The organism is Chitinophaga sedimenti, assembly GCF_023156195.1.
Lineage (GTDB): Bacteria > Bacteroidota > Bacteroidia > Chitinophagales > Chitinophagaceae > Chitinophaga > Chitinophaga sedimenti.
The window spans coordinates 2,544,000-2,656,118 of the sequence record NZ_JAKUKA010000001.1; the positions used below are offsets into that span (position 1 = coordinate 2,544,000).

Here is a 112,119-nt window from a genome sequence, read left to right on the forward strand (position 1 = left end):
GTTTGCAGGAAAGCTCGTACGACCGTAACCTCGTGAGCGCCGGCGTTACCAAAAACCTGCTCAACAACCGCATCCGCCTGTACGTGGGTGGCAACTACGACTGGGGCCGCCAATCCGCTAACGCCTACAGCGAGCACCTGGCGGGCGACTTCCGGGTGGAATACCTGCTTACAGAAGACGGCCGCGTGCGCATGAATGCCTTTACCCGCAGTGACTACGACGTGTATACCCTGGGCAATCGCAACCGCGGTGGTGTGGGTATTTCCTATGTGCGCGATTTCAATAAGGTGCGGGAGTTATTCCATCCCGTGCAACGCCAGCGAAGGCCGGCGCCCGACAGCACTCGGAAACGCGAAGCCATGAGACGCGAGGTGGAAGATTCTTTGAAGCAGCAGCAATAATAAAGGCCCGCCAAACGGCGAGCCTTCTCCATCAAATAGATAAAATTCATTTACCCTTTTAATATATCATGCCCCAACTTATCGCGTTTGGTGCGGAGGTAATTTTCGTTATGCGGGTTCGGGTGAATCTCGATGGGAACGTTCTCTACTATTTCCAACCCGTAACCATTTAGACCGGCGCGTTTACGCGGATTGTTGGTGATGAGGCGGATTTTGCAGATGTTCAGGTGGCGGAGTATCTGTGCGCCAACGCCGTAATCACGTTCATCCATCTTAAAACCAAGCTCCAGGTTCGCTTCCACCGTATCACGGCCCTCCTCCTGCAAGCGGTATGCCTTCAATTTGTTGAGCAGCCCGATACCGCGGCCTTCCTGGTTCATATATAATATAAGACCTTTGCCCTCCTTTTCCACCATTTGCATGGCTGCCTGCAGCTGTTCGCCGCAATCGCAGCGCAGGGAGTGCAGGATGTCGCCGGTAAAGCAGGACGAGTGCACACGAACCAGTACGGGTTCATCTTTTTCCCAGTCGCCTTTTTTCAGCGCCATATGCGTTTCGCCGGAGCTAAGTTGCTTAAACGCGATCAGTTCAAAGTTGCCATATTTAGTAGGCATCTGCACTTTCACCTGCTCCTCAATGAGCGTTTCGGTGCGGAGGCGGTACTCGATCAGGTCTTTTATAGAGATCAGTTTCAGGTCGAACTTCAACGCAATCTCTTTCAATTGCGGCAATCGCGCCATGGAACCGTCTTCGTTCATGATTTCTACCAGTACCCCCGCTTCCTCGAAACCGGCGAGTCGTGCCAGGTCGATGGTAGCTTCGGTATGACCGGTGCGGCGCAGTACGCCGTTCTTTTTAGCGCGTAGGGGGAAAATATGGCCTGGTTTGCCGAGTTCTTCCGGTTTGGTGTCCGGATTAATGAGCGCCTGTACCGTTTTGGCCCTGTCGTGCGCAGAAATGCCCGTGGTACAGCCGTGACCTAGCAGGTCGATCGAAATGGTGAAAGGCGTTTGGTGAATCGCGGTATTATCACGCACCATCAGTTCCAGTCCCAGTTCGTCGCAACGTTCTTCCACAAGCGGCGCACAAATAAGACCACGGCCGTGGATAGACATAAAGTTTATGATTTCCGGCGTCACATTCCTGGCCGCCGTTACAAAGTCGCCCTCATTTTCACGGTCCTCATCATCCACTACGATTACCAGTTTACCTTTTTTATATCCTCAATCGCTGATTCAATGGTATCCAACATAAAATCGTCAAATTAATTCGCAAAGTTAGGGTAATAAATCGGTGTTTCAGCGGTTAGCGTACTGTCTACGGGGAAAATGACGCGCTGGTGTTGCAACACGCGTATTGCTGGCATGCTATACTTTAAGTAACCAGTCAACCGCTATCCAAATGCGACCGGAAAAACTATTCATCCCATTGTTTCATTTTTGGAGCGATTTCACGCTTTACAGGCGCAAATCCGGAGCCAACATCCGATTTTTAGCGGCACCATATCGGGAACGCAACAACTTATATTTATATTAAATATAAATAGCAATCACTACTATATTTTTACACCTGTGGCTGGTCTAAATGGCCACAGCAAAGCATTTTTCCTATACTTACCGACCCATATTACACATAAACACAATTCGACGTTTTGAAATTTCTTTGGCGAGATTCTGAACAATTATGAACAAAAGCTGTTATGAAAAGAGATTTTTTAATTAAACCTCGCATTTTTTGCAGCGATCTAACAGGTAACAATTTGTTAATTTCTAGTTAAAGTTTCATTGTAATTATTTGGCATCTTTGCACCATCAAAACTGTTGTTATGGGATTTAGAAAGCTACTCATTGCTATTTTATTAGTACTGGGTGGTCAGCAAGTATTTGCGCAAGTGACCACCTCGAGCCTGACGGGCTCCGTTAAAGACAAAAATGAAGCGCTGATCGGCGCTACGGTAAAAGCAACCCACTTACCGTCTGGTACGATTTACGGTACCACTACCCAAACCGGCGGTAACTTTACCATTCCCAACATGCGCGTGGGCGGTCCCTATAAGGTAGAAGTAACCTTTGTCGGTTATGCCTCCCAAACCGACGACATTGCCCTGAAACTGGGCCAGCCCTTTAAACTGGACGTTGTATTATCCGATAATTCACAGCAACTGGGCGAAGTAAATATCGTGTCAAAAAGAAATGCCATTATCAGCCCGGGTAACATGGGTACGAACACCACCATTTCCCGTGGTCAGCTGGAGAGCCTACCTACTGTAAGCAGGAGCGTGAACGACTTTATCCGTCTGAACACCCAGGCCAGCACCTTTAATAATGGTGGTGACGGTTCTTCTCTCGGCGCTTCTTTCGGCGGTCAGAACAACCGTTACAACCAGTTCGCGATTGACGGTGCTACCGCCAATGACGTTTTTGGTCTGGCAGCTTCCGGCACCAACGGTGGCCAGGCAGGCGCCAACCCGATCTCTATCGAGACCATCGAGCAGATTCAGGTAGTACTGAACCCTTACGACGTAAAACAGAGCGGTTTCACCGGCGGCGGTATCAACGCCATCACTAAAAGCGGTACCAACAACCTCCACGGTTCTGCTTATTATTATCTTCAGAACGACAACCTCGTAGGTAAATCGCCCAACGCGGCCCGTTTGCCTTATGGCGACTTCGACAACAAAATTTTCGGCGCTACCCTGGGTGGCCCGATCATCAAAAACAAGTTGTTCTTCTTCGCCAGTGCAGAAAGAACCACCAGGAAAAGCCCTGTTGCTTTTAACCCGCTGGAAGACGTTACCTTTACGGAGGCTGAACTGCAAGGCATTTCTGATTACGTGAAAAATACCTGGGGCTACGATGCAGGCGGCTTCGGCGCACAAACAAGAGAGCGTTCCTCTACCTCCCTGTTCGGCCGTATCGACTGGAACATTAACCAGATCCACCGCCTGACGCTGCGTCACAGCTTTGTGGATGCGGACGATATCAACCCCGGCAGCCGTACCAAAGAAGCGGCTTACTTCTTCAACAACTATTACTCCTTCCCTTCTAAATCAAATACTTCTGTACTGGAATTGAACTCTGCGTTCTCTAACCGCATGAGTAATGAACTGAGGATTGGTTTTAACAGCGTTCGTGACCGCAGGACTTACCTGGGCGATCCGTTCCCGGCTATCACTATCAACGATGCCGGCCGTCGTATCTTCCTGGGTAGCGAATCCAGCTCTATGTCCAACGCACTGAACCAGGACATCTGGACCATTACCGACAACCTGACGCTGTACCGTGGTAAACACACGATTACTGTAGGTACCAGCAACGAGTTTTACAAAATGGAGAACACCTTTATCCAGAACACCTTCGGCAGCTATACTTATAGCTCCATTGCCGCCTTCCTGGCTAACAACGCAAGACCTACCGGTTACAGCATCCAATACACTACCGCCGATACCACCAGACGTACCGGTGTTGGTTTCAACGCAATGCAGCTGAGCCTGTACGCACAGGACGAGTGGGAAGTGAAAAAGAATTTCCGAGTGATGTACGGCGTACGTGTAGACATGCCGTTCTTCACCACCCCTCCGCCTGTAAACGATGCCTTCTCTAAAGAAGCTGCGTTCTCCGGCTATTCTACTTCCGAACTGCCTAAAAAACGCCTGCTGGTTGCTCCCCGTATCGGCTTCAACTGGGATGTGTTTGATAATGCCAGCACCCAGATCAGAGGTGGTGTTGGTCTGTTTACCGGCCGTGTTCCGTTCGTATGGGTATCCAACCAGTACAACAACACCGGTAACCTGTACACCAACGTAAGCCTGACCAATGCAAACGTACCGTTGGCCCTGCGCTTCAACTATGATAAGGACGCTCCGTTCCTTGGCCAATATAGCGCTGCTAACCTGCAGGCACTCGGCGCCAACATCAGCAGCCGTCCCGCCAACGTGAACGTTACAGATCCGAACTTCAAATTCCCGCAGGTATTTAAAACCAACCTGGCGGTTGACCAACAGCTGCCCTGGGGTATCATTGGTACCGCTGAATTCAACTTCTCTAAGACCATTAACAACGCCACCTGGGAAAACATCAATATCGTACCTGCAGGCGACTCTACCCTGTTTGGCGGTACTGAATGGAGACCAACCTGGAAAAAGAACGTAGCTACCTGGGGTGACCAGATCATCCTGCTGAAAAACACCAGCAAAGGTTATTCTTACAATGCTACTGCCGATTTCCAGAAGTCAACCGCGTCCGGCCTGTATGCTAAAGTGGGTTACTCTTTCGGCCGTTCCTACGCACTGAACGATGGTAACAGCTCCACTGCAAACTCTAACTACCGCTTTACGCCAAACACCGAAGGGCTGAACAATCCTGCTTTCGGCCGTTCTAAATTCGACATGGGTCACAGGATCCTTGCGGTAGTAAGCCAGAGCTTTAAATATGGTCCTAAGAAAATGTTCGCTACCAATGTGAGCCTGTTCTACAATGGCCAGAGCGGCACACCTTACACGTGGGTATACTTTAACGGCTCTTCCGATCCTACCGGTGACGACCTTGGCACCAACGGTAACAACGACCTGCTGTACATTCCTACCGCAACAGAAGTTACCACCATGCGCTTCACCCCGATCTCTTCCAACGGTTACACCCGTTCTGAAGCTGAGCAGCGCGCAGACTTTGAAGCCCTCATCAAAGGCGACAAATACCTGAACAGCCACCGCGGCCAGAACGCTGAAAAATATGCTTCCCGCACGCCGTTCGAACATGTAATAGACTTCAAACTGACACAGGATTTCGTGCTTTACAAAACACATAAAATCCAGCTGTCAATGGATATTCTTAACCTCACCAACCTGTTGAACAACAAGTGGGGCAGAACACACTTCATTGGCAACAACGTGGCCACCCCGGTTAACTTCATGAGCCGCGATGCTGCTACTAAAGTAGCCACTTATCAGTACGATCAGCGCAGGCTGAACGATAATGATGGCGTGAAAGCTGCTTACTACACCAACGACTTCACTTCCCGTTGGAGGATGCAGTTGGGTGCGCGTTATAGCTTCTAATTTAAATTATCGTGATAGTAAAGAGCGCTTCCGGAATGGAGGCGCTCTTTTTTATGTTGAAGCATCTATCTTTGCCCCATGTCAAACATCACCTTCCGAAACGCCACGCATGACGATCTCCCACGCATCGTGGATATCTATAATTCTACTATCCCTGGCCGCATGGTCACCGCCGACACGGAACCCGTAACGGTAGCGAGCCGCGAAGACTGGTTCCATAAACACGACACTACCAAACGTCCGCTATGGATCGTAGAAGACGAAAACGGCGCCATTGCCGGCTGGGTAAGTTTTTCTTCTTTTTACGGTCGCCCGGCCTACAACGGCACTGTAGAAGTAAGCATTTACCTCGATGCCAGCCAACGCGGAAAAGGTCTCGGGAAGAAGGTACTGCAACACGTGATCGACGAAGCCCCGAAGTACGAAGTGAAAACAATTCTCGGATTTATATTCGCACACAACATCCCCAGTCTGAAACTGTTCGAACATTTCGGTTTTGCGGAATGGGCAAATCTTCCTGAGATTGCAGTACTGGATGGCGTAGCGCGCAGCCTGATCATCCTGGGAAAACGCATTCAATAGAAAAAGGCTTTAAGTCTGCCGACCTAAAGCCCTCTATATTTTACATTCACATCATTCTAAGCTTCCGCCGATACCCACTCGAGGAACCGCGGCATCACACCTGCCCAGGTGGCCAGGTCGTGTTTGCCCCCTTTACCAGCGAGTATTCGATCTGCTGTCCCATCACATACCCTTTTGTTTTCAGGGCTTCGATCAGCGACTCGGTATCGTCTACCGAATCGATAATACCGTTATTGTTGCGGTCCGATTGCTCGTCCGCCGTACCGCACTGCAAAAGAATTTCAACCCCGGATCAAAGCTGCCCTCGCGGATCTGCCGGTGCATGATGCGGTCACTTTCTTCGCGGTAACCGTTAGCGGTCACGGCTGCGCCACCAGAGCGAACCCGAAAAGATGCCTACACTCTGGAAATCGCGGGGATGGTTCCATACGATGTCCAGCGCGGAGAGGCCGCCAAGCGAAAAACCGGCTACCGCTTTCTTATCAAAATGAAGATGATATTGTTGTTGCAGGAATGGCACCAGTTCCTTGATCATAAAGCGGCTGTATAAATCCGCCTTGCAACCGCGCCCCTGGAAATCGATGTAACCAGCGGTTCCGTACTCCTGTTTCCGCTGCGGACCGGCATGAATGGCCACCACATATAATTTATGGGGATGCGACCGGAAAAGGGATTCGAGTTGCTGCTCCAGTCCCAACGCCTGCATGTCCTGCCCGTCGTTCAGCAACAGTAGTTGCGCTGGACCGCCCTCGGGGGATTCGTGGGAGCATAACAGTCAAAAACAACTTCCCTTTGTAAAAAGGAAGAAAATTGCAGGAAATGATCAATCCTGACCTTTTTACGATTGCTTTACTGCCCATACTTATAAATTTAAGAAAAAGTTGACGAAATACAGATTAGAATTGGGATAAATCAAACTAAAACGAGAAAAAACTAAATATATAATTTTCTATCATTTATCTTGATTCCATTCACAACGTGCGATAGTGTTTCCGTGGGTGTTATTCAAATATCATCAATCTTTATGCCCCTAACATCGCAGGAGAGAATATTTAAACAATCCTTAACGCTCCATGGTTGCATTCATCCTTAAATAACTTGACTTTCTTCCATTGAAAAGATAAATTTGATAACACTGTCCTCATTTTTCACCCAAACCGACCCTAAGTGACAGAAAATTACTATAAATGGCACTCACCACATCTTGGACGGGAAATTGAAATGCTGGTTTTCGGCGAACGTGGATTTCCGTTGATTTTATTTCCCACCTCCATGGGGCGGTATTATGAAAGTAAAGACCGCGGATTGATCGATGCCGCCGGCTGGTTCGTCGACAATGGGCTGGTGAAAATCTATTGCATAGACAGCGTTGACGCGCACAGCTGGTACAACAAACATGTACCGCCGTACGAAAGGGCGCGCCAGCATTTGGCATATGACCTGATGTTGCGGTCCGAACTATTGCCCCGCGTCATCGAAGAAACATGTATAGGGCGCATTGCCGTGGCAGGCTGCAGTTTTGGCGGATACCATGCGGCGAATTTTGCATTTCGTTACCCCGGGCATGTGTCGTACCTGTTTTCGCTCAGCGGGGTGTTTGATGTGCGGTTTCGGATGGAACACTACTACGACGACAACTTATACTTTAATAACCCGGTGGATTACTTACCGGACAATAACAACCCCGACCTCTGGCGCATGGGCATTATCCTTGGCACGGCCGACCGCGACATCAGCCGGGCGCAGAACGAACTGCTGTCGGGCATACTGACTGCCAAAAACATTTCGCACTGGCTGGACGTGCGGCCGAATGCCGTGCACGACTGGCCGTTGTGGAAAGACCTGTTCCCATACTATCTTTCGCTCATGAAATAAACCTTGTTCCCATGAAAAAAATAGGGATCCTGTTTGGCCGGGAAAACTCTTTTCCACAGGCATTTACAGACCGCGTTAACCAATTGGCGCCGAACGGTATCAGCGCTGAGGCCGTGCAGATCGATAAGGTTCTGCAGGGCGACGCGGCTGGCTACGCCGTCATTGTTGACCGCATTTCGCATGACGCCCCTTTTTACCGGGCTTTCCTGAAAAACGCTGCCATCAGCGGCACGGCTGTTATCAACAACCCGTTTTGGGAAAGCGCCGATGAGAAGTTTTTCAATAATGCGCTCGCCGTGAAACTCGGGGTACCCGTGCCTAAAACCGTGCTTCTCCCCTCGCACGAACTACCGCCAGACACGAGCAACGAATCATTCCGCAACCTGGCTTACCCGCTCGACTGGGACACGATTTTCAACTACGTAGGCTTCCCGGCATACATGAAACCCTTTGCGGGCGGAGGCTGGAAAAATGTCTACCGGTTGGAAAACAAAGAGGAATTCTTCGAAAAGCATAAAGAAACAGGTCAGCTGGTCATGTTGCTGCAGGAAGAAATTCAGTTTGAAGCCTATTACCGCTGTTACTGCATTGGAGGCAAACATGTCCGCGTGATGCCTTACGACCCGCGCAATCCGCACCATGAACGTTACCAGGCCAACTTCCCGAACAAACCCAAACTGATCAAAACCATCGAAGGATATGTGCTGAAACTGAACCGCTACCTCGGGTACGATTTTAACACGGTGGAAATGGCCGTACGCGACAGTGTTCCCTACGCGATCGACTTCTGTAATCCCGCGCCGGACGCGGATGTACATTCAGTTGGTGAAGAAAACTTTGAGTGGGTGGTGAATACCATGGCGAAGTACGCGATCGAACGGGCGAAAACTGCGAAGCCCACTCTGGACAATCTAACCTGGGGACAGTTTATACAGCATGCTGTAGCCCGCACGCCGCTGAACGAAACATCGCTGTAAACCCCTAACTTAGCATCTTATATGGATTTTAAAGACCTCACGCTCGGCATAGAAGAAGAATACATGGTGCTGGACCCGCAAACACGGGAACTGAAAAGCCATGAGCAGCGCATTGTGGAGCAGGCCCACAAGTTGATCAAAGACAAAGTGAAGGCCGAAATGCACCAGGCCGTAGTGGAGGTTGGCACCCAGATTTGCCGCAACATACAGGAAGCGCAGGAAGACGTGATCATGTTGCGCAAAACCATCGCCCAAATTGCCGGCGACATGGGCTTTTCTGTCGGCGCTGCCGGCACGCACCCCTTCTCTAAATGGGAGTTGCAACTCATCACCGATCATCCCCGTTACATCGAGCTGCTGAACGAAATGCAGGATGCCGCACGCTCCAACCTCATTTTCGGACTGCACGTGCACGTAGGCATGCAGAACCGGGAGATGGCGCTGCACATCGCCAACTCCGCGCGTTACTTTCTGCCGCACATCTTTGCACTGAGTACCAACTCGCCTTTCTGGGAAGGCCGCAATACCGGCTTTAAATCTTTTCGCACCAAGGTGTTCGATAAATTTCCCCGGACAGGCATCCCGGATTATTTCGCGAGCATCGAGGAATACGACAATTACATCAAACTATTGGTAAAAACCAATTGTATCGATAACGCCAAAAAGGTGTGGTGGGACCTGCGTGTACACCCCTTCTTCAACACTGTGGAGTTCCGCATCTGCGATATTCCGCTTACCGTGGAAGAAACCATCACCCTGGCTGCCCTGTTCCAGGCCGTTTGCGCCAAAATTCACAAGCTGCGCAGCCAGAACCTTAACTTCATCATTTACAACCGCGCGCTCGTCAACGAAAATAAGTGGCGTGCCTCCCGTTACGGTATCGACGGTAACCTCATCGACTTCGGTAAAGAAATGGAGGTAAATGCCCGCGCACTGATTTACGAACTGCTGGATTTCGTGGACGATGTGCTGGACGACCTCGGCATCAGGACCGAAGTGGAGCGCACCGCAAAATCCTGGAAACCGGTACCGGGGCCGACAAACAGCTGGAAGTGTTTGAAAGAACTGGCAGCCTTGCGAGCGTGGTAGACTACATTCAATCGCAGTTCCTGAAAGGATGTTAGCGGCTTTTAGTAATTTTGCAGCATGCAGAAACAATGGAAAGTAGCTATTCTGGATATGTATGAGGGCGTTCCCAACGAGGGAATGCGCTGTATTCGCGACATTGTGCGACATTATGCGGACGAGCATCAGTTACAGCTGCAGATGGATGAGTTTGAAGTACGGATGGAAGGCCAGATGGCCGATTTGTCGTACGACCTGTACATCAGCACCGGCGGACCGGGAAGCCCGGTCGAAAGTGAAGGCAGCGAATGGGAAGGTAAGTTTTTTGGGTTGATGGGCGACATCGAAACATGGAATGCCGCGCATGAACCGAAAAAGCATGTATTTCTTATCTGCCACTCCTACCAGATTTACTGCCGTTATCATCGCTTAGGAGAAGTATGCCTGCGCAAATCCCCTGCTTTCGGCGTTTTCCCCGTACACAAAACAGACGCCGGCCACCAGGAGACTGTGTTCGCCCAACTCGGCGATCCTTTTTATATCGTCGACAGCCGCAACTGGCAGGTGATTGGCATCAACCAGGAAAAAATAGCGGCAATGGGCGCGAAAGTATTGGCCATTGAAAAGGAACGTCCGCATGTTCCGTTGGAACGCGCTACCATGGCCATCCGCTTTAACGAATACTGCGTAGGCACCCAGTTTCACCCGGAGGCAGATGCGTCGGGTATGCTCAAGTACCTCAAAAAAGACCAGAAGAAACAACAGGTCATTGCCGCACACGGCGATGAAAAATACCACAGCATGCTGGAACAACTGAACGATCCGGACAAAATCCTGTTTACGCACGACCACCTGCTGCCCGCCTTTTTTCAACAGGCGGCCACACTCGTTGAAAACTAACGTTTACCTACACACGAACATCCCATGGTCCCTGCTATCAGATTAAAATACAATAATAGTTTCTCCACGGAAAAATACCAGCAGCTGCTGGTACAACTGGGCAATCCGCCATTTCGCGTAGCGGAAACGCCGGTATTCGTGCCCAAAGCGCTGGGCGAAAAACTGGTACAGGCCGGCGAGGACGTGATCAACGCCATCCTTCAGCCGGATTTCAAAGCACGCACCGCCAAGTCCATCCCGAAACATTTTGCGGTACCTGACGAAAATGCACATTCGCATTTCATCATTGCCGATTTTGGTATTTGCTTGGATGAGAACGGGGAACTGACGCCGAAGCTCATAGAACTGCAGGGCTTTCCCAGCCTGTTTGCATTCCAGGAACTCATGGCCCAGGGCTTCCGCAATCACTTTGATATTCCAGCTGACTACACCAACTTCTTTAATGGGTTCGATAATAATACCTATTTCGATTTCCTGCGGGATATCATTATAGGGCCATGTGCACGCGAGCAGGTCATCCTGCTGGAAGTATTACCCCATCAGCAAAAAACCAAGCCGGATTTTTATTACACCGCAGAAAAGCTGGGCATCTCCATAGTCTGTGTGTCCGAACTGATCCCGGAAGGCAAACAACTGTTTTACCTGCACAATGGCATAAAAACACCGGTTAAACGTATATACAACCGCGTTATATTCGAGGACCTCGACACTTACAAAACGCAGCTGGGCAACACGTCCTTCCTGTTCCATGAACTGGATGTCGAATGGATCCCGCATCCTAACTGGTTTTACCGCATCAGCAAATATACCCTGCCGATGATCCACAGTCCGTACGCGCCAAAAGCCTGGTTCCTGCACGAGTTGCCCGTGGTGCCTAAAGACCTGGACCAGTATGTGCTTAAACCCCTCTTCTCCTTCGCCGGTACCGGTGTGAAAATTGATGTAACACCCGCAGACATTGACCAGGTAAAGGACCCGGAGAACTGGATATTGCAGCAGAAGGTACATTACGCCCCGGTCGTTCATACCCCCGACGGCAACGCCATCTGCGAAATCCGCCTCATGTACGGCTGGCCGGAAGGTGCGCCGCGACCGGTGCTCATGCACAACCTGGCGCGCCTCAGCAAAGGTAAAATGATCGGTGTGGGTTTCAATTCCGGGCAAACCTGGGTAGGCGGCACCTGCGCTTTCTTTGAACCATAAAATCATCAACATATATGCAAAGAGTAAACATCAGTACCGGGGCGGTTTGGGAAAGTAAAGTCGGTTATTCGCGCGCCGTGAGGATCGGCAACCTCGTGGAAGTATCGGGCACCGTTTCGTCCGATGGCGATAAGATCATCGGCGAAGGCGATCCGTACGAGCAAACCAAACATGCACTGGCCAAAATAGAGGCCGCGCTCATTAAGGCCGGCGCCACGCTGCACGATGTGGTGCGTACGCGTATGTTCGTAACCGATATATCGCAATGGGAGGAAATCGGCCGCGCACACGCCGAATTTTTTGGCGCTATTCGTCCCGTTACGACGATGGTGCAGGTTAGCCAGCTGATAGACCCAAAACTGCTTATCGAGATTGAAGCGACTGCGGTAATGGCGGCCGGACATTAAGATTTATTATTATCTTTACCGGTATAAACATTGACCCAATGCGTTATTTATCCCTGCTGGCCCTTGGCCTGCTGCTGGCTTCCTGTGGTGAAAGCGGTGATGCCCGAAAAACCGAACAATCGACTACTGTTACCCACCGGCTGACGCTGAACGACGATAATATGTTTATCCGCGACAGTGTACTGGCAGTGATGGCCGATGCCGGCAAAAGCATTGATCCCCGTGCGGAAAAGCTTTTTCCAAAGGACTCACCGCCTACCGCAAGCAAAAGGATTACAGTACAGCGATCCGGCTTTTAAAAGAATCGATCCGCGTAAGGCCTACTGCCCGCAGTTATTTTGAAATGGGCAATGCCGCCGCCGATATGGATTCCCTGGAAATGGCGGAGCGCGCTTACAAGATGGCAGAATTGCTGAACTATTCACCGTTGAATAAAGTATTGTATAACCTCGCCTGCGTACAATCGCGCAGCGATGATCCATGGGCAGCCGAGCAATCGCTTGTCGCCGCGTTGGAACTGGGATACAACAACCTGGATAATATTTATAAAGACAAAGATCTCGACAACGTACGCAAGTCAGGTTTTTCCTCCGGCGTTCGCCGTGCAATTGCCGGCCTGGGCGACCCGGACAAATTACAGTGGAACATCTTTTACAGGCAGTTCGAGGCATTAAACATGCCGTTACAGATCGATTTTAATTACCGTAACAGCTTAACGGAAACGAAAACGCTGGGCTACGATTTCGATCGTTTTGTCAACGAAATGCGCGAATCCCGCTTCTCCCGTGGCGATGGCAACATCTATTACCGCGTGGGCATCGTGAAAAATACAGATAGTGTGAAAGCATTGATCTATGCCGTGAAAAACGTGATGTTGTCAGATGATGGTCCCGCTACTTTTTATCTCGCCAGCTATAATGCTGCCGGTAAACTGATCGACAAAAAGTCGTAGGCGGACATATTATGCTCGATAAACCTTTTGCTGTAGCAGTGTTCCAGGAGAGCGGCGATTTCGCTATCCAGTATTTTAATGTGAAGTACGAAATGGGCGAAGGTAACGAGGAAGATGTCATTAAGGGCATTGCCGAACAAACAGCGCTCAATAAAGAATTATATACCATTGCGGACGATGGTCACTTCGAAAAGCGCTCCACGGAATTAGGCATGCGGTAACCCCGTGCCCATCCATCTTTTCAGCACCCCGTTGCGAATCAGTATTTCCGCGAGTAAAAGGTTAAGCGTCCAGCTGAGCCAGGATACCAGGATGTAACTCGTAACGGGGTGCATTTCTACCCGGGAAAAAGCCAGCAGAAAGGCATAAAACCGCAGGCTCAGCGCCGACAACGCCAGGGCGTAACTGCGTAACATCATCTCCGCATGTGCCTCCCACTGCCGCTTTAATGCCAGCCGCCATCCCATCGCGGTAAATGCCAGCCACAATATCGATACGATCACAAAACTGGTGCGTGCACGGATGCCGCCGTTGGCGTAAAAACTCATCACGAGTCCGCTGGGACCACTCAGGAATAATACGATACCAGCATATGTGCGGCCTGCCACACGGTGCACTCCCGGCCACTGCCGCAGCACGGATGGTACGAACTGCAACAACCCCGCAATCAACACAAACGTACTGAGGAACACATGCACATAAAAGCTGGTCCGCCATGACCGGATATGATAAACCAGCTGCTTCGTCAGCAGGAAATCCCAGTAAGGATCAAAGTTTGCATAGGGAACAGTAATGCGCACCATCAGCCAGATGCCATATAAAATGACGCCGGCGGCCGCGATGCGCAGTAAGGATAGTCCCGTTTTCATAGATTAGTCGAACACGGGGGTAAATAGTATGGAATCGGCATTGATCTCGGAATATTCCCAGTTACCGCCATTCGTTGTATCTGTAAACCGCCGGATGCCCCAGCGCGATACCTTTTTACCGAACAGCCCCTCCTTTTCCCAGGTGATCAATACGGTGTCGCCCTTTTTCTCCCAGGAACCCATCAGCACGTTCACCTGGTCCACAATGGAAGAATCCGCGCGCACATCGTACCAAGAATATTCACAACTTCCATCGGTGTCGAAGGTGAGATCGCGGTTATCCGCTACGTAAGCGTAATGCATACCATCCTCGCGGCTTTCCACACGGGTGAGCTCGAGTGTTTTGGTACTCAGTTGCTGGTTGTTTTTAGGCTTCCGGTGCCGCTTCCTTTCGTAAAATCGTGATTGAATTTTAATTGGAACACGCCATCAAAGGCATGATCCCCAGGTTCGTCCAACACCACGGTCCATTTATCGCCATCAGCCGCCAACCTGCCCTGCAGGTTACGACGCAGCCCCTTGTGCAGGTTAAAACCGGCAACAGATTGGCCATTAGTATAATTGATCGTGATGTAAATGGGACTTCCCGAGAAGTCGGCGGTGTAAACACCTTCTACTTTGAATTCGGGAGGTTTGCCCTTTTTATCTTTAGTGGTAGCCGGCAGCGCAGGTTCAGGAAACGTGGTGGCTTCCCGGGCTGCCCTTTTCTGCTTACATGCCTGGCCGGTTAGCGCAACCGCCAGCAACAAATAGCAAGTATATTTCACAGGGTTGATCAATTGGGTTAAAGGGATAAAAAAACAGTCCCGGCGTGTGCCGGGACCGTTAAAATTTTATGCGCCGAACTTTTCCTGCCAGGCCAGCATGCCTCCCGTGAGGTTCTTCACGTTGGTGAAGCCTGCTGTTTCGAGGATCATAGCCGCCTGTCCGCTACGGTTACCGCTTCTGCAGTACACGATCACTTCTGCGTCTTTCAGCTCGTCGATGGAGTCGGTTTGCATAGAGCGGATATCGCCCAGCGGCAGGTGTGTACCGCCGATGTTGAATTCCTCACGCTCATGCGGTTCGCGAACATCTACCATGTTTACTTGTTCGCCCTTGTCCAACCTGCTTTTCAGTTCTTCGGGAGTAATATTTTCCATTGTGTATGATTTTTAGATGGTGTTCAAAGTTAGTGATTTTCCGGTTCCGTTACCGAAGCCTCCTCGCGCACTGGTGGCGTAGCGCTCAGCACCAGGTCTATGACCTCGCCCGCTCTTATCAGGTTGCGGTCGTTAAAGTCGTTGCGCGGTGCCGGCGTTTGTTTGATCACGTACGCATTGGCGGTGTCTGATACCGGTCCGTCCATGAACATGGTACCCAATACCAGGTTGCTGCCGGAAAGTACCGCTTTCGCCTCCGCGAAGGTAAGGCCTATCAACTCCGGAACAGGATTTTCCACGTTACCGGTGCCGCTGCTCAGTACCAGGCTTATATTACTGCCTTCCGCTACCATTGTACCGGCCTTCACGGGTTTGCCGTTCAGCAGTTGTTCCAGTACCGTATTGGCGGCGAAGTCGGGGCGATAGATGGTATCGCCTACATTGAGGCGGCGGCTTTTCAGGTTCATTTCGGCGCTGCGGTAAGTCAGGCCTTCCAGTTCGGGCATGGCCACCATGGGAGGAATCACCTTATTTACGGTCAGGTAGATGGTGCGGCCCACTTTTACCACATCTCCCCGTTCGGGCGTTTGCTCCCAAACGATGAGGGGCTTCAGCGTATCGATATAAATCGAATCGCGTACATCCACGTCAAAACCGGCATCTTCGGGGCAATAGTTGCTTCCTCGATACTTTTTCCCCGCACATCGGGTACCGTCAGGGTTTTACCGTGGCGGGTCATAATGCCAAGCGACAGGAAAAAAGTACCGCCAGCAGCAGCACAAGGCCGATAGCCAGCAGCAGGTTCACCCAGAAAGGCTTTCTCGTAATTTTTTCGAACACGTTATTGTTATTTTTAGGCGGATACCACTTTATGTAATTCCGTTATAAATTGGCAATCAGGCTAATAAGGATTTCCCTTATTTTTTACGCAGACATTCTTCAATTAACATGCCGTAAAACTCCCGCAGTGACTTGCCCGCGGCGCGCACCTGCTGTGGAACAAGGCTGTTCTCCGACTGTCCGGGCATCGTATTCACTTCCGGGAAGTACAGGTTGCCCGTGTCTTCCACGATGAAGTCAACACGCACAATACCACGGCAATTCAGCCTGTCGTACAACGCCGAAGCGGTGTTCCTTATTTTCTCCGCCACCTCGTTTGGAATCTCCGCGGGGGTTATTTCCTGGGAAACACCCGGCGTATATTTGGCTTCGTAGTCGAAAAATTCTTTGCTGCTGCGGATTTCCGTCAGCGGCAGTACTGTCAGCCCCCATTCACCTTGTACAGGCCGCAGGTCACTTCCCGTCCTTTGATAAATTCTTCGATCAGCACCTGGCTGTCTTCTTTAAACGCCTTTACAATGGCTTCTTCCAGCTCTTCTGCCTTATTCACCTTAGACATACCGATGCTGCTGCCGCCCTCGGAAGGCTTCACGAATACGGGCAAACGCAGCCTGCCGAGGATCGCTTTGGCATCATAAGGCTGATCCCTGAAAATATGTTCGGATTTAGCGACGTTCACGAGGTTGTAGGCCGCTACCACCTTGTTGCAATAGCTTTTATTGAAAGTAATGGCCGAAGTAACCATACCACAGCTGGTGTAAGGAATGCCCAGCATTTCGAAGTAGCCCTGCAGGCGGCCATCTTCACCCGGGGTGCCGTGGATGCCGATAAATACAGCATCGAAAGTAATTTTCTGTCCGCCCACCTGGAGGGAGAAATCATTTTTATCCACCTGTACTTCTTTCCCGTCGGTACCGGTGTAGGCCCAGCCCTGGCGGGTGATCACGATCTTGTACACGTTGTACAGCGCGGGATCAATGTGTTTCTCAATAACGGCCGCGCTCTGCACGGATATTACGTATTCTCCGGAATAACCTCCGGCAACAAGGGCTATATTTTTCTTCATACAAGTAGCTCAGTAAGCAGCAAAAATAAAATTATCAGCTTAAAAGTTAACAGTAAAAACGTTAAAAATAAAAAAAATGATAATTTGATCTGCTTGCGCAGGTGATATCCAGTACTATATATAGCCGGTCCGGCCAACAAAAAGGCCCGGTTTACAATGAACCCGGGCCTTTTGCTACGAATAACTTATCCTGATTAAAGGTGCAGTTTATCTTTTTTCGCTGTCAGTTCGTCCACTGTTTCTGGTACATTTCGTCAGGAACGCAGCAATCTACGGGGCAAACCGCCGCGCACTGGGGCTCCTCATGGAAACCCTGACACTCCGTACATTTATTAGGAACGATATAATAAGTATCAACGCTGATAGGTGCATTGCGCTGGTCGGCATCCATGGTTGAGCCGTCCATCATTGTAAATGTGCCTTTTACAGTAGTACCGTCTGCCAGGGCCCATTCTACTCCACCCTCGTAGATGGCATTATTTGGACACTCTGGTTCGCAGGCGCCACAATTAATGCACTCATCGGTTATCTTAATTGCCATGTTATAAACTTTTTGTTTAGGTAGTAAGCCATTAATTTTGCAAAACAAAAATAGAACATCTAGATTTTAAAAGTTCAATTTATTTCTACCCTTTCATGGATATATCGCAAAAAGTAGCGGCGCTGGTACGTTTGGGACAGTACATAAATCCTGCCGATAAAGCAGGAAAGGAAGAGCTGGAAGCTGTAAAACAGCGGGCTTCGGAGCATAATGGCTGGTTTACACCGGAATTTATAGACGTAGCCCCGGACAATATTGCCAAGTACTACCTCGATGGAACGGCTTTGCAGGCCTGGCTGGACAAATATCCTGGGGCGGGATCTCCGGGGCAGGTAAAGTCGGTGGGCATCGTGTCTGCAGGTAACATTCCGTTGGTAGGCTTCCACGACTGGCTCTGCGGTTTCCTCAGCGGGCACCGTGTGCGCATGAAACTTTCCAGTAAAGACGATGTGCTGATGAAGCACCTGCTCGCCAAACTGGCGGAATGGTATCCCGAAACGGCGGAAATTACCTCGCTGGAAGATATGCTGAAGAACTGCGACGCTTATATCGCGACCGGCAGCAACAACTCCGCCCGCTATTTCCAGTACTATTTCGCCAAATACCCGAACATCATCCGGAAAAACCGCACTTCGGTCGCCGTACTTACCGGCACCGAAACCGCCGAAGAACTGGAAGCACTGTCCACCGACGCCCTCCTTTATTTTGGCCTGGGCTGCCGGAACGTGACGAAGATATTTGTGCCGGAAAACTATGACTTTGAGCCGTTACTGAACGCGTTTAAGAAGTACAGCCACCTCATCGACCATAACAAATACAAGAACAACTACGATTACAACCTGGCGCTCCTGCTGTTGAACAACAGCTATTACATGACGAATGGCAGCCTCCTGCTCCACGAAAACCCATCGCTGTTCTCCCCCTGAGCGTGCTGCACTACTCGTTTTATAATGATGTTTTAGCCCTGCACGCCGAACTGCGGGCCAGCGACGAAGTACAATGCCTCATCGGCCGCGGCGGCATCGCGTTCGGCGAGGCACAGCAACCTTCGCTCAGCGATTATGCCGACAGGGTTGACACGATGGCATTCCTGACAAGCCTCTAACTAACAAAATTGCATATCCCTTGTTATTATGACAGGCGCTGTTAAAATTTAGCAGCGCCTGTCACGTTTTTGTTACCATCACCTTAACGATTGATATAAAATAGTGTTAAAGTGATTCACTCCCTGCTTCTTCGAATAAACCCGACCATTAAATTTGTATCAAAGGCATACAAATTGATTTACACCACGAGAGCAGAAACGAAAATTCAATAACATTTTTAAACCCTTAGGAATATGAAATTTCGACAAATTGCGGCAACCGTTTTATTAAGTGCTGCTACCGCTTTTGCCAGCGTATTTGTTTATAACAAGTATGTACAGGACAAGCCCGGTATATTCCAGAACGGATCAGATAACATCCCCGTAAACTATGCTAAATACACCAGCAACATGCCCGGAGTAGCGGACGCCAACCTGGCGCCGACTGACTTTCAGGCCGCTGCAAAAATAGCTACGCCCGGCGTGGTGCATATTAAAACAAAAATCAACCCGCGTAAGGTAAGCAACAACCACGGAGCGACGCAGAAGCCCGTTGCAGGACCTGTTCGGCGGCGACGATGACTTCTGGGACGAATTCCAGGGCAACCGCGGCGGTGGCCGTCAGTACTACATTCCGGGCCAGATGGCTTCCGGTTCTGGGGTGCTGATCTCCGACGACGGTTACATCGTAACCAATAACCACGTGGTGGATGGCGCCGACGAAGTGAGCGTCACCCTCGCCAATAACAAAACTTACCAGGCCAAGATCGTGGGCATCGATCCCAACACCGACCTGGCCGTGATTAAAATCGACGCGAAAAACCTGCCTTACCTCCTGTACGGCAACTCCGACGAAGTAAGTGTAGGTCAATGGGTACTGGCTATCGGTTATCCGCTGAACCTGGATGCGACCGTAACCGCCGGTATCGTGAGCGCCAAATCGCGCAGCATCGGTATCAATACCGCGAACAACCGTCGCGCGATCGAGTCCTTTATCCAGACCGACGCCGCGGTGAACCAGGGTAACAGTGGTGGCGCGCTCGTAAATACCGCCGGTCAGCTAGTGGGTATTAACGCCGCCATCGCCTCTCCTACCGGCGCGTACGCAGGTTACTCCTACGCCATCCCGGTAAACCTGGTGAAAAAGATCGTAAACGACCTGCTGCAATATGGTAACGTACAGCGTGCATACCTCGGCATCAACTATATCGATCCGTCGAACATGACCGAGAGGGACCGTCAGGACCTGGGGCTGGACCGCGACTTTAATGGTGTAGCCGTAAGCAACGTCACTAGTTCCAGCGCCGCCCAACAGGCAGGCCTGCAGCGTGGCGACATCATCACCGGTATCAATGGCGTAACTACCCCTACTATTTCTGAAATGACAGAACAGGTAGCCCGTTATAAACCAGGCGACAAAATTACCGTGAGCTATCTCCGGAATGACAAAGCATACACCGTAACTACTACCCTGAAAAACGCGAACGGTACCACCGATATCGTAAAAGCAGGGGTACTGGATTACCTGGGCGCCGACCTGGAGCCGCTGAGTGAAAGAGAAATAGCCTCCTATGGTGTAGACGGCGGTGTAAGAGTGATCGGTATTACCACCGGCGCACTGAAAAAACAAACAGACATGAAGAAATCCTTCGTGATCCTGAAAGCCGGCGATATCAAAGTGAAAAATGTGGATGATCTTAAAAAAGCACTGGAGAAAAACGGCAGCACGCAGCTGATCGGCTTCTACCCGAGCCTTGGTGGCCGCCTGGTGTACTACAATGTGGATCTTTCACAGGAATTATAATAAGCATTTTCATATAGGTTTAATAGGTTAGGAAAAGAGCCCCGGCGAACATGCCGGGGCTTTTTAATAAGCTGTTCCCTTCCTGTTCCCGTTAACTGATGGTCACGAAAAAGCCCCGGCCATAGCCGGGGCTCCCTTATAATAAGTTAGCTCATTTACAGATTGATCACCCCTTTCAGTTGGGTGAAGAACTCGTCCTTTTTCCTGGCCGAGATCGGGATATTTTTCTGGTCGCTCATGATCACGGCGGTACCCAATCCCTTGATAATTTTCACGATGTGGTGAATGTTGATCAGGAAGGATTTGTGCACGCGGTAGAAGCCTTTGTCGGACAGCATTTCCTCGTACTCTTTCAGCGATTTGGAAATCAGGTGCGAGGCGTTGTTAATCAGCTGTATTTTGGTATAACTGTCAAACGCTTCGCAGTAGATGATGTCCTTCAGATCGATTACGTTATACCCGTCGTTCACGGGGATCACGATTTTAGAGAAGGCATTATCGTTGTTTTTAACGTAGTCCTTGAGGATGGAAGCCAGTTCGTTCAGGCGGCCTTTTTGCTCTTCTTTACTTTCTCGAGCGCATCTTCCACTTCGCTCACCTTAATCGGTTTCAGGAGATAGTCCAGTGCAGCGAATTTGATCGCCTGCAACGCGTATTCCTGGAAGGCGGTGATGAAAATGACTTCAAAATTCAGTACAGGGAACATCTCCAGCAGCTGGAACCCATTATGGGGAGGCATTTCAATATCAAGGAACAATACATCGATAGGATTTTCCTTGATCATTTCCGCGGCATCATGGATATTTTGCGCTTCACCGATGACCTTGACGTCTTTACAATAGTTCTCAGGATGTTCCGGAGGATATGTATATTCCGTACTTCGTCATCGACGATGGCTGCTTTGATAATACTCATAATATCTTTACAATGGGAATCCGGACCACTACCAGGGTACCTTCCCCGGAGCCAGACCCCGATTTAAATTTATCAATAATTTCTAGTTTTCCAATGCCTCCATTAAAAGATTTGATGATCTGTAATCTTTCTTTGATAACACTGATAGCAGTTGATTCGTGTTTAACCAACTTGTTGCTTTTTAGAGCGTTAGACTGTTCCCATCCGATGCCGTCATCGTCCACTGCGCAGTATAAGAGATCGTTTTCCAATTTCATGGTCACCAGCAATCTGCCGCTGCCGTTTTTAGGCGCCAGACCGTGCTTAATGGCATTTTCCAATATGGGTTGTAACAACATCGGCGGAATGTAAACGGTATACTCCTTCAACACCTCTTCTATTTCAAACTGGTATACGAATGAACTGGCGAACCTCATCTTTTCCAATTCCGGTACCTGGTCAAAAAGGCGATTTCTTCTTCCAGCGGGATGAACGACTTTCGCGAATTGTTCAACATCTGGCGCATCAGGGTAGCAAAATCCGAAAGGAAATTCAGAGCCTGCTTTTCTTCTCTCTCGAGGATAAGATGCTGAACGGAATTCAACGAGTTAAAGATAAAGTGCGGATTCATCTGGTTGGTGAGCGCCTTAGCTTCTAGCTCGGCAATCCGCCTGTTGTACTCGGTTTTTCGTTTCTCTGCAGCTTTTATCCGCCTCACAATAAAACGCAATATAAATAAAATTCCCAATACTCCCAGCAGCACAAGTATGCCCCTGGCCCACCATTCCTGGTACCAGCGAGGCAGTATATTCATGTCCAGGGTGACCGCCGGCCCCCAGTCGCTTCGGTATTTCCGGGCACGGATCAGTAACTCGTAATGGCCCGGCTGCAAATCCGGGAAAGGGATGATGTTCGACTTCGTCGTTACCCAGCTCACCGTATCGCCCGACAGGTTATACTGATATTCTACCAGGTCCGGCAGGTCGTAGGCTATCGCGCCAAACTCCACCTCGAACGCGCCCTTACTTTCGTAAATGTGGGTGAAGGACCGCATCGGCAGGTAAGCACTGTCGCCATACCGGATCGCGTTCATGTAAATCGTAGGCGGAATGGTATCCATCGGGATATTGTCCGCGTTAAAATAGCATAAGCCATTGGAAGTGGCGATCAGCAGCGTGTCGCCATCCGCATGAATGTCGCGGATGTCGTCGGACATAAGTCCGTCGGTAGAGGTAATATTGCGCAACAGCGATAACGATTTGGTATCGATCACCGATACCCCGCGGTTCGTGGCGACATACAGCCGGCCGCGTCCATCGTAATACAATTGCTGGCAAATATCGCTCGCCAGGTTTTCGCCCGAGGTAAACTGCTTTACCACCTTGTTCCGCCGCACCAGGTAAATCCCCCTGGTCGCTGGTGCCCACCCACAGGTCGCCGTCGATCCACTCGAGGTCTTTAATGCTTTGCTTCAGGCGGATGTCCGCATCGTTGGCCAGCCGCGGTTCCGTTTTTTCGGTGCCATAGTACAGGCCGTTGTTGGTGCCGATGTAAAACGAGGTATCGTCCGGACAACTCACCGCCATTGCTAATCCATCGACCGGAATAGTTTTGGGCTCCCCCTCTCCCAGCGTCACCAGGTTGCGGTCTGCCGCCACGAGGATTTTGCCGGAAGCGGTTACCTTAATATCCTTGATCATGCGGATCGCCTGCAGCAACCGAACGCGCAAACTTTTCCTATCCAGCAGGAAAATATTATTATCGGTACCAACGAGTATATCTTTTTTATAAGGAGAAATATATAATACGCTGTTACGGCCGCCTGTCGAATCAAGGTTAAACTGCCTTATCCGGCCAAGCGTATCGATCCGGCTCAACATGCCCCCGTTTTGTCCTACATACAAACTTCCGTCCTGCTTATCCTTCCGCACACTGAACACCGAATGAGACATCAGTCCGTTCGTATTATCCAGGTAGCTGAAATAAAAGTTTTTGTACGGAATATGATACACACCATCACCATAAGTGGTGATCCAGATGTTGCCATCGCGGTCATTTAAAATGGAGGTGATGAAGTGGTTGTTCAGGAGGCGGCTCGCCTTTTTGTTGCCTTTGAAAAAATCCTTGATGAAATAGAGCGCGCGCGGTGTACCGATCCAGAGGTTGTCGCGGTCCAGGCAAATGCTGCTGATTTCGTCGTTAATACCAAAATCACGCCCCATAAAAACGGTACGGCATCTTTCCGGGTGTACGAAAAAGCAATGTTTTTATAAATGAGCACGGACTTCTGGCGGATCCTTTCAATAAAACCGATCTCCTGCAGTCCGTAAGGCATGGTCGTATATACCGTTTGCGTTTTGTCCTTCAGCTCGTCCAGGGAAGACAGGCGGAAGAAGGGTTGCAGGGGGCGGTAAATACTGTCGTTCCTTAAAAAGAAATACTTATCCGTGTTAAAGTTTTTCCATTTGTCGGACACCGTCGCGCGGCCATTGTAAAAGATGACCCGGCGGATGGCGTTCAGGAAATACAACCCCTGTGCGCGGTCTTCGAACAGGTTATCCAGTTCATAAAGCTCGTCGGCAGGCAGGCGCAGCGAAGCATCATTTTCGGCGTTATGCACAAAGTGATTGCCGAAAAATGAAAGCTTGCCATTATAATTGAAGAACCAGACCCGGTTGCGTGAGTCGGCGGCCAGTTTAATGACGTCGTTGTCGGTTAACCCGTCTTTTTAGTGTAGTTGCGAAAGCGTTTCCCATCGAACTTACTGACGCCTGTGGGCGTAGCAAACCAAATGAAGCCGTCCCTGTCCTGGACGGCCGCATACACGGTTGCATTTGCCAGTCCATCCTTTACATTGTAATTACGGATAAACAGGCCCTGTCCATACGACGACAGTGCCAGCAGCAGGAACACAGGCAACCACCTCGCGATATACTTTTTAGATGGCATCAGCTAAATTTAATTCTTTCTCCTGATATTAAGTTAGCTACTTATATCTTTTTAGTTATTCTACAACGAGGTGCATCGGTTAAAGCAAAAATCCTGGCTACTAGTAGGCCCGTGCGAACAGCACTCTTTCTTTTGAAGGTTTGCCAGTCAGAATGCATTTGCCTTCTTCCTGTGGGTTATTCAAAGGAATGCAACGGATGGTTGCTTTCGTACGTTCTTTGATAGCTTCTTCCGTTTCGGCGGTACCATCCCAGTGTGCTGAGATGAAACCCGCTTTTTCGTCCAGCAGTTTCTCGAATTCTTCAAACGTGTCTGCCTTGGTGATGTTGGCGTCGCGGAAAGTTTTGGCCTTATCGAACATGCCCTGCTGAATTTCTTCGAGCATGGTTACGATGATGCCGGCCAGGCCGTCCAATGACAGGCTCTGTTTCTCTTTCGTATCGCGGCGAGCCACTTCGGCCACGTTGTTTTCCAGGTCGCGTGCGCCCAGGGCCACGCGAACGGGAACACCTTTCATTTCATATTCGGCAAACTTCCATCCCGGGCGGGCATTGTCGTTATCATCGTATTTCACGCGGATGCCGGCCCTTTTCAGTTCGGCTACGATGATGCTGATGCGCTCGTCGAGACTTGCTTTCTGGTCTGCTCCTTTATATATAGGAACAATTACTACCTGTATGGGAGCGATTTTCGGCGGCAGAATGAGGCCTTCGTCGTCGCTGTGCGCCATTACCGGGGCCCCGATCAGGCGGGTAGACACGCCCCAGGAAGTTGCCCAAACATAATCCTGCTTATTTTCCTTGTTGGAGAATTTAACGTCGAATGCTTTAGCAAAATTCTGGCCAAGAAAATGCGAGGTACCTGCCTGCAAGGCCTTTCCATCCTGCATCAGCGCTTCTATACAGTAAGTATCAACGGCCCCGGCAAAACGCTCGGCGGGAGATTTCACGCCTTTGATGACGGGGACAGCCATGTAATTTTCCACGAAGTCGGCATAAACGTCCAGCATCTGCACCGTTTCCGCTACTGCTTCTTCGGCCGTGGCGTGGGCGGTATGACCTTCCTGCCAGAGGAACTCGGCGGTACGGAGAAACAGGCGCGTACGCATTTCCCAGCGTACTACATTCGCCCACTGGTTAATGAGGATCGGCAGGTCGCGGTAAGATTGGATCCAGCCTTTGTAGGTATTCCAGATGATCGCTTCGCTGGTGGGACGAACTACCAGTTCTTCCTCCAGTTTGGCGTCGGGGTCTACCATGAGGGCGCCCTTTTTATCCGGGTTGGTTTTTAAACGATAGTGAGTTACCACGGCGCACTCTTTAGCGAAGCCCTCTGCGTTCTGCTCTTCCGCTTCAAAGAGGCTTTTCGGCACAAATAAGGGGAAATAAGCGTTCTGGTGGCCGGTTTCTTTGAACATACGGTCCAGTACGTCTCTCATGTTCTCCCATAATGCAAAGCCATAGGGCTTGATAACCATACAACCCCTCACGGCGGAATAATCGGCCAGCTGACCTTTGAGTACCAGGTCGTTATACCATTGTGAATAGTCTTGCGAGCGGGCTGTGATCTCTTTACTCATATCGTTTTTTCTTTTAACCTTTAATCATGTTTGTAGATATCATAAACCAATGACTGGCAGGCACTTCTGTTTACCTCCGTCCATTCATCACCATATTTAACACTTCATTGGCTGCCAAAGTTACCACTGGTGTTATTGGCTTACTTTTTGTTTCATTATAATATGAAACAGCCTGCAAACATAGCACGAAATCGGCAAATGCTCAACAGGGATTGCGAAGATAATAAAAGAGGACTGGGCGTTAGCATGTTTGGGCGACAAAATTGCATGTTTCAACGATAATTTTCGGTTAAAAATGACTAAATTTGATATAATTAAAATACACTCAAGATGATGAAACCTATGATATATAGTGCGGCGGTTGCAATGCTCGTTTTGAGCAGCTGCTCCTCTGCCTATAAAACAGCACAGACGCCGGATGACGTGTATTATTCTCCATCCAGACCGGTTTACGCCGCCAATAACCAAAGGCAGGCGTCTAAATCGAATGTTGACCAGGATTCTGAAAGGTATGTAACCTATGATGATAATGGCCGCAGTACGGATACGTATGTAACGTACGAGGATTCGGATGAGGAAAAATATGATTACGCCCGCCGTATGGACCGTTTCAACAGACCTTATTCCGGCAGCTACTGGGATAATTATTACTATGATGATTTTTACTACGGTAGCCCGAGGATGTACGGTATGTACGGTTCTTCCATGATGTATAGCCCATATGCCTGGGGCAGACCATGGGGTTCTTCCTTCGGTATGTCGTTGGGTTGGGGCATGGGTGGCTTTTACGGTGGTTACTCCCCGTATAGCGCCTGGGGCTGGGGTTCTCCCTACAGCAGCTTCTACTATGGCTCTCCGTACAGCTACTGGGGTGGCGGTTACGGTGGCTGGGGTAACTACTATGGCGGCGGCTGGGGCTATCCCGGTTACTACCATGGTGGCGGCGCAGGCTACAAACCCCGCCCGGCTAATTCATGGGGCCCGCGCGGTTCCAGCTCTTCCGTTATTTACGGCAGCAGCAATGGCGGTCGTATCACCCCGGCAATAACACCGGCAATGCCGCTCCTGTAAGGACGTTTGACCGCAACCGCGGCACTGGCAACGGTGGTTATACGCCTTCTAACGGTAACGCAGGCGTTCCCCGCAGAACGTTCGACAGGTCGTCTTCTGAGCGTCCGGTAACGCAGCCGTCAAGGCCTACCAACTCTCAGCCAGTACGCAGCTTCGACCGTACCAGCAACAGCCAGGGCAGCAGCCAGCCGAGCTATACTCCTCCGCAGCAATCGGCGCCTACAAGGTCTTACAGCCCTCCTCCCAGCAATAATTCAGGCTCCTCATCGGGCAGCAGTGCTCCGGTAAGGTCTGGACGCAGAGGCTAAACAATATTAAAATACCCCGGGCCGTTACAAACCCGGGGTATTTTATAACTGCCCCTCCCTTTTTTAATATTTTACTGTTTATAAGATGAATAAAAGAATCACAGGTCTTTTAGTAGCCCTTTGTGTCTCCGGCCAATTGATGGCGCAGGACGAAGCAGATGCGTTACGTTACAGCCGTACCCAACCCGGTGGTACCGCCCGCGCCCAGGCGATCGGCGGTGCTATGGGTTCCCTTGGCGGCGACTATTCCGCGGCCCACGTTAACCCGGCAGGTTTAGGTTTTTACCGTACCAGCGAATTCGTTATTACGCCCGGTTTCTATTTTCGCAACAATGATTACACTTATCGCGGCATTTCGGCGAGCGACAGCAAATCCGGCATGGCCCTGCCCAACCTCGGTATCGTGCTCGGTATGCCCACCAACCAGCAATCGAACTGGAAGAACGCTACCCTGTCTATCGGCTTTAACCGCACCGCCAACTACAACAACCGTACGTTTGTAGATGGCGACAACTACGATCACTCCATGTCTGAAAAATACGGAGGACCTGATCAACAATAACGTAAAAACCCTCAGCGCTGCCGGCAGTAACTTTCCGCTGGGCGCCAGTCTTGCAATCAATACTTTCCTCATAGATACTACCGCAGGCGCGGGTGGTGAAATCACCGGTTTCCGCAGCAACGTATTCCCGAGCTTTGGTTTGCGCCAGATGGACGAGATCAGCGAAAAAGGCGGTACCGATGAATTCACCCTCGGTTTTGCCGGTAACTATGGCGACAAATTATACATCGGCGCCAGCCTGAACGTGCCCAGCATCCACTACGAACGTAACCGCACGTATACGGAGGGCGATATCTCCAACGGATCCGCCAACAACGATGTGGGCTTCTCCTACTGGACGCTGACCGACCGTCTGAAAACAGATGCGGTAGGCTTCAACGCCAAACTGGGTTTGATATACAGCCCCAATGGCGCGCTCCGCCTGGGTGCATCCTTCCATACGCCCACCTGGTATAACATGAAGGACGCGTCTACCGCCGAGATCTTCGTCGACTCTGAAACTTTTGACCCGGACGGTACCGGTACGCAGCGTTTCCAGAACACGACCGACCTTACCGACGGTTACCCGGTAGAATACGAATATAACCTCCGCACTCCCCTGGAAAGGGCTGGTGAGCGCCTCTTACATCATCGGCGCCAACTCTTCCGACGTGAAACAGCAACACGGTTTCATCACCGTAGATGCGGAATACATCGACTACGCCGCCATGAAATACAAGTTTAACAAAGGCACGTCGGCCGACCGCGACTACGCGAACTCGCTGAACAACTCTTTGAAGAACATGTACAAGGGCGCGCTGAACGTGCGTGTGGGTGGTGAACTGAAATTCAACGTGATTGCAGCCCGTGCAGGTTTTGCCTACTACGGCAGCCCATATGAAAGCTCCGACAGCGACGGCTCCCGCATGAACCTGAGTGGTGGTTTAGGTTACCGCAACAGGGGTTTCTTTGTAGACCTCACGTATGTACACACACTGGCGAAAGACACCTACTACCCTTTCCGCTTATCGGATGATGGTGGCGTGCCTGTTACCGCAGCAAAAGGCGATTTGAACGGCGGAAGCATCCTTGCTTCCATCGGTTTCAAATTCTAAAATAGATAGAGAAGAATGAAATAAGCGCGGAAGGCCGGTCACTGACCGGTCTTTTGCTTTTTAACCCAGTCGAGGATCGCATCGCTGTCGCGCGGATCGAACCAGGTGATGTCCGGGTCTTTGCGGAACCAGGTGAGCTGCCGTTTGGCGTACTGGCGGGTATGTATCTTAATGAGCTCTGTGGCGGCAGGTAAGGTTACCTCTCCATCGAGGTATTGAAATATTTCGGTGTAGCCCACGGTTTGCAGGGCATTGTGTTTGCGGTAAGGCAGCACACTTTTCACTTCTTCCACCAGCCCGGCGTTCATCATCATATCTACACGGCGGTTGATGTTGTCGTGCAATTGTTCTTTAGGTAAAGTAACACCAATCTTGATGATATTGAAGTCGCGGGGCTGCCTGGTAGCGGTGCGGAAAGTTGTAATGGACTGACCGGTAGCTTCCAGTACCTCCGGGCGCGCATCAGCCGCACCGGGTTCTGTGTTTCGGCGATGGCATAAAACGCGGGATCGCGCTGTTGCAGCGTATGCTGCAGCCATGCGAGGCCGTTTTCTTCATATCCCTTTCTTACCGCTTCGCGAATAGCAGGCGGAATAGCGGGCATATCGTCCATGCCTTCACAAAAGGCGCGTACATACAACCCGGTACCACCGCACATGATAGCCGTATCTGTCTTGCTGAAAATATCAGCGGCATATTGCAGGGTCAGTTTTTCGAACATGGCTGCATTGACCTCTTCTGCGATGGAGTGGGAATCGATGAAATAATGCGGCACGGCGGAAAGCTCTTCTGGAGAGGGTTTCGCCGTGCCGATTGATATTTCGCGATAACATTGCCGGGAGTCGGCGGAAATCACCGCGGTATTAAAATGTTGCGCCAGTTTAATCGCGAGGGCCGTTTTACCGGCAGCCGTAGGGCCTGTGATAACGATAACGGTCTTAGACATCAGCTAGAAATAATTCTCCTCGCTGCCTGCCTCTTCGCTGCCGCCTTCGTCTTCACTTTCGGTGCCTTCTTCGCCTTCTTCCCCGAATCCGTCTTCGGAGCCGGTGCCTTCGCGGTTCAGGTCATATTTTTCTTCCATTTCCACCAGCTTGTCGCCGATGAGTCCCTTGGTGCCGTACTGGCTGGGGGCTAAGCCCTCTTTACGCACGCAGGCAGGGTATTGGATTTTTGAACTTTCCTCTTTGGATACGCCGATCAGCTCCACCATAAACGTCCAGTTTTTGGCGAAATCATATACATAAATGAATTTCTGATTCGGGTCTTTTACTGCTGCAGCGATTTTGGTTTCGTGCATCAGGAACGGTTCGGCTTTGCGGGGCTGATCATCTTTCTCCAGGATGATTTCACGGCCACGCAGCCAGTTGTCGTTACTGCGGTAGAAGGTAGCCTTGTGTTTGGTGTCAAACTCATATGCCTTTAAAATAGCCTCATGAAATGCTAAAAAAGACTGATCGGGCTTGATCGCGATGTCTCTGTACACACTTTCGTCTTCCTCCCAGTAAACTCTGAATTTCAAAACCGGCATATATAACAGTTAAGGTTTGCAAAAATATGGCTGATGGTGCCAGTGACCAGCTTATTGATTTCTAAATATATATTCGTTATAACCTTGAAAATAGCGGACTGCCGTCAAATCACCAAAATTAACACATTATTTCACAGGTGTCAAGTTCAGTTCTTTTGCCTTTTCCAGCATGTACTGATATGCTGCCTCATAGCTATTCTCAATCACCCCGTCCAATATGGCCTCCCTGATAGCGGTTTTGAGGTCGCCCACCTGCCTGCATGGCTGTAAGGCGAAGGTTTCCATGATCATTTCGCCGGTAATGGGCGGCTGCCAGTTGCGGATGCGGTCTTTTTCCTCCACATCCTTCAACCGTTCTCTTACCAGTTCGAAATTTTCTAGGTAACGCTTCACTTTCGCCTTGTTTTTAGACGTGATGTCTGCTTCGCACAACATCATGAGCGCTTCGATATCATCGCCGGCGTCGAACAACAGGCGGCGTATAGCCGAATCGGTTATATTCTCTTTCGTCAGCGATATCGGACGGAGATGTAATTCTACCAACTTCCGTACCAGCTTCATCTTTTCGTTTAATGGCAGTTTGAGGCGCGTAAAAATGCGCGGCACCATTTTACCACCCACGGCATCGTGTCCGTGGAACGTCCACCCATGGCCATCCTCGAAGCGTTTGGTCGCAGGTTTGCCAATGTCGTGTAACAGGGCAGCCCAGCGCAGCCACAGATCGTTGGTGTGGCGGCTGATATTATCGATTACCTGTAAAGTGTGGTAAAAATTATCCTTGTGTCCCTTGCCGTCCATGGTTTCCACGCCTACCAGGTCTACCATCTGCGGAAAAATAATTTTCAGCAGGCCGGATTTATAGAGCAGGTCGAGTCCCACCGAAGGTTTGGGCGACAGCATGATTTTATTCAGTTCATCGGAGATCCTTTCCTGCGAAACAATTTTGATACGGTCCGCGTTTTTCCGGATCGCATCGAACGTTTCCGGGAGAATCGTAAAGTGCAGCTGCGAAGCGAAGCGGATACCGCGCATCATGCGCAGGGGATCGTCGCTGAACGTGCGCTCCGGCTCCAGCGGCGTGCGGATCAATTTGTTGGCCAGGTCTTCCTGTCCGCCGAAAGGGTCGATCAACTTACCATAATCGGCTTCATTTAGGCTGATAGCCAATGCATTGATGGTAAAATCGCGCCTGTCCTGGTCATCTTCAAGGGTACCTACTTCCACTTCCGGTTTGCGGGAATTAGCGCGGTAACTTTCGCGGCGGGCGCCTACAAATTCTACCTCCACATCCTGCCAGCGGATCTGTGCCGTACCGAAGTTTTTGAAAAAAGCCACTGAAATGCCGGGATCGAGCAACGCCGCAGTGCGGTGCGCCAGCGCGATGCCATCTCCAACACAAACAATATCAATATCTTTTGTCTTTCGTTCTAAAATCTTATCCCTTACGAAGCCACCGATCAGGTAACACGGCACGCCGAGCGACTTCGCCGCCCGGGCGATGTGCTCAAACAGCTGTCCTTCCTGGGCTGTAAAGGGAATATCCATATGCCTGAAATTCATATCCAAGGCGCAAATGTAAATGAATTAAGTCAAGAAAAGGAATCACTTAAGGCCTTATTACCTCCATTTCGCCGGAGGGTAACAGCCTTACAATGCGCGATGCCCGGGCCGCTGCGCTTTCGTCGCGACGGTATTCCACCGCATAATCCACGCCATTTACAATAGCGGGCTGCACGTCCGAAAATTAGCCGGCGAAGGCGCGCCGCTGATGTTCGCTGAGGTGGAAACCAGTGGCTTACGCAGGCGTTTTACCAGGTGGCGGCAAAAATCCTCCTTTATAATACGGATGGCCACGCTGCCATCTTCATTGATAACGTTGGGTGCGAGTCCCAGCGCACCCTGGTAGATGACCGTGGTGGGCCGGTCGAACCCCTCGATGATATCGGCGATATCGGGCGGGGTGTGGGCCACGTACTTGAGCAGATCGCGCACATCGGCCAGGAGAATGACCGGGCTCTTTTTTCGTCGCGTTGCTTGAGCCGGAACACTTTGGCCACGGCTGCCTCGTCGGTAGCGTCGCAGCCAATGCCCCAGATGGTATCGGTTGGATACAGGATGGTGCCGCCGGTACGGAGGACGGCCAGACTATTTACGATGTCCTGTTCGAATTGCATGTTGATAAATTTCCATTACTACTGCCGCCGTGCGTTCGGCGGTAAAATTCTGTGCATGATCGAGCCCTTTCAGCCGCATGCTGCTCACCAGTTGGCTATCCCCCACCACCCGTTCCATGGCGTGCGCAATACTATCGGGCCGCAGCGGATCGATGTACAGCGCAGCATCCCCACCGGTTTCGTGGAAGCAGGAACCCTGCGACGTGATCACCGGCGTTTTGCTCCAGAGCGCTTCGAGGATGGGAATACCAAATCCTTCGAAAACAGAAGGATAGATCAGTGCCGCAGCCCCCTGGTAAAGAGCGGGCAGGTCGTTATAGGCGAAGCGGGCGATATCGTTCAGGAAGAAGACCCGATTTTCGAGTTGATGACTTTTGATGCACTCCTGCACTTTCTTTTTATAACCGGAGCCATCGCCCAGCACCACCAGCGGCAGCGTTTTATCGCCCAGCAACGACATGGCTTTTACGATGCCCATCAGGTTTTTCCGTTCGATGATAGAGCCTACGTACAGGAAGTATTCCCGCGGCAGCCCGTATTTCTCCAGCATTGCACGGATATCTGCCCCTGGCACAGGCATACCGAACACGGGATCGCAGGCCTGGTAAGCCACTGCGATCTTTTCTGCCGGCGTATTATAAAAGTGTACAAGATCGTCTTTCGTCTGCTGACTGATCGCAATTACCACATCAGCCTTTTCCGCCGCGTATTTCGCCTTTTTACGGTAAGTATATACGTCGATCGGGTTATATTGCTCCGGGTAGCGCTCGAAAATGAGGTCGTGCATGGTGACCAGGCTGGTTACGCCGGTTTCATGTATCCCGAAAGGGATTTCGTGGCTGAGCCCGTGATAAATATCGAGAGCTGCGAGTTGTTTGGTCACAAAACGGCTGCGCCAGGCGGAACGAAACATTTTATGCAGGGCCTTTTCCGGCTGCACTACCTGCATATTGGCCGTTGGCGTAAACAGTCCCGTCACTTTAGGCGCATAAAGAAAATACTGATGCTCCGGGTAGCCCGCAGCCAGCGAATGGATGAGGGTGCGGCTGTAATTGCCGAGCCCCGTTCTGTTCTGGTAAGCCCTTTTGGCGTCGAAACCGATGTTCAAGCGTTGGATTCTTTAATGAAACTTCAAAAATAAGTTTCTTCTTTTATTTTTGCAGAAAATTAGCAAACTGATGGAATTACAACAACAGATATTAGCAGCCTGGAATGACAGGGCGCTTTTGCAGCAAACCCAGTATTCCGATGCCGTAAGGAGTGTGATCGAGAGCGTGGATAAGGGCAAACTGAGAGTAGCCGAGCCTACCGAAAACGGCTGGCAGGTGAACGAGTGGGTAAAACAGGCCATTCTCATGTACTTCAGCATTCAGCCGATGGAAACTATGAGCCTGCCTCCTTTCGAGTTCCATGATAAAATGAAACTGAAAACAGATTACGCCGCGTTAGGTGTTCGTGTAGTACCTCACGCAGTTGCCCGTTACGGCGCATTCATTGCTAAAGGCGCTATCCTGATGCCTTCTTACGTAAACATCGGCGCTTATGTAGACGAAGGTACCATGGTGGACACCGGGCTACAGTAGGTTCCTGTGCACAGATCGGTAAAAACGTGCACCTGAGCGGTGGCGTAGGTATCGGTGGTGTTCTGGAGCCCCTGCAGGCGAGCCCGGTGATCATCGAAGACGGCGTGTTCGTTGGATCCCGTTGCATCGTGGTTGAGGGTGTTCACGTAGAGAAAGAAGCGGTATTGGGTGCGAACGTGGTACTGACGAAGTCTACGAAGATCATCGATGTTACGGGTGCTGAGCCTGTAGAATATAAGGGTCGTGTACCGGCGCGTTCGGTGGTGATTCTGGTTCTTATACCAAGAAGTTCCCTGCGGGAGAATATCAGGTTCCTTGTGCGCTGATTATTGGTCAGCGGAAGGCTTCTACAGATTTGAAGACGAGTTTGAATGATACGCTGCGGGAATTTAATGTAGCGGTATAATTTTGAGTTCGATATTTTCGGGCGGCTCCTTTTTGGGGGCCGCTTTTTTTTTATATAGTACGGGCCCGCAGATTAAGAGTCTGTGTCTCCATGTTTCAAAAAACTTTCCTCCTTCTGAAAAAAAAATTTGGAAGTTTTTAGAAGATGCTTACCTTTGCAATCCCTTAACACGGAAAGAGTTGCCCAGATGGCGAAATTGGTAGACGCACTGTGTTCAGGTCGCAGCGCCGGCAACGGTGTGCTGGTTCGAATCCAGTTCTGGGCACCAAAGAAGTGAAACCCGCTCGACGAGCGGGTTTTCTTATCTCAGCTTGTTTATTCTAATTTTGGCACCTATTCATTATCATGCAATTAGAGGTCGATTCCGCTTTTCTTATGAGCTTATCGATGTTGGGCAAAGATTTGTGTACAAAAGAATAAGAGGGTAAGGTGACGGTAAGCCCCCTTACCCTATATCTTGAGCCTTTTCTTTATTAACCGGATGAAGAGCTGAAGCCAGGGTTGCCCATACTAGCTCCCTCCCATTATGAAGAATGCGCAGAAATTCCATGGCAAGGACACTACTCCTGCTGCTATCGTGCGAACATGGTAAGCCTTCATACTGGTCAGCATGCGGGCAAACGATGTGGGCAAAATCGCTGACCAGCAAACGCATTGTATCCACTTTCAACGGGTTGATTTCTTATTTCGAAGGATCGTACACAGCTACCGCCACACGACTATCTGCACAGCCATAATACAAAAACCATTTCTGGCGATGATAAACGAGGCCTTCTACAAACACAGTTCCTGCCGGATACTGACCACTTTTCTCAAAAGGCGCGGTGGGTATAAAGAAAGGTTTGTCCAGGCGGCTGATCACTTTTTCAGGATCGTTCAGATCGAATAATACCTGGCCTGCAGCATAGGTGTTGGCGGTATAGTTGGTATCGCTGTTGGGACCACGCTTGTTTTTACCGTTGTATAATACAAGGATACCCTTATCTGTAATAATAGCGGGCGGGCCGCACTCGGTAAGATCGCTGTCGAAGTAGCCATTGCGCGGGATTACGACGGTTTTTAAGCGGCCATCTTCAGTTACCGAAGGCTGCCAGTTCTTCAGATCGTCGGAGGTGGCAATGTTCATGAAGCGTTCGCCCCAGTACATCATGTATTTACCGTTTACCTTCGTGATCACCTGTTTGCCATTTACCAGCTTTGTAACGATCGAGGCCGATTTGCTGGCCAGGTTGGCGAATTTACCATCGTAGGCTTTATAGAAAGCCGGGCCGTGTTTCTCCCATTTCTTCAGGTCTTTAGAGGTAGCCACTGCCAGCCTGGGTGTTTTCCTGTTCCACTGGGTATACATCATTACATAAGTCCCATCTTCCGTTACAGCGATCCGTGGATCTTCACAGCCGCCGGGCCATTCGAATTCTTTCTGGTTATCTTCTGCGGGATACAGTACCGGTGTGGACTGGCGCTTCATGCGGATGCCGTCTTTACTTTCTGCAATACCCAGCCGGGATGTCCGCTTGCCTATCCCCTGCCCGGAATTATCTTCTGAACGGTACAACACATATATCTTTCCATTTTTAACGGCGGCCGCAGGATTAAATACATCGCTTTCTTCCCATGCCAGCGGCTTTTTACTCATAGGGTCATGGAAAATACTGCGGGGATTGGGCGAAATAACCGGGTTCACATTGGCGGGCCGGATGAACGGTCCCATCGCCCAGCCTGGTAACGAATCTGGGCAACGGCAATGCCGGCCATTAATACAAGGGCTGTTAGTAAGCCCATCTTCATTTTGATCATTGGCTTTATTATTTTCATGACGTGTGCTGAGGAAGCTTTAATATACATACAAAATACGGCGTTTAATAATTCAGGACACCATTCATCTTCAATAATATTCAACATGTTAGATCCTTACTGCGTTTATTCATCGGCGTTTGCTTTGCGACGATGGCTGCCAGTTGCTCCAAAGACGGCGGCGGCGGCAATACGCCACCAGACAACAATGGCCCGTACACTACCAGATTGCCGGTACAGGCCGATGTTAAGGTAGTTGACAGCCTCGTAAAAGTATTAATGGACAGTTACAATGTGCCTGGCCTCTCCATCGCCATCACCAGGGGCGAAAAACTCGTATATGCAAAAGCGTATGGCCTGTCCGACAAAGAACAGAATAAAAAGGCGGATACCAGCGACATATACCGCATCGCCAGTTTATCGAAACAACTGACATCCGTGGCAGTTATGCAACTACTCGACCAGAAAAAAGATATCCCTGGACGCTACGGTATTTGGCACTAACGGCTTGTTGGGCACTACCTACGGCGCCACGCCGTATGGCCCCAATATCACTTCCATCACCGTTCGCCAGCTACTGATGCATACATCAGGCGGATGGGGTAACTCCAAAAACGACCCGATGTTCTCTAACCCATCGTTAACAATGGACGCGCTGATATCCTCGACGCTGAACAGCAGGCCACTGGAATATACGCCTGGCGCCCATTACGACTACTCCAACTTTGGCTACTGTCTTTTAGGAAGGATCATCGAAAAAATAACCGGGCAAACTTATGAAGAGGCGGTGAAAACGTTGGTACTGGTACCTATGGGCATTACCAGTATGAAGATTGGCGGCAATACGCTGGCCGACAGGCTGCCGAAGGAAGTGAGATATTACGGGCAGTCTGGCGAAGACCCTTACATCCATAACATCCGCAGGATGGATGCGCATGGCGGCTGGGTAGCCAGCGCCAAAGACCTTGCAAGATTCCTGGTGTATGTAGACGGCTTCCCCGTACGGCCAGATATCCTCTCCAGTCAGGCTCTGACCACGATGATCACCCCTTCTGCCGCTAATAACGGTTATGCCTGCGGATGGGCCGTAACAACAGTTGAACATCTAATTTCATTGATCGAAAGCGACGCTGAAGTCGACATTATAAAGTCATTTTTCCAATGGAAATCTTTATATCCAAAAGCTGCGGATGAGGTTATTCATATAGTTCATTTACAGGGACGAGTTTCGTCCGGTCCGCAAAAGTAACAAGTCATGAAAATGAGTTGTCACTTTTCGTTTTAACCAACTGCCAATTTTAGTTAGGCCATCCGGACGCATGTAAATATCAAACAAACGTGCTATTGCTCTCCTCCTAAAAGAACCCAATCTTTAGTATACCATTACGAATGGAACCCGCAATTGCCCCCATTAACAGCCTTTCATCATTAACCTCTTTGTTTATGAAACATCATTTGACCCGACTTCAATTTCAACCCGCGAGTTGTGTTCCCTTATCACCCGATTAGCCGGCGATAAAATACGTTAACACAATCTTCCAGCTGAAAAGCTCCCCTTATATTTACATTGAACAGTGAAATAGACACAGCAACACCCAGAGATCGAAACGGTTTGTTTGCCGACTAGTTATACCCACCCTGACCCAATACCTCTAAGTATGGCGTTAAAAAACACTATTTCCCGTCTGGAATATCTGGACAATCTTATCTGTAAAAGATCTACCGGAACCCCTAAGCAGCTTGCGAGGAAATTGAACGTTTCTGAGCGGAGCATCCGGGACCACATTAGCTTATTGAAGGAGTTAGGCGCGCCTGTCAGATATTGCAGGCAGCGGAACAGCTATTACTATCACAGTATCGGCCGTTTTCATTTCAAATTCAAGACGGACCCGGATTAGGGATTTTATTTTTCCAAAGCAATACGGGAAGGAGCACCCATACGGCGATGCAAGCGCCAATCAGGCCGCCTGTAACGCCCGCAGCAAAGGAAAACCAGAATGCTTCCTTTCGCCCATCCAGCAGGAAAGGCAAAAAGCCACAGGCTGTGGATGCCCCTGTCAACAGAATGGTGCGGGTCCGGGACGTGATCGCTTTGATGAGCAGGAGATTGTGTCGTTGCATACTGCGTCCACGCAGCAGGGTTTGCAGGTCGTAGATAATAAAGATCGCCGAGTTGGCGGCAAATGCACCCACCAAAATAAAAGCGGCGTATCCTCCCTGGTCGAACGGGAGCCTGCCCCAGGCAAATATGGCGAAGATACCGATGAATGCCGCCGGGATGATGGGGATGATGAGCAATGCTTTGCGCACGCTTTCAAATAAAATGGCGCAAATAGCAAAAATACAAACTACGAGGAGCGGCATGAGGAAGTACTTCGAGTCGTCATCCCAGAAAAAATCCGCCCATGCTGTTTCTTCCTGCGCAATAGTATAGCCCACTGGCATTTCGAGCTTCATCTCCTCCATCACATTTTTGAGAAATCTATTCCCGAATTCTTTTGAGCCCCGGTACTCGAAGCCCACTTTCCGGACGAAACGGCGATCTTCTTTATGGATGGACGCGGCAGCGGGCCGGCGCATCAATGTTCCCATATCCGCCAGCCTACCTGCGGCAGCCGTATCGAGCGGCATCTGGTCATACAAAAGATCATATTCGCTAAATTCCATTCCTCCAGCTTCCCTTATCATCACAGGATAGTATTTGCCACCTGAAAGGGCCTGCAGTTGATGCTGGCTCAGCGGGCCGCGCTGGTGAACAAGTTCTACCAGTCGTTGCTTGTTGGTATGCCAGATCGCTGCCTGGTAATCATCCATGTCCAACACTATTTCCTCCGCCGACCGTTCTCCGTCGACTATATTTTCGCCCGTATTTGTTTTTTCCACTCTTTTATTGCGCAGCAGCTTATCAACGAGCCGGTCTGCATATTGTTCCAGTTCACGGTAGTTATAACCTTTCATGACCACCAGGTAGTTAGGAACATCGGCCGCCGAAGCATTGTTATAACCTTGCCCAACGCCGGTAATACTCCATTCCACACCGCCCCAGTCCAATGTTTTAGCCATTAGTGCGGCTTTTAGCCTTGCTGGAAAACTGCCGTTCTCTATTTGCCTGTTGAAAGATATCTCCATCATGGCAAATTCTCCGCTGTATATGTTTGTTAGAAACCGTTCTACGCCGGTCACCTGTTGCATGTAATTTTCGAGCGATTGCATGATTACGTCTATCTGCTCCAACGTGCTCCCTTGCGGCAACACCGCATGCACGTTCAGCCGGGTGCGCGCTTCACTTTGTAAACCACCATTGGCCTTAACGGAACGAATAAACGACCGCGCCATTCCTCCCAGGTACCGGTCTAACTCCGGCCGTACTTTCCGGATGAAATACGGACTGCCTAACGTCTCATTGTAAATGCGCGTAAAAGCGCTTTTACCATCGATATGATCGGGCAGACTGCCCAACGGGATACCCCAAACAAGTATGATACACACCAGGAATGATTTCCGGTACTGGCCAACAGGGCGATGCCCGCCATATACAGCGCCGCCGTTTTCAGCCGGAGCCGATGCCACGGTCTTCTGCCTGTCTTGCTTTGCGGAATGATTGGACGCTCCGAAGATCAAACGATATAGTCCTGGAATGAACCACAACGCCGTTGCCAGTGATGCCAGCAGGGAAACGATGATGACGATTGAAAAGGCCGCCAGCCTGCTTCGTTCAGCCTCCGGAAGGAAGAATATCAGTGAAAGCGCGGCGATCGTTGTGCCGGAAGCGCCCGCCAGTGGAAAGATGCCGCTTTTTTCCCCTGCTTGCGATAGTATTCCAGCATCACGACCAAATTATCCGCCAACAGGCCGAAAGCGACGGACGCGGCCGCCAGGGTGTACAAATGGACGGGAATGCGAAGCATGCCGTTGACGACCAAAGTAATGGAAAAACTGGCCAGCAATGCAAACATCACTATCGACCAATAGCGCCAGCTACGGTATAACAATAAGATAAGGCACGATAACAACAGCACCGATAATGAGATCCGCCAGTAATGAGCATGCAGTTCCTTTTTCAGCAAGGCTGTATCGTCATATTCCGCTTCGGTGTCGAGTTGCTCCGGCAGCCGGTCTTTCAATGCTATCATCGCCTTCCTGACCGCTTCACCCAAAACCAGTCTGTTGGCGGCTTTCCGGGGGTAAATGCTGATGCGGACGAGGTTACGTCCATTGATCCGCGTTTTGCCCGATCCGCTCACCTCTTCGAAGGAAACGTTGGCCACATCTTTCAGCCGGATCAAATTACCCGGAGTTGGTACGTGCAGGTGTTCCAGCACTTCGGGAGCCGCATCGGGCACGGCGATCCGGATGAACTTTGTTTGCCCTCCGATACTGAAGCTTCCCGGGTGCGCGGGGGAAAAGAACGACTGAACGGCCGCAACAATTCGTTGAGGGTCCACACCGAAAGCCAAACATCTCGCGAGATCGAAATCGATCACCAGCTGCCGGCTTCCACCTGCGCCTACATCAATTTCGTCGATGTCTTCAATGCCGGACAATGCGGACCGGATCATCAGCTCACTTTCCGGGGAAACCGACATGGAGGCGCCAGGAGTATATACGACGTACACCATAGCTGGGCGTTCTGGCTGGCCACTCCCTTCCGGGATCAGCGGGTAGGATGCATCCGGTGGGAATTGCGGTCGCAACCTACGGATCAGCGCGGCCAGTTCGATTATTTTAAAGGGTATATCGGCTGACTTATCGAACACCAGCTGTACATTACCGTAATTTCTGCCGGAGACGGAACGGATCTGTTTAAGCTGGTCCAGCTGGGAACATGCTCCTTCCAATACCGAAGTCATTTCCTGCTCCACGATTTCCGGTGCGGCGCCGGGAAGAGAAAACGAAACTGTCAATGCAGCCGTGTTTTCCTTCGGAAGCAGTTCTACCTGGAACAACGGCAACATCCATACGCCTGTAAGACATATCGCACCGAACAATAAAACGATTCTGAAAGGAGTTGCGATCGTTGAATTCATACCTGCAATTCAAAACTTGTAGAATTACGATATTAAAATGTTTCGCGGCAGTCGCCTTGCCGTGAGTAATACTAATTTTATTCCGCATCTCCGAATTAGCGCTTGTGAAGAATGCAAATCCTCAATTCATTTAAAAAAAAATTTTTATGAGAAAAGCATTGCACGTTTTCGCTGCTGCCGTTATGGTAACAGCCGGTGTACTCGCTGTTACACCAGCGAAATCCCAAGTGGTGATCCCTGGTCGCTGCGGTGGCACATTGGTATTGGATGGCCCTATCGCTTCCTGCGTAGGCGCTTCCACTAACTGTTCTTACAATTGCCCCACCGGTCCTGAAAATCCGGAAACAATCCTGACTTGAGAATAGCTCATGTCGAGAAGGCGGAAAATATTTTCCGCCTTCAATTATCAACGTGGTCCCCTATTATTCACCGTCTACCGTTTAACATGAAATCCAAATCACTTTTCCTCGCCTTTGCGGCCGTAACAACGCTTTCCCTGTGTTTAGTCATTTTCTTTACCCATACCACCAAAGCTAATCCTCCGGGAAGGTGCGGCGGCACTTTTGTGGTAGATGGGCCTATCTGGGCCTGCGTCGGACAATCATCTAACTGCACCTACCCCTGCGATAATCCTCCAATCGGGCCTGTTATCGATCCGGAGATTGAGTTCTAACCCACCTTCTCTGTCAACATCATACTATTCCATGCAAAAGATCATAACCATCGCGCTGCTGTGCGCCACTATTATTGCCTGCAACAGTTCGGGCGGCAACAAGGTGCAGCAGTCCGCCGACCTGAGTAACATCTCCCTGACCGTATGCGAAGCGCGGCCGGCAGACAGCATTAAAACATACAATGACAGCCTGAGTTTCGACTACTATGACCTCGGCAAGCTGGACGCAGATACGCTTTTGGCGTTTCAGTACCCCCTCCTTAACCTTTCGCTGCTCGACACCAACGGTAATTTCCTCCGCGAAATCTCCCGGAAAGGCCGTTTGCTCGAAAACTTCCAGGGGTCGTTCATCACTTCGCAGTGGGACAAGCAGAACAACCTGTATTTGCTGGAGGAAGGGAATAACTTTTCAATCGCTGTATTCGACAACGCTCTCAAGTTCAGGTACCGGGTTAACCTCGTTAAGTCGCTCCCAGATAACTTCGTATTTCCACTTTCCACCTCCTTTCATTTGGTGGAAGAAGACGGTGGCGTTAAGCGGATTTATATGAGCAGCGGCGATATCAGGTACAATGTTTTTTCCGAAGAATATTATACGAAGGCAAACAGTCTTATATCATTCCGGCTCGACTCCACTTCTGTGTCCGAAGTAAAGCACCATCTTCCGTTCAATACTTTTGACGCCGTAAAATCGGGCATATCCGGTGATTCCCGCGCCTGGAACACGCCTGTCGTATTCTTCGACATGAATAACGACAAGGGATTCCTGAAATACAAGTTCGATGACAATATTTATATCTGCGGGAGAGATGCGCTTTCTATCGAGCAGGTTATTCCACTGAAGCTGCAATGGGGAAAAGACCGTGCGTATACAACATCCTTCGGGAATGCCAGGAAAACACAGTTCGAATCGGCCAAGGAGCAGTTACTACTGCAATATGCCAATATCAACTATAACGGCATCAAAGTGGCCGGAAATAAGGCATATGTACTGTATACGAAGCCCATCCCGCAATCGGAGGTACCGGATAATCCGAACCAGACGTCGCAAATGGATATTTCACCGGTGCTTCACATCGTAGACCTCGAAGACCCCAGCAAGCAATACTCCGTAGAATTCTCTCCGAAGTACAATGCCCGGGAATTCAGCGTGGACCAAAAGGGTAACGTTTTCCTGTCCAGCAATCCGATGAAGGAGGAAAATTCCTATATCTATAAATTCACAATCGACTTTCATGGCAAATAAACACCCGCTTCCGCTCCTCATTGTTTTGCTGCTGTCTTTTTTGAATGTAAGCGGCCAGCAAAAAACATCTACCGTAGTCAGGGATGCCGAATCAAAAATCAGTAAGCTGAATTTACGTTATACGCCGGGCGCGCGCTACTTTTTCGTATCGGAAATGGCCTGTACGCCCTGCATCGACGTGTTTGTGCAAAAATACATCCGCGGTCAGGCGCCGAAAGCCATCAAAGACACGTACGTTGTTTATTTCAGCCAGCGGAAAGGTAAGGTAAGCGTGCAGCAAACGGTTTTTAACCAGTTGATCCCACCGGCGAACTTCATCGCGGGGCGTGATGCTACTTTATTTGCAGACCTGTCGGTTATTGCGAATGACGTCAAAGGGCCTTTCCTGGTAACTTTTACCGGAGATAAGAAACTGGACATCGTTGCAGCAGCGGGTTCAAAACTGTGATCGTTTTACGTTATGAACGGAATAACAGGTATTGACTGGTTGACCACAGGCCGTGAGGGGCCGGCGCAGCCCATGCAAGCGGCACGCAGCTTACGCGCCGCCTTGCCGGCCATATTGTTATTGATACCTTTTGGTATCGCTTATTTTTACGTGCCCTATTCATTTATGATCAGCTACGGGCTGCGGACCTGGCTGGTATGTATAGCGAGTACGATAGTGGTGGCATGGTTGGCACTGCTCCGTCAAATCCTGCAGCGGGAAGGAGCCGTTGTTATCACGTATACCGACCTGCTATTGCCGGTATTCGTCGCATCTGCGTTTCTCTTATCCGGCGCGCATCCCTTCAGCCAGGAAACCCCGGTTAGCTATGTAGCAGCGGCCATGTTGTATTTTTGCGTAAGGGGCATGGCCACCCCGCGATCCGTCTACGTGCTTTTTCTGCTGCTAGGCGCATTGTTGCTGTATTCTATCGGAACAGCGGGCTGGCAGGCAGCGGGGCTGTCTTTCAGTAAAGGACATCTGTCTATGGCATTTAAGGCTACCTTCGGGAACGTGGGGCTGTTTGCCGGATACATTGCCGCAATGTATGCCATCTTCATATTCCTCGCCCTGAAATATTCGCCCGTGAACTGGCAGCGGCCTTGCTGCATCATGATTACGGCATTCTTCGCTATGGTGATGGTTTTCAGTCAATCGAGGGCTGCGTTGCTGTCGTTTCTCGTGTCGGCTTTGTTGTTATCGGACATTTACCTTCCGCATGCCCGCAGGGCTATATCTTTCATCCGCAAGTCCCACATCGCGAAACTGTGCATAGGCCTGCTGGTGTCTTTATTTCTCGTATTCCTCTTCCAGATAAAATCCGGTTCATCTTACGGCCGGGCGCTGATCTGGAAGATTGCTGCGAAAAAAATTTTCCGAGCACCCACTTACCGGCATCGGGGAAGGGCGTTTCATGCATGACTACCTGTTGTGGCAGTCGCAATACTTTTCTTCCGGCCAGGCTACCGATCAGGAGAAACTTGTGGCGGGTTTTACTTACCTGGCGTTCAATGAACCGCTGCAACTATTGCTGGAGCGGGGCATCGTCGGCGTGCTGCTGGTGGGTGGTATAATATGGCTGTTCTTCCGGCGCACCCCATCCTCTTCAACACCTTTACTCGTGCGCTGTATTCAGGTTAGCGGTTTGTCCGTGCTCGTCACATCGTTGTTTTCGTATCCACTACACAGCTTACCGATACTTTTCTTTCTCGCCGTTTTGATAGGTATCCGGGAAACCCTTTCCGGTACCGCGGTTTTCCGGATTCCGGTGAAGCGTTATCGGCGTATCATGCTGGCTGTTGCCATGTTAATCACAGGAGCCATGTGCTGGAGCATGACATCGATCGTAAGAAAAGCGGCGGCAGCTTATGAATGGACAGAAGCTTTACAGAAGGCAGATATTTCCATCGCGACCTATGAGAAATTGCAGAACGAAATCGGTTTCAATGCCATTTTCCTTTTTGATTATGGAAATATCCTGCTTCATAACGGACGATATGATGAGGCAGCACAAAGTTCCGCGCGTCTGCCGCTATTATTACCGACATGACGTGCTACATGCAGCTTGCCTGGTGCGAGCAACAACTGGGCAGGAATCAGGAAGCCCTCCGGCTGCTGACGGTAGCAGAGCACATGGCACCATCCTGGATTTCGCCGAAGGCCGCCATCGCGAAACTGATGTTCGATGCCGGCGATAAGGACCGGGCGAGAAAGAAAGCGCAGGAAGTATTGGCCATCCAGCCCAAAACCGGCTACACGTTCGAAGTGGAAAACATCCGGGAGCAAATGAAAATCCTGCTGCGGCGAAATTAGCTTCCTAACGGTTAAAAATATGACAACATGTATAGCAAACAGCTACTACCCTTTTACGCTATCATATTAACGATGACGATGGCGGAGATGGCCTGCAAGCCTGAACCTTCCCGCCCGGTGGACTGGCAGGAAGTGATAGATGGTTACGCGGCAGTGCCGGGAGACAGCCTCCAGCTGGCGGCCGCCATTTTCCTTCGCGATAACATGAGCGACCTCGAATCGGAAGTTGTGGACTTTCAAACCAAAGATGGAAAGGTGATAGATATCCGGCTGGATACGATAACCAGCGAGGAAAGCCTGCTGCGGATCATGGATGCGCAGCAGCTGCATGCAGTTACCCGCGTAGTGCCAGACAGCCTGCTACTGACGAACGAAATGATCAGGGAAAACATTGCCCAGAGCCTCGCCGCATGGAGAAAATATCCATGGAACAAAAGCGCCTCATGGCAAATGTTCCTGGAATATTTATTACCTTATAAAGTGCGCCGGGAAAATCCGGAAAACTGGCGAAACTATTTTACCGACAGGTACCATTCGCACCTCACCGATACCTTGCAGAAATATGACGGAACGCACCCGGGAGATACGTTACTGACCATTCCCAATGAACTGTACTACGACATCGTGGTGGACGATATAGGGCGATGGTATAAATACGAGCCTTCGGCAACGTTGCTTGCCACTACCTCTCCCGGCCTGATTGAGCTGAAGGCCGTTAGTAAGGGCGAGTGCTACAGGGGCTCGCACCTGGGCGTCTATGCGTTAAGAGCGATCGGCATACCTTCTACCATCGACCTTGTGCCTGTGTGGGGTTCTCAAAACAGCGGGCATGCAACGGAAGTTTTCCTGGATGAACATGGTAAGATGTCGACCGCCAGCGGCCGTACGTTAGAGCGGGCGGCAAAAGTATTCCGGCAATGTTTCAAACGGATTAATTACTGGAAAGACTCGATCGCACCGCATACGAAGGGCAGCGCTTTCCTGCTGCAACATTTGATACATAACCATTGGATGGATGTTACCCATGAACATACAAACGTATCGGATATAACATATCAGCTTGGCGATACGACTGATGCCTCATTTGCCTATATCTGTGTTTACAACTACGGGAAATGGGTCCCCATATTTTTGGGAGCCTGCACTAACGGCACCGCGGTTTTCCGGCAAATGGGCAGGAACATGTTGTACCAGGTCGCCATCCCCGCGGCCGATGGGTATACCTTAACCGGCGATATATTCCTGTTGAATACCGAAGGGAAGATAGTCAGGCAGTCACCGGACATCAACGGCCCGAGGATGGCTATACAGCTGCATAAATTGAATACGGGCAGTTTGTCGTGGGTAAAAAAACAGCATGTGTACAACCTGCTTTATCTTGATACTTCTGGCATATGGCATTCAGCCGGTGTGCAAAAATGCATGCAAGATTCCTCCATTACTTTTCCTGATGTACCCCGCAACGCACTTTACCGGTTGGTAGACCGGGCGGGCGATGGGCGGCTGGAACGTATTTTCTCTTTAGATAAAAACGAGCAGGTATGGCGCTGATGTGGCTTCGATGTGGCATCTGCGCCGCATGTATCGCAATTTGCGCCTGGTCTTGTAACGGATCTGCCGCCGCTGGTGAGGAAAGCGGCGAAGCCCGGCTCCCCCGCAGCACCACAGCACCAGTGTCCGTAACAGTCGTCACGGCTTCCCAGCAGCCATTTTATCATACGATCCGAACAAACGGAAAACTTGTTCCCCTAAGGGAGCAGACAATAATCTCAGAGACGTCGGGGAGCATGGTTTCCCTTCGGGTAAAAGCCGGGACCGTGGTTGCCGCGGGGGCGATTATTGCGCAGATCGACGACAGGCCAATTCGTCTCCGGCTGGAAAGGGCGCACCAGTTACAGTTTAATGGCCAAAAGGAATATGAAAGCCAATTGCTTGGATACGAAAATCTGCTTAAAAACAAAAGCACGGCGCAGGCAGACACCATCAAGACCAAGCTTCGTATCAGTAGCGGTTTGGCGATTGCGGAGCAGGATATCAGGGAAGCCCAATACGAGCTTTCCAAAACCATCATCAGGGCCCCCTTCAGCGGCATGGTGGCAGATGTGGCCGTGCAGCAGGGACAATACATCAAGGCCGGTCAGGATTTGATGAAAGTCTATCATCCCGGCCAGCTGCTTGTCAATATTCGCATACTGGAATCTGAGATCGGCCTCCTCCACATTGGCACACCCGCATCGTGTATCCCAGTATCTGATCCGCAAACGCACTACCCGGCAACGGTCCAGGAAATAAATCCGTACGTGGCGGAAAACGGGATGGTGAACTTGAAGTTGCTCGTGGCAGGGAGCAGCAAACTTTTTCCGGGGATGAACTGCAGTATTGAAGTGCGCATACTTTCAGATAAGTCGCTCGTAGTTCCCAAAGAAGCCGTCGTTACCCGGAACGGAAAAAAAGTAGTATTTACATTGAAAGGCGACGTTGCAGTATGGAACTATGTGGAAACGGGCAGCGAAAATGGAAAAGAAATCGTGTTACTGACCGGGATCAGTCCAGGCGATAAAGTCATCACTTCCAACAACCAGCAGCTTACGCAAGACACACCGGTACGCGATACCACCCTCGTAAGGCGTCATTGAACCTATCGCAAACCCGAAGCTCCAGCACCATGGTAAAATTTCTCATACAACGGCCCGTAGCGGTGATCACTATTTTTTCCATTCTGATCGTTACAGGCATGCTGCTACTTTTCCGGATCCCAGTATCCCTGCTTCCTAATATCGATGTGCCACAAATACTGGTAAAAATCAACTATCCGCAGGCGTCAGCCTCCGTAGTAGAAGAAAATTTCACGAAGCGGGCACGCGAGTCGCTGGCCATGCTACGCGGCCTAAAGCATATCGAGAGCCAGTCGTCGGACAACCTCGGCCTGATCAGCCTGACGTTCGATTATAGCACACCAATGAACACGGCCTACCTGTCGGTAACCGAAAAACTGGACAGGCTTGCCGGGGCCATGCCCCCTACCTTGCAAAGACCCGAAGTGATCAGGCTCAATACATCGGACATACCGGTGATGCGGCTACAAGTCATCCCATCCCGGCAGGCAGATTATCTTTCCATCAGCGATTTCACGGAGAAAATTCTCAAACGCAGGCTGGAACAGATAGAAGGCGTGTCGCTCGTGGATATTCATGGCCTGCGCAAGTCCAACATTATTATCCGGCCAAACAGGGCCCGGTTACTGGCACTTGGTCTGCGGGAGCAGGACGTGGTCACGGCCGTACGGCAGGCCAACAGGGAAATGAGCAGTCTCAGCGTCCGGGACGGTTTTTACCGGTACTTCGTAAAAGTCAACAATAATCTCGACGGCGCCGATGCGATTGCCCGGTTGCCCATCCGGCTGGAAAACGGGGCCGTAATTTCGCTGGACCAGGTAGCCAATGTGGAAGAGTCTACCGACACACAAACCGGTTATCATTTCTACAATGGCAGCGAAGCGCTTGTTGTAGCCATTCACAAACAGCCCGACAGCAGAATGACCGATGTGGTAGAACGCGTAAGGGAAATGACGGCGCTTTTTACGAAGGACTATCCGCAGGCCCGGTTCGAGCTAACACAAGATCAATCGTTCCTGATGAACGCGGGCATCGACAATCTTTACCAGGATTTGTTCTATGGCGGCGGGCTTACTGTCCTCCTGCTCTTCCTGTTTCTCGGCAATTGGCAATCGCCGCTGCTCATGAGCATCAACATTCCCATTTCCCTGGCTATCAGCGTTGTCTTTTTCTACCTGTTCAACATTTCGTTCAATATCATTTCGCTTTCCGGGCTCACCCTGGGAATTGGCATGTTGATAGACAACTCGATAGTTGTGATCGACAGCATCACGCGTGAAGAAAAAAGCTGGCATCCCCGAAAGCCAGTGCTATTGCGGGCACCAACAGCGTAATTGTCCCGGTTATTAGCCAGGTTCTGACAACTGTGGCGGTATATGCTCCGCTGATTTTGCTGAGCGGCATAGCGGGCGCGCTTTTTTCGATCAAAGTATTGCGCTCACCATATCGCTCGGCGTATCCCTGCTGGTGGCTTTCATCCTCACGCCGCTCCTTTATGCAGCGCTCATTTCGCGCAGGTCGGCGCCATTGAAAGATGACACCTGGGCGTTCCGCGCGGTTTCGCGGGGATACCATAAAATGGTGGACAAAATCCTCAGGAACCGTCGCGCTTGTCTGCTCTTCACATTATTGCTGATGCCGCTGGGCATCTTACTGGCCTGGAAAATGCCGGTAAGTGCGCTTCCGCATATCACATCCAGTGAGGCACTGATAACGATCGACTGGAATGAACCCATCGATGCGAAGCAAAACGCCCAAAGGGTGAAAAGTATATATGCCGATATTGGCAATAAGGCGGAAGTGTTCGAGTCGGAAATCGGGATCCGGCAATTTTTGATGCAGAACGGGCAAAATACACTTCAGCGCGCGGAAATTTATATCAGGTCCGGCAACGAACAGGAACGTGTCGCCATTTGCAACCGGATAAGGGGATGGGCCCGCGAGCGTTACCCAATGGCGGAACTCACACAAACGGAATCTCCGAACGCATTCACACAGTTATTCGATTCCGGCAAGCCTTATTTCGAGGCGCGCTTCAGACCACTTTCGCCATCTGAAACACTTGAGCAGCAGGCCGCAGTACGCCGCATCTCGCAAAAACTGGCTGCCGATAAACCCGTCGATGGAAAGAGTCTTCGTCAGGAATCGTCGCTCGCCATCGTACCGGATTACGCAAAAATGGCTTTGTACGGAATCAGCAGGCCAGCAGTGGAAGAAGCGTTGTTCCTGCATTTTGGTGATGTTGCGGTGTCTGACATTCGCCAGTTTGGTATATTTAAGAGAATCCTTCTCCAGATGCGGGAAACCGACCTTGGTGATAAACTGGCCGCAAACATCCCGGCCCCGGATGGTACGCTATATCCCCTTCACCAATTCATTTCCGTTACCGATGAAGAACAGCCCGCATACATCTTCGCCGATTCAAAGGGAATTTACCAGTCGCTCCTGTTCGATGAACGGTCGGCAGACTTTACACAGCTTAGGAAAAAACTGGAGGCGGCGGCCGCAAGCGAAAACATGAAAGTGAGTTTCAGCGGGCTTTACTTTGAGAACAGTGACCAGCTTAAGTCGCTGCTGATCATCTTCCTCACGGTATTGCTGTTGCTTTTTTTTTATCCTGGCCATACAATATGAAAGTCTTGTGCTGCCTTTGATCATCATGATGGCCATTCCGCTCGGCATCACCGGTGGAATGATTTTGCTCTGGGCTGCGGGTGGAACACTCAATGTGATGTCGGCAACCGGCTTTATCGTTATTCTGGGTTTGATCGTGGATGATCCGATCCTCAAGTTGGAGACGCTCAACCGGCTTGAGAAGAAATACATGGACATGGGGGCAGTGTTCGATGAGCGCCTGCTCGGTAAAATGATCCACGAGGCCGGGTCGAATTGTCTGAAGCCGCTGCTGATGGTGTCTTTAACCACGTCCGTGGCCCTGGTGCCCGTGCTTTTTCGGACGGAATTGGCAACGAACTTCAGCTGCCGTTGGCCCTGGTGATCATCGGCGGGCTTACATTCGGCACTTTTTTACCACCTGGTTCATTCCCCTTGCATATTGGTATTATATGCAAGGAAAACATGCCAGGAAGCGTAGACACAAAAATACTCAACTATCACCACGGAAAATACCGGTATGTTAAAACGATTGTTCACAGCCGCTCTCATGGTGCTGCCGGGCATGACCGTCTGCGCCCGGGAGCTGCCGCTGCGGCTGGAGGAATGCATTTCGATTGCTCAGAAAAACTCCCCTGAATACCGCATCGCGGCCACCAGTATGCTTATCGCACAGCAGGAGTTCAGGCTGTTCCGCAGCAATCAGTTGCCGCAGATATTGTTATACGGCAACCTCCCTGGGTATAACAAGGAATTTAGCGCGGTAACGCAGCCCGATGGAACAATTAAATTTCAGCCGATCTTCCAGAATACCGGCAATCTGGGCCTTGGGCTCACGCAGCGCATCACTGCTACCGGCGGTCTGGTGTCGGTCAACTCCGAGCTCAACCGGTTCGACGAATTCAGGAACAAGACCTTTCAATACAATGGCACGCCGATTTACATCCGGCTGACGCAGCCGCTGTTCAATTTTAACGAACTGAAATGGCAGAATAAAATCCAACCCCTGCGGCTCGAAGAATCCAAACGACTGTTCCTTCAGGAAATGGAATTTATTGCGGGAAAAGCTACGGATTACTTCTTTAATGTCTTGCATGCACAGGTAGCCATTTCATTGGCTACCACCAACCTTGGTAATGCGGAGAAAAACTACGCCATCGAAGAACAGCGGATCAACCTGGGTACCACCAGCGAAGACCGCCTGTTGCAGCTCCAGATGCTGGTCCTCACCAGCCGGAAAGACCTGGAACAAGCGCGATACGATTATAAACTGGCGCAGTTATACGCCAAGTCGTTCCTGGGTGGCTCCGATACCGTTTCTATAACCATCACCGTTCCGGAAGTAATTCCGCTGTATGACGCAGATGTTGCCGAGGCGGTCGGTTATGCCAGGCGTTACCGGGCAGAATTCATACAATTTGAGCGAAAAAAACTGGAGGCCGGCCAGGGCATGGAAAAGGCGCGGCGTTCGGGACGGGAGGTCATGCTGAATGCAAGCTACGGTTTGAACCGGGCATCCAAAGACATTGGAGAGATCTATAACAGTCCCAACGATCAGCAGCGGCTATCGATCGGGTTCAGTGTGCCGCTGGTAGACTGGGGGCGGAAAAAGGCAGATTTTGAGCGTGCGCGTGCTATCGAGCAACTCACAATGGCCACCAACGAAGCCGATGAGCAGAACATCTACCGGGAGGTGGCTACTTATATCAGCAACCTGCACTTATTACGCGAGAACCTCCTTCTGCTGAAAGCACGGGATTCATTGGCCAGCCGGCGGTACGAGCTGGCGGGGCTTCAACTGAATGCAGGGAAACTTACGGTTACTGATTTTAATATCACACAAAACGAAAAAGACCAGGCGAAGCGAGATTATCTGAATATGCTGCAAAAATACTGGAGCACGCATTACCTGCTAAGGAGGCTTACTTTGTTCGATTTTATGAATAACCGGGCGCTGATAGCCGGGGAAGGCCTGCGCTAGAGGATAACGAATGGTAATGTATGCCTCACGTCGTCGTAATATCGGTTCAGCAGACCGGCCAGCAAGCTATCCTCCTGCATCCTGAGAAAAACTTCGCTACGGATGGCTTCGAGCGATGCGCCCGATTTCTGGTAATTTTTTCCGGCTGCGCTAACATATCCTGTAAACCGCTCGAGGAGCTGCTGGTCTGCCGGGGAGCCCGTCATCCGGTGTTGAAAATGGCCTCGAACACAAACGCCTCCAGCAGGGTCATATCTTTTGTCCAATTGGCCTCTTTAACGCCATTCAGCCCGATGCATACATGCCAGGTAACTTCACCATTTGGCCTGATACCATCACAGTAGAAAAAACGGGAGGCTACTTCCATCATTTCCGTTTTTGAAAATCCACTGCCCCCGTTCAATACGGATAACATGGTACTATTTCCTTTCAGCGCCGCCGCCGGCGACACAAGCCTGTTGTAATATCCGATGAACCTGGGATTATATATGAGGCTGTCCGTATAGCGGGTGCTCATGGCTTTAACGTCCGGATATAGATCGTTTGCACGGGAAGAAAAAGAGGTCCTGTTCAGCAGAATGTATTCAAATCTACGTTTATGGCGGTTCATAAATGCCATGACACTGTCGCCATTGGAGGGTTTCAATGCCGGGTAAATATTAAGCAGGGTTCTGTCACTGAGGGGAATCTGCTCGACTTTTAATTCAAAGTATTTACCAAAAGGACTTTGCGCCACCACTAGTTGGTATTGGGTCAGGCCGCATATCAAACATACAATAAGCCGAAGCATAGTAACATGGTTTAAAGGGAAGGGGTAATTTTATACCCCAAGATACTTAAATTATTTGGTATTAGGTACGCCACCGGCCAAAGATTAGAACTTCGCGGAAGGGCGACATACGGGGATACCATTGATTTTACGGCGCGTTCATTTTCAAGCAATTAAGCGTTCGATTCCGCTTTTCATCTATGCCAAAGTTAAATTGCAGAATGGGTTAAATAGATAGATTCGGAATACCATTTTTTAATAAGTTTTATAATTTTAACAGTGATAAACTCCAATTTTGTACCCTTTCATATAGTATACATCTGTTAATAAAACATTATGAAAATCTACCTGATTATATTGCTACTCGTTTGTACTTTCTCGTGCGGCGACGCCGGGGACGCAGTTACATCTACTGACCAGGAAAACCTACAAGGATCCTGGCTCGGGCAAACAGAAAGCGTGAACGGCATCCAAAAGGATGTGTCTTTCCTGTATGTCTTCAAAGGTGATACAATTAGCTTCACAGACGAAACCGGGAAGGTGATGAAGTATTCGTTCAGGTTGGACACTACTGGTAACCCCAGATTTCTTATTCTTCGGTCAGAGGATACGCTTACTAATCCCACGCCGGTGAGTGTCGGTTATGAGCTGAACGGAGATTCGCTGAAGATTGTAGTCGCACCTCCTGGTTTGCGCCCAACGGAAATATCAGACAAAAACAATCAGGAGTTGATTAGCTGCAAGCGAAAGGGATTCTGAAAGGCTTAGACCTTTTAATGATATCATCAGCGCCAAAAAAGCTAACGATCCTTTGCGATATCGGGCAACATTTTACGGTCGGCTTTATGATGTGGAATCCGGCATTAAAACATTTCCACTCCAAAAAGACTGTGGAAAAACAAGCCGCACTTCCGTCGGATATTTCCTTGGCAAAAAGGTGAGTCGAACCGATATTTTTTTAAGACATCATTTATTCAAAAATTAGGCGATGGTGGAAACGTTGGCTAGCGACACATGAGAAAGTGCCCATTTACCATGCCTTCAACTGATATATCCTTGACGAAATCGTTGAATCGTCCCAGTATTTATTTAGCATCTCTTATTCAAAAATTCAGCCGACCGTGCAAATGAATAAATGTTTAACACCCTGGAAAATTCTATGAAGAAATTTGGAAAATCACCAAAATTGTCTAATTTTATTTAACAATACCCCGAATGTTGACGCCCCAATAATTGTGTAACAGATATCCCAAACATTCCGGTTACTTTTTTTTTTAGCCGTCCCTTTATTGATTTCCCGGTTTTCATTTTAGCGATAGAGAAAAGTTACGAAGCTTGGTTTATTTACACATCGAGTTATCTAACAGCCCACGGTAATGTGGCCTATACTATACAAATCGCTTGCATGGCAAGCGAATAAATATCCTCACACCCCAAACTACCTAACTTATGTTCGATAACACTGTATTGAATATAGTGATAAGCCTGTTGCTGATTTTCCTGATGTACAGCCTTTTTGCCACCGCACTACAGGAAGCTATCAGTGTAATACTGCAACGCCGATCGGATATGCTTTTCCATAGTATTAAGGTGATGTTATCCAATACCCCCGACCGGCGATTCCCTTATCTGCTGCTGATCTTAGATAACCTGGGACTTCACCGTTTTACGGGGTGGCTTGCGGGTAGCTGGACGAAGATTTTCAAGAAACAAAAGTCAGCAGCCATAATGGCTAAACGGATGGACGGCAGAAATACGAAACGCGATAACCACCTGGCAGCCACTATTTGCCTATATGACGAGCTGTATGACCATCCCATTATTAAGAACTTCGGGCAGAACGATCTCTTTCAGAAACCCAGTTATATCTCTGATGCAATATTTTCAACCGTGATCATCGACCTGCTAAAGAATCTGGAGAAGGGCAACCAGGATATGGCGGCCACCATGCCACTGGTAAAGGCTGCCTTTGATAAAAACAAAGCTAAAATTGATACCGAGGTAGCACAGATATTCAACCTGCATTTTAATGAAGCTGCCGGCGACCTCGACGTATTCAGGCATCGGTTGCAGAAGTGGTACAATGAATCGCAGGACAGGGTAACGGGTTGGTATAAGCGGAACACACAAAACTGGCTGTTTGCCATCGGATTGGCCCTTGCAGTGAGTTTTAATATTGATACGGTGGAGATAACGTACTTCCTCTCTCAAAATCCGACAGTGGCGGCCCAACTGGCAGATATTGGCGAAGCAGTGGCAAAAGATTCGTCGAAGAACGGGATAAAAGTGCTTACGCAAGGCGAGGTCGATACGCTGAAGATGGAGATAAAGGAAGTGAATACACTGTTAGGGCTGGGCTGGGGCAACTATGGCGAGAACGATTCGGCTTTTGCTGCACATATGAAAGACACGAAGTTTGGATGGTTGGCGAGGAACATTCCCTATTTCGGCAAAAAGAACGTAAAACGTCAGCAACTGCTAGCTATCGGTGACGCAGGACTGCTACCACCGGCGCTGTTCAAAGATCATCAGTTTTATATGATCAGGAATTATATATGGTATAAAACTACCTGGACCAAATTGGCTGGTTTTCTGATCACCGCCATCGCCATTGGCCTTGGTGCCCCGTTTTGGTTCGACCTGCTGAACAAATTTGTGCAAATACGCACGGCAGGTAAAACGCCCGCAGCTACTACACCCACTAATACTAACTCCTTAATCGACGGATGATGCTCACAGTAAAAATAAAAAGCCCATTTACATCCGTAAGGGTCCGGGTGTTAGCTATGAGGCTATTGGCGTAATCTATCCTAGTGGTAACGACGTCGGTATGGAAGGCGTCGAAACGGGCGAAACACTGAAGGGTATAAATGAATGGCTATATAAAACGAATGATAAAGGAGAAAAACAATATTACTGGCGCGGAGGTTCAGGCGATACAGAGGCCGTTTTCCAATGGGGCATACAGGCCCTCGGAGTGGATCAGGTTTGGGCGCGGGGCATCAAGGGCGAAAAAGTAAAAGTAGCGATTATTGACACGGGAATTGATCTCAATAATCCCTTTTTAAGCCACGCTGTTGTGGACGGGTTTAATGTGTTGACCGGGCAAAACTACGCGAGCAACCCTCTTTGCATTCAGGATACGTATGGTCATGGTAGCAGTTGCGCCAGTATTCTTGCAGGTAGTCACCAGGGCATGCATCCCGGTATTGCTCCCGCGTGCGAATTGATCGTTATCAAAGTGGCGGATGACGAAGACGACCGGATGTTGAAAAAAATTTACCTGCAGCCATTAATAAGGCCGCGGCACTTGGGGCCGAAGTGATTACTATCTGCTGCGGCATAAAAGCTTCTACCCCAAATGTAGATGCGGTGATTCAAAATATTTGGCATAAACACATTTTTGTTGCGGCAGCCGGTAATAAAGCATCTGGAGTGGACAGTCCTGCTAATTTAAAGGGCATGATTTCAGTCGGTGCCATTACACTGGAAGGCGGAGATAGCGGGTATAAGACCGGTAATTATGGTATTCCTTCACAACATCCTAAAGGAAAATCTCTTGGAGAAGGCATTACCATCATGGCGCCCGGTGCAGGCATTAAGGCTTATTGGCAAAATAATGTATCGCAGTATTTTGATGGCACATCTGCAGCCACACCTTTTGTAGCCGGAGTAGTTGCGCTGTTACTTTCCGATTTAAAACACCGACAAATATCTACCTCCTCACTATCTCTACATAGCCATATTAGGCAGAAACTTATCACCACCGCATTCCAGACCAACGCATCGGGCGACCGCAAATTATGGGGTAACGGTATACTGGACGCCAGGAAATTCGTAATAGATTAACCAATATAAAATTACGCTCCATGAAAAAGAAATACCTTCTATTAACGCTGCTGTTCTTTTCTTTACATGCAGCAGGGCAAGAGATAAAAATTGACCTGTCTAAAGGGAAAGAATTTACGCAAACGATCTCTCCACAATCCTTCTCGTCCATCATTTTGCAGAACACTTTAGTCGATGGCAAATATGTAGTTAAAGTGATTAAAGAAATTGTTCCATTTTCACCCCGGCCTTACCCAGTTTTAGTAGCATTACGTCCCGACCGGCGTGCAAGTTAATTGAAGATGCGATGACCGAGTTGGATGGCGAAGAAAAGGAAGCTAATATACCTGCAAAAGTTTTCGCACTCAAAAAGATAATTGACAAAACCAAGTCTTCAGACAGTTGCGAAAGCGCCATATCAAAGGCACTTGCCTCCATCGCAAAAACGGAACAAAATGTTCCCTTAATAACAGCCATCTCACTTGAAAAAGGACAGAAAGTGACTATTACAGTCAAAAGAGATGATGAAGAATGGAAATACGAACTCCTCTGCCCCACCCCGGAGCGCTTTAAAGTATACTTCGGCTTTACCTACGTGCCGGATGCACTTACGAAGTTCGATAACTATTATTCCAAAGAAGATACCGGCAGTACTTACCTCATCACCAAATCCCGCCGCGAAAGAAATACCTTACGTAACATATCGCCTACCGTAATGGTAACTTATCATTTCTATAAAAAATGGAACAACCGATTAAGTTTGGTATTACGGCCGGCTTCTCTTACAACCTGGAAAACTTCAGTTCCTTAATTGGTCCCAGTATTACTATTGGCGACTTCATATCGCTAAACACTGGCATTGCCCTTGCTCAGAAAGATATGCTGAAAGGAAAATACAATGCGGGCGACAAGATTTCTGAGAACCTCGATTTTGACCAACTGCATACTAAAACATGGACATACGACCTCTTCTTTTCAATAGGCTTAAGGTTCGAGGGTCTTTTTAAGAAGGTAGACGAAAAGGAAAAAACGACGTCGAAATAGAAAGTCGTGTCGGGATTTCCGCGATGACAAGTGAGAAGGCGGCTGCGGCAAATGTCCCTATTGCCATACGGCCGGACCCTTGGTAGCAGCACTCATGGTATCCATCTCCCCCATTTGAACATAGGGTAGAGCCTGAGCGATTTGAGATTAGCCCAATCCGTCTGCCCTGGCGCCAACATCCCAAGGAGTGATAATAAAAATGCAGGTATCATATAATTAGGATTTATTGACAAGTTACGGCTTTTACTAACGCAGTGCCATTAGTGGTTATTGCACTGTATTAATGGCATTAATCTTATGGCACGTGTCAATACAAAAAATTGGTAAGGAGGCACTAAGTCCTCCTTACCCTGTTATAATAAAGCCTCCGGCCACCAATAGCGTCCCCAGATTTTTTATTCCCAATATGTCAAAGAACTAAAAAAACAACTATCGCTCCAACACAGCCTTCAAAGCATCTTCCGACGGTAAAACAAGGCTGTATTTTGAAGCAAATAAATGCGCGCTCTCCTCCAGCACACTATACTTCACGATCGTCTGATCCTTCTCCTTACAGAGAATGATGCCGAGCGTCGGCAGGTCATCCGCGCCCCTTTTGAGCGCTTCGAACATGCGTACGTACATGTCCATCTGACCAATATCCTGGTGCGTGAGTGCCGCAATCTTCAGGTCGATGAGCACAAAGCATTTGAGGATGTAATGATAAAAGACCAGGTCGATGAAAAAGACTTTCGTCTCGGTCCGGATCCGGTACTGTCGGGCTACGAAGCTAAAGCCGGTACCGAGTTCCAGCAAAAATGACTGGATATTAAGGATGATCGCGGATTCTACATCGCTTTCAGAATAGACGGCAGCTTCATCCAGCCCTAAAAATTCCAGCACGTAAGGATCCTTCAATAAACCGGGCTGCATCCTTTCGAAGTACCGGCTGCTGATGTTCCGTTCGAGTTGCCGTACGGTCCACGACTGGCGCAGGGTTTCCTCCAGGTAAAAACTACGGGCCCCCTCGTTGGATACGCTGATGAGTGCGCGGTAATGGCTCCATGTCAATTCGGGCCTTAGTGCGTCCCGATTCGGGAACGTGAGATAAAACTGCCGGATCCGGCGGAGGTCTCGCTCGGGATAGCGATTTTCAAGGGCGTCGGACAACGCTTTTAGCAATTCGTCCGGGCGCCCACGCTCCTCCTGCACGATGCGCCGGCCAGCTTCCCAATACATATGGACATTACGCTTCGGCGCCAGCAGCAGCTCCCGCATACCCGGGAGAAACCGCTTACGCATATCCCGGCCGTTTAAACTCCTCGTACCGGTTAGGCCAGTGCGACCAGTGGCTGTTTGGACTGCACTCCGGCTTATAGTAGTCCGGATCACCGGTTACGATCACGCCGGCCAACATTGGCCATGTTTCGTAGCTGCCGGGGGCGTTTTGCCTGCGCGCCATGTCGTTAATGAGCACATTCAGGAGCGCGGCTTTGGTTTCGAGACTTTGGCCGGTGGTATCCAGCACACTTCTGAAATCCCGGGCCAGCGACAATACGCCCTGCGCATCCAACTGTAACACGTAATCGAGTTCATACGATTTGTGGTACCAGTTGTCCAGCACCAGTATCCTTTCCATTTCTTTTGGCAGATACTGGAATAACTCCCCTGGGCGTAGCGCGGAACGTTTGCGGATGTGCGGATACCAGTTGCCGCATGGCTTCCACCAGCGAAAAGCGGCGGCTATGTTCCGGTTGGATGCCGGCTTTCAGGTAGTCCGTCAGCTGCTGCGAAAGCGGAAGCCGTTTGTTCCTTACTTTCCAGTACTGTGCGTTCTCTTTCAGCCACCATCCGCTGGCGGTGTCTTTGAAGGAACTGTCTGTCATCAATAGCACCTCGTAAGCGGCTTCGTAACCGGTGATGCAATTGCCGTAGTAGAACAACTGCAGCAGCAGCTCACAATCAGCTACATCGAACACCAGTCGTTCGAATACTACCGCCCACCGCCCGTTAGGGTGCCGGAAGAGGTTCAGCCGGCTGTCTACCAGGAAGGTATCGTGGGTACGAAGTGATACAAATTGATCATAACCAAATTCAGGGTAGTTTTCAAGTGTATCAATGATCCCATTTACTGTTAACATGTTTCAAAAATTTTAAAGGTTAATCGAATTGAATTTTTGCGGAAGTTTTGTTGCCGGGAATATCCATGGCGATCACCTGTACCGATGCGGCCGTGTTTTGCTGACATTCGTACAGCCAGGCCTGTTCTTCTTCCTGATAAATGGCCAGCCCCGTTTCTAACTGCTTATTAGCCGTATCGTACACGATGACTTTTACCGCATCTACACGCACATTGTCCGTGGCTTCGATCAGCAGACTGGCTAATTGCCGTTTGCCGGTAAAGTGAATGGCTTCGATAACAGGACCATGTTGGTAATCCATGACGGCCGTGCGGTGAACACTGCTGCGCCGGTGACTACAGGACTCGTAGAATTCCCGGAGCCTTTTATCCCGCCGGACGTTCGTGGCGTATATCACCGCATTCTTTACCCGGAGTTTTACGCCCTCCCCGGTTAATGCGGGAGGCGCGGCTTTGTGCATCGTATACTGAGGATGCCAGGGTTCACCATTCCAGGTGAACAGGGGTAGATTTGATTTGTGGTTTTTCATTACGTAGGATTTTATGCAAAAGTCACGTTTCGAAATTCATCTACCTTGTCATACAGGTTCAATCTATACGCACAAATGTTGACGCCTTCGTTTTTTGGCAGAATTACCAGCTTTCCTTATTTTCGGCCACAGATTTTCAGCCTTCCGTTTCAGCGATGATTCATCACCAAAATCATCGATATGTTTTTTACGCCCTCCCCAAAGACTGCGGAAATCACAACAGTTGAGCATATCCCCTGCCCCCATCCTTACCACCGGATGATCAAGATGGCCGACGTATCCATTATCAGTGGCGGATTTGGAAGAATACTCCAACAGTCCGAAAAAGGTGCGCAATACCTGCTGACCAAACACTGTTTTGAACTGGACCAGCCCATCGAACTGCATGTACCTGCAACGCAACCAGGCATCGTACTTACCTATACGCTCGAGGGACATCTCGACATGGAACATAGCCTGCTCGGCCTGCTGCAACATCAATGCGATACAGGCTTTCTTTATTACTTACCTGCGGGTGATCATTATCTGCAGGTTCCGCCGGGTGCCTGTACCGTACTTAAACTGCACATCAACCTTGACCTGCTGCAACTGGTATGTCATGGTCACCCGGAAATGGACGGCATCCTGGAATATGCCCAGGGGGCAGATATCACGGATTGGACGATACGCAACGTGAAATCTAACAAGAAGACTAAAAACCTCATCAACAAAATCACGCAAAGCACTAAACGGGGAGGAAGCCGGATTTTACACCTTGACCAGCGTATACAGGAGTTGCTGATAGAATATGTGGAAGCCTGCAAGAAAAAAGCTCCGAAACCGCGCCGTGGTTATAAGGTGTATGAAGATCACAAAATGAAACTCAGACATACGGCGGATTCAATGGGAGAACTGGCATTCCTGATGCTGCCACTGAAAGAACTTCAGTGCAGGACCGGTATCCCGTTCCGTAATCTCATTGTTGCCCTGAGAGACTTATACAAAAAGGGAAGAAAAGAGTACAGAACCGAGGTACAACTAAGAAAAGCCCGTGAACTACTACTAACAACCGATAAGAGCATCCAGCAAATTGCCCATGAAGTGCATTATGAAGAAAGCTCTTCTTTAAGCCGTGCTTTCCGTAACCAGTTTGGCTGTACACCCGAACAATACCGGCAACAAAAATCATTATAAAACCGCCCTCCCGGCGCATGCCTGGGAGAGCGGCCGTTATAAACCTTACGCTGCGATATCAAGCGTTCCCTCGTTACCGGGAAGGTCTTTTGCCACAGCACGCAGGGTGGTGCCGGCTAAGACTTCGGCTGTGAGCGCGGTCGTGTAAGTCCACTTCTCGCGGTTCACGGAGTTAGGCGTTGCCTCGCCCTCTTCCAGCACTTCGCCACCGGCGGAAAGGATGCTGACCTTCAGCGATGCGACCCGGAAGTCGTCTTTCGCCAAGACGGAGACAACGTTATCCGCCAGCGAGATCTTTTTCACCACCGGGGCGTTGAAGTAGTCACTTACTGCCATGTTATAGGCGCTTTTGCCTTTGGGCGCGGCTTTACGATACTCTGCCTTCAGCTCCTCTGATTCCAGTGCTTCCGTAGCGTAGGATGCAGCGTCAGAAAACTTGCTACGATGCTTCGTTTGTTCCTCGGTGGGCTGCCGGTTCGGGTCCATCACCGGTTTGGCAGATACCACTGTATCATCGCCAAACTGGCGGTATGTTAACTGGTCGCCCAACGTACCGGACGCACCTTTCAAAAAGAGATTGTTTTTAATTTTCGCCATATAAAAATTTGATTTAAGTCAAGAAATGTTATTTAAAAAAGGTGTTAATTGCCGGGAGGAAAACAACCGGTGTCGCTCCTCACCGGTTGTTTGAGCGAAGCCTTTCCGGCGATCAACAAAACAAAGGTAAGGTTGAAAAAAGGCGGTTTGGGGTGCAAAGGACCGAAGCTGCATAAACGTGGTTCCCAAACCCCCATTTTTGAGTCCGAATGATGCATCCATCTGCCCAAACTCTTTACCAGAAAGGAATACAACTCGTATTAATTATCTAAAAATGCATATGAAGCAGAAAGCCAAAGTCTTTTTATTCGAGAGAATAACCTTTTGAAACAAATAGACACCTCTCCAGTAGTTGTGATCGAAGGTTGCCGGAAATTTGTAAAACTTCATGCCCCCGGCCGGCAATACTTGATCCCCATTACGATGGACCGGGCTATCGACGCCTTGGGCTCAGAAAAATTTTTCCGTATCAGTCGGTCATATGCAGTATCGTTGCCTGACATTGTTTCTATCGACCTCGATGTAGTTTCCATAGCGGGCATGGACATTCCGCTGGCGAAGCCCTATTACAAAAAGTTGCTCGCGAGGGTGTATGTTTTAAACAATGCATTGTAAAAGATTTTTTTTTGCAGAAGGTATATGGATCTTATATAGATCCTATATGGGTGCTGTTGACGATGGCGGGTTTTAGAAGATTAGCTTATAGGATCTGTAGAGGATCCTTATAGGGTCAATAATATTTCAGCGAGAACAAGGTTAAGACGGATTTTGGGCCGATATGGACGGGGCGATTTTTGCTGGTTATTTCCGAGTACTCGTTTCACTTAAGCAAATCAATTACTGCATAAACATTTATTCCAATTAAAATTATAGACAATATTACTAGCATTAAAATCTTACGATTTAAAATATCGGAAGGATTGATCAATGCCTTTAGAGGATTTTCAGGATCATAGAAAACACTTACTATTTCTCCAATACTTGGTTTTCGTAAATCGAAGTTATCAGATACAATAGTATACTCTTTATTATCTTCCTCTACCTTAAACACAACAACTGAAGCATACATATCAAATTCACCAGGATCAACCCTAACATTAAAATCAACTACGATCCCTGTTGTCTTCGTTGCTATTCTTCTTTGTCGAATTATTTTAAAAACTTCCCGTGCGTTTACAATAATTATCTTTTTTATCATAATGCCGCTAACAACAACAGTAAAAAGCCAATAGAATATATCCTCCATAATTAAAAACCAAATTTTGTTTTCATTCCTTCTACAAACTGAGGGCTAAGGTAACGCTTTACATATCAATAGGTCACGTATCTGCTGTCGTGCCCGGGAAAAGCAATTGCTTTACCCAGGTTTGGCAGCCTGTTTAATCTGGCGATTGTAACATATTCTGTTTACAGCTTAAGCACCATTTACCGCACTTTCAAGACTTTTAAATACCCCACCTTACCCGATTTCCTCCTGGTTTCCACAAAATTCATCCCGCCCGGTAATCCCGACATATCGATGCCGGTTTTCTGCTGCCTGGCTGTATTATTCACTTCCAGTAATTTTGCTCCCGAATAAGTGAATACAGTAATCGTGGCAAGCAGATCACCCCCGCTTTCATCGTCGACATAAAGCATTGTGCTCATAGGATTATGATGCCAGCGGTAACCATTGCGGACAGGCTGTAATTCGGGCGTTGATAAAAATTGCACAAGTTCAATCCGGGAAAGAAGAACAATCAACCGCAAAATATCTCACTACAACCTGGATATGATTATTTCGGTTGGTACAGGGTAAATTCAACCCGAGACACGCAATTTCGCATATAGGCGAATAAAACTCTAAAGGAACACTTACTAAAAGATATGCGCTGAACGAAAATCGGTTAGTCGAGCAAAACCTACAGTTCGAAGCGCTAAGAAAAGCGTATGTATTATAAAAGATAGATATTATCATTTAATCAAATCAAAAAATCAGCTCGCGATCAACAACAAAACCACAAAACACCAAATGATCCTCAAAAGATATAAATGAGTATATCAGCTATCCTCCGAAAACCTGAGAAATTTCGGAGCATTAATGCATCAATGGATTGACCAATTCCCTAAAACTCGTCTGGCGACTTTCTGTAGTTACCTGTTGAAACTGTATCCTATCTATTAAATAACGCCTTTTGCTACCTTTGTTCCTTATTGCGAAACAATAAATACTTAACTTAAAGTAACAAGAAATGGAAATAGTGATTGATATTCGAAAATTCAGCGCGACTTTCAAAATTAACGACGAACTAGTATTCCGGGGCGACACCTCTACTAAAAGATGGCGTTACCGCTGGCAACTGTTTGACGCCAAAGATCAAATAGTTACAACAATAAGATTTAAACCATCTTTCATATCCTTCGGATTAAATACCGTATACTTAATGAACATAAACAACGAAGATATAATATTAGATATAAAAGGATACAAACCACACGCTAAGATTGTAATAAATAATGATCTATATCTGGCCGTAGTTCACAAAGGAAATAAAATGTCATTTTTCAAAAACGACAGGCAGTTCGCCAGCCTGGAGCAGCGTGCTATAAATTTAGGCCTAATAACAAAAACGATTGCAACCACCGACGATGATGCCGACATTACCATACTAGCCGCCTTAATTTATGCAATAACATGCACATACGATGCAATTCGCAATAGCAGTGCGCAAGTGAATTTCGGGTACATTGGCCCTGAATTCAGAAAAATAGCTAATGAATGGATCCCGAATCTTAAATAGCTTAGGCTGCAAATGTATTTACCGGTGCCCCTGGTTTGAGACCCCATATTTTTCGCAGCAGTTTATTAACGTCCTTTCAATTCCCCGTTAAATTAGAAAGAGAATAACATCATACTCTTTCCATCTAATAATATTTTACAACTTTCTCCCGAAATTCCAGCCCGGCTGCCACGACATAAAACACTACTTCATCCTCATTCATCAACTGAAAAACCGAATTCCCTATTTCAACCCTATGTTTTAGATTAATTTCATCAGCCAATGACGAATCTGCCAACTTAATTATTTCTTTTTGCGTATTGACGCTCCAGGACGCATTACATATAATAGCAAACACGTTCTTAAACTTAATCTCAAACTTATGATAATAAGTAAGGTCGTCGCTCATCCCAATAACGAGCTCGTTGTTACTATAACTATAAATCGACATATCTAAAAAAACAAATTCCCGTGCAGTCTTATTAATTAACGTAATAATATTTTCCATGGTGTTTTTTCAGTTTCCACTCACGTATAGCCCAATTCGACCAATCCAATACCCCTCACGCCCCCTTCCTCGTCATAAATTGCCCAATGCCGCAGAATCCTTTTCGCCAGCTTCCAACACTCTAAACAAGGAGGGTATAGTTGTTCTATACTCGATATCAACAGGCGTCTTAATAACCATAGAGTCACATGATGACAGAGCCACGCCAAGCATCGCAATTATGCACACTCCTATTTTTTCCTTTACAACATTCATTCTATCTCTTGTTTTTGGATTTTATTATATTTCATCAAAACGTCCGATATCCTTAAAACTTCTTGATTGTAATAGTCTGTATTCGCCTCAGCCCCTTTATAATTTGATGCTCCGATTAGGATTTATACGGTGACCACAGCAATATGCACCTGACGAAAAGCATTTTAAAGGTAGAAAAACACGCCTGTCCGTGGTCTATTGCAGCAATAAAAAGATCCTTCAGCTCGGTCAACAACCTATTAACTTCCTGATCTTTAAACCTGATATCAAAGACGCCGCTGCTCACTATTATTTTCAATTTATCAACACCTACAATACAATCATCCTCTCCAATATCGATATTTACCTCAGCAAGGTGATTTAAGTTATAGAAGAAACTACAATCCCATAGTTCATGAACTTGTTTGTCCGTCAGGGAAAATTGAATAACATCTTTCCCGAAAGGTGCGTCTGTATACATAGCATTAAGTGCTTCGCTATTTTTAGGCACTACAATTATCTTATTTCCCATATCTGGCTGGATTTATTACTAAAGTGTATAGCTTGGCGATGTGCCGTGGATCTCTAAGCTTTGGTCAACTTACACTCGTAAATACTATTGCTAACGTTCTCAGCTAATAGCGAAGCATTACTTGTTACAATAAATCCAGAGATATGATAACTTATCCCATCATAGTCGATGATATCACCTATGATCGGCGGTCTTTTATCCCGGGAATAAAATTGTTGCAATAGTACCTACTGATAGATAAGTATCGATTTTCATAACTTTTACTTCTCGACGTTTCATTACTTTTCGCTTTTCGATCTTAAGCAGATTTATCCACGCTTTTTCTCCGGCCCAATCCTATCCCCGATTCTTCACGCAACCTTAGCTTAGCTGATTTTCAAAACAATTTTATGTTCCAGTTATGAGGAAACACTTTTCGATGTAGCCACTTAACACACATCTTTTTAGCCTTTCCAGGATGTTATTTAATTAGGAAGCCAACACGTTTTCTCCTTCACTAGAATTTATCTTTTCGCTAAAATTTGGGCATCTTGCGAGCAACAAATGGCTTACTCGTTGCTGGATATCTGACTGACAAATCTACGTAAATAGCAGCTAAATTCGTCAACAGAAGTCCCTTCACGCCGCCATCATACCTTGTATCATAAAATGAAGTGCTCCCGACATTGGTCAGACGAACTTCATTTTATCAAAAGACCATGCCGATGTTAGCGCATACCGCCGGATACAGCGATATTTTCGCCGTAATCCATGACGCATACTCCGATGCGAGGAACACCACTGCCGGTGCGATTTCCGCAGGTTGTCCGAAACGCCCATTGGTGTCGCGGCAATCATGGCCGCTTCAATAAGACTACCGGCCAATCGAAGGGAGCGGAAGCCCTCGGTGTGTTTTAGTCAAACGTACCGTTCTTATTCCATAGACTACCTGGTGGGCAAAACAAACCTGGTACTCGATCAGGCTACCCTTAAAAGACTGGAAGATATTAATGCACTAACACCGGATGCCAAAACTTATGTACTTGAACACATCGATATGATGATCAGGGATTTTAAAACAAAACTGCTTATAGTAAATAAAAAAGCGTAGGCCATTTGGCCCACGCTAACGACTAACGTTAAATACATTTATAGAAAAAGTATGTTATTCCGTTAAAGCATAGAATCAATCTTGTCCAAAAACTGACTTCCAACATCATCAAAATAATTCGCCGGGATAAAAAACTCATTAACTACATTATTCCCAAATTCAATCCAAATCATCCGCTGTCTTTGTTTTACAGGCTCATCGATAAGAATCATACCTATTTTATCTCTAAAGCTATATTCGCCAATCTCATCAAGCCAGAACATATTTGAATACTCGCTCATTCTATAATACAATTCTATACCTTTAAAACTACCATCAAAAAAACCCAAGTACAATAAATGAAATAAATCTTCCTTGGCCATTAGTTCAGACCCTTCATACAAACGGTTATTTTTATTCTTTAGAAAATCCGAAAGATAACTTGATACTATTGTCAAAGTCGATATCTCATCTAAATTTCCCACTTTATTATTATTTACCCAAAAGCAAAAATATCCATACAAATACGGAGCGTGATAACTATCGACATCCCACTGTAACGCAAATATCTCTTTATTACCAACAAAATTCATTCTGAAAAATTTATTAATCAATGTTTTTTAACCTTTCTTTGGCATATTCAGAAAGATTCCTAATACCATCCCCCTCATCGCTTCTTCCAGCTGGTGAGAATGCGCCAGGATAAACTTTCCCCGTTGCATCATGCCAATCAGTTTTGACAAACTCCTCAAGACCATCCAGGTCAATTGCTACAATAGGTTTATTACCTGCAAATTGATAAGGGGTGTACCACGGATAAGATTGAAACAACGGATCCGTAGATAAAAAACGTGCTAATCTTGCATCATAAATCCTAAAACCGTAGTCGTACTGTATGCCATCCCCCTTCACCTCACCATCATTCTCCTTCCCATTAAACCCATACCTATACGCCTTAAAATCATGCCCCCTGCCCCGCTGCGGCATACCGAACGGATAGTAATCTGAAGCACTCAGCACGTTCCCATCGTCCGCCACTGTCGCCAGCACGTTACCAAGGTGGTTTGTCAACTCGTAATACCGCTTTACCGACGTATACCACGGTGTTTCAATATCTGTCGTATTCGCATCGATATCTACGTTCCAGACACCCAGGCGACTGCTGCCGTAAAGGTGCTGCTCTTTCCATTTTAACGGGGAGTTGCCCTCCTGTTCGTATACGGCGAGCACATTACCCTGTGCGTCCCGTACGTACCAGGTTTTTATGACAGCACTGCCTTTGGTATGGATTTTACAGACACGGTTGCCGGATGCATCGTATTTGTATAGCAAAGAACTTCCGTCGGTTTTCTGGATAGACTTGATCTTTCCGTACACCGTCCATTGGATGGAAGATACGCCATTTTCCGAGATCGATCAGGCGCTAGCAGTATCTTATCCACTATCACAATAATGCCACATAATCATTTAGAACGGCATCCTTAAGACGTGAACACGAGAAAAAATCATAGCAGATACACGGGGTGCAAAGGCTAGTCACAACAGACATTACAGACAGGTGGCGTGTCTTGCCTAATTATCGGAACGCATAAACGCAGAAAGCAGCACAGTCAATGGACGTGATCAAGAAGATCACTAAACTACTTGGCAGACCTGTCGATTACCTGCTTCTTGAGATCAGCGATAACAACGTTCTTAAGAACCGATCTATACTTCATTGCCTCAATGGCCTAACAAACCTCCCGGCAATGACAGGCATTGTGTCCTTCGTCCATCTATGGATTGCAGCGAATCCAAGAACTAAAGGCTTTTGCTAGTGAATAGAAAACCCGGCGCAAAAGCACCAGGTTTTCTAATTTTTGAGCTATTTAATTAAGTTAGAGAGTTCTTTACTTACCATCTTCAACCATTGCATTGCATCAGCGGGGCTTACAAAATATCTATTAGCTTCATCGCTGACACTCTGCCAATGTAAATCAATGTTTGTCAATAGTGCTGAAAGCTCATCACAACTATCCTTTAACATTTTAATTCCATCAGTACTTTTATTATTTTCTGACACAAATAATCTGATCGCTTCTACATCCGACATCCCTAAAAGGTCAGCATCCGCAAAGTAAGCCGGAAAAAACTCAGCCAAATTGGGGTAATCTTCTACAAAACTCATAATTATTAATTTTTGGGATATGCAGTATGAATATGATACCCCCTCCTTCTAATTTCTTAAGAATAACAGTTGCGTTGTTAACATCTCTAACTGCAGTTTCGCCTTGCATAACACTTCGTCCAATAACTTCGGACCCAGTGAATGGTAGCTTAAGCGTATTACTTCTTCCACTAGTAAGCCAGGCGGCTATCCTCGATTGATTAGATTCTATAGTCCTCGACACAACAGATTCCGCGACGTTTAGGTTCGTAAAGCTACTAGAAGCTGCTATTCTTCGTTCATTTTGTAAACGGGTCAGTAGCCGGTATCCGTTTTGCCAACATGTTTCGCAATAGTATGGCCTAAACGCTCACCTTCATGAAGTCGTAACCATCCAGCAGCCCTTGTAGTATTTGTGGCTCGAATGCTTGCGAGCATCCTCACAGATGGTGGCCCGGCACCCATATCAGGGGAGTTCCCATAATAGGTAACGGCATACCGGTTGCATAACCATTCTTATCAATCATTTCTCGAGAAAAATGTAGTCCGGCTTCCGGCGGGAGTTGGTAGTCAAGAGACCCAATAGTGCGTGGCTCTAAAAATAGATGCTCGACAAAAGATCTCGGTAATGCAACCTGACCGTTTTTGAAATCAAGATTTGCAATTGCCTCACGATGTTTTGCATTCATTTGGTCGGAGATCACCTGCCCACTGGGATGACACTTTGCAGCGGTAAGCACAACCATATTCTCAAGTAGCTTCCTCGCATGCATCTTATCAAGAGTCTGACCAACAGTTGGCTTATTAATTGCGGAGACTCTTTCAAGGCCATCTAAATCGATATTAGAGACTGGTTCATTTTCTGCAAAGGCATAAGTGCTGTTCCACGGGTAATCAATTGCAATCGGATCCACACTCAAAAACCTCCCCAACCTCGCATCATACACCCTCATCCCATAATCCTGCTGCCCTCCATCACCCTTACCAACCTCATTATCATTCTCCTTCCCATTAAACCCATAACGATAAGAACTCAAACTCACACTCCTTCCACGCTGCGCCATCCCAAACGGGTAATAGTCTGTTGCACTTATTAAATCTCCATCGTCAAATACCGTGGCTAGTACGTTGCCTAAATGGTTTGTTAACTCATAATTCCTTTTCCTGCCGCCATACCACGCAAGATCATAGTCAGTAACACTCGCGTCCACATCCGGCTTCCAAAGCCCGACTCTACTACTACCATAGTTATGCTGCTCTTTCCATTTGATAGGACCGTCGCCTATCTGCTCATACACAGCCAGCACATTGCCCTGTGCATCGCGCACATACCAGGTCTTCGTAGCGACCCCACCGACAGTATATGTCTTACAAATCCGATTGCCAGAGGCATCATACTTATATTGCAAAGAACTTCCGTCGGTCTTCTGAATTCCCTTAATCTTACCGTATACAGTCCAGCCAATGGAAGATACACCATTTTCCGAAATCAGGTTCCCAATTTTATCATATTGGTAATCCCCGGGGTCTGGCTTCCGAGGTCGCGAATTTCACCACTAGTATATACAGCGCCCGCTGTATCGAAAACATAGTTTAAGCGGTTATTACTCAGAAAACCGTTATCTAAGTTATAATTATACCTCAAACGATCAATCGGCGCACCCGTTTCACCCCGTCTTACATAGCTCAGAATGTTCCCGTTCGCATCGTATTTAACATCCTCTCCATACAATGAATCTGCATCACCAGCTGTCCACGTATTCGAATGAATAGGGTGCTGACGCATCCCCGTCAGTCGGTTCAACTGATCGTAACGGTAACTGTAGCCGACTGGCAAGTCATTATTCAGACTTTTTATCCCAACGATGCTACGGCTGATATTACCATTATACAGGTTACGACCAGTCGGGCCCGCTTGTTGCCACTGATGTGTCAACGCGGCATTTGCACCAATTGCGGTGTAGTCGCCGGTGAAGTAGTCCAGGCTGTAAGACATCGCGTCTCTCAAAACCGGACTATTTCCATTACCATCTCCACCAATATCGGCCCCGAGGACATTTCCGTTCACGGCTTTGATCCACCCTTGCAAGGTATATGCATAATCGAGCCCCTGGATTTTCTGATGACCAAGCTCCGTGCGGGCGAGCGGACCGTGAAGATAGTACTGATAGGAAGCCTCCTGCTTTGTTACCGGCAGGTCCCAGGTATTTCCTGCATTAAGGCCAGTTTCAGCAGCTATAAGCCTGTTCTCGCCGTCATAGTTATACTTGTAAAAAATGCTTTTGGCAGTACTGTTAAACATTGGCGCATAACGCACCATATTTACCTTTCCGCTGGCGAGGTCAAACTTATAGTCAATTTTACGTAATGAACTCAATCCCTCCAGTTGTTGCCAAAGTGTCTTCACGTTCCCAATCTGGTCGTAGCTATAGTAGGTAGCCTGCAATACATCGCCACCTGCTACATCCTGGTAAGTCGTTGCTGCAACACGCTTGCGCAAATTATCCTGGGTACCGTTAAAGGTTGGATATTGAGAATCGTAGACCGTGGATGTAATCTGCGATTCCGATCCATTTGATTCCAGGGCGAAGGCAGTCGTTACACTGCGGGGTACGAAGCCATTGGCACCTGGATGGGTACCAACGTTACTTTTCTCTCCCACTGCGATTATACGCCCTTGCGCATCGTACCGGGTAAAACTGTATCGATTAGCTGCACCGCCACCAGTCGGCGCGAACTGCTCAGCATTCTGCGAGGCAAACAGGCGCCCGAGTTTATCAAACCAAAACTTGCTTTCTCCCGCATCCGGCGTCTTCTGCTGCACCACCTGCCCCAATGAGGTAAACGCATAACTCGTCGCCATCCGATGTCCGGGAAACACCAAAGGATTCTGCTGCTCTGTACCCGTCGGGTTCGACGGTGTTACAGTACCACCAGCCGGTGTGTTAAAACGGCTCCACAATTGCAACGGCGCTCCGTTCACCACAGCCAGGCTATCATAATAAACCGGCGCAATCGCCATACATATCTCACTTGCATTCGCGACTATTTCCTCGTTGCGCAGTTGCCTGTTATACATACGCATATGCTTCAGTAATGCCAGGTTCTCCGGCAACACCTCTATTGTGCCATTCATATCCACCTGCCAGTTGCAACTTCCCTTCGGCGCGTTAGGAGCAAATAAACACAAGGCACCATTTACGTATACCTGCATGGTTTTACCGGCGATCTGCTCGCCTTGCAACACCACATGTACCCACTCACGCAATGGCAATACAGGCGCTAAATCCACACGGGTATGATTAGATGCTTCTACCGAAGCGCCACCGCCAGACAGGCGTTTTAGTGTATAGATATCGGCGCTGAGGTAGCGGCCGTCAACACAGATGTTTACCAGGTATTTGCCGTCCGGGCTGGCTATCAGTTGGCGGGCAGCCCCGAAGTCGCCGTTAAGCCACATTTCAATAGCTCCGTTACTGGCGGCCAGCGTTTGCGCCATTTTAGCCAAGGCAGCGGTCTTGTCCGTATTTGAGCAGGACCGTTGTAATTACAATCCACATTCGGCAATTGCTGGCTTTTCACCGCCTGCTGCACCGCCACATCATCAAGCAGCTGTACCCCTTCAGGAGGGATCGTACGCACCAGGTTTCCTGCCTGGTCGTAGTAGTACAAGGTATAGTGGTACGTTTGCTCCTTCGCACTCAGCGACACTTTCGCCTGGTTGTTACCACAGAATGTTACGTAATTACGACGGAATTCTTCCTTCACTTCATTGATGTAAGCTAGGTATTGCTGACGACCGCTGTTTATCGCATTACTCATCAGGTCCAATACGCAGCCGTAGGGATCAATATCCACGTTGCCAAAAGCCGGCACGTTACACAGCATTTCAACTGCGTTGTTATTGGATTGTACCCGCTCACGATAAGTGATATAATCATTGTAACCAAGTGTAAAGCCCCAGCGATGGTTCAGGTAATTCGTGGCAATCTGCCCGAAGTTGGCGTCCGTTGTTGTGGGTGCAATGGCCAACAGGTCATTCCAGGCCGCGTTAAAAATGGCGGCGTTTACACAGCCTTTGCTTACTGTATCCATGAACACAGGCATGTACATCGGCTTTTCGAGCAAATAACGACAGTTGCCGCAGCTTTTTTCCAACATGGCCACTTCGGCGGCCGTGAGACGCAGCTGCTCTTTACCGTATTTGAACGACAAATACTGGAAGAACGTAAGACCCGGTGCTGCAGCCACGTGTTCAGACTTTAGCGTGGCCAGTTTCGCACAAATTTTCGGATCGGACGTAACCAGCTGCTGATCTGCCATCTGGGGACGCACATTGTAAGGATAGGGAGATTCCAGCAACCACGGATTACATTTCATGGTAAAGCTGCTGATGCCCAACACCCGCTTGATAGCCGCCTCAAAGCTGGCATCATTCAACGCGCTGTAGGTACCCTCAGGCAGGGTGCTGGCGCCATCCGGATGATTCTTGTCGCCGCCGGCCACGCACACGCTGATTAAGGCGGCCCGGAGCGCGATCCGCTTAGTAGCAGCGTCGGGCATTTCACTGATGCAGGGCTCCATTAATTCCATCCAGCGATCAGCCTGGGCTTCACAGGAACCAGCAATCGCTTCGGTAAGCTGGAAGTTCAATTCCGCCTCCAACGCCGCCCTGTCTGTAGGCGGTGAGATTGTCCTGGAGATACGTGATATTTTCGTTTTATAGATATTCGGGCACAACGTTACCGTTCCGTTACCGGTACAGGTAATCCGTTTTATGAATTGTTCCGTTGGAGCATTTATTTCGTAAACCATGGGCGGATCACTGCCATTGATGGTCACAGAATACTCCTGCGCGGAAGCATTGTTAGCTGTGTAAATCGTAACAGATACTCCCGCCGGAATTGCGCTGCCCAGGTAACCTACATAGTATTGCCAGCTGGTACCACCTTCCGGGATCGATGAGTTCAGATCCAGGACAAAGTCATTTTTACTGATCGTTGAACAGAAATCCCCGGTAGGCGTACCCGGATCCGTATAGGAACAGGTAAAGCTGTGCACTCCGAGTTTATACACACCTTCAAACGAAAACTCTTCCTGCTGGTTAAAGTGATTGAACTTCGGCCGGGCCACTTCACCGCCATGCGGCATTTCCCTCAGCACAACCACCACCTCACCACCTTCAGGGATGTTGCCGTTGTACCGAACTGTTGTCAAATAGCCTGTTTCACCGCCGCCCAGTGCGATACTTTCCACCACGAAGTTATCCTTCGTTACTGTTGTACAAAAGTCACTTGCGGCAGTGGCTGTAATGGCTGCAACTGTATTTACCGGCGCCCCGTTGCAGGAAACCAGATCAATATGAATGGCATTAAGCGGTGTATTGTCTTTTACACAGATATAGGCGTTACCGCTGCCGCCACCAGTCGTAACATAAGGCGTATTGGACGCGTCATTATAAGGCGCCGAATAAGCAAAATGGATATAGAGATTCTGGGAGATCTTTCCACCCTGATATACCACCTGCACACTTTTATACCCTTCACCACAAGTTGCATGGCTATCGGGATCCTCTTTAAACAGGAAATCACCCGGCTTCGGACACTGATTAAAAGAAGGTTGTGCCGTGCCAATTTTACAGGAAGTTGCACAGGCAGACTCCATCACGTGCTGATAATATCGGGCCTTTACATCCATGTACAGATCGCGGTACAACTGCCATTCCCTGTCAGGAATACGACAAGCGTCAGCAGGCGTACAACTGTTCCACGGATCGTCTGTCAACGGGTTCATATTCCCCCGGCAGCACAGTAAAGGCTATAATCCACATACTTACTGATGCTTTTTACCTCCGCATTGGAAGGCATATTCAAAATGCGGGTAGAATACAACCGCAGGTCATTTATAAATGAACTCAGGTAGGGATATCCCGGCGCTCCCTCTGCGAAGAAGGGGTCTACCGCCAGCAGCCAGGTAGGATTGTTACGATCATACAGCAGTCCCGGGGTTATTTTCGAGATATCTGCTACGGAATTATAAATGTCCTTTATTTTGGTATCCCATATGCGGAATGATGCAGTATTGATACAAGAAGTATAGGCGCAATACTCAGGATGCAGGTTGACAAACTTCTCAGCCCATTCAGGCTTCCAGTATTGTATCAACATATCCAGCGTAAATGTGGGATCAGCCGGCGATGTTACCCGGCCATCCGCCAGTGTCAACTGGTCTGCCGAAGTAAAACGTGTACGCCAGTTCTTGTAGAGGATGTTTATCCCCGGTTCCATCGGTTCCAGGTCGGTGGTGAACAAGGCATACTGTCCTCCGGGACTAACATCTTTCAACATAAGCGATTTCAGCTCATCACAGGGCGAGGTTGCACAATTAGCCTGTGCAGCCCGGCATTGTGACAGTAAGGATACGTAAAGACCGTTAGCCCAGCTCTCGTAATCTTTACCCATTTTGCTCACATCTACGTTATACCTGGCCAACTGATCGTTCAGGCGTTCCACAAAATGTTCCCGGCTACCGAGTGCGGTCAGGCAGGTTTCACACTCGGTAAAACAGCCACTGTAATCGTTATCCTTCAAAGCCTCAACAATAAAATTGAACTCCGTGCGCAGGTTAGTATTACGTTTGATGTAATCCTCGGTGTAATTTTCGATCACATTCGGATCCATCGCCAACTCGAAGGTGATGTAGTGGGCGCCGATCTTATCAAACGTAAAATCAAGCTCCGCCGACTGCTTCCCATTTACACTACAATCACCGGTTGCGGAGCCAATGGTTACTGGCATCACCCAGGTACCTTTCTTTTCTCCGCAATCATCGTGCAGTTCTATTTTCAGCGCGTAATAGCAGTTGCTGCAAATGCTGACGCCATTTTCTTCATACTGTTTAATGAGGCGCTGCACTTCATAGCCGAGTTGCGCCTCGCCCACCATCGTATTCACGTAAGTGGTGTAACCGCGAAGCGTCAGCGTAGTACGGTCAAACACCATATTATCCGGCTTCAGCACGGGGTACGTACGCTCCACAGGCGTACCTGCAGACGGTAATTCATCCACATTATCTGGACTCTTCCCTGCCAAAGCCGTAGCAATAGTTTTTCCGGAAACATTTTCGTAACTGATGGCGATCTGCTTGTTCGGATCTACAGATATCTTTTTCAGGTAATGACTGGCGTCGCCCACATCATTACCGAACAGTCTTTCCAACTCCCCTTCGTACGGACGGGAATAAAAAAGCGTGTCACACGATCTGTTTTGGGATCTTCTCCCGGCTGCATAAATTGTCCCAGTCCGCCCTGCACAGCGATACGTCCCGTATTATCGGGCGTATAATGGATCACACTAAAAGGATAACCCTTTGAGTCAGGAATATAGTTATTATATGTCGCCTGCCCCAAAAACGGGTTTGAGTCGGAATAGTACCTGGCTGCACCGCCAAGCGCCGCCATAGGCTTCGGAGGCTTGATACAACTGGCCAAACTACCATCATACACGTGATCCCTTGTATAGGGAATATTGGAGGCAAAGAGGTTTACATTGCCGTAATAGCGCAGATCAATACCTTCCACCGGGGCAGGCATAACATTGGCTGCCACACGGCCAAATTCATCGTACACATTCTGCTGTACAATCGCATAGTCCTGTGTATGCGCCACTGCATCCGGACTGCTCACTGTTACGGTTTGCCGGTTACGGAGTGTTCCATCAAAATAACTGATGATTTCTTTTTTCTTGCCCTCTTCCGCATAGGTAGCATTATACTGCCAGTTCAGGGACGGAAGGTGCCATTCTGTATTGAGCGTAATGACACCCAACTGGCCGTTATCCAGTTCGTAGTGCCAGACGCCTTCATTGCGGAACTCATCCGTATCGTACGACACCCCGCGCCAGCGCACCAGCAGGTACCTGTTGTTATGTACAAGCGAAATCTTATACGAGTGCCCGGCGATCGTTACACGCGTCGCGTTATTCCGGAACATCGGGACCAGTTGCGCTGCTGTCACCGAACTTCCCGCGCTAGACAAGACTTCCCCATTTAAAGAGGTTTCATCAATAAAAGTCCACTCCAGGTCGTACTCATCCGCGCCGGGGCTACTCCCCACCCTACAGTCACGGACCAATCTGGCTCCCCCGCATCCATAGTACCCATTCCGCGGCCGGCTAATCCAACAGTGGTGCCCGAGGTGGTCACCGTCATCGGCTCCGGCTTCGCTTTATCATCAGGCAGGTATTTACGATCAATAAATATCTGGGCATTCAGCGTAAACACCGGCGGAATTTTATCCCCCAGTTCCGCGCTGCTGATATCTTTAACGGTAATCTTATACCGGTGTGCATTTTTAAAGTGATATACCGCTTCGGCCTGATAGCTGGCACCGTAAGTAGTATCGTAATTTACCTTTAATTTGATGTCGTCCAGCGTAATCGGTTGCTGCTGATCCGGCTGTGTCCAATATTCCACTTTTAGCGTCAGTTCACAGCTAAAGGATTTTTTAAAAGTATAGGAACTATCCCGGAACAACCCGAAAGTGATTAGGTTTTCTACGGAAAGATTGTTGATCCTGCTCCAATCGTACGCCGGGTTCTGGAACTTCTCATCTTTTACGGTCAGCACGTCGCCCTTCTTAATGGCGCCCCGCAACACATGCTGATAGGGCTCCAACGCGGCAACCGAGCGAAGCGCTGGCACCAGCAGGAAAAGAAGAAGACATATTCTTCTCAGGTTATAAAAAATATTCTGAGCCATCATTTGTTGTTTCATTTCTGGTTCTACAATGGATTTTTACTGGATGACGATCTCGTACCCCTCCAGGCCAGCACCTGGCAAAAGCTCTTGTTCCGATTGCCTTACAAAGCGCTCGCTGTTCAGTAAAGCGGAAGGAGCATGACCTTCCTCCCACGCAAACACGGTCACCTGAGTGATCTTATCCTTCTCTTTGTTTAATGGATCGCTGAAGTCGGTGAAGCGGGTGTAAATTTCCCGTATACGCATTTGTGTATCATATGCCAGGCGATATTCCTTGCATGTCGCATGATTTTCGCGAGCCAGCTTAACAGTTGTTATACCGTTTTTAATGATAGACGACACTTCGTATCCCTCCATGCTGAAGAGGCGTAACAGCGTATCTTTCGGCATGGTGAAAGGATTGCCGCCCGACTGCCGCGGCGCACCGCCGGCAACAAAGATTTTACGAACGCCATCATCCACTGATACGGAAATACCAGGCAACGTCAGCATCCGGCTCTCACCCAGCTGATAATAAACACTGTCGCCATGTTTGGCATATCGAAAAGGAACAGACATGTTCGCAGTACTATCAGACGGGTCCACTACATTTACCTGACCTGAAAAGGCGTAAGTCGGCTGTTTAGACAACTGATCGAACACTTCCAGCAGGTTATCGACTGCTTCCTGTTGATCACGGCTGTATACCATCATTTCGGGCATAGCCACTTTAGCCGGCTCAACCAACACCTCGTGGCGAAATGCCCAGGCTGATGCCAGTGCGCCACTCACACAATAATCAGAACGATTGTGAAATATTTTCTTTTCATATTGATGAAATAATAATTCGGTTATTGTTTACGGTAAGCTGAACGCGATTCCTTAATTGTCATAATACCACGTTCCGTTTCCTTTTTCACGCGGATCAGCGTTCCTTCGTCGTCATATTCATAGAATGTGGCATAGTTGTTTTCGTCCAGCTCCGCCATCAACCGCATTGTCTTATCGTCGTAAGTATAGCTCTTCATCTGTGCATCGAAGGGGAATACGCGTAGATCATCAAGGATAATCCCGTCCAACGTTTTTGCCAGGCGCAGTGTCAGTGATTCCTGGTTATTCGTTGTAAACTCCGCTTCCATCAATTTCCAGCCTTCCACAGTAGCCTTTCGCTTGAAGTCAAGCTGCACCCCATACACTGTCATAAGAAAACCCGGATCATTGCTCTTCAGGTCACTGTGTTTCACCCATACCGATACGATATGTCTCTTATAGGGCATTGGACTAAATCCACCGCTGTAGAGTTCCGGAATATATTTTTTGAAATATTCACCGAGCGGATTGTTCGACAGATAGATGCCTGCTTTATGCTGCATATTATGCACCCGCGTTGTCAGGTCCATGGTGCCTTTCAGTTCAAAAGCGTAGTTACCGCTATGCGCCGCGCCCGTCACCAGGGCGCCAGCCGAGCCCTCTTTCAGCGTAAAAAGATCCGGATCACAGACATCTGTTGTTGCACACAGGCGATTGAAGTTCCTGTCATCAAAATTCTCGTAGAATACCTCACGTTGTTGTGCATTGGCGGCTACCGCTTTCGGCAGCGACTGCCCAAAACCATACAATGCGCTACTAAATATGCCCAGTGCGTTTTTATTTTCGATTTCCTGTCCCTGTGCATTGTAACGGGTTACATAATTACTGGTAACCCAAAGACTATCACTGTTATTTTCAATGCCCGTCATATCGCGCGTCCATTTGCCCAGGGCGCGGTACCAGAACGGCGTGAATTTCTTATAGGCGCGCTGTTGCGGATATCCAGCCCTTTGGCGGTTACCTCATCGAAGACATTTTTATCCTGCCTGTTGGTTTGCACAACCTTGTTTTCCACCGGCCGCCAGTTACCCAGGAAACCGTCCAGGTATGGATTAATCACATTTCCTTTGGCCACTACTTTATAGACAGGTGCCAAACCGCAGAGTGAGAACACCTTTGAAGCCCCCATTCGAAACGATTAGTAGGCACGTCCGGTGTAAAATAGATGGCAGTGCGGGCATTGGTACCCACCATGTGCTCGGTACTGAATATCAAGTAAAGCCCGGTACCAGACATCAACTGGGCATAAGTATTGTTGTATATATCAACCCCCACGGAAGCCAATGAACCTGGAAAATTGAGCGCCATGATCTCGATATTATGGCTGCCCGCATTTAAGTAAATCGGCCGTACTTCCCAATGCACCAGACTGTAGTTCGACGGGTCCAGGTATTCTGGATAACCCCATTATCAATCTTAATCCTGTAGTTATTATCGCCGGCATATCCGATATAATACATACCGCTTTGAGGTGCGTAGAAGCAGCTTTTTACCGACCACCATTTACCGTCATGTATGGCACGATCACCACCCAGCCAGATACCACAGTTATTTAAGCGGCCGCAGAAGGTTTCGGTAGTCGCTGCCGCGGCGGTGATTCTTGCGGCGCTTTTGCCGGTAGCCGTATCCTGTACCGCCTGACTAGAGTAAGTTATTTCGGGATCGGTTGCTGCAGTCGTCCTGGCGGCCATACTGGATGTGCTTTCGGCTACACATTTGCCCCAGAAGCCATTTGTCTTAACATCCCTCAGTTTATTAGACGCATCGAAGAAATAGGTGCCATAGATACCATAATCATTCACCTGGCTGCCTCTTACAATGCTATAGATGGCGTCCGTTTTTTTATTCGCATAATAAACACACTTCTCCTGTTCCGGGATCTGGCTGGCACCGGGAGCACAGTCGAACCCGGGTACCATACCGCAGTTAGGCATACCGCACATAGACGGTGCACCCGTGCCGCATTTCAGGTATCGCAGCAGTACTGTACCTGCATCATTTTTCACATAAACGTTTGTCTTCTTACGTTCATTGAAAATATCCTGCAGCATATCGTAACTCGTAAATATGCGCGCGTTGAGAACCGTTTGCTCCGTGCCTGTTTTTAAGGTGCTCAATGAAGCCTTATATATTTCCACAGCACATTGTGTAGCACCCGGAGCAATTCCGTTTGTTTTTGTTTCTATAGCTATCGTATGTTGACCGGCTGTTGTAAACGTGATAGGATAAAGGTGATAACGGGTATAGTTGATAGCCCCAAGGCCCTGCGCACGCTCTTTCACCAACACCCCATCGATGTAAATACGAATATTTGCAGTACTGCTCATACCCAGGTAGTAAGTTGATGTTATATCCGGCACGGTAAAGCAACGTGAATAACCATCCCAGGTACTACCTGTAGGCAATGCACCTTTTGGCGACGGACATAATACCACACCCGCAGCCGAGAAACGCCCCTGCGCCGCGCCGTTGCCGGCGCCTCCGGCGGAGCCGCCCCAAACCGCATTGCGTAAGGTATCGTTGGTCGATGTCGCAGCCAATGTGGCGTAGAATGCTGCACCGCGAACGTTGTAATAATCCTTACTATCGGCACCACACATACCTGGCGCATCGATTTCTACTTCAGGAGGAATATAACAATTACCATCCTCCCCCATTACATACCCATCCGGACATGGTTGTTGTATACATCCCGGCATTCCCCACCGGTCATCGAATAAAGTAGCCCTTGCTTCCAGCACCCCGTATTGCTCCAACTGTGCGTTGTTAAAGAATACGATGCGCCCGTCTTTTCCAACAGGATTACGAAGGCTGGTAATCGATGCTGTGCTGGCGCCGAGTTGGTTGCGGTAACCGGAGCGGTACACCTTCACTGTACCCAGGTAATATGGTTCCAGCTTACCGGTGTGATCGATCATCTTTAGGCTGGCAGTCGTTCCCTCCTCATCACCGATTACCCAGAAATGCTCGCCATTATCCACGCTCACCAGCTCATCTCCGGGCGACAGGAAGGCGCCATAAGTGGCCGGAATATTAGCGGTATTGGTCGTAGTGAAATTCTGGAACAGCATGTTCAGGTTCTTATAGGCCCCCCATGCGTTTGTAGATCCAGTATGCCGGTATATTCAGGGTGTACACCGGATCATTAAATTCGTTCTGCGTTGAGGTAACTACCGGCTGCCCGGTGAGTCGGTCGTACAACACATTTTCAGCAGATATGGTAGAGCCGTCAATGGTTTTAACCACCTTCTTCACTACGCCGCTGTACTGCACCGTTTTAAGCACGGAAGCGGAACGGAACAACCGGTATTCTTTGTTGATCATCAGCGGGAAGTGAGGAATAGGCAGCGGGAATGAGAAGATACCTGGTATAACGTCCACGCCCGGGCATGCGTCTGGCCAAAGTTTTTAGTCTCCTGCTCGCGCATATCCGTATACAATTCCAGCTCCCGTCCAATTACCTGTTCGACAGGATCGATATTGCCCTCTTCGTCCACCACCTTTACCCGGTTGCGCAGACGGAACGATGTGGCATTGTAAGGCTCACTGTCATATTCATACACCGTAGAAGCAATTTCCCTTCCGCCCATATTAAGCGAGCGTTCGGCCCTGGGCTTACCATGCATATCATTCAGGATAATCGTATACCCCTGCGACATTACCTGTTCGTGAACGACGTTAGCGCCAAAAAACAGGAATGACTTGTTAGACTGATAGTTATATACCGCAGGCCGCGGCTGCGACTTTACGATCACCGGGTAATCCCGAGCAGTAAAGAACTCAGATACATCCACGCCGGTTTTATTTTTCGGATCGGCAGCGTCCGAGCCGTTGAGGCGACGTACAGTCACTTTGCTATAACCCACCTGCGGCGCGGGATAAAGCGACTCCCCGAACGGCTTTTCCAGGAAGAAATAATTACTCAATCCCCCTTTGATATCCTCCATATATTCTACCGGGAGGTGTAACGCGTTTTCATCGCCACCGATAGACGGTTCAAAAGCCGCCACCCCGCTACTGATCACCCTTTCATCGGTAGGGCTTATCGTAGTATTATATTCATAGACCTGGCCATAACTGTTATCCGTCGATTCGCCAGACATCTCCTGCCAGTTATCACTCATCCTGATCATCTTCACACGCAGACCACCGCCCTTTTTGTGACCATCCCACTTCACCACCCGGGCGAAGCTTTTGGACAGTTTTACATTCTTCGCGAACCCCTTGCGTTTTGCTCTTTCATAGAAGTTTTCCCTTAACTCCCTGAAGTTGCTGATCGCGGTAACAATCTGCTTCAACGCAGCCTGCACCGGGCGATCACTCTGCACCCTGTTCCGGTAACCGGGATAGGCATAACATGCATAATCCTGCCGCATTTTTTGCCAGGCGGCTAATGTCATCGGGTTCATTGTCACGTTGCCTTCCCTTTTATCTTTAAAGATCACGTTGGCGTACGTATTCGTTGTACCACTCCCGGATATGGTCACTTTGTCCACCAACATATAAGCAGGAATGAAATCATAAAACTGTTCGTCTGTGCTTTCCGGCAGGTCGCTGATATTGAGGAACAACCGCGCATACAACTGGGGTTCATTATCCGGTACTCGCGTACAAACCACGTAGTTGCCTCACCGTCTGTTTTCGCATAGGGAATTTTGATGCGCAGCCCTTTTGCCTCATTCAGATTAGTCGTAACGGCGCCATCCCCTTTAATCATAGCCAGGATATTGGTCATACCCATAGATCGTCTATCCTGCACATAGGCATAATCATCTGCCTCATAGCCGACATGCAACGTACCACCGGTAGGTAATTTCACCGTTGTCAACTGCCACATATCCACCTGCTCGTTGGCATCGCTATTTTGAACAGCATACGGAAACTCATCGTTTTTCAGATCCGGCCAGCCGTTGGCTGTATTCGCCGTCGACGGCTTATAAGTGCCCCAGCGGTCCGTTTGCAGAATGCCAAACCCCGCAGTATTCTTATATTCGAATACGTAAGGATGATGTACCCCCTTACCAGAACTTGCATATTTAAAATAAACTTTGTTCAACGTGAGTTTTCCGCCCGCATTACTATTCGGCACACCATTGCAAAGTGTATAACCGTATTCCATCACCACGGTTTTGATCGGCACACTGAGATTATTTTTGGCGTACAGGCGAATCTCCCTTAAACGACGCTGTTTAACCGCATCGTTTTTACCGCCCATGTAATTCAACACTCCCAAACCGTCCTGGCGATCATCCGTAATGAAATAGGCGATCATGTTTTTAGATTCTATGGAATGTAAGTACCAAAGTTCCTTTTCTCCATACACAAAGGAGCCCTTGTCATCCGTAGGATCCGCATACAGCGCCCTATTATACATGGCCTGGTCGTATGGCGTACGCCATTTAAACGGCGCATTAATTTTGGAGTAGTTAAACTTCACTGCCGTACCCGCGTCATCAGCCGTGATACCGTCGCCAGTGAGATCTGAGTAATCCGATGACAATACAGCGGTCAGCAGGTGACTCGTAGCGTATGCCGGTTGCACCTCCTTGTTGTAATATTCATCCAGCCCCGCTTTGTGATTAATTTCACCAGGTTTCGATTCGGATATAGTAACGCGATTAGTTGTTGTATTTGCTTTGGAAGGGTCTACCGCAAAAGAGTATTCCTCCTGTTTGATATTATACACAGGCAGCCCATAAACCATCCGACGGCCGTCTTCCGCTTGTACCGAAATCTCTGAAATGTGTGATGGTTTACGATAATCGCTGACGCGACTAATATGCTGTACCGCCACCTTATTGCAGTCCACAGGACTAAAATCATCATAATTATTCAGCGGATAGTTCAGAATATCGGGTTCCTGACCGGCTGCCGCGGCTTCTTTCGCGGTAAGATAACCAATAGGCGAGCTGCGATATTGGCGACCATCCTTTTATAGGGGCTGTTCGCCGTATAGACTGTATTTCCCACTTTAAAATCCCCCGTAGCCGACTTTTTCGATAACTGCACCGACACCACTTCCTCATCCTTTATCCTTCTTACAAATGCCGGATCACCGACGTTCTTTTCACCACCTTGTTTAAAATAGGCGGCTTCCTCCCCACCAACACCAGCATTTTCTCCGCGAAAATCACCGTTGGCAAGAAAACCATTCTGGCTCGTCCATTTACCGGTTTTACCATCATTATCCTGATCGTAAAAAGTAACGCCGCCATGTACCCACGCGCCGAAACCGATATCACCGCCAAGAGTAGTATTATCACTTTCATCTTTTGCCGCAGGGTCAAAAACACCCCGCTCCCGCCGCTGTACACGCGGAACTGCCCACTCCCGGCCTGACCGGAATAGGTAAATACGTCCGGAGTTGCAATAGGGATCGCCAGGTTAGGCATTCCCTTTACAACCGGGTTATCCTTTTCACGCAGGAAGTCCATAAATGCATTTGGATTATCCTTTCCACGCGCCGCGTATAACATCCCAAAGGCTGGACGGCGATAAGTAGTGGCTGCGAGTTGGCGAACGGATTTATATCCGGTAACACCAGCGCCGCCGAAAACGCCGAAAGCCATACCGCCTACGTCCAGGCTGTAGGTAGCATTGCTCGATTTATAATTATTCATCGCCTTTGGATAAAACGGCGGTGTGTTGTAGCTGATCGACACGCTCATGTTATCAGGAACTGCCGACTGGCTGAGCGACTGTGCGAGGGTCAGTTCTTTCAGCCCCTGTCGGGAGTTGTAGCCGATACCGGCGGAGTGCGCCGGACCTACCTTCGTTCCGTTTGCCATATCCGGTCCGCTTAAAGAAAGCGAAGCGCCAAAATCGACACCACTGGCCGTGCTGGACATAGCGTTCACCCCTAAACCTGCTGTCATAATTCCTCCCATCGTCAGTCGTACGCCGGCGTTAGCGCCAAACTCCGCACCCAAGCCGGTGTAGCTATCGCTAAAAACACCTACGGTAACAGAACCGCCGATCTTGACAACGTCATTTCCAAAAACCTCGGTACGTAAAGTACCGCGACCACCATACGTGATTTTGGGCTTCGTCCACGCCTCTGTGAGTACCGTGTCACCACTGGCGTCATCAGGGATACCACGCAACCCGCGGTTGACGGCGCCCACGTTTAGGTTCCACCCCAGTCCCACCCAGGAGGCTTCATCATCCATGCCTGCACCTGAGGCGTAATTCAGGTTAACGGGATATCCTTCCACATCCAGCAGCGGAATATTGTATTTAAAATCGCCGGTAAAAAGGTCCACCATATCACTGGTGCCTGCCGCGGCAAACTGTTTCATTTCGGGTTGCGTAGGGCCGCTCGTAAGTGCGCTTGCAATCCCGGGGTTAACATTTCTGCGGTCAGCAAACCGAGAAAGAAAACAGCGATGCGTTTCTTTGTCTTTATCGTCCTGATCATAAACTGCAGCTTAATTCGTCTGTTTTTTGAATATTTTCTGTGATATAGGGAAACTCCACCTGCGAGTGGGTAAATAACCAATCATGGAACACCACGACCGCAGATGTCGCCTGCTTGAGGGCCGACCGGTCAAATACCACGAGGTACTCGACCCCGCTTATATTGCCGTTCGCAATCCGCTCCGTGTACCGTGGCATCAGCGAATCTCCGCCAACCACAAGCCTGAAAAGAGAATCCGTGCCAAAACTGGCGGCATTATCATTAATGCCGGTGCCGGTCTGTTTGGTCGGAAACACCCGCAGGCGGAAGGATAACTCCGTTCTATCGGGTTCTCCTTTATCAAGATTAGCCTCCCAGCAGGCCGGCAAATAAGCCAGCAACATCCCTGGTGCCGGCAATCGTGCGCTCCTGTTCCATCGAGGGATCCTGCACCGCCCTGGACAGCCGCTCTTTCCGGGCCTGTTTACAGGCGGAAAACATGCCCAGCAGCAGTGCCACATACATTACTTTTCTCATAGTGTCGCAGGCATTTTATAGAGGAAGCGCAGCACACGCATATCACCATTGGGCAGTTTCACCTGCAACTGGTAATAGTGTCCGTCCACGATGGACGCGTTATCCCTCAGGTCTATTACAATATTATTCTGTCCGCGCTCCAGCTTTACCTTGCGCAGCTTTTTAATCTTTTCACGCACATCCGTAATGGGGACAATGCTGTAAGAAAGATTTCCCGCGGCGTAGGGATTGCGTAATGCAAAAAGATCCTACCCTCGGCCAGATAAAAATTACCACGGGCAAGGTCTTCGATGTCGCGGAACGCTTCAGGCTGACTATCCTTTTCTTCCGGACTGCACTGGCATTTAAACTCCCAGATTTCCGACTGTGCCAGCATAGTGGCTCCCTTATAGGCCGTTACCTGCCAGGCGTATACCTTTTCTTCCTCCAGATCTTTATTCACCGCTGGAAAAAACAGCATGGGAGTATTAATGTTCCGCTGATTGATTAATGGTATATTAATATTCATTGCCTCTGTTTTAGCCTGACGAGGCTTCAGTTCCACCAGCGCAAGACGATATTGCACGCCGGGCACGGCGGGCAGCAATGGCTGCCAGAAGAATGCCGGGCGCTTATCGCAGGTTTGCTCACCGTCTGCCGGCTTTACCAGCAAAAGCGGAGAGAACGGTTGCAGCATGTAGGAAAAACACTGCTCCGCCAGTACGCTACCGCCGGCTTTACCTTCCACCAGTTCAAAACAGAAATCATAATCACCTTCAAGGAAGTAACCAGACTGTCGGGTAACGGCGGCGGCTTTATCATTGCTGAACGTGAGTCCCGCCTGCCGGGCTACCGATGCCGGCAAAGGATTATTACCCGGCATTAGATCGAACGCGGAGGTTTGTATGCGCACGATCAAACCTGCGGACTTTTCCGTAACCGTCATCTGTAAATTCACCGTTTTACGGGCGCCGGCATTCATAGTACGCACCTGAAACAGCCCGTCCACCGTACGGCCCTGTAATTCCGGCACGAACGAAAACGATACCTGCGCCTGCGACTTAAAACCGGCTGCTATGCATACTAATAAAACCAGTATCCAATGTCTCATCTTAATCAATTAAATATTGTAAGGAAAACTCGCTGCGAAACGTACCGAACAGGTAGTTCTGCGGGCTGCTATAAAAGTTCTTGCGGCAATCGGTATAAATATTTACCTGCACTTTGGGAATCAATTCAAACGCCGGGGTTTGTTTGATGCCGCCTTGCGTCACCAGCCCTTTGTTATCCAGGAACGTAAGACCACTACTGCAACTCAGGGTTTTGAAAAGCATGTAACTCCAGCCGGCGTCCATGTTCAGCAGGTTGCTGTACAAAGCGTTCTGCTGCAAATCACGATTATAGAAGAAGTTTACAGACAACAGATTTTTGTCAATGACGATATTCTCTGCCATATTCACGTTAATAAGTGTACTATTCAAAGGCACACCCGCTGTGGTAAACCGCATTTGCTGTAGCCCTGCGGTAACCAGGTTACTGGCAGGCAGGCTGCCCATATGACCGCTATACTGTGACGTCAGTGATACCTGGCGCGTCAGAAAACCATTTTCCTCTTTAGCATCAGCGGTGCTCTTCATGGAAGACTGCATCATCCTGGTGGTGAAATTCCAGTTACGTTTCACCCGGAATTGCAGATCCGCGGCATACTGCCTGTTTCGCCAACCGGCATCGAATGCGGTATGTATATCGCGGAAATCCATTCGCAGTCCCGTGGACATATGATGAAACCTCCAGCGACGTTTCAGATCAAAACCATACTTCCACGTACCACGTGAACCGAAAGGCGTACCGGGATTGTTGTAGCCCATACCTGCGTAGTCGAGATAAGCACGTTGCGTAAGTCCCGCCTGTGGTACCTGACCACTGTAGCGTAGTCCTACGGACACTGTTTGCCAGAAGTCTTTGAAAAAGGACAACGCCGCTGCTTTTTCGGAAACAGCATAACCATTATTGCCAGCTGTTACTTCGCCAAAGCTGCTATTCGACTTGGAAAAATCTCCCTTTATAACGCCATACTCACCGAGCTCCAACTGTTGTGATACCGTACCCACAAATATGTTGCGACTCAGGAACTGTTGATTGATCTGTTGCCTGGTATTATCCTTTGTACTGGCATTAAGCACAGTCAGGTGTGAATGTGTTTCTGCCAAATCCCCCTTACCGAAACGTGCATATTGCAGTGCATAGCGGCTCGGGGCAATATTGTCTGTAAGGAAAGCGTCTTTCATTCCCAGGCCATCGGTACGTACGCCGGCGCCGAGCATCAGCATCTTACCCTTATTGAAGAAACCCGCTCCGGCCCCATTCATCAACAAACCAGCGACAGAACCGGCGCTGGCGTCTGTATTAAAGCTGCCAATATTCAGCTCTTTTACCCGTAGAAAGAAACGTTGCAGTCCCCCAGCGGAAACAGCTCTTTTGCATTCCGGATACGACTTTCGTCCGTATTCATCCATTGCGACAGTTGTCCTTTCAGCTGATCGAATCGCACCAGTTGCCTGCGTGCCGGCTCCCCACTTTCCAGCTCCTTCTTCAACGAGAGTACTTCCCGGAGGGCTTTATCCTTCGCCTGCCTGCGAAGCGCTGCGGTGTCCGTGAAGAACGCGCCTTGTGCTATGATGGTAGCCTGGATTTCCTCGGTGCTGAACAAACGCTTCAGTTGCGCCGTGTCTAACTGCACTAACTGATCAACGTTGAGCCCCGGCGGCAATAAACTTGCAAACCCTTTACCATAAATGCTGTCCAGCGAAGTTCGAATTGCGCTTACACGTTGATCCACGAACTGTTTCATGGCTGTTTCCAGGTCAATTTCTTTCAGGAAATATTTCTTCAGGTCATAGTACGTATTGAGTTTTGCATTGACCTGTTGCAAATAACCCTCCCGGCTAAAATTCAACTTAAAGACCCCTGCTGAGAGGTAATCGATTTCTTTCCCCCGAAGGAAAAAAGATTATTGTACGCCATGTCAAAAGGGATGTTGGCGATGGTAAGCCGGTCATTGCCGTGCAGCAACACCTTTGACTGTAAAGGCACGCCGGGTAAGTCATCCCAGATAACGTTCGCCCCAATATCCTGTAATTTATTCTGTGGCGGGCCGAACCGGAGAAAAGTTTCCGGGCTAACCACTCCCTGCAAACGGGAGCGCATCTGCCCGGCCTTTTTAGAAAATATTGCTGAACCGCACCGCTATCGGGCAGCGACTTAAACTCGTTAAACTGCTTTAGCTCGGCGGCGCTTATAGTTTTTTTAATATAATCCTGGAAATGCACATCATCCAGGGTATGCAGCATACTGCCCGCTATCGCGGTATCCACTAATGCACGCGCCTGCGCAAGGCGTTGCCTGGCTGCGGCCTTCAGCAGACTATCTGGTGACGACAGCGTGGGAACCGATAAATGCGGTAAACTGTCTATTCGCGGCACGAGTGGTTGCTGCGCGGCCATAGGTAGGGGCCGGATCAGCGATGCGCAGCTTAACGCAAACAATAAACCGGGTATCTTAAACATACAGGTTAATCTTTAGGGATAAAACACTTTATAAGCCACCGCCCGCCAACACAGGCGGTGGCCCAATATGACAGGGAGGGTTATTCCTCCTCGATGATCAATCCGTTGATGTACGACATACTACCTAAGTTGCCCACCCCGAGCGGAATGTACACATCGATAAAGAGCTGGCCGTTGGCGTTCGGTTTACAACCGGTAATCACACTCGACTCGCTCGTATTCAGCCATGCGCTGTGATTCCTCGTACTGTCGCCAACCGTGTAATAGCCCGTTCTTGGACTGGTAGCGCTATTGCTGGAGCTGCGGGATGCTACCAACGTTACCTTGTATGTTTTATTGACAAGAAGACCCGACACCTTCAGATTGTGGTTAGGATTAAGGGAACCGGAGTTGTACCAGTACCCTTTAAGCACGATATCAGGAATCACACCACTATTATTATTTGTGGTCATACCATCCACATCAGAACCGTTGGCGCCTACGTAAGGCACCCAACTGCTTGTGGCTACACTATTCACAATCCACGGCTTCACAGGATCCTGTACAGAAATCACTGCTACACTCGGATCGCCATACATATTAACCCAGCCTGGTACGGCAGTAGCCTGCGTTTTGGAAAATTGTACACGCATAGACGGTTTGCCCGATGGCGGGAACACGCTTACCTTTACCTCATCACTAATCGTTGCTGTAGCGGTCGTCAATTTAATCCTGAAGATATAAGTACCGTTGGTCAAACCCGCTACTATCGTATTAGTACTGAAAGGGCTACGGATTATAGCGGTACTGGGGCCGCTCACCTGCTCCCAGGTACGTGAGGTAATGTTAATGCCATTTGTCTCAATCACCGGTAGAAGAGAGGCCGAATCTTTTGGCAAATTCACCACTACGTCGGGTACATTTACAATAGGTGTGGGAGGAAGTGTACCAGTAATTCCGATATCAATTACACTTAGGTAAGTAAACGTAGAGTTTTTCGTTTTCATATAAACGATCACGGAATCCATACCGGTTACGTTATGGATGATGGCATTGTTATAGTCACCCGGCTGTCCGGTGGCATATTTGGTTTCCATCACCTTCGCCTGGGCCCACGTTTCGGTCTGCAGGCGGCTCTGCATCATGCGAGTTCCTGCATCATTATACAAACGCGCGCCCCAGAGTTTGATGCGGTATTGATTAGTTGGACTAAGTCCGCGTATTTTAAGCGCTACAGAGTTATCCGGCGCCCCTTCGTGTATATACATGCTTTCGCGGGTAGCAGTGGTGGGATAGTCACCAACATCTGCAGTGGAGATACCTCCGAAGTTCATCGATTGGGTAGCGGCATTCGCATCGTACGTAACTGCCGGATTGCCCATCAACTCGATACTTACAGGGGACGTTATATTTTCCGTCGTAATCAGACTTCTGATGATTGCACCATTGCGGAAGCCGAGCGAGCCGCCAGAGCCGCTCCAGTTATTCCAGTAATGATTATAAGCATCTGGGGAAGCCGTAGGCCAACCGATTACCGCACCATTTGCAGGATTGAGCGTATTCTGATTATCGCCACCCAAATCTACCAGCAAACGATGATCAAATCCACCAATGGCGCCGGGAGGCACCAGGCTTGTAACGTTAGAAACAAGCGTACCAGAATCAGCAAACTCTGCCCGTACACGGAAATAAATTAACCCAGTGCGTGGCCTGCTATAAGTTTTCTTGACCGTATTTCCACTGGGAATAACATCGTACTGTGACCAACTATTACCATCTGCCGATGTATCTACATAATACTTTCTTACACCGGTAATCGGCACAAAATAAGACTCAAGTGTTTTGAACAACACGCGCGCAAGCGCCTGCGTACCTGCCGGATTACAGTGTAAGCCATCTCCCGAATCATAAATCGGATTTAAACGGCGTACGGAATCCGGATCCGCCAGCGTGGAATACCCTTCCACAAAACGCGTAGGCCAGGTAAAGCGGATACTGTCACCAAGACTTCTCAGCATTTGGTATTGAAAATCGCTCACACCATTGCGCGGCTGCGTAGTATGAAAAATAATAGGTATGCCCTTAGCTTTGGCCAGGTTATCAATATAGCGAAGATTAGCCATTGAAGTGGCTACAGGGATACCAGTCCCAGCGTCGTTCGTTGGCAGCACGCAGTAAATAAAGTCGGGGTTGAGATTAAGCGCTGTAGTGATATTATGACCAGGCGTACCACCCATATCTGTCGGCAACACGTTTTGCGTTGTATATCCGCCCACGGCAAAGTTCGACCAGGTAGGTGAAATGGTGGAAGAAGTCAACCAGGCAGCAATCCTGTCTGTAAGTCTATTTGGAGCAGAAGTACCTACACCTTCCAGCGTAGAGGAACCTATGCCCGCCATATTGGGATAATTATACAGCGATGTGTGGTTCGTTGCCCAACGCAACATGAACGTATTATCGCCGTTGTCAAAAACACCCGCATTTAACACTTTCAGGTTACTCCCCCATCACCACTCAATACTGGATCATCAGTGTCAAATCCATCTGCGGCTTCGATATAGATTTGATCGGTATCCGCCAGCGCTGGATAAAATGTAATGGTGCCCGTTTCCTTTTCAAAGAATACGCCGCGTGCGTAGTTGCGGTACTGAAAAAGGCCATTCCGCCATACTTTCACCTGTCTGTTTATAAAGGACGGATCATTGAAAGTACTGGCGCCCACTGCAGGATAGTTATCCATGCCTGGCTTGAATTGCAGCGCCTTGCCAAGCTTTCGGAATGCAGTTCGCCCGCTGCCCTGGTTAAACAGAAAACCGGATGTCTGCTTAGATCCGTTCTCAATAATCAACTCCGCGTTTTCGACGCGCACAGTGTCTTTCGTTACTTTGAGCGATACTTGCTGTGCAATGGTGACTTGTAAGGACAGCATGCCCCACACGAACAAAATAATTTGTCGCATAATTGTTAACAAATAAAATGATTATAAAAAGTTAGAAGAATAGAGCCCCAATGCCATATCTGCTAAGGGACATGACGCAGGTGAACATACAATTTGTTAAAGCCTTTGGCGGAACGGCAACTATTCCTTTAGTAAAAGCGATATTGTGTTGTTATAAATTGAGAGTAGACATGCCCGTGATGGCATAGATGTAAATGCAGATGTATATTTCATTTTATACGGTATAAGGCGAGGTTACTGTAATACTTCTTGATAAATAAACTATCACTATCGAGTTCCAAACTATCGTTTCAGCTATTGAGGCACAAAGTAACGTTAAAATCTTTTAACAAAAAAACATTTACTAAAATTTTTAGCAATAAAAGTTTATTCTACTTAAAGTAGTAAACGACTTAGTATGTAATATCCACCAAGGACATCAATTTATTTAACAGGGCATACCTCACCTCTCCGATTGCTACTCTACAAGTCAACTTTGGCATGGTTGATAACTCTCAAGCCCACAATTTCCGCAACCGTTTATTAACTTCCTGTTAATTCTCCATCAAAATAGAAAAGAACAGTACAACGCACCTGCTATCTAATAATATTTTACAACGGCATCATACGCCTTCATCCCATAATCCTCCTGATTCATCCTTCATCTCACCACCATACATTGTATCTAAACTAAAAGTGCTCCTGACACCGGTCAGAAGCACTTATTTCATGAAAAGTCCATACTGGTTTAGCGCATACCGCCGGATACAGCGATATTTTCGCCGGTGATCCATAACGCATCTTCCGATGCAAGGAACACAACCGCCGGTGCAATTTCTGCAGGTTGTCCAATACGACCCATAGGTGTTGCAGCAATCATGGCCGCTTCAATAGGACTACCGGCCAATCCAAGGGAGCGGGCGCCTTCCGTATCAGTGCTCCCGGGGAGACTGCATTGACGCGGATATTACGTCCTGCAAGCTCTCTTGACAGTGCAATCGTAATGGCATTTATAGCCGCTTTGGATGACGTGTACACGCTGGTATGGGGACTCGGATTCTGTGCTCCCACAGAACTGATGTTAATGATGCTTCCACCAACTGCTGGGAAGTGTTTCAGTGACTCCTTGATGACGGTCAGGGGGCCGAAGACATTCACACCAAATTGTAGCTGGAAATCAGCTGCTGTAAAGTCCTCTATAGGGCCAAACCGGGCTACGGCGGCATTGTTCACCAGGATGTCGATCTTTCCATATAAAGATGATACTTCCTCTATCAGCGCTACGACTTCCGCTTCCTTTGAGATATCTGCCTTTAACGCAATCGCTTTACCACCGGCCTCTTCGATTTCCGCTACTACACGATCGGCATCTTCCTTTCCTGAATTGTAGTTAACAATAGTCGTAGCGCCTGCTGCTGCTAGTGCTTTCGCTACTGCTACACCGATTCCCTTTGATCCTCCGGTTACTACCGCGACTTTCTGATTTAAATTGACTGGCATATCGCTTAATTTTCAACAAAGCTAAAATCACTAACTTTACATTGGATATGGGTTTCCTTTTGGAAAGTAGTTTCCTCACAGAAAGTATCTTCTTAAACAATGAAGAAAAAAATATTTATAGACAACAAACCTTTGAATTGTCCAAGTCAATTAAAAGCGATACACGACACCATGGATTTGCTCAATGGAAAGTGGAAGATCACTATCATTGGTTGTCTGAATTTTGGAAACAAGCGTTTTATGGATCTGCAGCGCGAGGTTACAGGCATTGGTGCTAAAATGTTGTCAAAAGAATTACAGGAGCTGGAAATAAACGGACTTGTTTCCAGAACAGTGCTGAACACTAAGCCTGTTACTGTAGAATATGCGATTACTGCGTATGGAGAAACCCTAAGGCCGATACTGCGGGAGATGGCAAACTGGGGACAACACCACCGGAGCAAGGTGAAGGCATCTTTGAACGGTGGGAAGCCGGGCTGAGTTTATTGGCGTCGCAGGGGTTAAAGATTGAACTGCTTGAAGAGAACAAAAAAAGAACATAATATTCGGCCTCATCGATACTTACATAAGTGATGCTAAAGCAAAACAGTCATACCAATAAAAAAGCGCTATTTAATTAAATTAGTAGTTCTTCACCTACCACGGCATTGCATCAGCTGTGCGTGCAAAATATCTATATAACGAAAAATGGGGCGCCTCCACAGCGCCCCATCACTCTCTCCATATAACAAATTCTTACTGCCGGATAAATACCGTATCCAACGCAGTCACCGCCCCCGGCGTAACAGGCACATTAAACGCGGTATCCCGGTAAGGTGTCTGCGCATCATACACCAGGCGCCAGTCACCAGCCGCCAGTCCGCCAAAGAAATAGTAACCGGAAACAGCATCAGGCAACGCCAGCAGCGTATCCGTGTTCTGAATTGCCCAAACCTGCGTAGCAGCGACGGTTGGCAGAACAACGCCTTTAATGCTGCCTCCTACCGCGGCTGCATAAGCACGGATCACGGGCTTCAGGATGTATTGACCGCTATTGCCGGCGGTTACCACCGAGCGGCTGGCGTCGAAATCGATATAAAGACGGTATACTACGCCGGCTACCAGTTCGGTCTTGAATTTCAATTTCAGCCCGGACTGCTGTGCGGAAGGTGTTTTTAGTTCGTGGGAGGCGCCGTCGATCACCACGGTGTTGCGGTCGCCCAATACGAGGCGGATCTGGTTAACGTAGCCTGCGGAAACGTCCGCATTGGCAAGTACGGTATCCAGTCCGTTGCGGAAATCGAGGAGGTTGTAAATACCCGGATGCAGTAAGGGAACTTCTACCCAGCCGGTCTCGATGTTGCCGCCGTCCGAGGCGTTAATTAGTATTTTCTGAATGTCGATGTTAACAGCGTCATAACTAGCCGGAGCATCAGTAAGCCGGATTTCCAGGCGGGCTTTGCCGCTGTTGTCTTCATTTTTCTGACAGGACACAAAAAGGGCGGATGCTGTCATCAGCCCTGCAATTGCAGTAAGGATTCGGTTTTTCAGATAAGTGTTTTTCTGCGGGGTTAGACGGCAACTTTACTTGAAGGTTTAATGTGGTATAAAAAAACGCGGCTCCCGCCGCGCTTTTTTCAAATTACTTCATCCCCTGACTCTCCTCAAACGTGGGCCCGTACAACCCAGGCACCTTATTCCCCGTCGCCCGCAGGTACACGATCATCTCTCCACGATGGTGATAAATATGATTGAATAAAAATCCTCTTGCCACAATGCCACGCGGCATCGGCCCCAGCACCACTTTATCACCCGCCTTCATCGTCCATTGCTGGCCGAGGCTTTCATCGGTTGCCTGTTGCAACGCCGCACGTGCCTTCTCCACGTTGGATTCGAACAGCGCCAGCGTGGCTTCGATATCCGGGGATCGCCGCGTTCCAGTTTATCTGCGGCCAGATCATACTCGTTCTGCGTGAGGGTGCCGGTGTACCAATAATAAATGGTGGCAATATGCTGGGCCAGTTCGCCCATCGACCAGCAAATGGAAGAAGGCTTAAACGAAAGGTCCTTCTGCGGCACTGCCTGCAGCAGTTTCCGCGTATTGTTTACTTCGTGTTCAAATTCTCCGATTAAAGTTTGGACGATCATGGTTTCAATTTTCTCTAAGTTAACATTTTATCGGTTATCCCGATCGTCCACATCCATACGTTTTTCATCGCCCTGCTCCATCGATACCAAGATGCCATTTTTGAAGTGCATTTCCACATTGATCTCGTACCAAACCTTGAGGTAGATGTGTTCTTTGTAGTACAGTGTTTCCGATCCTAAACACATCCGTGTAAAATAGTATCCTGCACTATTCAAAATTCAAATTTTCATGTTATATTTATTTACCGGAAATATTATCCCTTTTTTTTTGGAATTAACCCAAACTCGTAACCGGGACATTCAAACCATGTAGTACTATATATTTTTTTAACCCACATTTAAATCAATACTTATGAAACAAAATTTTCGTCCCCTGCTGACCCTCATTGTCAGCCTCACCTTCAGTATGTCTTTGTCTGCCCAAACTACCGTCACGGTAATTGATTACCAAAACTGGAGTTCCACCGCTTGCAATGCATTTGCACCTGCAGAAGTCAATGTCAGCAACATACCACATCGCGCTGTCACCGGGCAACCTCAACGTGACAACACAAATCAGGCATTGAGTCTGGGCTGCTTTAATTCCAGCCCCGCAAACGGAACAGAATATCGTCTTTCCTACAATTTTAAGGCGGGTTTCAAGTACATCATCAAGGTGAATGCCTCCAGCTACAATGCACCTAATTTATTCTTTGATTTCTTATCCAGTGCCAACGCCCTCAGCAATTCTTGCTCAGGCTACAGTTCGATGCTTTCCGCAACGCCCACGCGAAAAGGAGTGCAACTATCAACAGGTACTTATACAGATAAAGAGGTCACTTGGGAATCCTGTCCCGGCAACTACCCTTACCTGCTGGTTACCTGTAGCCCAATCATGAGTACCGCTGTGCAAACGGCCCTGATAAGAAAAATCACGATTACAGAAATTACACCGGCGGATCCGGAACTCACATTGACGCCAACTTCCTTTACCCCGGTGTGTGGTGCTCCCGTTACCCAAACTTTTACCGTGAACAATCCATTTAATGTTACCGGCATCACACAATATGTATGGAACCTGGGCGCCTCAGCGGGCGCTTGGACTTATAACGGCAATCCGGCAGCAACCAGCATGACCACTACTGCCAACGCCATCACCTTGACCACTGCTCCGTGTACAGGTACGCCACCAGCTAATTTTACGGTTACTGCGTATAAAGGAACAACCGCTTATAAAACGTACACCGTTTACGCCAACCCTGTGCCGCCGGTTACAACAATGGCAATTCTTGGTGATGACCGTATCTGCAGTGGTTCCAAAAACTACACGGTAAGTGGTATGCCTTGCGGTTCTCAAGTAACCTGGAGCAGTACACTTGCCAACCTTAGCTGCACGACCTGTAACGCGACCACCGTTGGCATGATCACAGAGGGAAGCATTACACTTACTGCTGCTGTACTCACACCATGCAGCAGTACGCCTGTAGTACTGACAAAAACAATTACGACTGGCGTGCCACATCCGTTGGACAACATTTCCATCGTTTCAGGCAACGGCAACTATAGCGCTCCCTTTATGGAAATGCTGACGAACTACATGACGGTACAGGTAAACACGAACGGCTTCTCCAATCTGGTATGGACCATAGCTCCCAACTCCCTTCCAGACTTCACCGCAACACCATCATCAAACGGACAAACACTTGATGTATATGCTTCGCTCGTCCCCTACAGCAACGAGCAGGGAACCGTTCGCCTGGCAGCCACTCACAATGTTTGCGGCCGTTCGACCAAACGCTTGACCTTTTATGAGGGTGCGGGCGTGGGAGGCTTTACCATTGGTGTATCACCCGTTCCGGCAAATAACATACTGCAGATTAGTGTAACAGATAACAACAAATCAGTTCAACGCAGCAGTAATGGGAAAACACAACCAGGAAAGCTCACTATTCAACACGTGCAGGTATTGGACAAACTGGGTAATGTAAGACTTGACCGCAAATTACGGGCTGGTAGCCGCAATACGTCACTCGACGTATCGGCCCTGCCAGGAGATGTATATGTGCTGAGAGTATTCGACGGCAGTATCTGGCAATCGAAACAAATTATCGTACGACATTAATTCGTTCCATTTTGTCTAACAAAAAGGTATTGCCTCCATGAAGCAATACCTTTTTTGTTGCAGGCATATTACCCAAAGAAAGCATGTATTTCTATCTCCCCATAAACATCTCCAAACACCGCCAATACTTATCCTTAAATATCTCCCATTCCAATTCCAGCTTCCCCGCATACCGCGCTTCCATCTCATACACCACCTTCGACGCACCCCGAAAATCACTGCACGCAATGTAAATATCGCGTACATTATTCAGGGTCTGCCGGCCTACATTCAGGTAGCCGCCTACGTCACGCAGCTGTTCCATGATCTCGTCCTCGAACGCGTTCATCATATCGGAGGTAGGACGGTCGGGCATGCCGTTATTGTTTTCTCCATCATATTTAATGCGGATCTTCAGCATCCATGGGTGCGAGGCTTTACCATCCCACTCCAGCAACGTGGTATTGATGACTGCAATAGCGGGCCAGCCATTCTGTAATTTGCCTTCAAGGGCAGAGTATTGATCGTTCATCGTGTCATAACGGATGCCGTTATATTTCTCCACGAACTCCTTCTCGCGCCACAGGAGAAAATCCTTCAGTTTAGAGATGGGAATCAGTTCCTTTTCGGCCTGTTCCGCTCCGCATACAGACACCGCATCGATCATGGTTACGCCGTTCAATTCACCCAGATAATTATCCAGGAAAATCATCACGCCGTTAAAGATGCGGTCTTTCTCTTCCTCCGTATAATCCGGGTGCACTACCACGATATCCACCTCGTCCGGGTATTCTTCATAATCGTTCGAATAGAAACAAAGATTATCACTATTAAATACTGAACCGCTCATTTCGATGTTCACATCTTTCAGGTCGAGCATGGGCTTCAGGGCTGTAAATTTCCAGTGGGCAATACGCGGCGCGGCTGCCACCAACTCCTCTGCAAATACAATATTTTTGATAATCCCATCGGGGGTAATAATCAGTTCCGCACAATCATCGGCGCACATACCGGTTACATACCAGTAGCCTTCTTTCAATTCTTTCAACTTGTCGGATAAGGGGCTGAAAAACTTCTCTTCAAGCTGGTCGCCGCTTTTTACGATGGTATAAAATTGCTCCGCGTTAGCCTCGAACCACTTCCAGAAATCGGCGTAATTAGTAATAGGTTTCTCCTTTTTTCCAAAGATGTTCTTCCAGATGCTCATATAATGCCTGTTGATAGTATTAAACCGAAACAATATACCGAAAATTAGTATCTTATCGCTGAAAGACAACCCGAAACTAGTATAATGATGTACACTTCTTCCGCTTGCTACGCGACTTCACAGCGCGCTGAAATGGCTGTTTATTGTATTGTGTTCTGTTGGCGCACCGGCTATTGCCGTCGCACAATCCAAACCTAACATGGTCATATTCCTGGCAGATGATCTGAACCAGCAGGATGTAGGCTGTTACGGCAACAAGGATGTTCGCACGCCTAACATGGATACACTTGCCGCAGAAGGCATGCGGTTTAAACGGGCTTACGCCGCCTCCCCTATGTGCGCACCCTCGCGCAGCGCTTTGTTCACGGGACTGTATCCTTACCGCAACGGCTCGCAGATGAACCATTTCACGGTAAGGCCTAACACGGCCAATCTGCCACAGTTCCTGCAAAAGCTGGGATATCGTGTAGTCATTGCCGGCAAAACGGATGTATTCCCGCTTGATAATTTCCCTTTTGAAAAGATAGGAGAAGAGTTTGGTAAATATGCCCCGATCGAGAACCGCCTCGACCGGAAAAAGGAAACGGTACGGCTGATCGCCAGTCATTTTAAGAGAGAGGCCCGGACAACCGATCTGTCTTATTGTAGCGCCCTGGGTGCCGCATGTGCCCTGGTTCCCGAACCAGGACTTTAACCCGGAAGCACTGAAACTGCCCGATTACCTCGCCGACACCAAAGCCACGCGTAAAGCCCTGGCTGCGTATTACACCAGTATAGGCGCTGCCGATCACATGTTGGGCGAAGTGATGCAGGCCATCGATAAGGCGGGACAAAAGAATAACACGGTGATGATGGCCATCGCCGACCAGGGCGCACAGTTCCCATCCGCCAAATGGACGGTATACGACCAGGGCCTGCGCATCCCCATGATCATCCGCTGGCCCGGCAAAGTACCCGCTGGCGCCACTTCCGACGCGCTGGTATCGCTGGTGGATCTCACGCCTACCCTCGTTGACCTCGGCGGCGGGCAGCCCATCAAAGGGCTCGATGGCGCCTCTTTTAAAAACGTGCTGCTCAAAAAAACCGACGTGCACCACGATTTCATTTTCGCGGAAACTTCGGTAGAACCGCACTTCTGGTACAACTATACACCATCCCGCACCGTGATTACCCGGGAAGGTTTGCACTATATTAAAAATTATCACCCCGGCCTCCGCTTCATCACACATATTGATAAAGTAGAACAAAACGAGTTTTATTTTGACAGCTGGACAGCTGCCGCCACTACTGATCCGAAAGCGAAGTTCCTGTTAGACCGCTATAGCTATCGTGCGCCGGACGAGCTATATGACATCAACACCGACCGTAACGAGTTCAACAACCTCGTTACGAATCCCGCCTACCACCGCAAAGTCTCCGACCTGAAAAAATTGCTCGACCAGGAACTGGCGCGTCAGGGCGAAACAGCACAAATGATCCGCGAAGGCAACCTACCCGTTTTCTTCGACAAGAGTTACACCGTACGCCCCAATGGAAGTGCATCCGACCTTTCTTTCAACAGGAAACTCTGGAACCCGGACGTACTCTACATCACCGCCTACCTCGACAATATCGCGCAGGGCGGCGTCGTATGCGAATACTTCAACAACTTTAAATTATTTGCCCATAACAGTAAGATCGGCATTAAACTCCCCGGCGGCACGGAAATCACCAGCGAAACGCTGCCGTTGCAACAGGGACAGCTCCTATTACGTTTATCTGCTGCCGGCGAACTGGAAGTGCGTTTTAACCAGGCGCTTGTGCTCACAAAAAAACTGGAGAAGGATTTCACGAAGATCAATGGTGGTTATGTCACCTGGGGCATGATCCAGGGCCGGGAACTAAAAGGCAACCTGCAGCCATATGCAGGAAAGATTACCGACCTGCGGTTTACGATGAATGAATTGTCGCGCGAGCCTTGAGTGCATGATTAAGTCACAGGTCGCATAAAGCGTCCATCTCCGCCTGGATCCTGCAGGTGAGCGCACTATCGCGCACTGTAAAATGATCCGCACCGGGTATCTCTTCTATATGAATAGCAGCCTTCACGGACGCAGCTTTCCTGGCGAACGCGCGAACGGACTCATTCAGCCGGAAATTGTCGTATTGGCCGCAATAAATATGGATTCGCCCGCTCAACCATTTTCTTAACCGCGGCCATTGCGTTTGTACATATAGCGCCAGGTCATATTGCCGCCATTGGCTGACGATAGATTGATTGATAATACCGGAAGCCGGATCAAATAGATGTTGCGGTCGCCCGTTTTTGCCAGGCATACCAAATTCAGCCTCGAACGACTGCTGTTGCCCGCCATCACCTTCGAAAAGCTCGACGGCATACGACTTTCGCAGGGTCGTTTGCCATTCACCATTCAATAAATAAATACCACGCTCCCGCCCGGCACTATCGACATAAAAATTCTGATCGCGGTAAAGATCAACGCCCGTAAATGAGGAGAAGTCCACCGGGTCGGGCGACGTTGCCCAACAACCTGAGAAGTATTGCGGATAATGTAAAGCCAGCCACAATGCCCCATATCCACCCGAGCTTTGCCCGGTTATGAAAGACTGCCTGGTACCGCGATAGTACCGTTGTACATGAGGCAATAGTTCATGCACCAATGCTGCACCCCATGGACCATTAACGCGGGAGTCAACAAATGCATGAAGTCCGTACGGTGTTTGTGATTCAGGGTTGAGATATACATAGATCTTATCTTTGCCCTGACCAATGCCATATTTGCGTTGATTACCTTCGATAGCCCCATGATAGTGGGTGCCTCCCCACCCGGGAATGATATAGACCACGGGATACCGCCCGGATGTATCCGCGTAATAAGAAGCAGGAAGAATGACGGCAGCCTTCATGTTAACCGGCGCAGCCCGGAATTTGCCTAACAGCGCCGACGGCAACACCAACTCCCTGACGTGCGAAGATGCCCTGAATTCCCGCTGCTTGAACATGGCATTTAATGTAATCGTTCCCTCTCCCTTTCCATTTGGACCGACATGCAGGATGCCTTCCTTCCTCGAATACAGATTTCCCTCGGCGCCTTTACCTCTTTCAATAGTATTGGTATCCAGTATCGCGATGAGCTTATAATACCCACTTTCCAGTGAATCAACGGGCTGCATAAACGGGACTGACCGGCGGTCGACAATTTGAGCCTGTCCGCCCGTCCAGTTACGCACTTCTATGCGAAAGGCCGGCTCCTGCTGCATCGTCTGATCGTTAAACACTTTGGTGGTATCACGGAGGGTGTAAACAAGCAGCCGGCCATTATACGGCCCGTGGAAGCCCGTCGCCAGATCAACACGAATGGTAACCTGTGCGTGAACGAACGACACACAAAGAAGACTGAATAATAGCAGTGATCCTTTCATAGTTTCAGGAAGTTATCATTATAAATCATCAATCGCCGGGATCAAGGATCGAAATGCGCAAAAGACTAGCTGAATATCAGTAATCATCCACGCATCTGCGATGGCCAGCCTGAGATTGACGATGAGTGAGTTTTCGCCGGGGTTGTAACAGACTGTAACATTTATTGCGAGTTCGCTCTACACTTGCCGGGCCTTACTATCCGGGAATGTTTTTTGCACCTGTAGCTATTGACAATTGATTGATTATCGCTCAAATCTATTCTATGTTTTACCATGTAAAAGAACTCCAATTCAATGCGCGTGTAAGTAAACCCGACCCAAAATTCGCGACTTTACTGCTGGAACAATTCGGCGGCGCCAATGGTGAGTTGGCTGCAGCCCTTCGTTATTTCGGACAGGCATTCGGCGCCAGGAACCCTTTCCCGGACAAATACGACATGCTGATGGACATTGCCACCGAGGAATTCAGCCATCTCGAAATCGTGGGCGCTACTATCCAGATGCTGTTGCAGGGAATTAACGGCGACCTGAAAAAGGCAGCCGAAGAATCTGAAATCATGTCGCTGCTGAACGGCAAGGAGGCAAGAGAGAACTACATTCACCAGGTAGCTGTAGCCCCGCAGTTGTTCGTGGCTACCGGCGGCGGCCCCGCTTACACCAACAGCCGGGCGTACCCTGGTCGGCGGCCTACATCAACGGCGATTGCAACGGCGACCTCACGGTAGATCTCCGTTCGAACATCGCGGCCGAATCACGGGCGAAAATCACCTACGAATACTTGCTGCAATTCACCGACGACCCGTATGTGAAAGAGACCCTCAACTTCCTGATGACGCGCGAAGTGGCGCACTTCCAGATGTTTGAGGCGGCGCTGGACAGCATCCAGCCGAACTTCCCGCCGGGCGTATTACAGAGCGATCCGCGGTACAGCAACCTGTACTTCAACATGTCCAACGGCGCCGCCGTACGCGGCCCCTGGAACCAGGGCGAAAGCTCACAGTTCGGTGAAACCTGGCAGTATATTGATGATCCGGTGGCCTACGTACTGGAAACAAACGGTCTGCTCGACGTAGCACCTACCGGCACACCGCGTACGCCGGAAGGTGTCGCGGAAATAGACAAAGGCATGAGTAAAGAAAGAGGAATGGAAATAGACGCCGCAGTGCCCATCGGCGAACAGGCATGGAGCCAGCAAGAAAAAGATAAACAAGCTACGGATGAACCAGCTAAAGGAAAAAAGAAACGTAAGTAGCGAAGCCACGCAGCTGAGTGTCGTGTTTTACACCGACCCGGTTTGCTGCTGGAGCTGGGCTATGTTACAGACTATAGAAAAATGGAGGGCAGCCAGTCCGCATACCATTCACATGCGTCTTTGCATGGGGGTATGCTGGCCGGCTGGCCCCATTACCGCGACGACATGCGCGCCGTGAGCAAACCCGTACAAATGGGGCCGGTGTGGCTGGAAGCGAAACAAATGACAGGGGTCAGTCTTGACGATAGGATCTGGTTCCTTGACCCGCCTGCCTCCTCCTACCCCGCATGCCTTGCCGTAAAGGCCGCTGCGTTACAATCGCCCGAAGCGGCGGAGTTGTACCTGAAAGCGGTACAGCAGGCGGTAATGACCGGCGGTAAAAACATCGCGAAGAAAGAAGTACTGCTCTCCGTGGCAGCCGATCTCGCCACCACGCGTCCCGAATTTGATGCCGTACTGTTCAAGGAACGGCTGCAAAGCAAAGCGGCAATTGCGGCGTTTAAGGCCGATCTCGCAGAGGTAGACAGTGCCCGCATCACGCGGTTTCCTTCACTGGTACTCAGCAGGAACGGCGTATCGCGGAAGCTGCTGCTGACAGGCTATCGTCCGTTAGAGGCGCTGGAGGCAAGTGTAGAGCAACTATTAGCAGACACATAAAATGATCTTATGGTAGCATTACTGCCGGACTATCCACCGCACGTGGCAGCCTACAGGGCTTCAGGATCGGTAAGCCAGGAAGAATATCAGCAGGTGGTGATGCAACGCGTGGAGCAGGTGGCAGATATCTACGGTAAAATAAACTTCCTGGTATTGCTGGATACTGACTTTTCGAACTACAGCATCGGCGCGTTGCTGAAATACCTTTATATCAGCTTCCGGCATTTCTTTAAATGGGAGCGGATGGCGATTGTTTCCGAAGAAGCCTGGGTGCGGCGGGCCTACGATATGCTCAGTCCGTTGGTACACGGCGAGGTACGCGGCTTTAAGCACGAAGAACTGGCGGAGGCAAAGCAATGGGTTTCCGGGCCGCTGAAAACATAAGTACTTTTTCATCGCAGCAAAACATGAAGGGAATGGGCAGGCGCCCATTCCCTTTTTCTATCGTTTCAATTGCTTCGTCAATAACACACCCACTCCTACGACCAGCAGTAAACCCGCAAAAGCAGCCAGCGCCCGTACACCTTTACGGCGCGGCGGCACGTACTGCACCCCATTGCCGTCTGCCTGCGCAGGTTCCGCCGAATACCGCCCGTGTTCGGGTACGGCCATTTCATTAAAATGCCCGGCGAGTTGCTGCAGCTCCCGTAATAAATATCCGCGCACGGGTTTCCCGTGCCCCGTAGCGACGACTACCGGCTTTAACGCCGCCAGCCGCTTCACGGAACGCTCGGCCGCCTGCCAGTCGCAGGTAAAATACCTCGGCGGGCCGCAGATTTCTTTTCGTTGTTGAATGATGGCCATCAGCGATTCCTGCTTTGTGGTCACAAACGCATCACCGGCAATCAGCACACCATCGGATTCGCGGTATAGGCTCATGTGGCCGGGCGAATGCCCGGGTGTATGCAGGCAGCGCCATTCAGGAAAACCGGGGATCGTATCATTATCGGCCAACGTCATCAGATGCCCGCTGATGTCAATGGGTTTGTTCGGATAAAGACCGCTCATCAATGTCATCAGTCCGCCACCGGCCAGTGGGTCGGCAGGCGGATAAGCAGAACGACCGGTGAGATACGGCGCTTCGAGTTCATGTGCAAACACCGGCACATTCCAGGCGCCCAATAAGGCAGGCAGTGCGCCAACGTGATCGAAGTGCCCGTGCGTAAGTACGATACATGCAGGGGCAGACTCCGGCCAGAAAAGCGTTTCAGCCGCCTGGCGAATCTTGCCTGTACTGGTTTTTAAACCAGCATCCACCAGCATCCATTTCTTCGTGTCCTTGTTATGAATAAAATAAACATTCACGAACTTGTCACGCAGTCCCCATACGCCCGGTGCGATGCATCTCCATTTTGCGTAGGTGCGCATGTCGATAAGTTGTATCCTTTCAGCCATATCACATTACTTTCCAAATGAGGCGCTGATTTTATGCCAAAAGACTACAGATCAGTTGCTGCTGTCAGACGCCGCGCGCATGGTCGTCCTTTTTCTCGTCAAGTATGCGCTGCAACTTTTTCAATTTCGACAACCAAAACTTATCAAAGAAACCGATCCACTCCTGCAATTCGTCGAAACCATCCTGCTGTAACATACAATAGCGTTCCCGGCCAATGTCCTGCACGGTAATGAAGCCCGCCAGCTCCAGTATCTTTAAGTGTTTTGACACCGCCGGCCGGCTCATATCGAAGTGTTGTGCAATGGCGCTTATCGTCATGCTGTCGTCTGTAAGCATGCGAAGCATATACCGCCTGCTGGGATCGGCGATGGCCTGGAAGGCATCAAGACTGGGTACGCTCATAAGCCATTTTTTTGCCGATTCTTTTACCGATTTTTTCCCAACCTTTATTCATGATGAAGTACGACAGGAGATTTTTAAAACCCTTAAAGCCTTTGTGCTCCAGCAGCAATTCCGTGTGTCCGTTCACCTCCGTCAATGTCCACATGACCACTGAGTCCAGCGAAGGATTGTCTTTTGACATCCCGCCTTTCCACGTGTACGACAAGCGCTGGCAAGGCACCACTTCCAGCACCCTGCAATGCACGATACCATCGAAACCCAGTTTAATCCTTGGTTTGGTGTGAAATTGAAATGCATGCCCTACTTCGGGCTTAAAATCGTTCGGCATCAGCCATTGGGCCAGCAACTCCGCATCGGTAAGGTATTCCCATACCACGCGGGGCGGATGGGCGAATTGAAACCTGTGAACAATGGTCCTTTCCATATAAATAACTTTTAAGTTACCCAAATATATAAGTAACTTTCGAGTTACGCAATTATTTTTTTTATCCGCCTCTATTTAATCCGTTCACCGTACCTATGCTAACGGACATACGTTTTATTTTCGCTCCCACTTTAAAACCTCAAAACGGAAATCATCATGAAGAAACGAGTAGCGATCTTATTGTTCGCCAGCATTGTTGTATCCCTTGCCGCCTGTTCCAAAAATGACAACGAAACCGGTAATTATGGTAAAAACCCGAAGACTGCCGTGCCCGAAGACCTGGTAGGATACTGGTTAGCCGGCTCCACCTCTATCGGCAGCTTCTGGGGCTACGATGGCAGCTACCAGGGGGCGGGATTTGAACTGGCCATCGGTTACATGTTGTTTAAAGACGGCCGCGCGCGCGAGTATTTCTATTACACCAATACCAACAGCGGCTGCCGCTCACAGGTGCTGGGGTACAAGGAAGGTACCGTAGAAGTGGATGTGAATAACGGCACAGTGAAGTTTCATTCGGCCAGCGGTAATTATCGCGGGTACCAGAGCTGCGGCGGGTCTGACAATGGAAAAAGCAAGGCCTATGGTGCGGCCGAACTCTACCCGCAGAAAAAAGTAGCGTACGAAGGCATCGAATTTAAAAGGGAAAACGGGAAGGTCAAATCGTGGCACATTTACTACGATGATGGCTCTTCGCTGGATTTTACCAAAACCCAGGAACCACAGCAATAAACTAAAAAGACCTGTTCATTTGAGCAGGTCTTTTTTATGGTATACAATACACAATCTTCGAGATACGGAATACCCTTTAACCGGGGATGTTTGAACTCCAGCTCCCGCTTCATGCCAATTTTCTCCATCACATGAATGGAAGGTAAGTTTACCTTCGGCGCCGTGGCTACTAATTTATCCAGTTCAACAACATCAAACCCAAACTGCATACATCTTTTGGCAGCTTCCGTCGCGTACCCTTTGTTCCAGTAACGCTTATCGAGCCGCCAGCCCATATCTACACAGGGCATAAAATCAGCTTCGTACGTGGGCACATGTAAACCGGTAAAACCGATGAAGGCGCCTTCGTCCGGGGTTTCCACCGCAAAGTAAGTGTATCCCTGTTCCTCATACTCTTTCTGAAAACTGCGGATCATGTTTATGGTATCTTCCCGGGAAGGCAGATTGGGAAAATAACGCATGGTCTCGGGGTCCTGGTTGATGGCGGTCATCTTATCGATATCGGCATCTGTCCAATTCCGGAAGCCGAGTCGTTCTGAGGTAAAAACATATTTCATATCCTGCAAAAATATAAAAAGCCGGCGCAGAAAAGCCGGCTTTTTATATGCACGCCGCATGCGGAAATCACTGATGTGCGTTAAGTGTTCAGCAGAAGCGCATTCATGCGGGATGTACCAACACGGATTACCATCCTTTCTTCACTTTGAATTTCCCTTCTATCCTTGCCTGTTGCATGGTAGCGGTCCCATAGCCGGCTGGTTCTATCAGGAAAGTACCGGTAATATAACCGTCCTTATCTCCCATGCTGGTGATGGTTACACCGCCGCCGCTCACATGCGCGCCGGTCTGGTCGATGTAATAAGGTACATACTGATTACCCTCGTCGACCAGGTAATGCGCATGCGTGCCTTCCGCAGCAGCTATTTCTTTGTAAGGATGTGTACCCACCCCGCCCGTCCAGCGGATAAGGATGTAGCTGCCTGCCTGGTCGCCGTCGTCATCGGCAATTGCATAATAACCATCGCGGAAGCGGGTAGCGTAACTGGCCTTGCGGGTAATCCAGGGGCCTCCATCTACGCGGATTTGTAATTCAGCTTTTACGGGCGTGCCGTTATCGGGTGCCGGGGCAGCATTGTCTTCTTTGGCACAGGCGAGCAACAGCAGCGCGAATAATGGGGCCAATACAAAATTGCATTTCATTTTTTGGGGAGGTTTTAACGTTTAATGGGCGCAAGTTAACCAGTTGCGCGCCACTATTGACCGCACATCAGTATGAATTGGGATAACCTCTGTCTGAATTGTAAATTATAACACATCGCCGAGTATACGAATGCCTTTTTCCAGTTCTTCCGGTGTGAGCGAAGCATAGCCCAAACGTAACGCACCTAATGATGCACCACCAAACGAAAATTGCTCGGTAGGAATAACGGACACACCTTTCCATAGCAGTACGGTAGCCAGTTCCCGCGTATCGGTAACGTCGCGAAGGGAGATCCAGTAAGCCAGTCCGCCAGCCGGCTTTGTGAAAGCCGCTTTATCACCAAGATAATGTTGCAGCAACACTTCCATACTTTCCCGGCGCTCTCCATAAATGCGGTACGCCTTACGCACATGCCTGCTGATCGCACCTTCCTCCATGAGTTCCGCTACGGCATGTTCCATTACACTATCGCCCTGCACATCGATCATTTTGCGGTGCGCGGCCACTGCGGCAATAAAGGCTCCCGGCGCCAGGATGTAACCAATGCGGACCGAAGGGGCTACCAGTTTACTTAAAGAACTGATGTAAATCACGTTTGCGGCGTTTGGCAAACTGGCCAGCGGCAACATACTTTTTCCCTGGAAATGAAACTCGTGATCGTAGTCGTCTTCAATAATCGCAAAACCATATTGGTTGGAGAGTTCTACCAGCTTTATCCGTCGGTCTACTTTCATGCTCACCGTGGTGGGAAACTGGTGATGCGGCGTAACATAGATCGCCTTCAACTGCTTTTTCTTACACAACTTTTCAAGCGTTTCGATGCAGATACCTTCCGCATCTACTTTCAGTGGCAGCAGTTTAGCCCCGAATTGTGTGAAGGTAGTCCAGGCCGGCGCATACCCCGGATCCTCCACGGCGATATAATCCCCTTTCTGGATGAGTGCTTTGGCCGTTAAGTATAAAGCCATCTGGCTCCCCCTCGTTATACAGATATGACTGGTATCGGCGCGGAGGCCCCGGTCCCGCACCAGCATATCTGCAATAGCGCCGCGAATGCGATCACAGCCTGCGGGATTGCCGTAGCCCATCATGCGCCAGCGTGTATTTTGCTGGAAGATGCGGCGGTAACTGCGCGCCAGTTCGTTCATGGGCGCCAGGCGTACATCCGGCAGGCCGTCGTCGAATACGATCGTATTCTTTTTATGCGTGATAAAAGGATCGCCGGATAAGAGCGGTGCATTAAAAGAGA

General features: G+C 49.0%; 135 protein-coding genes, 1 tRNA gene and 3 pseudogenes (2 of these 139 running past the window's edge). 58 read left to right on the plus strand and 81 right to left on the minus strand.

Annotated features, from left to right (window positions below; all coding sequences use genetic code 11):
• Positions 1–401: the 3' end of a translocation/assembly module TamB domain-containing protein gene (locus tag MKQ70_RS14505; RefSeq protein WP_248072192.1), read on the plus strand. Its footprint begins 745 nt before the window's first position; the window shows 401 of its 1,146 coding nt (coding positions 746–1,146); its start codon lies beyond the left edge, outside the window; it ends in the stop codon at positions 399–401.
• A 50-nt stretch (positions 402–451) separates the two neighbouring features.
• On the opposite strand, the gene MKQ70_RS14510 is transcribed toward MKQ70_RS14505, so the two are convergent.
• Positions 452–1,594: a bifunctional 3,4-dihydroxy-2-butanone-4-phosphate synthase/GTP cyclohydrolase II gene (locus tag MKQ70_RS14510; protein ID WP_308199028.1), complete on the minus strand. Its 1,143-nt coding sequence runs from the start codon at positions 1,592–1,594 to the stop codon at positions 452–454.
• Between the two features lie 632 nt (positions 1,595–2,226).
• Between MKQ70_RS14510 and MKQ70_RS14515 the strand changes: the two genes are divergently transcribed.
• Positions 2,227–5,457: a TonB-dependent receptor gene (locus MKQ70_RS14515; RefSeq protein WP_248072193.1), complete on the plus strand. Its 3,231-nt coding sequence runs from the start codon at positions 2,227–2,229 to the stop codon at positions 5,455–5,457.
• Positions 5,458–5,535: 78 nt separating this feature from the next.
• Positions 5,536–6,039, plus strand: a complete 504-nt coding sequence (locus MKQ70_RS14520) for a GNAT family N-acetyltransferase (protein WP_248072194.1) — start codon at positions 5,536–5,538, stop codon at positions 6,037–6,039.
• A gap of 94 nt (positions 6,040–6,133) precedes the next feature.
• Here MKQ70_RS14520 and MKQ70_RS14525 read toward each other — a convergent pair whose 3' ends face one another.
• Together MKQ70_RS14525 and MKQ70_RS14530 are read right to left on the minus strand one after the other, a co-directional pair.
• Positions 6,134–6,313, minus strand: coding sequence for a hypothetical protein (locus MKQ70_RS14525; protein ID WP_248072195.1), 180 nt, complete (start codon positions 6,311–6,313; stop codon positions 6,134–6,136).
• A 78-nt stretch (positions 6,314–6,391) separates the two neighbouring features.
• Positions 6,392–6,814: an alpha/beta hydrolase-fold protein gene (locus MKQ70_RS14530; RefSeq protein WP_372490115.1), complete on the minus strand. Its 423-nt coding sequence runs from the start codon at positions 6,812–6,814 to the stop codon at positions 6,392–6,394.
• 392 nt (positions 6,815–7,206) lie between these two features.
• Between MKQ70_RS14530 and MKQ70_RS14535 the strand changes: the two genes are divergently transcribed.
• The 9 genes from MKQ70_RS14535 to MKQ70_RS14575 are packed head-to-tail and all read left to right on the plus strand — an operon-like array spanning position 7,207 to position 13,639.
• Positions 7,207–7,914, plus strand: coding sequence for an alpha/beta hydrolase-fold protein (locus MKQ70_RS14535; RefSeq protein WP_248072197.1), 708 nt, complete (start codon positions 7,207–7,209; stop codon positions 7,912–7,914).
• Between the two features lie 11 nt (positions 7,915–7,925).
• Positions 7,926–8,891, plus strand: coding sequence for an ATP-grasp domain-containing protein (locus MKQ70_RS14540; RefSeq protein WP_248072198.1), 966 nt, complete (start codon positions 7,926–7,928; stop codon positions 8,889–8,891).
• A 21-nt stretch (positions 8,892–8,912) separates the two neighbouring features.
• Positions 8,913–9,980 (plus strand): carboxylate-amine ligase, encoded by a 1,068-nt coding sequence (locus MKQ70_RS14545; protein WP_248072199.1) that lies wholly within the window; start codon positions 8,913–8,915, stop codon positions 9,978–9,980.
• A 57-nt stretch (positions 9,981–10,037) separates the two neighbouring features.
• On the plus strand, positions 10,038–10,856 hold the full coding sequence (locus MKQ70_RS14550; RefSeq protein ID WP_248072200.1) for a glutamine amidotransferase-related protein: 819 nt from the start codon (positions 10,038–10,040) through the stop codon (positions 10,854–10,856).
• Positions 10,857–10,880: 24 nt separating this feature from the next.
• Positions 10,881–12,059 carry a hypothetical protein gene (locus MKQ70_RS14555; RefSeq protein ID WP_248072201.1) on the plus strand — a complete coding sequence of 393 codons (1,179 nt, stop codon included), beginning with the start codon at positions 10,881–10,883 and terminating at the stop codon, positions 12,057–12,059.
• 14 nt (positions 12,060–12,073) lie between these two features.
• Positions 12,074–12,466: a RidA family protein gene (locus MKQ70_RS14560; RefSeq protein ID WP_248072202.1), complete on the plus strand. Its 393-nt coding sequence runs from the start codon at positions 12,074–12,076 to the stop codon at positions 12,464–12,466.
• A gap of 38 nt (positions 12,467–12,504) precedes the next feature.
• The gene (locus MKQ70_RS14565; protein ID WP_248072203.1) at positions 12,505–12,765 is read left to right on the plus strand and encodes a hypothetical protein; all 261 of its coding nucleotides are present in this window, start codon (positions 12,505–12,507) and stop codon (positions 12,763–12,765) included.
• Between the two features lie 44 nt (positions 12,766–12,809).
• Entirely contained in the window at positions 12,810–13,418 is a 609-nt protein-coding gene (locus MKQ70_RS14570) for a TPR end-of-group domain-containing protein (RefSeq protein ID WP_248072204.1), read from the plus strand.
• A gap of 11 nt (positions 13,419–13,429) precedes the next feature.
• A complete protein-coding gene (locus MKQ70_RS14575) occupies positions 13,430–13,639 on the plus strand; it encodes a hypothetical protein (protein WP_248072205.1) in 210 nt (69 codons plus the stop codon).
• Here MKQ70_RS14575 and MKQ70_RS14580 read toward each other — a convergent pair.
• From MKQ70_RS14580 to MKQ70_RS14610, 8 genes are all read right to left on the minus strand, one after another.
• Entirely contained in the window at positions 13,625–14,287 is a 663-nt protein-coding gene (locus tag MKQ70_RS14580) for a DUF2306 domain-containing protein (RefSeq protein ID WP_248072206.1), read from the minus strand. The genes MKQ70_RS14575 and MKQ70_RS14580 overlap by 15 nt on opposite strands.
• 3 nt (positions 14,288–14,290) lie before the next feature.
• Positions 14,291–14,611, minus strand: a complete 321-nt coding sequence (locus tag MKQ70_RS14585) for a hypothetical protein (RefSeq protein WP_248072207.1) — start codon at positions 14,609–14,611, stop codon at positions 14,291–14,293.
• A 26-nt stretch (positions 14,612–14,637) separates the two neighbouring features.
• Positions 14,638–15,054 (minus strand): hypothetical protein, encoded by a 417-nt coding sequence (locus MKQ70_RS14590; protein ID WP_248072208.1) that lies wholly within the window; start codon positions 15,052–15,054, stop codon positions 14,638–14,640.
• A gap of 66 nt (positions 15,055–15,120) precedes the next feature.
• Positions 15,121–15,429 carry a rhodanese-like domain-containing protein gene (locus tag MKQ70_RS14595; RefSeq protein ID WP_248072209.1) on the minus strand — a complete coding sequence of 103 codons (309 nt, stop codon included), beginning with the start codon at positions 15,427–15,429 and terminating at the stop codon, positions 15,121–15,123.
• 29 nt (positions 15,430–15,458) lie between these two features.
• Positions 15,459–16,076: a PASTA domain-containing protein gene (locus MKQ70_RS14600; RefSeq protein ID WP_248072210.1), complete on the minus strand. Its 618-nt coding sequence runs from the start codon at positions 16,074–16,076 to the stop codon at positions 15,459–15,461.
• Between the two features lie 270 nt (positions 16,077–16,346).
• A complete protein-coding gene (locus MKQ70_RS38470) occupies positions 16,347–16,745 on the minus strand; it encodes a D-alanine--D-alanine ligase family protein (RefSeq protein WP_308199468.1) in 399 nt (132 codons plus the stop codon).
• On the minus strand, positions 16,691–17,335 hold the full coding sequence (locus MKQ70_RS14605) for an ATP-binding protein (protein ID WP_282456507.1): 645 nt from the start codon (positions 17,333–17,335) through the stop codon (positions 16,691–16,693). The genes MKQ70_RS38470 and MKQ70_RS14605 overlap by 55 nt, the downstream gene beginning before the upstream one ends.
• Positions 17,336–17,558: 223 nt before the next feature.
• Positions 17,559–17,876, minus strand: a complete 318-nt coding sequence (locus MKQ70_RS14610; RefSeq protein WP_248072211.1) for a 4Fe-4S dicluster domain-containing protein — start codon at positions 17,874–17,876, stop codon at positions 17,559–17,561.
• Between the two features lie 95 nt (positions 17,877–17,971).
• On the opposite strand from MKQ70_RS14610, the gene MKQ70_RS14615 reads away from it, so the two are divergent.
• From MKQ70_RS14615 to MKQ70_RS14630, 4 genes are all read left to right on the plus strand, one after another.
• Positions 17,972–18,802: an acyl-CoA reductase gene (locus MKQ70_RS14615; RefSeq protein WP_248072212.1), complete on the plus strand. Its 831-nt coding sequence runs from the start codon at positions 17,972–17,974 to the stop codon at positions 18,800–18,802.
• Positions 18,803–18,804: 2 nt separating this feature from the next.
• Positions 18,805–18,981 (plus strand): hypothetical protein, encoded by a 177-nt coding sequence (locus tag MKQ70_RS14620; protein ID WP_248072213.1) that lies wholly within the window; start codon positions 18,805–18,807, stop codon positions 18,979–18,981.
• Positions 18,982–19,215: 234 nt separating this feature from the next.
• On the plus strand, positions 19,216–19,542 hold the full coding sequence (locus tag MKQ70_RS14625; protein ID WP_248072214.1) for a hypothetical protein: 327 nt from the start codon (positions 19,216–19,218) through the stop codon (positions 19,540–19,542).
• Complete coding sequence (locus tag MKQ70_RS14630) at positions 19,514–20,764, plus strand: S1C family serine protease (RefSeq protein WP_248072215.1); 1,251 nt, start codon at positions 19,514–19,516, stop codon at positions 20,762–20,764. Before MKQ70_RS14625 ends, MKQ70_RS14630 begins: the two co-directional genes overlap by 29 nt.
• 155 nt (positions 20,765–20,919) lie before the next feature.
• Here MKQ70_RS14630 and MKQ70_RS14635 read toward each other — a convergent pair whose 3' ends face one another.
• From MKQ70_RS14635 to proS, 8 genes are all read right to left on the minus strand, one after another.
• Positions 20,920–21,243, minus strand: a complete 324-nt coding sequence (locus tag MKQ70_RS14635; RefSeq protein ID WP_248072216.1) for a LytR/AlgR family response regulator transcription factor — start codon at positions 21,241–21,243, stop codon at positions 20,920–20,922.
• A 62-nt stretch (positions 21,244–21,305) separates the two neighbouring features.
• Positions 21,306–21,584, minus strand: coding sequence for a LytR/AlgR family response regulator transcription factor (locus MKQ70_RS14640; protein ID WP_308199469.1), 279 nt, complete (start codon positions 21,582–21,584; stop codon positions 21,306–21,308).
• Positions 21,585–21,675: 91 nt separating this feature from the next.
• Entirely contained in the window at positions 21,676–22,095 is a 420-nt protein-coding gene (locus MKQ70_RS14645) for a LytS family sensor histidine kinase (protein WP_248072218.1), read from the minus strand.
• Entirely contained in the window at positions 22,092–22,874 is a 783-nt protein-coding gene (locus tag MKQ70_RS14650; protein WP_248072219.1) for a histidine kinase, read from the minus strand. The genes MKQ70_RS14645 and MKQ70_RS14650 overlap by 4 nt, the downstream gene beginning before the upstream one ends.
• Positions 22,795–23,850: a two-component regulator propeller domain-containing protein gene (locus tag MKQ70_RS14655; protein ID WP_248081380.1), complete on the minus strand. Its 1,056-nt coding sequence runs from the start codon at positions 23,848–23,850 to the stop codon at positions 22,795–22,797. Before MKQ70_RS14655 ends, MKQ70_RS14650 begins: the two co-directional genes overlap by 80 nt.
• Positions 23,742–24,278 (minus strand): hypothetical protein, encoded by a 537-nt coding sequence (locus MKQ70_RS41250; protein ID WP_248072220.1) that lies wholly within the window; start codon positions 24,276–24,278, stop codon positions 23,742–23,744. The genes MKQ70_RS14655 and MKQ70_RS41250 overlap by 109 nt, the downstream gene beginning before the upstream one ends.
• Positions 24,279–24,373: 95 nt before the next feature.
• A complete protein-coding gene (locus MKQ70_RS14665) occupies positions 24,374–24,607 on the minus strand; it encodes a two-component regulator propeller domain-containing protein (RefSeq protein WP_248072221.1) in 234 nt (77 codons plus the stop codon).
• A gap of 100 nt (positions 24,608–24,707) precedes the next feature.
• The gene (gene proS / locus MKQ70_RS14670) at positions 24,708–26,186 is read right to left on the minus strand and encodes a proline--tRNA ligase (RefSeq protein WP_248072222.1); all 1,479 of its coding nucleotides are present in this window, start codon (positions 26,184–26,186) and stop codon (positions 24,708–24,710) included.
• A gap of 330 nt (positions 26,187–26,516) precedes the next feature.
• On the opposite strand from proS, the gene MKQ70_RS14675 reads away from it, so the two are divergent.
• From MKQ70_RS14675 to MKQ70_RS14690, 4 genes are all read left to right on the plus strand, one after another.
• Complete coding sequence (locus MKQ70_RS14675; RefSeq protein WP_248072223.1) at positions 26,517–27,257, plus strand: hypothetical protein; 741 nt, start codon at positions 26,517–26,519, stop codon at positions 27,255–27,257.
• A 393-nt stretch (positions 27,258–27,650) separates the two neighbouring features.
• Positions 27,651–28,127, plus strand: coding sequence for a porin family protein (locus tag MKQ70_RS14680; RefSeq protein WP_248072224.1), 477 nt, complete (start codon positions 27,651–27,653; stop codon positions 28,125–28,127).
• On the plus strand, positions 28,069–28,851 hold the full coding sequence (locus MKQ70_RS14685) for an outer membrane protein transport protein (protein WP_248072225.1): 783 nt from the start codon (positions 28,069–28,071) through the stop codon (positions 28,849–28,851). Before MKQ70_RS14680 ends, MKQ70_RS14685 begins: the two co-directional genes overlap by 59 nt.
• Positions 28,778–29,221 carry a hypothetical protein gene (locus tag MKQ70_RS14690; RefSeq protein WP_248072226.1) on the plus strand — a complete coding sequence of 148 codons (444 nt, stop codon included), beginning with the start codon at positions 28,778–28,780 and terminating at the stop codon, positions 29,219–29,221. The genes MKQ70_RS14685 and MKQ70_RS14690 overlap by 74 nt, the downstream gene beginning before the upstream one ends.
• 38 nt (positions 29,222–29,259) lie before the next feature.
• Here the strand turns inward: MKQ70_RS14690 and miaA are convergent.
• The 7 genes and pseudogenes from miaA to MKQ70_RS14725 form a co-directional block, all read right to left on the minus strand.
• Positions 29,260–30,167, minus strand: a pseudogene (miaA, locus tag MKQ70_RS14700) (tRNA (adenosine(37)-N6)-dimethylallyltransferase MiaA).
• 3 nt (positions 30,168–30,170) lie between these two features.
• Positions 30,171–30,752 (minus strand): IS1096 element passenger TnpR family protein, encoded by a 582-nt coding sequence (locus MKQ70_RS14705; protein ID WP_248072228.1) that lies wholly within the window; start codon positions 30,750–30,752, stop codon positions 30,171–30,173.
• A 126-nt stretch (positions 30,753–30,878) separates the two neighbouring features.
• Complete coding sequence (locus tag MKQ70_RS14710; RefSeq protein ID WP_248072229.1) at positions 30,879–32,297, minus strand: CCA tRNA nucleotidyltransferase; 1,419 nt, start codon at positions 32,295–32,297, stop codon at positions 30,879–30,881.
• 61 nt (positions 32,298–32,358) lie between these two features.
• Complete coding sequence (locus MKQ70_RS38475; protein WP_282456513.1) at positions 32,359–32,487, minus strand: hypothetical protein; 129 nt, start codon at positions 32,485–32,487, stop codon at positions 32,359–32,361.
• Complete coding sequence (locus MKQ70_RS14715; RefSeq protein WP_248072230.1) at positions 32,469–32,744, minus strand: L-threonylcarbamoyladenylate synthase; 276 nt, start codon at positions 32,742–32,744, stop codon at positions 32,469–32,471. The genes MKQ70_RS38475 and MKQ70_RS14715 overlap by 19 nt, the downstream gene beginning before the upstream one ends.
• A gap of 83 nt (positions 32,745–32,827) precedes the next feature.
• Positions 32,828–32,926: pseudogene (locus MKQ70_RS14720) on the minus strand (L-threonylcarbamoyladenylate synthase); the annotation flags it as partial.
• On the minus strand, positions 32,898–34,034 hold the full coding sequence (locus MKQ70_RS14725; RefSeq protein WP_248072231.1) for a glycosyltransferase family 4 protein: 1,137 nt from the start codon (positions 34,032–34,034) through the stop codon (positions 32,898–32,900). The gene MKQ70_RS14725 and the pseudogene MKQ70_RS14720, both read right to left, overlap by 29 nt.
• Positions 34,035–34,104: 70 nt before the next feature.
• Here MKQ70_RS14725 and MKQ70_RS42235 point away from each other — a divergent pair, with 70 nt between their 5' ends.
• The 3 genes from MKQ70_RS42235 (at position 34,105) to MKQ70_RS14740 (ending at position 35,183) form a co-directional block, all read left to right on the plus strand.
• Positions 34,105–34,509 (plus strand): 2,3,4,5-tetrahydropyridine-2,6-dicarboxylate N-succinyltransferase, encoded by a 405-nt coding sequence (locus tag MKQ70_RS42235; RefSeq protein WP_248072232.1) that lies wholly within the window; start codon positions 34,105–34,107, stop codon positions 34,507–34,509.
• A 26-nt stretch (positions 34,510–34,535) separates the two neighbouring features.
• Positions 34,536–34,835 carry a DapH/DapD/GlmU-related protein gene (locus MKQ70_RS42240; protein WP_248072233.1) on the plus strand — a complete coding sequence of 100 codons (300 nt, stop codon included), beginning with the start codon at positions 34,536–34,538 and terminating at the stop codon, positions 34,833–34,835.
• Between the two features lie 261 nt (positions 34,836–35,096).
• Positions 35,097–35,183: transfer RNA gene (locus tag MKQ70_RS14740), tRNA-Leu, on the plus strand.
• A 414-nt stretch (positions 35,184–35,597) separates the two neighbouring features.
• Here MKQ70_RS14740 and MKQ70_RS14745 read toward each other — a convergent pair.
• Both MKQ70_RS14745 and MKQ70_RS14750 read right to left on the minus strand, forming a co-directional pair.
• Positions 35,598–36,626, minus strand: a complete 1,029-nt coding sequence (locus MKQ70_RS14745) for a beta-1,2-mannosidase (RefSeq protein WP_248072234.1) — start codon at positions 36,624–36,626, stop codon at positions 35,598–35,600.
• The gene (locus tag MKQ70_RS14750; protein ID WP_248072235.1) at positions 36,596–36,817 is read right to left on the minus strand and encodes a hypothetical protein; all 222 of its coding nucleotides are present in this window, start codon (positions 36,815–36,817) and stop codon (positions 36,596–36,598) included. Before MKQ70_RS14750 ends, MKQ70_RS14745 begins: the two co-directional genes overlap by 31 nt.
• A 45-nt stretch (positions 36,818–36,862) precedes the next feature.
• Here MKQ70_RS14750 and MKQ70_RS38480 point away from each other — a divergent pair, with 45 nt between their 5' ends.
• The 3 genes from MKQ70_RS38480 to MKQ70_RS42245 all read left to right on the plus strand — a co-directional run bounded on the left by MKQ70_RS38480 (position 36,863) and on the right by MKQ70_RS42245 (position 38,607).
• Positions 36,863–37,213, plus strand: a complete 351-nt coding sequence (locus tag MKQ70_RS38480) for a serine hydrolase domain-containing protein (RefSeq protein ID WP_282456514.1) — start codon at positions 36,863–36,865, stop codon at positions 37,211–37,213.
• A gap of 4 nt (positions 37,214–37,217) precedes the next feature.
• Positions 37,218–37,958, plus strand: coding sequence for a serine hydrolase domain-containing protein (locus MKQ70_RS14755; RefSeq protein ID WP_282456515.1), 741 nt, complete (start codon positions 37,218–37,220; stop codon positions 37,956–37,958).
• Between the two features lie 409 nt (positions 37,959–38,367).
• Positions 38,368–38,607: an HTH domain-containing protein gene (locus MKQ70_RS42245; RefSeq protein WP_372489979.1), complete on the plus strand. Its 240-nt coding sequence runs from the start codon at positions 38,368–38,370 to the stop codon at positions 38,605–38,607.
• On the opposite strand, the gene MKQ70_RS14760 is transcribed toward MKQ70_RS42245, so the two are convergent.
• A complete protein-coding gene (locus MKQ70_RS14760; RefSeq protein WP_248072236.1) occupies positions 38,588–40,279 on the minus strand; it encodes an efflux RND transporter permease subunit in 1,692 nt (563 codons plus the stop codon). The genes MKQ70_RS42245 and MKQ70_RS14760 overlap by 20 nt on opposite strands.
• Positions 40,280–40,446: 167 nt before the next feature.
• Complete coding sequence (locus MKQ70_RS14765; protein WP_248072237.1) at positions 40,447–41,736, minus strand: efflux RND transporter permease subunit; 1,290 nt, start codon at positions 41,734–41,736, stop codon at positions 40,447–40,449.
• Between the two features lie 146 nt (positions 41,737–41,882).
• Here MKQ70_RS14765 and MKQ70_RS14770 point away from each other — a divergent pair, with 146 nt between their 5' ends.
• The 12 genes from MKQ70_RS14770 to MKQ70_RS14815 all read left to right on the plus strand — a co-directional run bounded on the left by MKQ70_RS14770 (position 41,883) and on the right by MKQ70_RS14815 (position 53,163).
• Positions 41,883–42,095, plus strand: a complete 213-nt coding sequence (locus MKQ70_RS14770) for a hypothetical protein (protein ID WP_248072238.1) — start codon at positions 41,883–41,885, stop codon at positions 42,093–42,095.
• A gap of 345 nt (positions 42,096–42,440) precedes the next feature.
• A complete protein-coding gene (locus tag MKQ70_RS14775; RefSeq protein WP_248072239.1) occupies positions 42,441–43,655 on the plus strand; it encodes a hypothetical protein in 1,215 nt (404 codons plus the stop codon).
• A complete protein-coding gene (locus MKQ70_RS14780) occupies positions 43,645–44,103 on the plus strand; it encodes a hypothetical protein (protein ID WP_248072240.1) in 459 nt (152 codons plus the stop codon). Before MKQ70_RS14775 ends, MKQ70_RS14780 begins: the two co-directional genes overlap by 11 nt.
• 12 nt (positions 44,104–44,115) lie before the next feature.
• Positions 44,116–45,063, plus strand: coding sequence for an O-antigen ligase family protein (locus tag MKQ70_RS14785; protein ID WP_248072241.1), 948 nt, complete (start codon positions 44,116–44,118; stop codon positions 45,061–45,063).
• Entirely contained in the window at positions 45,056–45,691 is a 636-nt protein-coding gene (locus tag MKQ70_RS14790; protein WP_248072242.1) for an O-antigen ligase family protein, read from the plus strand. The genes MKQ70_RS14785 and MKQ70_RS14790 overlap by 8 nt, the downstream gene beginning before the upstream one ends.
• Positions 45,688–45,954, plus strand: a complete 267-nt coding sequence (locus MKQ70_RS14795) for a tetratricopeptide repeat protein (RefSeq protein ID WP_248072243.1) — start codon at positions 45,688–45,690, stop codon at positions 45,952–45,954. The genes MKQ70_RS14790 and MKQ70_RS14795 overlap by 4 nt, the downstream gene beginning before the upstream one ends.
• A 27-nt stretch (positions 45,955–45,981) precedes the next feature.
• The gene (locus tag MKQ70_RS14800) at positions 45,982–47,505 is read left to right on the plus strand and encodes a hypothetical protein (RefSeq protein WP_248072244.1); all 1,524 of its coding nucleotides are present in this window, start codon (positions 45,982–45,984) and stop codon (positions 47,503–47,505) included.
• On the plus strand, positions 47,505–48,590 hold the full coding sequence (locus tag MKQ70_RS14805; RefSeq protein WP_248081386.1) for an efflux RND transporter periplasmic adaptor subunit: 1,086 nt from the start codon (positions 47,505–47,507) through the stop codon (positions 48,588–48,590). The genes MKQ70_RS14800 and MKQ70_RS14805 overlap by 1 nt, the downstream gene beginning before the upstream one ends.
• A 29-nt stretch (positions 48,591–48,619) precedes the next feature.
• Positions 48,620–49,903, plus strand: a complete 1,284-nt coding sequence (locus MKQ70_RS38485) for an efflux RND transporter permease subunit (RefSeq protein WP_282456520.1) — start codon at positions 48,620–48,622, stop codon at positions 49,901–49,903.
• 40 nt (positions 49,904–49,943) lie between these two features.
• On the plus strand, positions 49,944–51,203 hold the full coding sequence (locus tag MKQ70_RS38490) for an efflux RND transporter permease subunit (RefSeq protein WP_308199470.1): 1,260 nt from the start codon (positions 49,944–49,946) through the stop codon (positions 51,201–51,203).
• A 7-nt stretch (positions 51,204–51,210) separates the two neighbouring features.
• The gene (locus MKQ70_RS38495) at positions 51,211–51,567 is read left to right on the plus strand and encodes an efflux RND transporter permease subunit (protein ID WP_308199029.1); all 357 of its coding nucleotides are present in this window, start codon (positions 51,211–51,213) and stop codon (positions 51,565–51,567) included.
• A gap of 135 nt (positions 51,568–51,702) precedes the next feature.
• Positions 51,703–53,163, plus strand: a complete 1,461-nt coding sequence (locus MKQ70_RS14815) for a TolC family protein (RefSeq protein WP_248072245.1) — start codon at positions 51,703–51,705, stop codon at positions 53,161–53,163.
• Here the strand turns inward: MKQ70_RS14815 and MKQ70_RS14820 are convergent.
• Together MKQ70_RS14820 and MKQ70_RS14825 are read right to left on the minus strand one after the other, a co-directional pair.
• Positions 53,160–53,369 carry a hypothetical protein gene (locus MKQ70_RS14820; protein WP_248072246.1) on the minus strand — a complete coding sequence of 70 codons (210 nt, stop codon included), beginning with the start codon at positions 53,367–53,369 and terminating at the stop codon, positions 53,160–53,162. The two genes, MKQ70_RS14815 and MKQ70_RS14820, sit on opposite strands and share 4 nt — an antisense overlap.
• The gene (locus MKQ70_RS14825) at positions 53,366–53,953 is read right to left on the minus strand and encodes a hypothetical protein (RefSeq protein WP_248072247.1); all 588 of its coding nucleotides are present in this window, start codon (positions 53,951–53,953) and stop codon (positions 53,366–53,368) included. The genes MKQ70_RS14820 and MKQ70_RS14825 overlap by 4 nt, the downstream gene beginning before the upstream one ends.
• A gap of 315 nt (positions 53,954–54,268) precedes the next feature.
• On the opposite strand from MKQ70_RS14825, the gene MKQ70_RS14830 reads away from it, so the two are divergent.
• The 7 genes from MKQ70_RS14830 to MKQ70_RS14855 all read left to right on the plus strand — a co-directional run bounded on the left by MKQ70_RS14830 (position 54,269) and on the right by MKQ70_RS14855 (position 58,804).
• Positions 54,269–54,691, plus strand: a complete 423-nt coding sequence (locus MKQ70_RS14830) for a TIGR03067 domain-containing protein (RefSeq protein WP_248072248.1) — start codon at positions 54,269–54,271, stop codon at positions 54,689–54,691.
• Positions 54,692–55,381: 690 nt separating this feature from the next.
• Complete coding sequence (locus MKQ70_RS14835) at positions 55,382–56,662, plus strand: hypothetical protein (protein ID WP_248072249.1); 1,281 nt, start codon at positions 55,382–55,384, stop codon at positions 56,660–56,662.
• 100 nt (positions 56,663–56,762) lie between these two features.
• A complete protein-coding gene (locus MKQ70_RS38500) occupies positions 56,763–57,257 on the plus strand; it encodes a S8/S53 family peptidase (protein WP_282456522.1) in 495 nt (164 codons plus the stop codon).
• Positions 57,254–57,781 carry a S8 family serine peptidase gene (locus MKQ70_RS38505; protein ID WP_308199030.1) on the plus strand — a complete coding sequence of 176 codons (528 nt, stop codon included), beginning with the start codon at positions 57,254–57,256 and terminating at the stop codon, positions 57,779–57,781. Before MKQ70_RS38500 ends, MKQ70_RS38505 begins: the two co-directional genes overlap by 4 nt.
• 20 nt (positions 57,782–57,801) lie before the next feature.
• A complete protein-coding gene (locus MKQ70_RS14845) occupies positions 57,802–58,056 on the plus strand; it encodes a hypothetical protein (RefSeq protein WP_248072250.1) in 255 nt (84 codons plus the stop codon).
• Between the two features lie 11 nt (positions 58,057–58,067).
• Positions 58,068–58,571, plus strand: coding sequence for a hypothetical protein (locus MKQ70_RS14850; RefSeq protein ID WP_248072251.1), 504 nt, complete (start codon positions 58,068–58,070; stop codon positions 58,569–58,571).
• Entirely contained in the window at positions 58,502–58,804 is a 303-nt protein-coding gene (locus tag MKQ70_RS14855; protein WP_248072252.1) for a hypothetical protein, read from the plus strand. Before MKQ70_RS14850 ends, MKQ70_RS14855 begins: the two co-directional genes overlap by 70 nt.
• Positions 58,805–59,233: 429 nt before the next feature.
• On the opposite strand, the gene MKQ70_RS14860 is transcribed toward MKQ70_RS14855, so the two are convergent.
• Genes MKQ70_RS14860 through MKQ70_RS14875 form a run of 4 tightly spaced genes read right to left on the minus strand, consistent with a single transcriptional unit; the run spans position 59,234 to position 61,453 of the window.
• A complete protein-coding gene (locus MKQ70_RS14860; RefSeq protein ID WP_248072253.1) occupies positions 59,234–60,085 on the minus strand; it encodes a PDDEXK nuclease domain-containing protein in 852 nt (283 codons plus the stop codon).
• Complete coding sequence (locus MKQ70_RS14865) at positions 60,078–60,422, minus strand: DUF7003 family protein (RefSeq protein ID WP_248072254.1); 345 nt, start codon at positions 60,420–60,422, stop codon at positions 60,078–60,080. Before MKQ70_RS14865 ends, MKQ70_RS14860 begins: the two co-directional genes overlap by 8 nt.
• Positions 60,376–60,924, minus strand: a complete 549-nt coding sequence (locus MKQ70_RS14870) for a DUF7003 family protein (RefSeq protein WP_248072255.1) — start codon at positions 60,922–60,924, stop codon at positions 60,376–60,378. Before MKQ70_RS14870 ends, MKQ70_RS14865 begins: the two co-directional genes overlap by 47 nt.
• A 19-nt stretch (positions 60,925–60,943) precedes the next feature.
• On the minus strand, positions 60,944–61,453 hold the full coding sequence (locus MKQ70_RS14875) for a hypothetical protein (RefSeq protein ID WP_248072256.1): 510 nt from the start codon (positions 61,451–61,453) through the stop codon (positions 60,944–60,946).
• Between the two features lie 180 nt (positions 61,454–61,633).
• On the opposite strand from MKQ70_RS14875, the gene MKQ70_RS14880 reads away from it, so the two are divergent.
• A complete protein-coding gene (locus MKQ70_RS14880; RefSeq protein ID WP_248072257.1) occupies positions 61,634–62,626 on the plus strand; it encodes a helix-turn-helix transcriptional regulator in 993 nt (330 codons plus the stop codon).
• 45 nt (positions 62,627–62,671) lie between these two features.
• On the opposite strand, the gene MKQ70_RS14885 is transcribed toward MKQ70_RS14880, so the two are convergent.
• Positions 62,672–63,223: a hypothetical protein gene (locus tag MKQ70_RS14885; RefSeq protein ID WP_248072258.1), complete on the minus strand. Its 552-nt coding sequence runs from the start codon at positions 63,221–63,223 to the stop codon at positions 62,672–62,674.
• 324 nt (positions 63,224–63,547) lie between these two features.
• Here MKQ70_RS14885 and MKQ70_RS14890 point away from each other — a divergent pair, with 324 nt between their 5' ends.
• Positions 63,548–63,838, plus strand: coding sequence for a LytTR family DNA-binding domain-containing protein (locus tag MKQ70_RS14890; protein ID WP_248072259.1), 291 nt, complete (start codon positions 63,548–63,550; stop codon positions 63,836–63,838).
• Positions 63,839–64,043: 205 nt separating this feature from the next.
• On the opposite strand, the gene MKQ70_RS14895 is transcribed toward MKQ70_RS14890, so the two are convergent.
• Entirely contained in the window at positions 64,044–64,469 is a 426-nt protein-coding gene (locus tag MKQ70_RS14895; protein ID WP_248072260.1) for a DUF3592 domain-containing protein, read from the minus strand.
• Between the two features lie 179 nt (positions 64,470–64,648).
• Positions 64,649–64,966 (minus strand): T9SS type A sorting domain-containing protein, encoded by a 318-nt coding sequence (locus MKQ70_RS14900; RefSeq protein WP_248072261.1) that lies wholly within the window; start codon positions 64,964–64,966, stop codon positions 64,649–64,651.
• A gap of 488 nt (positions 64,967–65,454) precedes the next feature.
• Here MKQ70_RS14900 and MKQ70_RS14905 point away from each other — a divergent pair, with 488 nt between their 5' ends.
• On the plus strand, positions 65,455–66,003 hold the full coding sequence (locus MKQ70_RS14905; protein WP_248072262.1) for a hypothetical protein: 549 nt from the start codon (positions 65,455–65,457) through the stop codon (positions 66,001–66,003).
• 124 nt (positions 66,004–66,127) lie between these two features.
• On the opposite strand, the gene MKQ70_RS14910 is transcribed toward MKQ70_RS14905, so the two are convergent.
• Together MKQ70_RS14910 and MKQ70_RS14915 are read right to left on the minus strand one after the other, a co-directional pair.
• Positions 66,128–66,490: a hypothetical protein gene (locus tag MKQ70_RS14910; RefSeq protein ID WP_248072263.1), complete on the minus strand. Its 363-nt coding sequence runs from the start codon at positions 66,488–66,490 to the stop codon at positions 66,128–66,130.
• Between the two features lie 370 nt (positions 66,491–66,860).
• Positions 66,861–67,256 (minus strand): hypothetical protein, encoded by a 396-nt coding sequence (locus tag MKQ70_RS14915; protein WP_248072264.1) that lies wholly within the window; start codon positions 67,254–67,256, stop codon positions 66,861–66,863.
• 931 nt (positions 67,257–68,187) lie between these two features.
• Here MKQ70_RS14915 and MKQ70_RS14920 point away from each other — a divergent pair.
• The gene (locus tag MKQ70_RS14920; RefSeq protein ID WP_248072265.1) at positions 68,188–68,346 is read left to right on the plus strand and encodes a hypothetical protein; all 159 of its coding nucleotides are present in this window, start codon (positions 68,188–68,190) and stop codon (positions 68,344–68,346) included.
• Positions 68,347–68,408: 62 nt separating this feature from the next.
• Here MKQ70_RS14920 and MKQ70_RS14925 read toward each other — a convergent pair whose 3' ends face one another.
• From MKQ70_RS14925 to MKQ70_RS15060, 28 genes and pseudogenes are all read right to left on the minus strand, one after another.
• Positions 68,409–68,918 (minus strand): Imm42 family immunity protein, encoded by a 510-nt coding sequence (locus tag MKQ70_RS14925; RefSeq protein WP_248072266.1) that lies wholly within the window; start codon positions 68,916–68,918, stop codon positions 68,409–68,411.
• Positions 68,919–68,931: 13 nt separating this feature from the next.
• Complete coding sequence (locus MKQ70_RS41260; RefSeq protein ID WP_248072267.1) at positions 68,932–69,702, minus strand: RHS repeat domain-containing protein; 771 nt, start codon at positions 69,700–69,702, stop codon at positions 68,932–68,934.
• 487 nt (positions 69,703–70,189) lie between these two features.
• Entirely contained in the window at positions 70,190–70,492 is a 303-nt protein-coding gene (locus tag MKQ70_RS14935) for a contact-dependent growth inhibition system immunity protein (RefSeq protein WP_248072268.1), read from the minus strand.
• The gene (locus tag MKQ70_RS42250; protein ID WP_372490116.1) at positions 70,458–70,790 is read right to left on the minus strand and encodes an RNase A-like domain-containing protein; all 333 of its coding nucleotides are present in this window, start codon (positions 70,788–70,790) and stop codon (positions 70,458–70,460) included. The genes MKQ70_RS14935 and MKQ70_RS42250 overlap by 35 nt, the downstream gene beginning before the upstream one ends.
• A 121-nt stretch (positions 70,791–70,911) precedes the next feature.
• Positions 70,912–71,799: an RHS repeat domain-containing protein gene (locus tag MKQ70_RS14940; protein WP_248072269.1), complete on the minus strand. Its 888-nt coding sequence runs from the start codon at positions 71,797–71,799 to the stop codon at positions 70,912–70,914.
• A gap of 161 nt (positions 71,800–71,960) precedes the next feature.
• Entirely contained in the window at positions 71,961–73,970 is a 2,010-nt protein-coding gene (locus MKQ70_RS14945) for a hypothetical protein (RefSeq protein ID WP_248072270.1), read from the minus strand.
• Positions 73,892–76,255, minus strand: a complete 2,364-nt coding sequence (locus MKQ70_RS14950; RefSeq protein ID WP_248072271.1) for a hypothetical protein — start codon at positions 76,253–76,255, stop codon at positions 73,892–73,894. Before MKQ70_RS14950 ends, MKQ70_RS14945 begins: the two co-directional genes overlap by 79 nt.
• Before the next feature lie 5 nt (positions 76,256–76,260).
• Positions 76,261–77,688, minus strand: a complete 1,428-nt coding sequence (locus MKQ70_RS14955; protein WP_248072272.1) for a hypothetical protein — start codon at positions 77,686–77,688, stop codon at positions 76,261–76,263.
• On the minus strand, positions 77,640–78,506 hold the full coding sequence (locus MKQ70_RS14960) for a DUF6443 domain-containing protein (protein ID WP_248072273.1): 867 nt from the start codon (positions 78,504–78,506) through the stop codon (positions 77,640–77,642). The genes MKQ70_RS14955 and MKQ70_RS14960 overlap by 49 nt, the downstream gene beginning before the upstream one ends.
• 11 nt (positions 78,507–78,517) lie before the next feature.
• Positions 78,518–79,243 carry a hypothetical protein gene (locus tag MKQ70_RS14965; RefSeq protein ID WP_248072274.1) on the minus strand — a complete coding sequence of 242 codons (726 nt, stop codon included), beginning with the start codon at positions 79,241–79,243 and terminating at the stop codon, positions 78,518–78,520.
• Positions 79,244–79,264: 21 nt separating this feature from the next.
• Complete coding sequence (locus tag MKQ70_RS14970; protein WP_248072275.1) at positions 79,265–79,999, minus strand: hypothetical protein; 735 nt, start codon at positions 79,997–79,999, stop codon at positions 79,265–79,267.
• Between the two features lie 59 nt (positions 80,000–80,058).
• Positions 80,059–80,946, minus strand: coding sequence for a hypothetical protein (locus MKQ70_RS14975; RefSeq protein WP_248072276.1), 888 nt, complete (start codon positions 80,944–80,946; stop codon positions 80,059–80,061).
• Positions 80,943–81,206, minus strand: coding sequence for a hypothetical protein (locus MKQ70_RS14980; protein ID WP_248072277.1), 264 nt, complete (start codon positions 81,204–81,206; stop codon positions 80,943–80,945). The genes MKQ70_RS14975 and MKQ70_RS14980 overlap by 4 nt, the downstream gene beginning before the upstream one ends.
• A 205-nt stretch (positions 81,207–81,411) precedes the next feature.
• Positions 81,412–83,148 (minus strand): hypothetical protein, encoded by a 1,737-nt coding sequence (locus tag MKQ70_RS14985; protein WP_248072278.1) that lies wholly within the window; start codon positions 83,146–83,148, stop codon positions 81,412–81,414.
• Positions 83,149–83,158: 10 nt separating this feature from the next.
• Positions 83,159–83,401: a hypothetical protein gene (locus MKQ70_RS14990; protein WP_248072279.1), complete on the minus strand. Its 243-nt coding sequence runs from the start codon at positions 83,399–83,401 to the stop codon at positions 83,159–83,161.
• Positions 83,401–84,579: a hypothetical protein gene (locus tag MKQ70_RS14995; protein WP_248072280.1), complete on the minus strand. Its 1,179-nt coding sequence runs from the start codon at positions 84,577–84,579 to the stop codon at positions 83,401–83,403. Before MKQ70_RS14995 ends, MKQ70_RS14990 begins: the two co-directional genes overlap by 1 nt.
• The gene (locus tag MKQ70_RS15000; RefSeq protein ID WP_248072281.1) at positions 84,561–85,781 is read right to left on the minus strand and encodes a hypothetical protein; all 1,221 of its coding nucleotides are present in this window, start codon (positions 85,779–85,781) and stop codon (positions 84,561–84,563) included. Before MKQ70_RS15000 ends, MKQ70_RS14995 begins: the two co-directional genes overlap by 19 nt.
• A 334-nt stretch (positions 85,782–86,115) precedes the next feature.
• Positions 86,116–87,375: a hypothetical protein gene (locus tag MKQ70_RS15005; RefSeq protein ID WP_248072282.1), complete on the minus strand. Its 1,260-nt coding sequence runs from the start codon at positions 87,373–87,375 to the stop codon at positions 86,116–86,118.
• Between the two features lie 115 nt (positions 87,376–87,490).
• Positions 87,491–87,877: a hypothetical protein gene (locus MKQ70_RS15010; RefSeq protein ID WP_248072283.1), complete on the minus strand. Its 387-nt coding sequence runs from the start codon at positions 87,875–87,877 to the stop codon at positions 87,491–87,493.
• Positions 87,840–88,010, minus strand: a complete 171-nt coding sequence (locus tag MKQ70_RS15015; RefSeq protein WP_248072284.1) for a hypothetical protein — start codon at positions 88,008–88,010, stop codon at positions 87,840–87,842. The genes MKQ70_RS15010 and MKQ70_RS15015 overlap by 38 nt, the downstream gene beginning before the upstream one ends.
• The gene (locus MKQ70_RS15020; RefSeq protein ID WP_248072285.1) at positions 88,007–88,189 is read right to left on the minus strand and encodes a hypothetical protein; all 183 of its coding nucleotides are present in this window, start codon (positions 88,187–88,189) and stop codon (positions 88,007–88,009) included. Before MKQ70_RS15020 ends, MKQ70_RS15015 begins: the two co-directional genes overlap by 4 nt.
• Complete coding sequence (locus MKQ70_RS15025) at positions 88,156–89,100, minus strand: hypothetical protein (RefSeq protein WP_248072286.1); 945 nt, start codon at positions 89,098–89,100, stop codon at positions 88,156–88,158. Before MKQ70_RS15025 ends, MKQ70_RS15020 begins: the two co-directional genes overlap by 34 nt.
• Before the next feature lies 1 nt (position 89,101).
• Complete coding sequence (locus tag MKQ70_RS15030) at positions 89,102–90,505, minus strand: hypothetical protein (RefSeq protein ID WP_248072287.1); 1,404 nt, start codon at positions 90,503–90,505, stop codon at positions 89,102–89,104.
• Entirely contained in the window at positions 90,421–90,921 is a 501-nt protein-coding gene (locus tag MKQ70_RS15035) for a hypothetical protein (protein ID WP_248072288.1), read from the minus strand. Before MKQ70_RS15035 ends, MKQ70_RS15030 begins: the two co-directional genes overlap by 85 nt.
• A 20-nt stretch (positions 90,922–90,941) precedes the next feature.
• The gene (locus MKQ70_RS15040) at positions 90,942–91,196 is read right to left on the minus strand and encodes a hypothetical protein (RefSeq protein WP_248072289.1); all 255 of its coding nucleotides are present in this window, start codon (positions 91,194–91,196) and stop codon (positions 90,942–90,944) included.
• 439 nt (positions 91,197–91,635) lie between these two features.
• Entirely contained in the window at positions 91,636–94,023 is a 2,388-nt protein-coding gene (locus MKQ70_RS15045; RefSeq protein WP_248072290.1) for an SGNH/GDSL hydrolase family protein, read from the minus strand.
• A gap of 2 nt (positions 94,024–94,025) precedes the next feature.
• The gene (locus MKQ70_RS15050) at positions 94,026–94,493 is read right to left on the minus strand and encodes a hypothetical protein (protein WP_248072291.1); all 468 of its coding nucleotides are present in this window, start codon (positions 94,491–94,493) and stop codon (positions 94,026–94,028) included.
• Positions 94,494–95,220: 727 nt separating this feature from the next.
• Positions 95,221–95,972: pseudogene (locus tag MKQ70_RS15060) on the minus strand (SDR family NAD(P)-dependent oxidoreductase).
• 99 nt (positions 95,973–96,071) lie between these two features.
• Between MKQ70_RS15060 and MKQ70_RS15065 the strand changes: the two are divergent.
• Positions 96,072–96,452: a winged helix-turn-helix transcriptional regulator gene (locus MKQ70_RS15065; protein WP_248072294.1), complete on the plus strand. Its 381-nt coding sequence runs from the start codon at positions 96,072–96,074 to the stop codon at positions 96,450–96,452.
• A 255-nt stretch (positions 96,453–96,707) separates the two neighbouring features.
• On the opposite strand, the gene MKQ70_RS15070 is transcribed toward MKQ70_RS15065, so the two are convergent.
• From MKQ70_RS15070 to MKQ70_RS15085, 4 genes are all read right to left on the minus strand, one after another.
• Positions 96,708–97,466, minus strand: coding sequence for a DUF4382 domain-containing protein (locus MKQ70_RS15070; RefSeq protein WP_248072295.1), 759 nt, complete (start codon positions 97,464–97,466; stop codon positions 96,708–96,710).
• Between the two features lie 127 nt (positions 97,467–97,593).
• Positions 97,594–97,815 (minus strand): DinB family protein, encoded by a 222-nt coding sequence (locus MKQ70_RS15075; protein WP_248072296.1) that lies wholly within the window; start codon positions 97,813–97,815, stop codon positions 97,594–97,596.
• Entirely contained in the window at positions 97,770–98,099 is a 330-nt protein-coding gene (locus MKQ70_RS15080; RefSeq protein WP_248072297.1) for a DinB family protein, read from the minus strand. Before MKQ70_RS15080 ends, MKQ70_RS15075 begins: the two co-directional genes overlap by 46 nt.
• A 27-nt stretch (positions 98,100–98,126) precedes the next feature.
• Positions 98,127–98,285 (minus strand): hypothetical protein, encoded by a 159-nt coding sequence (locus MKQ70_RS15085; RefSeq protein ID WP_248072298.1) that lies wholly within the window; start codon positions 98,283–98,285, stop codon positions 98,127–98,129.
• A gap of 166 nt (positions 98,286–98,451) precedes the next feature.
• Here MKQ70_RS15085 and MKQ70_RS15090 point away from each other — a divergent pair, with 166 nt between their 5' ends.
• Complete coding sequence (locus MKQ70_RS15090; protein WP_248072299.1) at positions 98,452–100,200, plus strand: T9SS type A sorting domain-containing protein; 1,749 nt, start codon at positions 98,452–98,454, stop codon at positions 100,198–100,200.
• 91 nt (positions 100,201–100,291) lie between these two features.
• Here MKQ70_RS15090 and MKQ70_RS15095 read toward each other — a convergent pair whose 3' ends face one another.
• Entirely contained in the window at positions 100,292–101,386 is a 1,095-nt protein-coding gene (locus MKQ70_RS15095) for a DUF695 domain-containing protein (protein WP_248072300.1), read from the minus strand.
• A 199-nt stretch (positions 101,387–101,585) separates the two neighbouring features.
• Between MKQ70_RS15095 and MKQ70_RS38515 the strand changes: the two genes are divergently transcribed.
• Both MKQ70_RS38515 and MKQ70_RS15100 read left to right on the plus strand, forming a co-directional pair.
• Entirely contained in the window at positions 101,586–102,080 is a 495-nt protein-coding gene (locus MKQ70_RS38515) for a sulfatase-like hydrolase/transferase (RefSeq protein WP_282456538.1), read from the plus strand.
• The gene (locus MKQ70_RS15100) at positions 102,043–103,347 is read left to right on the plus strand and encodes a sulfatase-like hydrolase/transferase (RefSeq protein ID WP_308199032.1); all 1,305 of its coding nucleotides are present in this window, start codon (positions 102,043–102,045) and stop codon (positions 103,345–103,347) included. The genes MKQ70_RS38515 and MKQ70_RS15100 overlap by 38 nt, the downstream gene beginning before the upstream one ends.
• Positions 103,348–103,360: 13 nt before the next feature.
• On the opposite strand, the gene MKQ70_RS15105 is transcribed toward MKQ70_RS15100, so the two are convergent.
• Entirely contained in the window at positions 103,361–104,809 is a 1,449-nt protein-coding gene (locus MKQ70_RS15105) for an alpha/beta hydrolase (protein ID WP_248072301.1), read from the minus strand.
• Between the two features lie 263 nt (positions 104,810–105,072).
• Between MKQ70_RS15105 and MKQ70_RS38520 the strand changes: the two genes are divergently transcribed.
• The 4 genes from MKQ70_RS38520 to MKQ70_RS15120 are packed head-to-tail and all read left to right on the plus strand — an operon-like array spanning position 105,073 to position 107,102.
• Positions 105,073–105,534, plus strand: coding sequence for a manganese catalase family protein (locus MKQ70_RS38520; RefSeq protein ID WP_282456540.1), 462 nt, complete (start codon positions 105,073–105,075; stop codon positions 105,532–105,534).
• Positions 105,501–106,061: a manganese catalase family protein gene (locus MKQ70_RS38525; protein ID WP_308199471.1), complete on the plus strand. Its 561-nt coding sequence runs from the start codon at positions 105,501–105,503 to the stop codon at positions 106,059–106,061. The genes MKQ70_RS38520 and MKQ70_RS38525 overlap by 34 nt, the downstream gene beginning before the upstream one ends.
• A 42-nt stretch (positions 106,062–106,103) precedes the next feature.
• A complete protein-coding gene (locus tag MKQ70_RS15115) occupies positions 106,104–106,718 on the plus strand; it encodes a DsbA family protein (protein ID WP_248072302.1) in 615 nt (204 codons plus the stop codon).
• Between the two features lie 9 nt (positions 106,719–106,727).
• Complete coding sequence (locus MKQ70_RS15120) at positions 106,728–107,102, plus strand: SpoIIAA family protein (RefSeq protein ID WP_248072303.1); 375 nt, start codon at positions 106,728–106,730, stop codon at positions 107,100–107,102.
• Positions 107,103–107,159: 57 nt separating this feature from the next.
• Here MKQ70_RS15120 and MKQ70_RS15125 read toward each other — a convergent pair whose 3' ends face one another.
• The 3 genes from MKQ70_RS15125 to MKQ70_RS15135 form a co-directional block, all read right to left on the minus strand.
• Complete coding sequence (locus tag MKQ70_RS15125) at positions 107,160–108,113, minus strand: MBL fold metallo-hydrolase (RefSeq protein WP_248072304.1); 954 nt, start codon at positions 108,111–108,113, stop codon at positions 107,160–107,162.
• Between the two features lie 64 nt (positions 108,114–108,177).
• On the minus strand, positions 108,178–108,516 hold the full coding sequence (locus MKQ70_RS15130; RefSeq protein ID WP_248072305.1) for an ArsR/SmtB family transcription factor: 339 nt from the start codon (positions 108,514–108,516) through the stop codon (positions 108,178–108,180).
• A complete protein-coding gene (locus tag MKQ70_RS15135; protein ID WP_248072306.1) occupies positions 108,497–108,940 on the minus strand; it encodes an SRPBCC family protein in 444 nt (147 codons plus the stop codon). Before MKQ70_RS15135 ends, MKQ70_RS15130 begins: the two co-directional genes overlap by 20 nt.
• Positions 108,941–109,096: 156 nt before the next feature.
• Between MKQ70_RS15135 and MKQ70_RS15140 the strand changes: the two genes are divergently transcribed.
• On the plus strand, positions 109,097–109,669 hold the full coding sequence (locus MKQ70_RS15140; RefSeq protein ID WP_248072307.1) for a hypothetical protein: 573 nt from the start codon (positions 109,097–109,099) through the stop codon (positions 109,667–109,669).
• On the opposite strand, the gene MKQ70_RS15145 is transcribed toward MKQ70_RS15140, so the two are convergent.
• From MKQ70_RS15145 to pdxR, 3 genes are all read right to left on the minus strand, one after another.
• A complete protein-coding gene (locus tag MKQ70_RS15145) occupies positions 109,615–110,226 on the minus strand; it encodes a GNAT family N-acetyltransferase (RefSeq protein WP_248072308.1) in 612 nt (203 codons plus the stop codon). The genes MKQ70_RS15140 and MKQ70_RS15145 overlap by 55 nt on opposite strands.
• 127 nt (positions 110,227–110,353) lie before the next feature.
• The gene (locus tag MKQ70_RS15150) at positions 110,354–110,869 is read right to left on the minus strand and encodes a hypothetical protein (RefSeq protein WP_248072309.1); all 516 of its coding nucleotides are present in this window, start codon (positions 110,867–110,869) and stop codon (positions 110,354–110,356) included.
• Between the two features lie 105 nt (positions 110,870–110,974).
• On the minus strand, positions 110,975–112,119 hold the 3' portion of the coding sequence (gene pdxR, locus MKQ70_RS15155) for a MocR-like pyridoxine biosynthesis transcription factor PdxR (protein ID WP_248072310.1). Its footprint extends 322 nt past the window's final position; only the last 1,145 of its 1,467 coding nucleotides appear in the window; the start codon falls outside the window, past its right edge — the gene reads right to left on this strand; the stop codon is at positions 110,975–110,977.

Coding starts and splice junctions, on each gene's coding strand:
- MKQ70_RS14665 (WP_248072221.1), bottom strand. CDS start 24,607: ATGCCATCTAAAAAGTATATCGCGAGGTGGTTGCCTGTGTTCCTGCTG.
- MKQ70_RS14745 (WP_248072234.1), bottom strand. CDS start 36,626: ATGGGACCGTTCATCCGGCCCGCCAATGTGAACCCGGTTATTTCGCCC.
- MKQ70_RS15025 (WP_248072286.1), bottom strand. CDS start 89,100: ATGAGACATTGGATACTGGTTTTATTAGTATGCATAGCAGCCGGTTTT.
- MKQ70_RS14675 (WP_248072223.1), top strand. CDS start 26,517: ATGATGAAACCTATGATATATAGTGCGGCGGTTGCAATGCTCGTTTTG.
- MKQ70_RS14625 (WP_248072214.1), top strand. CDS start 19,216: ATGAAATTTCGACAAATTGCGGCAACCGTTTTATTAAGTGCTGCTACC.
- MKQ70_RS15010 (WP_248072283.1), bottom strand. CDS start 87,877: ATGTTGCTGGCTTATTTGCCGGCCTGCTGGGAGGCTAATCTTGATAAA.
- MKQ70_RS14975 (WP_248072276.1), bottom strand. CDS start 80,946: ATGACGGGCATTGAAAATAACAGTGATAGTCTTTGGGTTACCAGTAAT.
- MKQ70_RS14815 (WP_248072245.1), top strand. CDS start 51,703: ATGTTAAAACGATTGTTCACAGCCGCTCTCATGGTGCTGCCGGGCATG.
- MKQ70_RS15070 (WP_248072295.1), bottom strand. CDS start 97,466: ATGACAGCATCCGCCCTTTTTGTGTCCTGTCAGAAAAATGAAGACAAC.
- MKQ70_RS14880 (WP_248072257.1), top strand. CDS start 61,634: ATGTTTTTTACGCCCTCCCCAAAGACTGCGGAAATCACAACAGTTGAG.
- MKQ70_RS42245 (WP_372489979.1), top strand. CDS start 38,368: ATGGCGTTAAAAAACACTATTTCCCGTCTGGAATATCTGGACAATCTT.
- MKQ70_RS14680 (WP_248072224.1), top strand. CDS start 27,651: ATGAATAAAAGAATCACAGGTCTTTTAGTAGCCCTTTGTGTCTCCGGC.
- MKQ70_RS14885 (WP_248072258.1), bottom strand. CDS start 63,223: ATGGCGAAAATTAAAAACAATCTCTTTTTGAAAGGTGCGTCCGGTACG.
- MKQ70_RS15150 (WP_248072309.1), bottom strand. CDS start 110,869: ATGAAATGCAATTTTGTATTGGCCCCATTATTCGCGCTGCTGTTGCTC.
- MKQ70_RS14615 (WP_248072212.1), top strand. CDS start 17,972: ATGGATATATCGCAAAAAGTAGCGGCGCTGGTACGTTTGGGACAGTAC.
- MKQ70_RS14610 (WP_248072211.1), bottom strand. CDS start 17,876: ATGGCAATTAAGATAACCGATGAGTGCATTAATTGTGGCGCCTGCGAA.
- MKQ70_RS15140 (WP_248072307.1), top strand. CDS start 109,097: ATGAAGAAACGAGTAGCGATCTTATTGTTCGCCAGCATTGTTGTATCC.
- MKQ70_RS38520 (WP_282456540.1), top strand. CDS start 105,073: ATGTTTTACCATGTAAAAGAACTCCAATTCAATGCGCGTGTAAGTAAA.
- MKQ70_RS14845 (WP_248072250.1), top strand. CDS start 57,802: ATGAAAAAGAAATACCTTCTATTAACGCTGCTGTTCTTTTCTTTACAT.
- MKQ70_RS14765 (WP_248072237.1), bottom strand. CDS start 41,736: ATGAATTCAACGATCGCAACTCCTTTCAGAATCGTTTTATTGTTCGGT.
- MKQ70_RS15095 (WP_248072300.1), bottom strand. CDS start 101,386: ATGAGCATCTGGAAGAACATCTTTGGAAAAAAGGAGAAACCTATTACT.
- MKQ70_RS14650 (WP_248072219.1), bottom strand. CDS start 22,874: ATGTCCGACGACATCCGCGACATTCATGCGGATGGCGACACGCTGCTG.
- MKQ70_RS14830 (WP_248072248.1), top strand. CDS start 54,269: ATGAAAATCTACCTGATTATATTGCTACTCGTTTGTACTTTCTCGTGC.
- MKQ70_RS14565 (WP_248072203.1), top strand. CDS start 12,505: ATGCGTTATTTATCCCTGCTGGCCCTTGGCCTGCTGCTGGCTTCCTGT.
- MKQ70_RS14980 (WP_248072277.1), bottom strand. CDS start 81,206: ATGGGGGCTTCAAAGGTGTTCTCACTCTGCGGTTTGGCACCTGTCTAT.
- MKQ70_RS14595 (WP_248072209.1), bottom strand. CDS start 15,429: ATGGAAAATATTACTCCCGAAGAACTGAAAAGCAGGTTGGACAAGGGC.
- MKQ70_RS14515 (WP_248072193.1), top strand. CDS start 2,227: ATGGGATTTAGAAAGCTACTCATTGCTATTTTATTAGTACTGGGTGGT.
- MKQ70_RS14710 (WP_248072229.1), bottom strand. CDS start 32,297: ATGGATATTCCCTTTACAGCCCAGGAAGGACAGCTGTTTGAGCACATC.
- MKQ70_RS14915 (WP_248072264.1), bottom strand. CDS start 67,256: ATGGGAAATAAGATAATTGTAGTGCCTAAAAATAGCGAAGCACTTAAT.
- MKQ70_RS14850 (WP_248072251.1), top strand. CDS start 58,068: ATGACCGAGTTGGATGGCGAAGAAAAGGAAGCTAATATACCTGCAAAA.
- MKQ70_RS14945 (WP_248072270.1), bottom strand. CDS start 73,970: ATGGCGCAAACGCTGGCCGCCAGTAACGGAGCTATTGAAATGTGGCTT.
- MKQ70_RS14580 (WP_248072206.1), bottom strand. CDS start 14,287: ATGAAAACGGGACTATCCTTACTGCGCATCGCGGCCGCCGGCGTCATT.
- MKQ70_RS15125 (WP_248072304.1), bottom strand. CDS start 108,113: ATGGCTGAAAGGATACAACTTATCGACATGCGCACCTACGCAAAATGG.
- MKQ70_RS14990 (WP_248072279.1), bottom strand. CDS start 83,401: ATGATCAACAAAGAATACCGGTTGTTCCGTTCCGCTTCCGTGCTTAAA.
- MKQ70_RS14605 (WP_282456507.1), bottom strand. CDS start 17,335: ATGAAGAAAAATATAGCCCTTGTTGCCGGAGGTTATTCCGGAGAATAC.
- MKQ70_RS14785 (WP_248072241.1), top strand. CDS start 44,116: ATGAACGGAATAACAGGTATTGACTGGTTGACCACAGGCCGTGAGGGG.
- MKQ70_RS14545 (WP_248072199.1), top strand. CDS start 8,913: ATGGATTTTAAAGACCTCACGCTCGGCATAGAAGAAGAATACATGGTG.
- MKQ70_RS38515 (WP_282456538.1), top strand. CDS start 101,586: ATGGTCATATTCCTGGCAGATGATCTGAACCAGCAGGATGTAGGCTGT.
- MKQ70_RS15065 (WP_248072294.1), top strand. CDS start 96,072: ATGAAGAAAAAAATATTTATAGACAACAAACCTTTGAATTGTCCAAGT.
- MKQ70_RS14550 (WP_248072200.1), top strand. CDS start 10,038: ATGCAGAAACAATGGAAAGTAGCTATTCTGGATATGTATGAGGGCGTT.
- MKQ70_RS14905 (WP_248072262.1), top strand. CDS start 65,455: ATGGAAATAGTGATTGATATTCGAAAATTCAGCGCGACTTTCAAAATT.
- MKQ70_RS15120 (WP_248072303.1), top strand. CDS start 106,728: ATGGTAGCATTACTGCCGGACTATCCACCGCACGTGGCAGCCTACAGG.
- MKQ70_RS14705 (WP_248072228.1), bottom strand. CDS start 30,752: ATGCCGGTTTTGAAATTCAGAGTTTACTGGGAGGAAGACGAAAGTGTG.
- MKQ70_RS14985 (WP_248072278.1), bottom strand. CDS start 83,148: ATGCTGTTCCAGAATTTCACTACGACCAATACCGCTAATATTCCGGCC.
- MKQ70_RS14965 (WP_248072274.1), bottom strand. CDS start 79,243: ATGAAACAACAAATGATGGCTCAGAATATTTTTTATAACCTGAGAAGA.
- MKQ70_RS15130 (WP_248072305.1), bottom strand. CDS start 108,516: ATGAGCGTACCCAGTCTTGATGCCTTCCAGGCCATCGCCGATCCCAGC.
- MKQ70_RS14820 (WP_248072246.1), bottom strand. CDS start 53,369: ATGACGGGCTCCCCGGCAGACCAGCAGCTCCTCGAGCGGTTTACAGGA.
- MKQ70_RS15050 (WP_248072291.1), bottom strand. CDS start 94,493: ATGCGACAAATTATTTTGTTCGTGTGGGGCATGCTGTCCTTACAAGTC.
- MKQ70_RS15080 (WP_248072297.1), bottom strand. CDS start 98,099: ATGATCGTCCAAACTTTAATCGGAGAATTTGAACACGAAGTAAACAAT.
- MKQ70_RS14860 (WP_248072253.1), bottom strand. CDS start 60,085: ATGCGTAAGCGGTTTCTCCCGGGTATGCGGGAGCTGCTGCTGGCGCCG.
- MKQ70_RS15015 (WP_248072284.1), bottom strand. CDS start 88,010: ATGAGAAAAGTAATGTATGTGGCACTGCTGCTGGGCATGTTTTCCGCC.
- MKQ70_RS14825 (WP_248072247.1), bottom strand. CDS start 53,953: ATGCTTCGGCTTATTGTATGTTTGATATGCGGCCTGACCCAATACCAA.
- MKQ70_RS14865 (WP_248072254.1), bottom strand. CDS start 60,422: ATGGAAAGGATACTGGTGCTGGACAACTGGTACCACAAATCGTATGAA.
- MKQ70_RS38480 (WP_282456514.1), top strand. CDS start 36,863: ATGGCTGCCAGTTGCTCCAAAGACGGCGGCGGCGGCAATACGCCACCA.
- MKQ70_RS15085 (WP_248072298.1), bottom strand. CDS start 98,285: ATGTGTTTAGGATCGGAAACACTGTACTACAAAGAACACATCTACCTC.
- MKQ70_RS15145 (WP_248072308.1), bottom strand. CDS start 110,226: ATGAAATATGTTTTTACCTCAGAACGACTCGGCTTCCGGAATTGGACA.
- proS (WP_248072222.1), bottom strand. CDS start 26,186: ATGAGTAAAGAGATCACAGCCCGCTCGCAAGACTATTCACAATGGTAT.
- MKQ70_RS14750 (WP_248072235.1), bottom strand. CDS start 36,817: ATGTTGAATATTATTGAAGATGAATGGTGTCCTGAATTATTAAACGCC.
- MKQ70_RS15030 (WP_248072287.1), bottom strand. CDS start 90,505: ATGGATGAATACGGACGAAAGTCGTATCCGGAATGCAAAAGAGCTGTT.
- MKQ70_RS15105 (WP_248072301.1), bottom strand. CDS start 104,809: ATGAAAGGATCACTGCTATTATTCAGTCTTCTTTGTGTGTCGTTCGTT.
- MKQ70_RS38485 (WP_282456520.1), top strand. CDS start 48,620: ATGGTAAAATTTCTCATACAACGGCCCGTAGCGGTGATCACTATTTTT.
- MKQ70_RS14925 (WP_248072266.1), bottom strand. CDS start 68,918: ATGAATTTTGTTGGTAATAAAGAGATATTTGCGTTACAGTGGGATGTC.
- MKQ70_RS14910 (WP_248072263.1), bottom strand. CDS start 66,490: ATGGAAAATATTATTACGTTAATTAATAAGACTGCACGGGAATTTGTT.
- MKQ70_RS42235 (WP_248072232.1), top strand. CDS start 34,105: ATGGAATTACAACAACAGATATTAGCAGCCTGGAATGACAGGGCGCTT.
- MKQ70_RS14875 (WP_248072256.1), bottom strand. CDS start 61,453: ATGAAAAACCACAAATCAAATCTACCCCTGTTCACCTGGAATGGTGAA.
- MKQ70_RS14995 (WP_248072280.1), bottom strand. CDS start 84,579: ATGTTGGTGGACAAAGTGACCATATCCGGGAGTGGTACAACGAATACG.
- MKQ70_RS15040 (WP_248072289.1), bottom strand. CDS start 91,196: ATGCGCTCCCGTTTGCAGGGAGTGGTTAGCCCGGAAACTTTTCTCCGG.
- MKQ70_RS15090 (WP_248072299.1), top strand. CDS start 98,452: ATGAAACAAAATTTTCGTCCCCTGCTGACCCTCATTGTCAGCCTCACC.
- MKQ70_RS14555 (WP_248072201.1), top strand. CDS start 10,881: ATGGTCCCTGCTATCAGATTAAAATACAATAATAGTTTCTCCACGGAA.
- MKQ70_RS14790 (WP_248072242.1), top strand. CDS start 45,056: ATGCATGACTACCTGTTGTGGCAGTCGCAATACTTTTCTTCCGGCCAG.
- MKQ70_RS38500 (WP_282456522.1), top strand. CDS start 56,763: ATGGAAGGCGTCGAAACGGGCGAAACACTGAAGGGTATAAATGAATGG.
- MKQ70_RS14770 (WP_248072238.1), top strand. CDS start 41,883: ATGAGAAAAGCATTGCACGTTTTCGCTGCTGCCGTTATGGTAACAGCC.
- MKQ70_RS14570 (WP_248072204.1), top strand. CDS start 12,810: ATGGGCAATGCCGCCGCCGATATGGATTCCCTGGAAATGGCGGAGCGC.
- MKQ70_RS14795 (WP_248072243.1), top strand. CDS start 45,688: ATGACGTGCTACATGCAGCTTGCCTGGTGCGAGCAACAACTGGGCAGG.
- MKQ70_RS14800 (WP_248072244.1), top strand. CDS start 45,982: ATGTATAGCAAACAGCTACTACCCTTTTACGCTATCATATTAACGATG.
- MKQ70_RS14835 (WP_248072249.1), top strand. CDS start 55,382: ATGTTCGATAACACTGTATTGAATATAGTGATAAGCCTGTTGCTGATT.
- MKQ70_RS14560 (WP_248072202.1), top strand. CDS start 12,074: ATGCAAAGAGTAAACATCAGTACCGGGGCGGTTTGGGAAAGTAAAGTC.
- MKQ70_RS15005 (WP_248072282.1), bottom strand. CDS start 87,375: ATGAAACAGTTTGCCGCGGCAGGCACCAGTGATATGGTGGACCTTTTT.
- MKQ70_RS15135 (WP_248072306.1), bottom strand. CDS start 108,940: ATGGAAAGGACCATTGTTCACAGGTTTCAATTCGCCCATCCGCCCCGC.
- MKQ70_RS14870 (WP_248072255.1), bottom strand. CDS start 60,924: ATGTTAACAGTAAATGGGATCATTGATACACTTGAAAACTACCCTGAA.
- MKQ70_RS14780 (WP_248072240.1), top strand. CDS start 43,645: ATGGCAAATAAACACCCGCTTCCGCTCCTCATTGTTTTGCTGCTGTCT.
- MKQ70_RS15000 (WP_248072281.1), bottom strand. CDS start 85,781: ATGGTTTATGGGCTGCCTGTGTATAATATCAAACAGGAGGAATACTCT.
- MKQ70_RS14520 (WP_248072194.1), top strand. CDS start 5,536: ATGTCAAACATCACCTTCCGAAACGCCACGCATGACGATCTCCCACGC.
- MKQ70_RS14895 (WP_248072260.1), bottom strand. CDS start 64,469: ATGGAGGATATATTCTATTGGCTTTTTACTGTTGTTGTTAGCGGCATT.
- MKQ70_RS14575 (WP_248072205.1), top strand. CDS start 13,430: ATGCTCGATAAACCTTTTGCTGTAGCAGTGTTCCAGGAGAGCGGCGAT.
- MKQ70_RS14805 (WP_248081386.1), top strand. CDS start 47,505: ATGTGGCTTCGATGTGGCATCTGCGCCGCATGTATCGCAATTTGCGCC.
- MKQ70_RS14685 (WP_248072225.1), top strand. CDS start 28,069: ATGGCGACAACTACGATCACTCCATGTCTGAAAAATACGGAGGACCTG.
- MKQ70_RS14645 (WP_248072218.1), bottom strand. CDS start 22,095: ATGAGGTTCGCCAGTTCATTCGTATACCAGTTTGAAATAGAAGAGGTG.
- MKQ70_RS14775 (WP_248072239.1), top strand. CDS start 42,441: ATGCAAAAGATCATAACCATCGCGCTGCTGTGCGCCACTATTATTGCC.
- MKQ70_RS14855 (WP_248072252.1), top strand. CDS start 58,502: ATGGAACAACCGATTAAGTTTGGTATTACGGCCGGCTTCTCTTACAAC.
- MKQ70_RS14935 (WP_248072268.1), bottom strand. CDS start 70,492: ATGAGTTTTGTAGAAGATTACCCCAATTTGGCTGAGTTTTTTCCGGCT.
- MKQ70_RS14540 (WP_248072198.1), top strand. CDS start 7,926: ATGAAAAAAATAGGGATCCTGTTTGGCCGGGAAAACTCTTTTCCACAG.